The 102624-nt window shown below is 72.9% G+C and carries 88 protein-coding genes, 3 tRNA genes, 1 pseudogene and 1 CRISPR repeat array (1 of these 93 only partly in view); of the genes and pseudogenes, 58 read left to right on the top strand and 34 right to left on the bottom strand.

Annotation, left to right across the window (positions count from 1 at the left end; translation table 11 throughout):
- Window positions 1–138 precede the first annotated feature (138 nt).
- Window positions 139–1083 (top strand): potassium channel family protein, encoded by a 945-nt coding sequence (locus ACH4DX_RS02945; RefSeq protein ID WP_398153754.1) that lies wholly within the window; start codon window positions 139–141, stop codon window positions 1081–1083.
- Here the strand turns inward: ACH4DX_RS02945 and ACH4DX_RS02940 are convergent.
- Window positions 1064–1480, bottom strand: a complete 417-nt coding sequence (locus tag ACH4DX_RS02940) for a peptidase inhibitor family I36 protein (protein ID WP_398153753.1) — start codon at window positions 1478–1480, stop codon at window positions 1064–1066. The two genes, ACH4DX_RS02945 and ACH4DX_RS02940, sit on opposite strands and share 20 nt — an antisense overlap.
- Before the next feature lie 403 nt (window positions 1481–1883).
- Here ACH4DX_RS02940 and ACH4DX_RS02935 point away from each other — a divergent pair, with 403 nt between their 5' ends.
- Both ACH4DX_RS02935 and ACH4DX_RS02930 read left to right on the top strand, forming a co-directional pair.
- Window positions 1884–3095: an alpha/beta hydrolase gene (locus ACH4DX_RS02935; protein WP_398153752.1), complete on the top strand. Its 1212-nt coding sequence runs from the start codon at window positions 1884–1886 to the stop codon at window positions 3093–3095.
- A gap of 75 nt (window positions 3096–3170) precedes the next feature.
- Window positions 3171–4034 carry a DUF4429 domain-containing protein gene (locus ACH4DX_RS02930; protein ID WP_398153751.1) on the top strand — a complete coding sequence of 288 codons (864 nt, stop codon included), beginning with the start codon at window positions 3171–3173 and terminating at the stop codon, window positions 4032–4034.
- 19 nt (window positions 4035–4053) lie between these two features.
- Here the strand turns inward: ACH4DX_RS02930 and ACH4DX_RS02925 are convergent, their stop codons facing one another.
- Window positions 4054–4536, bottom strand: a complete 483-nt coding sequence (locus ACH4DX_RS02925; protein ID WP_398153750.1) for a MerR family transcriptional regulator — start codon at window positions 4534–4536, stop codon at window positions 4054–4056.
- Between the two features lie 85 nt (window positions 4537–4621).
- Here ACH4DX_RS02925 and ACH4DX_RS02920 point away from each other — a divergent pair, with 85 nt between their 5' ends.
- Both ACH4DX_RS02920 and ACH4DX_RS02915 read left to right on the top strand, forming a co-directional pair.
- Entirely contained in the window at window positions 4622–5110 is a 489-nt protein-coding gene (locus ACH4DX_RS02920) for a GNAT family N-acetyltransferase (protein ID WP_398153749.1), read from the top strand.
- A gap of 19 nt (window positions 5111–5129) precedes the next feature.
- A complete protein-coding gene (locus ACH4DX_RS02915; RefSeq protein ID WP_398153748.1) occupies window positions 5130–5945 on the top strand; it encodes a serine hydrolase domain-containing protein in 816 nt (271 codons plus the stop codon).
- Window positions 5946–5978: 33 nt separating this feature from the next.
- On the opposite strand, the gene ACH4DX_RS02910 is transcribed toward ACH4DX_RS02915, so the two are convergent.
- The gene (locus ACH4DX_RS02910; RefSeq protein ID WP_398153747.1) at window positions 5979–6635 is read right to left on the bottom strand and encodes a pirin family protein; all 657 of its coding nucleotides are present in this window, start codon (window positions 6633–6635) and stop codon (window positions 5979–5981) included.
- 89 nt (window positions 6636–6724) lie between these two features.
- On the opposite strand from ACH4DX_RS02910, the gene fasR reads away from it, so the two are divergent.
- From fasR to fabF, 5 genes are all read left to right on the top strand, one after another.
- Window positions 6725–7921 (top strand): fatty acid biosynthesis transcriptional regulator FasR, encoded by a 1197-nt coding sequence (gene fasR / locus ACH4DX_RS02905; protein ID WP_398154167.1) that lies wholly within the window; start codon window positions 6725–6727, stop codon window positions 7919–7921.
- A gap of 89 nt (window positions 7922–8010) precedes the next feature.
- Complete coding sequence (locus tag ACH4DX_RS02900) at window positions 8011–8961, top strand: ACP S-malonyltransferase (protein WP_398117217.1); 951 nt, start codon at window positions 8011–8013, stop codon at window positions 8959–8961.
- Window positions 8962–8977: 16 nt separating this feature from the next.
- A complete protein-coding gene (locus ACH4DX_RS02895) occupies window positions 8978–9985 on the top strand; it encodes a ketoacyl-ACP synthase III (RefSeq protein ID WP_398117216.1) in 1008 nt (335 codons plus the stop codon).
- 71 nt (window positions 9986–10056) lie between these two features.
- Complete coding sequence (locus tag ACH4DX_RS02890) at window positions 10057–10305, top strand: acyl carrier protein (protein ID WP_398117214.1); 249 nt, start codon at window positions 10057–10059, stop codon at window positions 10303–10305.
- A gap of 113 nt (window positions 10306–10418) precedes the next feature.
- Window positions 10419–11684: a beta-ketoacyl-ACP synthase II gene (gene fabF, locus ACH4DX_RS02885; RefSeq protein WP_398117212.1), complete on the top strand. Its 1266-nt coding sequence runs from the start codon at window positions 10419–10421 to the stop codon at window positions 11682–11684.
- A 135-nt stretch (window positions 11685–11819) separates the two neighbouring features.
- On the opposite strand, the gene ACH4DX_RS02880 is transcribed toward fabF, so the two are convergent.
- A complete protein-coding gene (locus ACH4DX_RS02880; RefSeq protein ID WP_398117210.1) occupies window positions 11820–12314 on the bottom strand; it encodes a DUF3145 domain-containing protein in 495 nt (164 codons plus the stop codon).
- 364 nt (window positions 12315–12678) lie between these two features.
- Here ACH4DX_RS02880 and ACH4DX_RS02875 point away from each other — a divergent pair, with 364 nt between their 5' ends.
- On the top strand, window positions 12679–13590 hold the full coding sequence (locus ACH4DX_RS02875) for an SGNH/GDSL hydrolase family protein (protein ID WP_398153746.1): 912 nt from the start codon (window positions 12679–12681) through the stop codon (window positions 13588–13590).
- A 108-nt stretch (window positions 13591–13698) separates the two neighbouring features.
- Here ACH4DX_RS02875 and ACH4DX_RS02870 read toward each other — a convergent pair whose 3' ends face one another.
- Window positions 13699–14574, bottom strand: a complete 876-nt coding sequence (locus tag ACH4DX_RS02870) for an NAD(P)H-binding protein (protein ID WP_398153745.1) — start codon at window positions 14572–14574, stop codon at window positions 13699–13701.
- Between the two features lie 255 nt (window positions 14575–14829).
- On the opposite strand from ACH4DX_RS02870, the gene ACH4DX_RS02865 reads away from it, so the two are divergent.
- Window positions 14830–16068, top strand: a complete 1239-nt coding sequence (locus tag ACH4DX_RS02865) for a pyroglutamyl peptidase (RefSeq protein WP_398154166.1) — start codon at window positions 14830–14832, stop codon at window positions 16066–16068.
- Here the strand turns inward: ACH4DX_RS02865 and ACH4DX_RS02860 are convergent.
- On the bottom strand, window positions 16055–16957 hold the full coding sequence (locus ACH4DX_RS02860; protein WP_398153744.1) for an EI24 domain-containing protein: 903 nt from the start codon (window positions 16955–16957) through the stop codon (window positions 16055–16057). The two genes, ACH4DX_RS02865 and ACH4DX_RS02860, sit on opposite strands and share 14 nt — an antisense overlap.
- Window positions 16958–17056: 99 nt before the next feature.
- On the opposite strand from ACH4DX_RS02860, the gene ACH4DX_RS02855 reads away from it, so the two are divergent.
- Window positions 17057–19636, top strand: a complete 2580-nt coding sequence (locus ACH4DX_RS02855) for a M14 family zinc carboxypeptidase (RefSeq protein ID WP_398153743.1) — start codon at window positions 17057–17059, stop codon at window positions 19634–19636.
- 135 nt (window positions 19637–19771) lie between these two features.
- Here ACH4DX_RS02855 and ACH4DX_RS02850 read toward each other — a convergent pair whose 3' ends face one another.
- Both ACH4DX_RS02850 and ACH4DX_RS02845 read right to left on the bottom strand, forming a co-directional pair.
- Window positions 19772–20200: an organic hydroperoxide resistance protein gene (locus ACH4DX_RS02850; protein WP_398117201.1), complete on the bottom strand. Its 429-nt coding sequence runs from the start codon at window positions 20198–20200 to the stop codon at window positions 19772–19774.
- Window positions 20201–20321: 121 nt separating this feature from the next.
- Window positions 20322–21356, bottom strand: a complete 1035-nt coding sequence (locus tag ACH4DX_RS02845; RefSeq protein WP_398117199.1) for an NADP-dependent oxidoreductase — start codon at window positions 21354–21356, stop codon at window positions 20322–20324.
- A 172-nt stretch (window positions 21357–21528) separates the two neighbouring features.
- Between ACH4DX_RS02845 and ACH4DX_RS02840 the strand changes: the two genes are divergently transcribed.
- Window positions 21529–22023, top strand: coding sequence for a MarR family winged helix-turn-helix transcriptional regulator (locus ACH4DX_RS02840; RefSeq protein ID WP_398117197.1), 495 nt, complete (start codon window positions 21529–21531; stop codon window positions 22021–22023).
- A gap of 187 nt (window positions 22024–22210) precedes the next feature.
- Here ACH4DX_RS02840 and ACH4DX_RS02835 read toward each other — a convergent pair whose 3' ends face one another.
- The 3 genes from ACH4DX_RS02835 to ACH4DX_RS02825 all read right to left on the bottom strand — a co-directional run bounded on the left by ACH4DX_RS02835 (window position 22211) and on the right by ACH4DX_RS02825 (window position 24610).
- Complete coding sequence (locus ACH4DX_RS02835; RefSeq protein ID WP_398153742.1) at window positions 22211–23005, bottom strand: hypothetical protein; 795 nt, start codon at window positions 23003–23005, stop codon at window positions 22211–22213.
- Between the two features lie 91 nt (window positions 23006–23096).
- On the bottom strand, window positions 23097–24299 hold the full coding sequence (locus ACH4DX_RS02830) for a helix-turn-helix domain-containing protein (RefSeq protein WP_398118054.1): 1203 nt from the start codon (window positions 24297–24299) through the stop codon (window positions 23097–23099).
- Window positions 24300–24481: 182 nt separating this feature from the next.
- On the bottom strand, window positions 24482–24610 hold the full coding sequence (locus ACH4DX_RS02825; RefSeq protein WP_398154194.1) for a hypothetical protein: 129 nt from the start codon (window positions 24608–24610) through the stop codon (window positions 24482–24484).
- 285 nt (window positions 24611–24895) lie between these two features.
- Here ACH4DX_RS02825 and ACH4DX_RS02820 point away from each other — a divergent pair, with 285 nt between their 5' ends.
- From ACH4DX_RS02820 to ACH4DX_RS02770, 11 genes are all read left to right on the top strand, one after another.
- Window positions 24896–25924 carry a DUF3068 domain-containing protein gene (locus ACH4DX_RS02820; protein WP_398117191.1) on the top strand — a complete coding sequence of 343 codons (1029 nt, stop codon included), beginning with the start codon at window positions 24896–24898 and terminating at the stop codon, window positions 25922–25924.
- A 255-nt stretch (window positions 25925–26179) separates the two neighbouring features.
- Window positions 26180–27370: a glycosyltransferase family 4 protein gene (locus ACH4DX_RS02815; RefSeq protein ID WP_398117189.1), complete on the top strand. Its 1191-nt coding sequence runs from the start codon at window positions 26180–26182 to the stop codon at window positions 27368–27370.
- Window positions 27367–28086, top strand: a complete 720-nt coding sequence (locus ACH4DX_RS02810) for a class I SAM-dependent methyltransferase (RefSeq protein ID WP_398117187.1) — start codon at window positions 27367–27369, stop codon at window positions 28084–28086. Before ACH4DX_RS02815 ends, ACH4DX_RS02810 begins: the two co-directional genes overlap by 4 nt.
- Window positions 28083–32573 carry an alpha-(1->3)-arabinofuranosyltransferase gene (locus ACH4DX_RS02805; RefSeq protein ID WP_398153741.1) on the top strand — a complete coding sequence of 1497 codons (4491 nt, stop codon included), beginning with the start codon at window positions 28083–28085 and terminating at the stop codon, window positions 32571–32573. Before ACH4DX_RS02810 ends, ACH4DX_RS02805 begins: the two co-directional genes overlap by 4 nt.
- On the top strand, window positions 32570–33994 hold the full coding sequence (locus ACH4DX_RS02800) for a condensation protein (RefSeq protein ID WP_398153740.1): 1425 nt from the start codon (window positions 32570–32572) through the stop codon (window positions 33992–33994). The genes ACH4DX_RS02805 and ACH4DX_RS02800 overlap by 4 nt, the downstream gene beginning before the upstream one ends.
- A 146-nt stretch (window positions 33995–34140) precedes the next feature.
- Window positions 34141–34881: a class I SAM-dependent methyltransferase gene (locus ACH4DX_RS02795; protein ID WP_398117182.1), complete on the top strand. Its 741-nt coding sequence runs from the start codon at window positions 34141–34143 to the stop codon at window positions 34879–34881.
- A gap of 14 nt (window positions 34882–34895) precedes the next feature.
- A complete protein-coding gene (locus ACH4DX_RS02790) occupies window positions 34896–35813 on the top strand; it encodes a hypothetical protein (RefSeq protein ID WP_398118052.1) in 918 nt (305 codons plus the stop codon).
- Window positions 35813–36124 (top strand): Trm112 family protein, encoded by a 312-nt coding sequence (locus ACH4DX_RS02785; protein WP_398153739.1) that lies wholly within the window; start codon window positions 35813–35815, stop codon window positions 36122–36124. Before ACH4DX_RS02790 ends, ACH4DX_RS02785 begins: the two co-directional genes overlap by 1 nt.
- A 104-nt stretch (window positions 36125–36228) precedes the next feature.
- Window positions 36229–37005 carry an FkbM family methyltransferase gene (locus ACH4DX_RS02780; RefSeq protein ID WP_398118050.1) on the top strand — a complete coding sequence of 259 codons (777 nt, stop codon included), beginning with the start codon at window positions 36229–36231 and terminating at the stop codon, window positions 37003–37005.
- Window positions 36986–37609 carry a hypothetical protein gene (locus tag ACH4DX_RS02775; RefSeq protein WP_398153738.1) on the top strand — a complete coding sequence of 208 codons (624 nt, stop codon included), beginning with the start codon at window positions 36986–36988 and terminating at the stop codon, window positions 37607–37609. The genes ACH4DX_RS02780 and ACH4DX_RS02775 overlap by 20 nt, the downstream gene beginning before the upstream one ends.
- 49 nt (window positions 37610–37658) lie before the next feature.
- On the top strand, window positions 37659–39194 hold the full coding sequence (locus ACH4DX_RS02770; RefSeq protein WP_398153737.1) for an acyl-CoA synthetase: 1536 nt from the start codon (window positions 37659–37661) through the stop codon (window positions 39192–39194).
- 34 nt (window positions 39195–39228) lie between these two features.
- Here ACH4DX_RS02770 and ACH4DX_RS02765 read toward each other — a convergent pair whose 3' ends face one another.
- Both ACH4DX_RS02765 and ACH4DX_RS02760 read right to left on the bottom strand, forming a co-directional pair.
- Complete coding sequence (locus ACH4DX_RS02765) at window positions 39229–39372, bottom strand: hypothetical protein (RefSeq protein WP_398117174.1); 144 nt, start codon at window positions 39370–39372, stop codon at window positions 39229–39231.
- Window positions 39373–39566: 194 nt separating this feature from the next.
- On the bottom strand, window positions 39567–40925 hold the full coding sequence (locus tag ACH4DX_RS02760; RefSeq protein WP_398153736.1) for an MFS transporter: 1359 nt from the start codon (window positions 40923–40925) through the stop codon (window positions 39567–39569).
- 207 nt (window positions 40926–41132) lie between these two features.
- Here ACH4DX_RS02760 and ACH4DX_RS02755 point away from each other — a divergent pair, with 207 nt between their 5' ends.
- Window positions 41133–42170: a rod shape-determining protein gene (locus ACH4DX_RS02755; RefSeq protein ID WP_398153735.1), complete on the top strand. Its 1038-nt coding sequence runs from the start codon at window positions 41133–41135 to the stop codon at window positions 42168–42170.
- 165 nt (window positions 42171–42335) lie between these two features.
- Window positions 42336–43862: pseudogene (locus tag ACH4DX_RS02750) on the top strand (GAF domain-containing protein); the annotation flags it as partial.
- Between the two features lie 594 nt (window positions 43863–44456).
- Here the strand turns inward: ACH4DX_RS02750 and ACH4DX_RS02745 are convergent.
- Window positions 44457–45251 carry a TauD/TfdA family dioxygenase gene (locus ACH4DX_RS02745; protein WP_398117168.1) on the bottom strand — a complete coding sequence of 265 codons (795 nt, stop codon included), beginning with the start codon at window positions 45249–45251 and terminating at the stop codon, window positions 44457–44459.
- The gene (locus ACH4DX_RS02740; RefSeq protein WP_398154165.1) at window positions 45244–46743 is read right to left on the bottom strand and encodes an MFS transporter; all 1500 of its coding nucleotides are present in this window, start codon (window positions 46741–46743) and stop codon (window positions 45244–45246) included. Before ACH4DX_RS02740 ends, ACH4DX_RS02745 begins: the two co-directional genes overlap by 8 nt.
- Before the next feature lie 393 nt (window positions 46744–47136).
- On the opposite strand from ACH4DX_RS02740, the gene ACH4DX_RS02735 reads away from it, so the two are divergent.
- From ACH4DX_RS02735 to ACH4DX_RS02700, 8 genes are all read left to right on the top strand, one after another.
- On the top strand, window positions 47137–48216 hold the full coding sequence (locus ACH4DX_RS02735; RefSeq protein WP_398153734.1) for an ABC transporter substrate-binding protein: 1080 nt from the start codon (window positions 47137–47139) through the stop codon (window positions 48214–48216).
- Window positions 48206–49447: a FecCD family ABC transporter permease gene (locus ACH4DX_RS02730; RefSeq protein ID WP_398153733.1), complete on the top strand. Its 1242-nt coding sequence runs from the start codon at window positions 48206–48208 to the stop codon at window positions 49445–49447. Before ACH4DX_RS02735 ends, ACH4DX_RS02730 begins: the two co-directional genes overlap by 11 nt.
- Window positions 49444–50238, top strand: coding sequence for an ABC transporter ATP-binding protein (locus ACH4DX_RS02725; RefSeq protein WP_398153732.1), 795 nt, complete (start codon window positions 49444–49446; stop codon window positions 50236–50238). The genes ACH4DX_RS02730 and ACH4DX_RS02725 overlap by 4 nt, the downstream gene beginning before the upstream one ends.
- Window positions 50239–50750: 512 nt before the next feature.
- Complete coding sequence (locus ACH4DX_RS02720; RefSeq protein ID WP_398153731.1) at window positions 50751–51572, top strand: Rossmann-like domain-containing protein; 822 nt, start codon at window positions 50751–50753, stop codon at window positions 51570–51572.
- Entirely contained in the window at window positions 51569–52687 is a 1119-nt protein-coding gene (locus tag ACH4DX_RS02715; RefSeq protein ID WP_398153730.1) for a GHMP kinase, read from the top strand. Before ACH4DX_RS02720 ends, ACH4DX_RS02715 begins: the two co-directional genes overlap by 4 nt.
- A complete protein-coding gene (locus ACH4DX_RS02710; protein ID WP_398153729.1) occupies window positions 52587–53768 on the top strand; it encodes a pyridoxal-phosphate dependent enzyme in 1182 nt (393 codons plus the stop codon). Before ACH4DX_RS02715 ends, ACH4DX_RS02710 begins: the two co-directional genes overlap by 101 nt.
- A gap of 512 nt (window positions 53769–54280) precedes the next feature.
- Window positions 54281–55123 carry a PT domain-containing protein gene (locus tag ACH4DX_RS02705; protein ID WP_398153728.1) on the top strand — a complete coding sequence of 281 codons (843 nt, stop codon included), beginning with the start codon at window positions 54281–54283 and terminating at the stop codon, window positions 55121–55123.
- 124 nt (window positions 55124–55247) lie between these two features.
- Entirely contained in the window at window positions 55248–55805 is a 558-nt protein-coding gene (locus ACH4DX_RS02700; RefSeq protein ID WP_398117153.1) for a hypothetical protein, read from the top strand.
- A 1473-nt stretch (window positions 55806–57278) separates the two neighbouring features.
- On the opposite strand, the gene ACH4DX_RS02695 is transcribed toward ACH4DX_RS02700, so the two are convergent.
- A complete protein-coding gene (locus ACH4DX_RS02695) occupies window positions 57279–58493 on the bottom strand; it encodes a cytochrome P450 (protein WP_398153727.1) in 1215 nt (404 codons plus the stop codon).
- Between the two features lie 92 nt (window positions 58494–58585).
- Window positions 58586–59446, bottom strand: a complete 861-nt coding sequence (locus tag ACH4DX_RS02690; protein ID WP_398153726.1) for a tRNA-dependent cyclodipeptide synthase — start codon at window positions 59444–59446, stop codon at window positions 58586–58588.
- Between the two features lie 575 nt (window positions 59447–60021).
- Here ACH4DX_RS02690 and ACH4DX_RS02685 point away from each other — a divergent pair.
- Together ACH4DX_RS02685 and ACH4DX_RS02680 are read left to right on the top strand one after the other, a co-directional pair.
- Window positions 60022–60639, top strand: coding sequence for a TetR/AcrR family transcriptional regulator (locus ACH4DX_RS02685; RefSeq protein WP_398153725.1), 618 nt, complete (start codon window positions 60022–60024; stop codon window positions 60637–60639).
- Window positions 60640–61489: 850 nt separating this feature from the next.
- Window positions 61490–61660 carry a hypothetical protein gene (locus ACH4DX_RS02680; protein WP_398153724.1) on the top strand — a complete coding sequence of 57 codons (171 nt, stop codon included), beginning with the start codon at window positions 61490–61492 and terminating at the stop codon, window positions 61658–61660.
- An 82-nt stretch (window positions 61661–61742) separates the two neighbouring features.
- Here the strand turns inward: ACH4DX_RS02680 and ACH4DX_RS02675 are convergent, their stop codons facing one another.
- Window positions 61743–62990, bottom strand: a complete 1248-nt coding sequence (locus ACH4DX_RS02675) for a helix-turn-helix domain-containing protein (protein WP_398154164.1) — start codon at window positions 62988–62990, stop codon at window positions 61743–61745.
- Window positions 62991–63436: 446 nt separating this feature from the next.
- On the opposite strand from ACH4DX_RS02675, the gene ACH4DX_RS02670 reads away from it, so the two are divergent.
- The 5 genes from ACH4DX_RS02670 to ACH4DX_RS02650 all read left to right on the top strand — a co-directional run bounded on the left by ACH4DX_RS02670 (window position 63437) and on the right by ACH4DX_RS02650 (window position 68227).
- Window positions 63437–63652, top strand: a complete 216-nt coding sequence (locus ACH4DX_RS02670; RefSeq protein WP_398153723.1) for a hypothetical protein — start codon at window positions 63437–63439, stop codon at window positions 63650–63652.
- A complete protein-coding gene (locus tag ACH4DX_RS02665; RefSeq protein ID WP_398153722.1) occupies window positions 63649–63852 on the top strand; it encodes a hypothetical protein in 204 nt (67 codons plus the stop codon). Before ACH4DX_RS02670 ends, ACH4DX_RS02665 begins: the two co-directional genes overlap by 4 nt.
- A gap of 595 nt (window positions 63853–64447) precedes the next feature.
- A CRISPR array of direct repeats spans window positions 64448–64781; the repeat unit is 29 nt; unit sequence GTGGTCCCCGCGCGTGCGGGGGTGGTCCC.
- Between the two features lie 205 nt (window positions 64782–64986).
- Window positions 64987–65208: a type II toxin-antitoxin system VapB family antitoxin gene (locus ACH4DX_RS02660; protein ID WP_398153721.1), complete on the top strand. Its 222-nt coding sequence runs from the start codon at window positions 64987–64989 to the stop codon at window positions 65206–65208.
- Window positions 65205–65615 (top strand): PIN domain-containing protein, encoded by a 411-nt coding sequence (locus tag ACH4DX_RS02655; RefSeq protein ID WP_398117137.1) that lies wholly within the window; start codon window positions 65205–65207, stop codon window positions 65613–65615. Before ACH4DX_RS02660 ends, ACH4DX_RS02655 begins: the two co-directional genes overlap by 4 nt.
- 1181 nt (window positions 65616–66796) lie before the next feature.
- Window positions 66797–68227, top strand: a complete 1431-nt coding sequence (locus ACH4DX_RS02650; protein WP_398153720.1) for a hypothetical protein — start codon at window positions 66797–66799, stop codon at window positions 68225–68227.
- A gap of 43 nt (window positions 68228–68270) precedes the next feature.
- On the opposite strand, the gene ACH4DX_RS02645 is transcribed toward ACH4DX_RS02650, so the two are convergent.
- The 6 genes from ACH4DX_RS02645 to ACH4DX_RS02620 all read right to left on the bottom strand — a co-directional run bounded on the left by ACH4DX_RS02645 (window position 68271) and on the right by ACH4DX_RS02620 (window position 70555).
- Window positions 68271–68732, bottom strand: a complete 462-nt coding sequence (locus ACH4DX_RS02645) for a hypothetical protein (RefSeq protein WP_398117133.1) — start codon at window positions 68730–68732, stop codon at window positions 68271–68273.
- 305 nt (window positions 68733–69037) lie between these two features.
- Window positions 69038–69445 carry a PIN domain nuclease gene (locus ACH4DX_RS02640; protein ID WP_398153719.1) on the bottom strand — a complete coding sequence of 136 codons (408 nt, stop codon included), beginning with the start codon at window positions 69443–69445 and terminating at the stop codon, window positions 69038–69040.
- A complete protein-coding gene (locus ACH4DX_RS02635) occupies window positions 69442–69675 on the bottom strand; it encodes a type II toxin-antitoxin system VapB family antitoxin (protein WP_398117130.1) in 234 nt (77 codons plus the stop codon). Before ACH4DX_RS02635 ends, ACH4DX_RS02640 begins: the two co-directional genes overlap by 4 nt.
- A gap of 405 nt (window positions 69676–70080) precedes the next feature.
- Window positions 70081–70154, bottom strand: a tRNA-Ile gene (locus ACH4DX_RS02630).
- Between the two features lie 250 nt (window positions 70155–70404).
- Window positions 70405–70477 (bottom strand) — tRNA-Asn (locus ACH4DX_RS02625).
- 5 nt (window positions 70478–70482) lie between these two features.
- A tRNA-Asn gene (locus ACH4DX_RS02620) sits at window positions 70483–70555 on the bottom strand.
- Between the two features lie 167 nt (window positions 70556–70722).
- Here ACH4DX_RS02620 and ACH4DX_RS02615 point away from each other — a divergent pair.
- The 4 genes from ACH4DX_RS02615 to ACH4DX_RS02600 all read left to right on the top strand — a co-directional run bounded on the left by ACH4DX_RS02615 (window position 70723) and on the right by ACH4DX_RS02600 (window position 76646).
- Window positions 70723–71028: a YtxH domain-containing protein gene (locus ACH4DX_RS02615; RefSeq protein WP_398117129.1), complete on the top strand. Its 306-nt coding sequence runs from the start codon at window positions 70723–70725 to the stop codon at window positions 71026–71028.
- Window positions 71029–71294: 266 nt separating this feature from the next.
- Window positions 71295–72737, top strand: coding sequence for an FGGY-family carbohydrate kinase (locus tag ACH4DX_RS02610; protein WP_398117127.1), 1443 nt, complete (start codon window positions 71295–71297; stop codon window positions 72735–72737).
- A 250-nt stretch (window positions 72738–72987) separates the two neighbouring features.
- Window positions 72988–74721, top strand: coding sequence for an ABC transporter ATP-binding protein (locus tag ACH4DX_RS02605; RefSeq protein WP_398153718.1), 1734 nt, complete (start codon window positions 72988–72990; stop codon window positions 74719–74721).
- Entirely contained in the window at window positions 74721–76646 is a 1926-nt protein-coding gene (locus ACH4DX_RS02600; protein ID WP_398153717.1) for an ABC transporter ATP-binding protein, read from the top strand. Before ACH4DX_RS02605 ends, ACH4DX_RS02600 begins: the two co-directional genes overlap by 1 nt.
- Window positions 76647–76655: 9 nt before the next feature.
- Here ACH4DX_RS02600 and ACH4DX_RS02595 read toward each other — a convergent pair whose 3' ends face one another.
- The 5 genes from ACH4DX_RS02595 to ACH4DX_RS02575 form a co-directional block, all read right to left on the bottom strand.
- The gene (locus ACH4DX_RS02595; protein ID WP_398153716.1) at window positions 76656–78014 is read right to left on the bottom strand and encodes a sigma-70 family RNA polymerase sigma factor; all 1359 of its coding nucleotides are present in this window, start codon (window positions 78012–78014) and stop codon (window positions 76656–76658) included.
- Between the two features lie 147 nt (window positions 78015–78161).
- Entirely contained in the window at window positions 78162–80063 is a 1902-nt protein-coding gene (gene dnaG, locus ACH4DX_RS02590) for a DNA primase (protein ID WP_398117121.1), read from the bottom strand.
- Between the two features lie 147 nt (window positions 80064–80210).
- A complete protein-coding gene (locus tag ACH4DX_RS02585) occupies window positions 80211–81473 on the bottom strand; it encodes an NAD(P)/FAD-dependent oxidoreductase (protein WP_398153715.1) in 1263 nt (420 codons plus the stop codon).
- A 185-nt stretch (window positions 81474–81658) separates the two neighbouring features.
- Window positions 81659–83041, bottom strand: coding sequence for a deoxyguanosinetriphosphate triphosphohydrolase family protein (locus tag ACH4DX_RS02580; RefSeq protein WP_398153714.1), 1383 nt, complete (start codon window positions 83039–83041; stop codon window positions 81659–81661).
- Between the two features lie 48 nt (window positions 83042–83089).
- The gene (locus ACH4DX_RS02575; protein ID WP_398153713.1) at window positions 83090–83998 is read right to left on the bottom strand and encodes a sirohydrochlorin chelatase; all 909 of its coding nucleotides are present in this window, start codon (window positions 83996–83998) and stop codon (window positions 83090–83092) included.
- 175 nt (window positions 83999–84173) lie between these two features.
- On the opposite strand from ACH4DX_RS02575, the gene ACH4DX_RS02570 reads away from it, so the two are divergent.
- On the top strand, window positions 84174–86312 hold the full coding sequence (locus ACH4DX_RS02570) for a molybdopterin oxidoreductase family protein (protein ID WP_398153712.1): 2139 nt from the start codon (window positions 84174–84176) through the stop codon (window positions 86310–86312).
- Window positions 86313–86336: 24 nt separating this feature from the next.
- Here the strand turns inward: ACH4DX_RS02570 and cutA are convergent, their stop codons facing one another.
- The gene (gene cutA, locus ACH4DX_RS02565; RefSeq protein ID WP_398153711.1) at window positions 86337–86672 is read right to left on the bottom strand and encodes a divalent-cation tolerance protein CutA; all 336 of its coding nucleotides are present in this window, start codon (window positions 86670–86672) and stop codon (window positions 86337–86339) included.
- Between the two features lie 229 nt (window positions 86673–86901).
- A complete protein-coding gene (locus ACH4DX_RS02560; protein ID WP_398117112.1) occupies window positions 86902–87549 on the bottom strand; it encodes an NADPH-dependent FMN reductase in 648 nt (215 codons plus the stop codon).
- 63 nt (window positions 87550–87612) lie between these two features.
- Between ACH4DX_RS02560 and soxR the strand changes: the two genes are divergently transcribed.
- The 4 genes from soxR (at window position 87613) to ACH4DX_RS02540 (ending at window position 90591) form a co-directional block, all read left to right on the top strand.
- Window positions 87613–88071, top strand: coding sequence for a redox-sensitive transcriptional activator SoxR (soxR, locus tag ACH4DX_RS02555; protein ID WP_398117110.1), 459 nt, complete (start codon window positions 87613–87615; stop codon window positions 88069–88071).
- Window positions 88072–88171: 100 nt separating this feature from the next.
- Window positions 88172–89002: an aminotransferase class IV gene (locus ACH4DX_RS02550; RefSeq protein WP_398153710.1), complete on the top strand. Its 831-nt coding sequence runs from the start codon at window positions 88172–88174 to the stop codon at window positions 89000–89002.
- Between the two features lie 245 nt (window positions 89003–89247).
- The gene (locus ACH4DX_RS02545; RefSeq protein WP_398117107.1) at window positions 89248–89817 is read left to right on the top strand and encodes a hypothetical protein; all 570 of its coding nucleotides are present in this window, start codon (window positions 89248–89250) and stop codon (window positions 89815–89817) included.
- Window positions 89818–89946: 129 nt separating this feature from the next.
- The gene (locus ACH4DX_RS02540; protein WP_398117106.1) at window positions 89947–90591 is read left to right on the top strand and encodes a class F sortase; all 645 of its coding nucleotides are present in this window, start codon (window positions 89947–89949) and stop codon (window positions 90589–90591) included.
- 36 nt (window positions 90592–90627) lie between these two features.
- Here ACH4DX_RS02540 and ACH4DX_RS02535 read toward each other — a convergent pair whose 3' ends face one another.
- Entirely contained in the window at window positions 90628–91410 is a 783-nt protein-coding gene (locus ACH4DX_RS02535; protein WP_398153709.1) for a sulfite exporter TauE/SafE family protein, read from the bottom strand.
- A gap of 182 nt (window positions 91411–91592) precedes the next feature.
- Here ACH4DX_RS02535 and ACH4DX_RS02530 point away from each other — a divergent pair, with 182 nt between their 5' ends.
- From ACH4DX_RS02530 to nirD, 3 genes are read left to right on the top strand one after another with little or no spacing between them, the layout of a single operon-like run.
- Entirely contained in the window at window positions 91593–92822 is a 1230-nt protein-coding gene (locus ACH4DX_RS02530) for an NAD(P)/FAD-dependent oxidoreductase (RefSeq protein ID WP_398153708.1), read from the top strand.
- Window positions 92823–92825: 3 nt separating this feature from the next.
- Window positions 92826–95450: a nitrite reductase large subunit NirB gene (gene nirB, locus ACH4DX_RS02525; protein ID WP_398153707.1), complete on the top strand. Its 2625-nt coding sequence runs from the start codon at window positions 92826–92828 to the stop codon at window positions 95448–95450.
- Window positions 95447–95851: a nitrite reductase small subunit NirD gene (gene nirD / locus ACH4DX_RS02520; protein WP_398153706.1), complete on the top strand. Its 405-nt coding sequence runs from the start codon at window positions 95447–95449 to the stop codon at window positions 95849–95851. Before nirB ends, nirD begins: the two co-directional genes overlap by 4 nt.
- A 38-nt stretch (window positions 95852–95889) precedes the next feature.
- Here nirD and ACH4DX_RS02515 read toward each other — a convergent pair whose 3' ends face one another.
- Window positions 95890–96450 (bottom strand): hypothetical protein, encoded by a 561-nt coding sequence (locus ACH4DX_RS02515; RefSeq protein WP_398117099.1) that lies wholly within the window; start codon window positions 96448–96450, stop codon window positions 95890–95892.
- Window positions 96451–96680: 230 nt separating this feature from the next.
- Here ACH4DX_RS02515 and ACH4DX_RS02510 point away from each other — a divergent pair, with 230 nt between their 5' ends.
- The 4 genes from ACH4DX_RS02510 (at window position 96681) to ACH4DX_RS02495 (ending at window position 101925) form a co-directional block, all read left to right on the top strand.
- Window positions 96681–98582, top strand: coding sequence for an APC family permease (locus ACH4DX_RS02510; RefSeq protein WP_398153705.1), 1902 nt, complete (start codon window positions 96681–96683; stop codon window positions 98580–98582).
- A 235-nt stretch (window positions 98583–98817) separates the two neighbouring features.
- Window positions 98818–100080, top strand: coding sequence for an ABC transporter substrate-binding protein (locus tag ACH4DX_RS02505; protein ID WP_398153704.1), 1263 nt, complete (start codon window positions 98818–98820; stop codon window positions 100078–100080).
- Between the two features lie 125 nt (window positions 100081–100205).
- A complete protein-coding gene (locus tag ACH4DX_RS02500) occupies window positions 100206–101084 on the top strand; it encodes a carbohydrate ABC transporter permease (RefSeq protein WP_398154163.1) in 879 nt (292 codons plus the stop codon).
- Between the two features lie 4 nt (window positions 101085–101088).
- Complete coding sequence (locus ACH4DX_RS02495; RefSeq protein ID WP_398153703.1) at window positions 101089–101925, top strand: carbohydrate ABC transporter permease; 837 nt, start codon at window positions 101089–101091, stop codon at window positions 101923–101925.
- Window positions 101926–102047: 122 nt separating this feature from the next.
- Here the strand turns inward: ACH4DX_RS02495 and ACH4DX_RS02490 are convergent, their stop codons facing one another.
- On the bottom strand, window positions 102048–102624 hold the end of the coding sequence (locus tag ACH4DX_RS02490; protein ID WP_398153702.1) for an alpha/beta fold hydrolase. Its footprint extends 977 nt past the window's final position; 577 of the gene's 1554 nt are visible here — the last part of the coding sequence; its start codon lies beyond the right edge, outside the window; the stop codon is at window positions 102048–102050.

The raw sequence follows: 102624 nt of genomic DNA, 5'->3' as shown, positions 1-102624 counted from the left end.
GTGGGCGGGCGGGCCCCCCCCGGGGCCCCGGGGGGGGGGGGCGGGCGGCCGCCGCCCCCCCCCCCCCCCCCGGGGGGGGGGGGGGGGGGCCCCCCCGGGGGCCCCCCCCCCCGCGACTGCTTTTCCTACGATGCGCCCATGAAGGATGAGACGGCACAGCCACCGGGATCGGCGCGGGCGCTTTGCTCGGCGCAGCCACCTGGCTCGGCGGAGCTGCCGGGAACGGGGCAGCCGGAATCGGGGCAGCCGCCGGAACCTGCGCGGGCGGCGGAAGCCGCGCGGCCGGCGCAGATCCGCTGGGAGCGCCGCACCCAGCGCCCCCTGCTCGCCCTCGCCGTGGCGTTCGCCGTCGCCTACGCCGTGCCCATCGTGCGGCCCGGGGCGAGCGGCGCCGTGACGGGCGCCTGCGCCGCCGTGGAGTGGTTCGTCTGGGGCGCCTTCGGCGTCGACTACCTGGTGCGGCTCGCGCTCGCCGGGCACCGCGGGCGGTTCGTACGCACGCACTGGCTCGATCTGTGCGCCGTGATCCTGCCGATGATCCAGCCGCTGCGGCTGCTGCGGCTCGTCTCCACGCTGCTGCTCGTGGGACGGCGGGCCCGGATGGCGTCGCAGATCAAGCTGACGACGTATGTCGTGGGCGCGGTGGTGGGCCTGCTGATGTTCGGCTCGCTCGCCGTGCTCTCGGTGGAGCGGGAGTCGCCCGACGGCAACATCAAGACGCTCGGCGACGCCGTGTGGTGGTCGTTCACGACGATGACGACCGTGGGCTACGGCGACCACGCCCCGACGACCGGTCTCGGCCGGATCCTCGCCGTCGGCCTGATGCTGTCGGGCATCGCCCTCCTCGGTGTCGTCACGGCGAACATCGCGGCGTGGTTCATCGCCCGCTTCGAGAAGGACGACGCCGAGGAGCGCCGCAGGACCGCCGCGATCGAGGCCCTCACGGCGGAGGTGACGGCCCTGCGCGCGCAGGTGGACACCCTGGCCGGCGCCCTCGTGGCCGCGCCCGCGCCCCGCCGGGCCCCCGCCGCGGACCCCGGCGGGTGCGGCGGCGAGCCTCCGCTCAGCGCTCCCAGATCTTGACCGCCCGCACCCGGTAGGGCGACTCGGGCACCCAGGTGCCGCCGCCCGGATAGGTGTGGAACTCGGCCGTCTCCTCGCACTCGGCCGACTGATACGTCGTGACGGGACGGCCGGTGCGGTTGGCGAGGGACTGCGCGCCGCTCCCCGCGGGCAGCGGGATGCAGCTCTCGATGTCCGTGCCGGCCAGTTCGTGCAGATGTCGCTTGCCCTGGAAGCCCGGCTTCTGCCAGAGGCACAGCTCGCCCGGGCCGCAGCTGCCGAGCCGTGGCGGCCCCGCGGTGCCGGGCCCCGCGGCGCCCGCGTGCGTGGGCGCCGTGAGTGCCGCGGCCAGGGCCGCCACGGTCAGGGCCAGGACGGCCGCGCCTGCGGGCCGGACGGAACGCGTGGTCGTACGCATGTGGATCAACCCCCGTGTCATCGGGCAACACCCGTGTCGTGTCGCTCACTTGACGCCACTCTCGACCGTGGGGCACGGCGGCGAGAAGGGCTTCCCGCCAGGCTCACCCTGATAGGCGAAAGCCCCCCGAGCGGACCCGGAGCGCCCTCGTCGAGAGGCCGGGGCCAGGCGTCCGGGTTCGCCCCTGGGGGTTCCGACCGCACGGGGCGCGAGGACTGGCGCAAGGGCTGGTGCGAGGGCTGGCGCAAGGCCCGAGGGGCCGGCCGCCCCGCGCACGCGCCGCCCACAGAGCGTGACGAGAGCGCGTGGGAAGTGTCCGCTTCACCACAATCACCCCCCTGGAAACGTGATCTGCCTCACCCCGTGCACGGGGAGCATCACGATTCTCCTAGGGTGTCCCGCAGTGACTTCCTTCGACTCATCCCCCCAACTCGGTGTCTGGCGCGCTCTGCTCGCGCTCACCGTGGTGTTCATCATGCTCGCGACCACCGGCTGGACGGCCGTACGCCAGCACAGAGGCGACGCGTCGCCGCTCGAAGCCACGCTCTCCGCCTGGGAGCGCGGCCGCATCGACGGGCGCGACCTGCCCGACGCCGACGCCCCGGCCGCCCGGCTCGCGCACTTCTTCGCCTCGCTCACCGCACGTCAGAGCGCCAGGCTCGCCGCCCGCTACCCCCTCGCGGTCGGCAACATGAACGGCGCTCCCGTCGAGCTGCGCTACCGCGCGAACCGCATCGCCCTGCACCAGGCGCGCAGGGTCGAGCGCGACCGCATGCGCGACAACCGCCTCTCGCCGGTGGGCAAGCAGACGGCGGAGCGCCGGATGAAGCGCTTCGGTGTGATGATGCGGCGGCACCGGCAGGTCCTCGCCTTCGATCCGATGGGGTCGGGCCGCATGGCCGAGGTGATCGGCGACCTCTCCCGGGCCCGCAGGGTCTCGGTCGTGGTGCCCGGCGTCGACACCAACGTCCTCACCTTCGAACGCACCCAGCGCAAGTACGCGGCGCCCGTCGGCATGGCGCAGGCCCTGTACGGCGCGGAGCGCGGGGCCCGCCCCGGCACCCGTACCGCCGTGATCGCCTGGGCCGACTACACGACGCCCGTCGGCCTCGGTGTGGACGCCGCCACGTCCATGCGCGCCGACGACGGGGCCGAGCGCCTCGACTCACTGGTACGCGCGCTGCCCGGCCGGACCCCGGTGGCGCTGTACTGCCACAGCTACGGCTCCGTGGTGTGCGGAGTCGCGGCCCACCGGCTGCCGCCGCGGGTCACGGACATCGCGGTCGCCGGCAGCCCCGGCATGCGCTCCGACAGCGCGTCGGGGCTCGGCAGCCGGGCACGGATCTGGGCCGCACGGGACAACGACGACTGGATCCAGGATGTGCCGCACATGGAAGTCGGGGGGCTCGGCCACGGCGCCGACCCCGTCTCCGCGGGCTTCGGCGCGCGCGTGGTGTCCGCCGACCGGGCGCGGGGGCACACCGGTTACTTCGAGCCGGGCACGGACAGCCTCAGGAACTTCGCCGAGATCGGCGTGGGCGGCTACGACGGAGTGCGGTGTGCCGGTGGAGATGCGGCCTGCCGGGAAGGTATTTCCGCTACGTCAGCGGCCTGACGCGCGTAGAAATCGATGAAACAGCGGCCCGCCGCGGGAGAGACGGAGAAGCTCGTGCCGCATACGATGAGCCGCATGGGTGATGTACTGGCCGGATTCCACGCCGCCTGGGAGTTCGACACCGACTCCGTGCTCATCCGCTTCGAACGGGGGATCCGCACGCCGAAGCTGTTCCACGCTCTCGGCGAGCGCCGCATCCCCCATGAGGCGATCGCGGAGGTGACGCTCACACCGGGCAAGCGCGGGACGGCCGTTCTGCACGCCGTGCCGAGGCAGGGCGCCGATCCGTTGATGGAGGCGGCGGCGGGACAGCTCAAGGACGGCTCCGATCCGTACCGGCTTGTGCTGCCCGCGGAGCGCGAGACGCTCGCCGAGTACTACGCGGACGAACTGCGCGCCGTGCTCCCCGCGGCCGGCGACGAGCCCGCGGAGCGCCATCTGGTGGCCGCCCCCGAAGCGCCGTTGCAGTTCAAGGCGTACGACGGCAAGGCGTCCTTCGACGGCAAGTCGGTGGCCTTCCGCTGGTTCTGGACGGGGGCCTCGTCGGCGAAGTGGAAGGCGGGCGACCAGAGTTTCCAGGTGAGTGATCTGAGCGGGGTCGAGTGGCGCTCCCCCGAGGTCTTCGAGGGCCATCTGCGGCTGCTGCCACGCGACGCGGCGAACCGGCCCGCGCAGGCCGACCAGGACCCGGCGGCCGTCGTCTTCGGCCTCGGCTACGGCCCGGTGCACGAGTCGCTGCCGTTCGCCGCGTCGGTCCTGGCGGCGGTGCGCGCCTCGGGCCCCGCCCCCGCCGTGATCCCCGCCGCCGCCCCGGCCGGGCGGCGCGACCCCGCCGACATCGCCGACCGCATCCGGCACCTCGGCGAGCTGCACGGAGCGGGCCTGCTCACCGACGACGAGTTCACGACGAAGAAGGCGGAGCTGCTCGCGGAGCTGTGAGGCTCCCGGGCTCCTACTCCTACCGCGCCCCGGTCCGTGCGGCGCCCGCCGGGTGGTCGGAGTAGATGTCGATCTTGTGGTCGAGGACGGCGAGCGTGTCCTGGAGCTCCGCGATCCGGGCCAGTACGTCGCGGCGGGTCCGCTCGAGCAGTTCACGGCGCCGCCCGAACGTCTCCTCGCCCTCGCGCACCAGCTCGGCGTAGCGCACCATGTCGGCGACGGGCATGCCGGTCAGGCGCAGCTTGCCGACGAGGTTCAGCCAGTCCAGATCGCGGTTGCGGTAGCGGCGCTGGCCCGTGTGGGAGCGGTCGACGTGCGGCATCAGGCCGATCCGCTCGTACCAGCGCAGGGTGTGCGCGGTCAGACCGGTCACCGCGACGACCTCGCTGATCGTGTAGTGGTCCCGTCCGTCCGGGCGCGGGTGGGGAGGCGGGGGTGTCGCGCAGGCGTTTGGCCCTGCCACGTCCCGGGCGGGTGCGGGGGTTGTCTCCATCACCGTCATGGCCCCACGCTAGGTCCTTGGAGTGCACTCCAAGCAAGGGAAAATCGCAGGACGGCGCGGGGAGCCACTGGCTAGCGTGCGCCCCATGAGTCTCGTACGCCGTGCCGAACCGAAGGACGCCGAGGAAGTCGTCAGGCTCCGCCAGGTGATGATCGACTCCGTGCGCACGCTCGACGGTACGCTGCCGCCGGCGTCCGTCACCGACTGGCAGGCGGCGTCCCTGCCCACCCTGCGCCGGCGCCTCGCCGAGCCCGGGGGCGACTTCGCGGTGTTCGCCGTCGACCACCCCGAGCGGCCCGGCGGCCTCGCGGCGACAGCGGTGGGCACCCTGGAGTACCGCATCGGCCGCTCCGGCAACCCGCACGGCGTCGCCGGGTACGTCTTCAGCGTCGCCACGGACCCCGGGATGCGCCGCCGCGGCTTCTCCCGCGCCTGTGTGGAGGAACTCCTCGCGTGGTTCCGCGAGCGCGGCGCGCGCCAGGTGGGCCTCACCACGTCGGCCGACGCCGAGGGCCTGTACGCCTCGCTCGGCTTCGTCCGCAAGCCCGACCCCTATATGCAGCTGAAGCTGTAGGGCGCCTAGGCTCGTGCCCATGCAGAGCCTGGCGTTGATCGAGAACTGGCCGGTACCGACCGCTGCCGCCGCCGTCGTCCGAGCGGACGGCACCGTCGCCGGGACGCGCGGCCCCACCGGGCACCGCTTCGCCCTCGCCTCGGTGACCAAGCTGCTCACCGCGTACGCCGCGCTCGTCGCGTACGAGGAGGGGGCGATCGAGCTCGACGAGCCCGCGGGGCCGCCCGGCTCGTCCGTGCGGCACCTGCTCGCGCACACCAGCGGTCTCGCCTTCGACGAGCACCGGGTGACGGCGGAGCCGGGGACGCGGCGGCTGTACTCCAACGCCGGTTTCGAGGTGCTCGGCGACCACATCGCCAAGGCGACCGACATCCCCTTCGCCGACTACCTGCGGCAGGCCGTGCTCGAACCGCTCGGGATGGCCTCGACGTTCCTCGCCGACGACGGCTCGCCCGCGAAGGACGGGGTGTCGACCGTGGACGACCTCGTGCGGTTCGCCGCGGAGGTGCAGTCGCCCCGGCTGCTCGACGTGCGGACCGTGGCGGAGGCGATGTCCGTGGTGCACCCCGGGCTCAAGGGGGTGCTTCCGGGGTACGGGCACCAGAACCCCAACGACTGGGGGCTCGGGTTCGAGATCCGGGACGGGAAGTCGCCGCACTGGACGGGGGGTTCGTCGTCCCCCCGTACCTTCGGGCACTTCGGGCAGGCCGGGACGTTCCTCTGGGTCGATCCCGACGCGGGGGTCGCGTGTGTGGCGCTCACCGACCGGGCCTTCGGGGAGTGGGCCGTCGAGGTGTGGCCGGTCCTCACGGACGCGGTGCTCGCCGAGCTCTGAGTCCGGTGCGCGGGAGGGGGCGGGTCCGGCGGGCTAGGACATCTCCCACAGGAGCAGTTCCGCCCTGTCCGCGTACGAGATGACGTCCAGGTCCGCTTCCCCGGTGACGCGGGCCGCGTCGCCGGGGGCCAGTTCCTCCTCGCCCAGGGACACCTCGCCGCGGATCACGTGGACGTACACGGCCGGGGCCGGTGGGATCGCCGTGCGTTCGCCGGGGGCCGGCCTGCGTACGTGCAGCAGGGCGCCCGCGGCCGGGACGGCGTAGGGGGTGGAGTCGGCGATGCCGCGGACGACGTCGTACACGGGATCGCCGCCGGGCCGCACGGGGGCCAGCCACATCTGGAGGAAGACCAGCGGTTCGGGGCCCGCGTTGCGTTCGACGTGCCGGACCCCGGAGCCCGCGCTGAGGTGCTGCACGTCGCCGGGGCGGACGACGGACTCATGGCCCGCGGAGTCGCGGTGGGTCAGTTCGCCCGAGACGACCCAGGTGACGATCTCGGTGTGGCTGTGCGGGTGTTCGTCGAAGCCCGCGCCCGCCGCGAGGTGCTCCTCGTTGCAGGCGAGCAGCGCGCCGAAGCGTAGGTTGTCGGGGTCGTAGTGGGGCCCGAAGGAAAAGGCGTGGAAGGAGGCGATCCCCGCCGCGGGATCGCCTCCCGGATACCGCTCACCGGAGCGCCGGACATCAATCACGCCCCCCACGGTAGACCCGGCCCCGCACGCCGCCGTCCCGATAAGGCAGTCTTGTCCCCGTGCCCGAACCCTCAGCGAACGAAGCCCACCTGGCCGCCGGTGCCGGCTCCCCGCGCGGCGGCCGCGCGCACGCGCACGCCGCCACGCTCCGACGTCTGGAGAAGTCGTCCGGCAGCCTGGCCGCGCAGGCGATCGCGCGCATGGACGAGACGCTGTCCTGGTACCGGGCCATGCCACCGGAGAACCGCTCCTGGATCGGCCTGGTCGCGCAGGCCGGCATCGCCGCGTTCACCGAGTGGTTCCGGCACCCCGACGCCCCGCAGGCGATCTCGACGGACGTCTTCGGCACGGCGCCGCGCGAACTGACCCGGGCGATCACGCTGCGGCAGACCGTGGAGATGGTGCGGACCACCATCGAGGTCATGGAGTCGGCCATCGACGAGGTGGCCGCGCCCGGCGACGAGTCGGTCCTGCGCGAGGCGCTGCTCGTCTACGCCCGCGAGATCGCCTTCGCCACCGCGCAGGTGTACGCGCAGGCCGCCGAGGCACGCGGTGCCTGGGACGCGCGCCTGGAGTCGCTCGTGGTGAACGCGGTGCTCTCCGGGGAGGCCGACGAGGGCGCCGTCTCCCGAGCCGCGGCGCTCGGCTGGAACTCGCCCGACCACGTCTGCGTGGTCCTCGGCACCGCGCCCGACGGTGACAGCGAACTCACCGTCGAGGCCATCCGCCGGGCCGCCCGGCACGCGAAGCTCCAGGTCCTCACGGGTGTGCTCGGCACCAGGCTCGTCGTCATCGCGGGCGGCGACGACAATCCGCTGGCCGTGGCGAAAGCCCTGATCGGACCGTATGCGACGGGTCCGGTGGTGGCCGGGCCCATCGTGCCCGACCTGCTGGCGGCCACCCGCTCCGCGCAGGCCGCGGCCGCGGGCCTGAAGGCGTGCGGCGCCTGGCAGGACGCACCGCGCCCGGTGCTCGCGGACGACCTCCTGCCCGAGCGCGCCATCGCGGGTGACCCGGCGGCCCGTGATCAGCTGGTGGAGGAGATCTACAGACCACTGGAGGAGGCCGGGTCCGCGCTCCTGGAGACGCTCAGCGTCTATCTCGAACAGGCGAGCAGCCTGGAGGGCGCCGCCCGGATGCTCTTTGTGCATCCCAACACCGTGCGCTACCGGCTCCGACGTGTGACTGACGTCACCGGATGGTCGCCTTCGGATGTGCGGTCCGCGTTCACGCTGCGGATCGCGCTGATCCTGGGACGTCTCGCCGACGGAGATCACCAGGCCTGACTCTTTGTCGGGGCTCTACAATTCCCTCAGCTGTTCTTCGTCCCTGTCCCCACGGGCGGTTCGTACTGTCCACAAGAGAGAGTGTGAGAGTGCTCGTACTCGTCGCTCCCGGCCAAGGCGCTCAGACGCCCGGCTTCCTGACTCCCTGGCTCGACCTCCCCGGCGCCGCCGACCGGCTCGCCGCCTGGTCGGACGCCATCGGGCTCGACCTCGCCCACTACGGCACCCGGGCCGACGCGGACGCGATCCGTGACACCGCGGTGGCGCAGCCGCTCCTGGTCGCTGCCGGACTGCTGTCCTCTGCGGCACTCGGTGACATCCGGCCGGGCGCCGTCGCAGGGCACAGCGTCGGCGAGATCACGGCGGCCGCGTACGCGGGAGTCTTCTCCGAGGACGCCGCCCTGGGCTTCGTCCGCACGCGCGGCCTGGCCATGGCGGACGCCGCGGCCGTCACCGAGACCGGCATGGCGGCGCTGCTCGGGGGCGACCCCGAGGTCACCCTCGCGCACCTGGAGAGGCTCGGCCTGACCCCGGCGAACGTGAACGGCGCGGGCCAGATCGTGGCCGCCGGCACCGCCGAGCAGCTTGCCGCGCTCGCCGACGACAAGCCCGAGGGCGTGCGCAAGGTCGTACCGCTGAAGGTCGCGGGCGCGTTCCACACGCACCACATGGCTCCCGCGGTGGCGACGCTGGAGGAGGCCGCCAAGGGCCTCGACGTCGCCGACCCGAAGCTGACGTACCTCTCCAACAGGGACGGCAAGGCCGTCACGCAGGGCTCCGACGTCGTGGCCCGCCTGGTCGGCCAGGTCGCCAACCCGGTCCGCTGGGACCTGTGCATGGACACGTTCCAGGAGCTGGGAGCGACGGCGCTCATCGAGGTGTGCCCCGGCGGCACCCTCACCGGTCTCGCCAAGCGTGCCCTGAAGGGCGTCAGGACGCTCGCGGTGAAGACGCCCGACGACCTCGACGCCGCCCGCGAGCTCATCGCCGAGACGGCCGCCGCGGACGCCGCCGGCACCGCCGACGCGGCGGATGTCTGAGAAGGAGCTGGAGAGCATGGCGAAGATCAAGCCGAGTCGGGGCGCCGCGTACGCGCGCATCATGGGCGTCGGTGGCTACCGCCCGACGCGCGTGGTGCCCAACGAGGTCATCCTGGAGAAGATCGACTCGTCCGACGAGTGGATCCGCTCCCGCTCCGGCATCGCGACCCGGCACTGGGCCTCCCCCGACGAGACCGTGGCCGCGATGTCCGTCGAGGCCGGCGGCAAGGCGATCGCCGACGCGGGCATCACGCCCGAGCAGATCGGCGCCGTGATCGTCTCCACCGTCTCGCACTTCAAGCAGACCCCGGCCGTGGCGACCGAGATCGCGGACAAGCTCGGTACGGGCAAGCCCGCCGCGTTCGACATCTCCGCGGGCTGCGCGGGCTTCGGTTACGGCCTCACGCTCGCCAAGGGCATGATCACCGATGGGTCCGCCGAGTACGCTCTGGTGATCGGCGTGGAGCGGCTCAGCGACCTGACCGACCTGGAGGACCGCGCGACGGCCTTCCTGTTCGGTGACGGCGCCGGTGCCGTCGTCGTCGGCCCCGCCAAGGAGCCGGCGATCGGCCCGACGGTCTGGGGCTCGGAGGGCGACAAGTCCGAGACCATCAAGCAGACCGAGTCCTGGGAGGCGTACCGCGAGGGCGGCGTCGCCCCGGCGAAGTTCCCCGCCATCACGCAGGAGGGCCAGGCGGTGTTCCGCTGGGCCGTGTTCGAGATGGCGAAGGTCGCCCAGCAGGCCCTCGACGCGGCCGGAATCACCGCGGCCGACCTGGACGTCTTCATCCCGCACCAGGCCAACATGCGGATCATCGACTCGATGGTGAAGACTCTGAAACTGCCGGAGCACGTCATGGTCGCCCGTGACGTGGAGACCACCGGCAACACCTCGGCCGCCTCGATCCCGCTCGCGATGGAGCGGCTTCTGGCGACCGGTGAGGCGAAGAGCGGCGACACCGCGCTCGTCATCGGCTTCGGGGCGGGTCTCGTGTACGCCGCCACGGTCGTTACCCTCCCCTAGGCACCCGTGGGGATCTTCGGATCCGCGCGGATGCCGTCACACCCTCTGGATACACACGAAGGAGCGCCAACATGGCCGCCACTCAGGAAGAGATCGTCGCCGGTCTCGCCGAGATCGTCAACGAGATCGCCGGCATCCCGGTCGAGGACGTCCAGACGGACAAGTCCTTCACCGACGACCTGGACGTCGACTCGCTGTCCATGGTCGAGGTCGTCGTCGCCGCCGAAGAGCGCTTCGACGTGAAGATCCCGGACGACGACGTCAAGAACCTCAAGACGGTCGGCGACGCGACCAAGTACATCCTGGAGCACCAGGCCTGATTCCGGCTCGAGCCCGATGACCGGGTCTCGCGCCGTCCGGGCTCATGCCGGCCGCCACCCGGCGGTGGCGCCGCCGCATCCGCATCTGAACCAACCGTGGAGAGAGAAATCCAGTGAACTCGACCAATCGCACCGTGGTCGTCACCGGTATCGGCGCAACCACACCGCTGGGTGGCGACGCGGCCTCTACCTGGGAGGGCCTGCTCGCCGGGCGCTCCGGGGTCAGTCTTCTCGAGCAGGACTGGGCCGCTGACCTGCCGGTCCGGATCGCCGGCCAGATCGCCGTCGAACCGACCGAGATCATTCCGCGTCCGCAGGCCCGCAAGCTCGACCGCTCGGCGCAGTTCGCGCTGATCGCGGCCGACGAGGCCTGGAAGGACGCGGGCTTCACCGGCAAGGCCGGCGAAGAGGGCAACACCGTCGAGCCCGACCGGCTCGGCGCGGTCATCGCCTCCGGCATCGGCGGCGTGACCACCCTCCTCGACCAGTACGACGTACTGCGGGAGAAGGGCGTGCGCCGCGTCTCGCCGCACACCGTCCCCATGCTGATGCCCAACTCGCCCGCGGCGAACGTCGGCATCACCCTCGGCGCCCGCGCCGGGGTGCACACCCCCGTCTCGGCGTGCGCGTCGGGCGCGGAGGCCATCGGCTACGCCATCGAGATGATCCGCACCGGCCGCGCCGACGTCGTGGTCGCGGGCGGCACCGAGGCGGCCGTCCACCCGCTGCCGATCGCCGCGTTCGGCAACATGATGGCGATGTCCAAGAACAACGACGACCCGCAGGGCGCCTCCCGCCCCTGGGACGTCGACCGCAACGGCTTCGTGCTCGGCGAGGGCGCGGGCGTCGTCGTCCTGGAGTCCGAGGAGCACGCCAAGGCCCGTGGCGCCCGTATCTACGCGGAGGCCGTCGGCCAGGGCATCTCGGCGGACGCCCACCACATCACGCAGCCCGAGCCGTCCGGCAACGGCATCGCGCAGGCGTTGCAGAACCTGGTCGACAACACCGGTCTGAAGCCCGCCGAGATCGCGCACATCAACGCGCACGCCACCTCGACCCCGCAGGGCGACATCGGTGAGATCAAGGCGCTGCGCCAGGCGTTCGGCGACGACGTCGACCACATGGCGATCGCCTCGACGAAGTCGATGACCGGTCACCTCCTCGGCGGCGCCGGCGGCATCGAGACCGTGGCCACGGTCCTCGCGCTGCACCACCGCATGGCTCCGCCCACCATCAACATCGAGAACCTCGACCCCGAGGTGGACGCGGACATCATCCGCAGCGAGGCGCGGGCGCTGCCCGAGGGCACGATCGCGGCCCTGAACGACTCGTTCGGCTTCGGCGGCCACAATGTGGTCCTCGCCTTCCGCACGGTGTAGTCACCGTCGGACACCCGCACCACACAGGTAGCGCAGAAAGGCCCACCCGGTCCCGCCGGGTGGGCCTTTCCCGTACCTGCATCGCGTACCTGCATACCGTGCCTGCGTCCCGTACCTGCATCCCGTACCCGGGGTTCAGACGACCTGGTGGAGCCAGCGCACCGGGGCGCCCTCGCCCGCGTACCGGAAGGGTTCGAGTTCGTCGTCCCAGGGCTTGCCGAGGAGCCCCGCGATCTCGGCCTCCAGGTCGCCCTCGCCGCGCTGGGAGCGGGCGAGGGCCGCGCGCAGCCGGTCCTCCGGGATCAGGATGTCGCCGTGGATGCCGGTGACGGCGTGGAAGATGCCGAGGCGGGGAGTGGCGCTGTAGCGCTCGCCCTCGGCGGCCGTGCTCGGTTCCGCCGTGACCTCGAAGCGCAGCAGATCCCAGCCGCGCAGCGCGGAGGCGAGCTTGGAGGCGGTGCCCGCCGAGCCCTTCCAGGAGAACTCGGATCTCCAGGTGCCGGGCGCCGCGGGCTGTCGGATCCAGTCGAGGCTGACGCGTGCGCCGAGTACGCCCGCGACGGCCCATTCGACGTGCGGGCACAGCGCGCGCGGTGCGGAGTGCACGTACAGAACTCCACGTGTCGTCACCGGGACCTCCAGTGTGGGACGAGGTGCGCCTTCCCCAGCGGCCTCGCGCCCGTGCCGAGCGATATTCCCCAAAAGCGGGGAAAGTCAAGAAAAGGGGACAGATGTGACGTGATGTAATTTAGCGGAACCGAGAAAACCGGGTGCCACTGGGTGGCGAGGCTACCGTGCGGCGAGGCAAGGAGTGTGACGTACGGTCGGTCCGCAGGCCGGGAAACTCCCAGGTTTCACTCGCTGGGAGGCCCATGAACCCCCGGTTGGGTGTCCCAGGGGCGGTTCAGGGACATAAGGGCAGGCGACGGGACGCAACCCGGAGGGCTCGGGTGACGTCACGTTGGACGACAGAGGCGACACAAAGGGGACGACGATGCGGAATTCACGGCACCGCAAACGGGCCGCCGTCGCCCTCGCGACGGCGGCCCTCACCGGCGTCGCGACGCTCACCGCGTGCGACGCGTCCGGCGACGGTTCCCCGGTACCGGGCGGACCCTCGGCGCAGGACCGTGCGGCGCCCGGGCCGACCCGGGTGTGGGACACCTCACCGCGTTCCGTCGCCGCCGTCGGCGACTCCATCACCCGCGGCTTCGACGCCTGCTCGGTGCTCTCCGACTGCCCCGAGGTGTCCTGGGCCACCGGCAGCGACGAGGGGGTGCGCAGCCTCTCGCAGCGGCTGCTCGGCAAGCAGCGGGCGGCGACCCACAGTTGGAACCACGCCAAGACCGGCGCGCGGATGGCGGACCTGCCGGACCAGATGACCCGGGCCGCGGCCCGCGACCCCGAACTCGTGACGGTGATGGTGGGCGCCAACGACGCCTGCCGTTCGTCGGCCGACGACATGACCTCCGTCGCCGACTTCCGCACCGACTTCAGGGACGCCCTGAGCACCCTGCGGCGCGCCCGGCCGAAGGCGCAGGTGTACGTCTCCAGCGTGCCCGACCTCAAGCGCCTGTGGTCCGAGGGGCGCACCAACCAGCTGGGCAAGCAGGTGTGGAAGCTCGGGATCTGCGCGTCGATGCTGGCCGACGCGGACTCCATGGACCGCGCGGCGACCCAGCGGCGGCAGTCGGTGCAGGACCGGGTCGTGGCGTACAACAAGGTGCTGAAGGACGTGTGCGCCAAGGACCTGCGCTGCCGGTACGACGGCGGGGCCGTGTTCGACTTCCGCTTCGACGGGGACCAGTTGAGCCACTGGGACTGGTTCCACCCGAGCAAGGACGGGCAGTCGCACCTCGCGGACATCGCCTACCGGGCCGTGACCGCCGCCCGGCCGCGGGATTAGCGGACGGGCGGCGGGCCCCGGGCGGCCCGTGCGCGGGCCTGCGCGAGCGGACCTGCGCAGGTGGGCCCGCTTATATGGGCCTGCGCTTGTGAGCCCGCGCGTGTGGGCCTATCGGAACGACTCGGCGTGCTCACGGGCCCAGTCGGTGTACGTGCGGGCCGGGCGCCCGGTGACGCGGGGCACCGTGTCGATGACCGTGCGGCCCTCCGGCGGAGTGTTCTTGTAGACGTCGAGCAGCCAGGCGATCGTGCTCTCGTCGTGCCCCTCGGCCCGCATCCCCGCGGCGGCCTCCTCCTCCGTGAGTTCGACGAGCGCGATGTCGCCGCCGCGCGCCTCGGCGAGCACGGCCACCTTCTCGGTGACCGTGAGCGCCTGGGGGCCCGTCAGGAGGTACTCCTGCCCCGCGTGGCCGTCCTCGGTGAGGGCGACGGCGACCACCGCCCCGATGTCGCCCTCGTGCACCAACGCGCTGACCCGGTCGACGAACGGTGCCCGCACCGTGCCTTCGGCGCGCACGGGCTCCGCCCACTCCAGGCTGTTCGCCATGAACTCGACCGGCATGACGACGGTCCAGTCGAGCTCGCCCGCCCGCACCGCGTCCTCCAGCGGCGACGGGCCGCCGCCGTTGAGGACGGTGACCCGGCGCACCCCCGCCGCGCGGGCCAGGGCGAGGATCTCCGGCCCGGTCGCGAGGGGTTCGTAGGCGCCGGAGAAGGTGATCAGGTGCAGGCCCGTCACGCCCTCCAGGGCGGCCTTGAGGCCCGCGGGCTCGCGCAGGTCGCCCTGGACCGCCTCGACGCCCTCGGGGAACGACGCCTTCGACGCGTCGCGGGTCAGCGCGCGGACCCGCTGCCCGCGCTCCAGGAGTTCGCGGACGACCTCGCGGCCGACGGTGCCGGTGGCGCCGGCGACGAGGTGGAGGTCCTGGTGGGCGTTCTGGTGGGCGTTCTCGTGGGCGTTCTGGTGCTGCGGTGTCTTCGTCATGTCCCCGAACCTAGGGAGGCTTGCGGTCAGTTTCGGTCCGCAAGTGCCGGGCGTACCTGGTGTCCTCGTGGGCCAGGTCCTGGTCGGGCGGCTCGGGGCGGTGGGTGGCCGTCGCCGCACTTTTCGGCGCCGCAAAGCATGGCGCCGAACGCTTCCGCCCCGGGATACTTCCGCCATCTCACCTGCAACGGAAGGACTCACGTGGCTTCGTCCCCCACCCCCGGGATATCAGGCCGCCGGCTCGGCGCCTGCGGCGTGTTCGGTGCCGTGCTGCTCGCCGGGGCCCTCGTCCCGCCCGCCGCGGCCGCCGACACCGCGCGGGCCGGTGCGCCCACCGTCGAGGAGCAGCGCCTGGACCGTGCCGCCCCGCAGGAGATCCTGCGGCGCAGCGGATTCGACGGCGTGGCGCCCGGCTTCGCGCGGGACCTGGAACGGGTCCGCTCCTACGCGCAGGCCCGGCACCTGGTCGGACACGAGGGGCAGTCGCTGTGGCGGCGGGCCGTGGACCGGGCGCAGGGCCGCGGCCCCGTGCGCGGCGACCTCAGCAAGGACGACGACCGGCCGCTGTACTGGGCGCGGCTCGGGATGACGCGGGCGCTGCGCGCCTGGGAGCCGCGCGGCTTCGGCCTCGACGACGCACGGCGGCAGCGGCTGCTCGCGGACCTGGAGACGACGTCCCGCGGCCAGGACACCGTCCGCTACCCGAAGGGCAAGGGCGGCAAGGGAGTCAAGCGGGTCCTCGTGACCGGCTTCGACCCGTTCACGCTCGACCGCGACACCCGCATCAGCAACCCCTCGGGCGCCACCGCGCTCGCCCTGGACGGCACCGTCGTACGGACCGCCGAGGGGCCCGTACGCATCGAGACGGCCGTGTTCCCGGTGCGCTGGACGGACTTCGAGCGGGGCACGGTGGAGCGGGTGCTCCGGCGGCAGCTGCCGCACGTCGACCTGTTCACGACCGTGAGCCAGGGCCGGGTCGGCAAGTTCGACATCGAGCGGACCAACGGGGCCTGGCGGGGCGGGTTCGGGGACAACGAGAACCTGTCACGGACGGAGACCGTCCCGGTGTCCGACCCCGCATCGCAGCCGCAGTGGACGACGACCACGCTGCCGTACAAGGACATCGTCGCGGCGGACACCGGGCGCTTCCCCGTGTACGACAACACGGCCGTGACGGAGATCCCCGCGGGCGGCACCACGCCGGTGCAGCGCCCCGACGGGCCGACGCCGGGTTCGACGGCCCGCGCGGGCGGCGGCGGCGACTACCTGTCCAACGAGATCGCGTACCGCGCCACGCTCCTGCGCGACCGCCTCGGGCTGCACGACCGGCTGCCCGGCGGTCATGTGCACACGCCGGTGCTCCAGTTCGGCGCCGGGAACACCGACCCGGCGACGGGTCGGGTCACGGACGCGGAGTTCGTGCGCAACCGCGTCGACATCATCGGGCAGGTGCGGCGGATCGTCGTGACGGCCGTGGTCGCTAGCGGCCGGTAGGGGCGCCGCCGCCCGCCGGGTGCGGGGCCCCGCCCACGGCACCCGTGACACCCGCACCGCCGCCCGCCGTACCCGCGGGGTCCGCCGGGTCCGCGGCGCCGTCGGGGTCGTCGGCGTTGTCGGGGTCGTCGGGGTCGTCGGGGTCGTCGGTGGTCTCGCCCATGAGGTCCCGCGCCATCAGCGTCGCCCCGGCGACCGCGCCCGGCATCAGGAACACGGCGACGAACGGCACCAGGAAGAAGACCGCGAGCGGGGCGCCGAAGCCCCAGGCCAGGGTCTTGCGGGCGCGGAGCAGGGCCAGGCGGTCGCGCAGCCGTACGCCACGGCGTGCGAGCGCGACCGCCGTCAGCTCCTCGACGAGGAAGAAGCCGGTGACGAAGAAGCCGACGACGGGGATCACGGTCTGGCCGACGACCGGCAGGAAGCCGAGGCCGAACAGGAGCACGCCCCACACCGCGGCCCGCACCACGATGCGCAGGCTGTCGCGTACGGAGACGAGCAACTCGCGCCAGAGCGGCAGTCCGGACTCGGGGGCGAACCCGGCGACGGAGATGTCGACCTGCTCGGACAGCGACTCGTAGAAGGGTTCGCCGATCACCAGCGTCACCGCGGTGAAGGTCACCACGGACAGGAGCAGTGCCAGGGCGAAGAGCAGCGCGGTCAGGAAGCCGCGGAACAGGCCGCTCCACGGGTCCGACCAGTCGTCGGCGAACGGCGTCGCCCAGGACACCAGGTCCGTGCCCCACAGCACGAGCGCGACGAGCGCACCCGCGTACAGGACGAGGGTGATGAGCCCCGGCAGGAGCCCCCACCCGAACTGCTTGCCGTGCTGGGCGACCCAGCGCTGTCCCTTCACCAGATAGCCGAAACCCCGGCCCAGTTCACGCATGCGGCACACACTATCCCCCTTGTTGTCAGCCGTTTCAGCCTGTAGACCTCCCGTACTGATCTCTCGGGTCGGCGCCCGACCCATGTTCCGGAGGTACGTATGGGCATATCCCGGCCGCCCAGAGCCGTGACGCTGACCGCGTCGGCCGCCGCGGGCACCTTGTTGTTCACCGTGCTCACCCCGGGCGGTGCCAGTGCCGACCCGGCGCCGCGCCCGGTGACCCGCGACCAGGCCCCGCTAGGCGACCCCGACCGGGCCGCCCGGGCGCCGGAGGGCGCCGCGGCCCGCGCGCTCGACGACGCGTCCGCGCCCGCGCCCGCCCGCGGCGGCGCCGAGCGCGGCTACCCGCGTGAGCGCCGCCTCCCCGCGGTCCCCAAGAACCCGGCCGACAGGTCCATCAAGCTGGGCCTGACCCCCTACCACGCCATCGCCCCGGAGCTGAACCGGATCCAGGGCATCGGCGACCGCGTGAGCGTGGAGATCGCTGGGCGCTCGGCCGGGGGCCACGACCTGTATCTGGTGACGGTGACCGCGCCCGAGTCGGCGCGCGAGGCGGCCCGGCAGCGGCGGATGCGCGAGCGCATCGAGAACGAGCCCGCCGCTGCCGCCGCGGACAAGGCGCTGAAGTCGGCGTACAAGGCACCGGTGTTCATCAACAACAACATCCACGGCAACGAGTGGGAGGGCACCGACGCGGCCCTGAAGCTCATCGAGAGGCTGGCGCGGGCGAAGGACGCGAAGACCCGCGACCTGCTCGCCCACCACCGTCTCTACGTCAACGTCACCATGAACCCCGACGGCCGGATCGCGGGCACCCGCGAGAACGCGGGCGGCTTCGACCTGAACCGGGACTTCGTCACCGGGAGCCAGCCCGAGACGCGCGCGGTGCGGCGGATCGCCATCGACAAGCAGCCCACGATGATGATCGACCTGCACGGGTACGTGAACGGCACGCTCATCGAGCCGACGACCCCGCCGCACGGCGAGAACTACGAGTACGACCTGTTCCTGAAGAACAGCTACGGCAACGCCCTCGGCATGGAGAAGGCCGTCAACGGCCTCGGCTACACCGAGGAGAAGGACGGCGTGCGGCCCGCCGTCATCCCCTTCCGCGACCAGGAGGAGGGCTGGGACGACTGGCCGCCCGTCTTCACCCCGCAGTACATGCCCTTCCACGGCGCGGTCGCGGCGCACACCGTCGAGTTCCCGATGCAGGTGAACAACGAGGAGTACGACGCCCTGCCGGTGCGGGAGCTGCGCCGCCGCTCGGCCGTCAACACGGACATCGCGGGCGCGGCCATGACGGCGACCCTGGACTACGCGCGCGACCACCGGCGGTCGCTGATCGCCGACCAGATCGAGGTGTTCCGGCGCGGTGCCGCGGGGGCCGCTCCGGTGGAGGTCTCCGAGGAGACGGTGCCCGGCGTGCCGGGCATCGGCCCGGAGGACGTCTACACGGCCGAGTTCCCGCGTGCGTACGTGATCCCGGCCGCGGGTCGCGGACAGCGCTCCGGTACGGCGGCCGCCCGCCTCGTGGACCATCTCCTCGCCAACGACGTCCGGGTGCGGCGCGCCACCGAGGACTTCCGGATCGGCGGCAAGCGGTACGAGAAGGGCGCGTACGTCGTCGACATGCGCCAGCCCAAGCGGGGCATCGCGAACGTGCTGCTCGCGGACGGCCGTGACATCAGCGACAAGGTGTCCGTGATGTACGACATCTCGGGCTGGAGCCTGGGCCGGCTGTGGGGCGCGACCGTGCGGTCCGTGCCGAGGGGGAACCCCGCCGCGGTGCCCTCGCGCGCGGTCCAGGCCGCGGCCGGGACCGCCCGTGTGGCGCCGCGCGGTGACCTGCGGCTGCGGCTCGACGACCCGCGTGAGGTCGCCGCGCTCAACTCCCTCGTACGGGACGGCGTCACGGTCCGGCGCCTGAAGGACGGCGGTGTCCTCGTGCCGGGCTCCGCGCGGCGGGCCGCCCGGGGCGTGGCGGAGAAGTACGGCGTGGCGTTCTCCGCGACCACCGCGCGCGGCGGCGAGAAGGTGCGGCGCACGCGCGTCGCCGCCGCGGTGACGCCCGGGGAGCTGTTCGCGCTGCGGGAGATGAACTTCGACGTGGTGCCGGTGTCCACGGCCGCCCTCAACGACGGCTTCGACTGGCGCCGGGCCGATGTGCTCTTCGTGTCCGCGGGACTCGACCGCGCGGACCTCGGGCCCGCGGCGCGCGAGCGGCTCGACGCGTTCCTCGCCGGGGGCGGCGGGCTCGTCGGGCGGGGCGCGGTGGGTGCCCGCCTGAACTCCGCCGCGAAGCTGCTCCCCGTCACAGCCGTACGGGGCAACGGGGACGCCAACGGCGTGGTGCGGGTGCGCAACGCCGGGGGTGCCGTGGCCGGTTCGGGGGCCGGGTACGGCTTCGTCTACGCGCCGATGTGGTTCACCGGGCTCGGGGCCGGGGTCCGGGTCGAGCAGGCCTACGCCGGTGGCAGGCCGCTGGTGTCGGGGCACTGGCGGGCCGACTCGTCCGGGAACGGGGGGCCCGCGGATGCCGCCGGTGAGGCTTCCGTCGTGAGCGGGGTTTCCCCGGACGGGGCCCGGGTGGTCCTCTTCGGTACGGAGCCCTTGTTCCGGGGGCACCCGAAGGGGGTGTTCGCCGAGGTGGGGCGGGCGCTGTTCGCTGTGCGCTAGGCCCTGACGGGGGGTCCCCAGCGGGGCTCCCCCCCAGACCCCGCTCCCGAACGCCGGAGGGCTGGAACCCCGCCGCGGCGGCAGGGTTCCAGCCCGTCCGGCGTTCGAGGACGAGGCGCGCAGCGCCGATGGGCGTCAGCCGACCTTCAGGTCCACCTTGATGTTGCCGCGAGTGGCGTTGGAGTAGGGGCAGACCTCGTGGGCCGCCTCCACGAGGGCCTTGGCCGTCGCGGCGTCCACGTTCGGGATGGACGCGGTGATCTCGACCTCGAGGCCGAACCCACCGGCGTCGGTGGAACCGATGCCGACCTTCGCGGTCACCGTGGACCCGGAGATGTCGGCCTTCTCCCGGCGGGCGACGACACCGAGCGCGCCCTGGAAGCAGGCGCTGTACCCGGCGGCGAAGAGCTGCTCGGGGTTGGTGCCCGCACCGCTGCCGCCCATCTCCTTCGGCGGGTTGACGACGACGTCGAGCTTGCCGTCGTCGCTGGCCACGCGGCCGTCACGGCCGTTCTCGGCGGTGGCCACGGCGGTGTACTTGACGTCGATCTTCTGGATGGTCATGACTGCCGACTCCTCCTGGGATGTGCCGCGTCGCGCGCCCGCCGACCCGGCAGAGTGGAATTACTTTATCGGATGGTGAAAGAGATCTCGGGGCCCCGGCCGACTCGGCCGACCGGGCGCCTCACGCGTCGAGGGCGACGATCATCTTTCCGGTGTTCTCGCCGCGCAGCATCCCGAGGAACGCCTCGACGCCGTTCTCGACGCCGTGCGCGACGGTCTCGTCGTACTTGAGCTCCCCGGACCGCACCCAGGCGCCTACCTCGCGCACGAACTGCGGCTGGAGGTCCTGGTGGTCCTGGACCAGCATGCCCTGGAGGCGCAGCCGCTTGCCGATGACCATGGCCATGTTGCGCGGGCCCGGGGTCGGCTCCGTGTCGTTGTAGCCCGCGATCATGCCGCAGATGGTGACGCGGCCGTGCGGGTTCAGGCGGCTGATGGCGGCCTCCAGGTGGTCACCGCCGACGTTGTCGAAGTAGACGTCGATGCCGTCGGGCGCGGCCTCCTTGAGCTGCTCGACGACCGGGCGCTCGTCGCGGTAGTTGAAGGCCGCGTCGAAGCCGTACTCCTCGGTGAGGAGCTTGACCTTCTCGTCCGAGCCTGCCGAGCCGATGACGCGCGACGCGCCCTTGAGCCGGGCGATCTGGCCGACCTCGGAGCCGACGGCGCCGGCCGCGCCGGAGACGAAGACCGCGTCGCCCTCCTTGAAGGACGCGACGTCGAGCAGGCCCGCGTACGCCGTCAGGCCCGTCATGCCGAGCACGCCGAGGTACGCCGACAGCGGGGCCGCGTCCGGGTCCACCTTCGTGGCGTGCTGCGCGGGCACCGACGCGTACTCGCGCCAGCCCGCGAAGTGCAGCACGTGGTCGCCCGCAGCGAAGCCGTCCGCGTCCGACGCCACGACGACGCCGACCGCGCCGCCCTCCATGGGCTTGTCGAGCTGGAACGGCGGGATGTACGACTTCACGTCGTTCATGCGGCCGCGCATATAGGGGTCGACCGAGAAGTACAGGTTCCGGACGAGCACGCGGCCCTCGGCCGGGGCCTCCACCGGGACCTCGCGGAGCGCGAAGTCCTCCGGGACCGGCCAGCCGTGCGGGCGGCGCACGAGGTGCCAGGCGCGACCGGTGGCCGGGAGCTGCTCGGGGGTGACGGACATGGGGGCGTCCTCCTCAGGCTTCGAGCCGTGATGCTTCTTGGGGGGCTGGACAGTTCATGCGGCTTGATGCTTCATGCGGCTTGATGCTTCATGCGGCTTGATGCTTCACGTTCTGAAATAAGCATGCGCTTTGATATTTCATGTTGTCAAGTATTTGGGTACCCTGGCGGGCATGGTCACCCAGAAGCCGGGCACTGCCGACTCCCGGACCACCGAGTCCCGGGCCGCAGCCTCCCGGACCGATCCGCTGACGCTCGAGGTCGTCGAGCTCATCGGCTCCGTCGTGGCGCGGTACTACGAGGAGTACGACATCGCCGCGGGCAAGCACGCCCTGACCGGCGCGCAGGCACGCGTGCTCGGGCTCCTTTCCCTGGAGCCGATGCCCATGCGTCGCATCGCGCAGAAGCTCAAGTGCGAGCCGTCGAACGTCACCGGCATCGTGGACCGCCTGGAGGCCCGCGGGCTCGTCGAGCGGCGGCCCGACCCGGCCGACCGGCGCGTGAAGCTGGCGGCGCCGACCGAGGAGGGGCTCGCCACCGCGCGCAGCCTGCGTGAGTCCCTCGACTTCGCCCGGGAGCCGCTGGCTGAGCTCTCCCGCGCGGAGCGCGTGTCGCTGCGCGGGCTTCTGCGGAGGATGCTCGGGGAGGACACTCCGACCGCCCCTTGAGGGGGAGCTGTGCCCCGTCAGGGGCGCGGGGAACTGCGCGCTCAGCGCGGGGAACTGCGCGCTCAGCGCGGGGAACTGCGCGCTCAGCGCGCGACAAGCCGCAGACGCGTCCGCCGAGTGACTGTGCGGACGCGTCTGCGGCTTCTTCGTGGTTGCTCGCACGGTTCCCCGCGCCCCTTGCTGGACGCTATGTGCACCACCACAGGAAGCGGTGGCACGTCTTGGTCGGGGTGGGGGCCGGGGTGGGGGTGCTCGGGGGGTTCGTGGTGGAGGGGTGCGGGTCGGGGTCCGGGTCCTGCGGGGCGGTTGTGGGGCGGCCGGACGAGGGGTCGGGCGCGGGACCGCCGGAGGTTCCGCTTCCGGCGGGGGCGGGCTCGGAGGCACCGCCCCCGGAACCGCCGTCCCCCTGCCCGCCCTCGGCGCCCTTGCCGTCCCCGCCGCGACCCTCGTCCCCGCCCTTGTCCTTCCCCGTGCTCTTCTTCCTGTCCTTGGCACCCCCGGCACCGGGGGTGCCCCCCGCGTCGGAATCCGACGGCGAAGGAGAACCCGAGGAGGACACCGGCTCCGCCGTGTCCCCGGCCCCCGCCGCACCCGGGGTGCCTCCGCGCACGTCCGGGGACGCCGCCCGGTCCGGCCCGGACGCCGTACGGGGGTCCCGCGCGGCGGACTCGGTGCCGAGTTCGGCGAGGCTCAGGCCACCCGCGGCGAGCACGACACCCGTGGCGACGAGGAGCAGTGTGCGGCGTCCGCGCCGGTGCTGGGCCGCCTTGCGCGCCCGCTCCCGGCGGCGGCCACGGCCCCCGGACCCGCCGCTCCTGCCGGGCGGCACCCGCTCGCCGTCCGCCTCGTCGACGGCGTCCGGCCGTTCCTCCCGGGCGGCGACGGCCTCCGCGTACCGGCGACAGGCTTCGGCCGGGGTGCCGCACCCCGGGCAGGCGAGGGCGCCGTTGAGGTGCCTGTGGCACGCGTGGCAGTAGTCCATGAGGCATGGAGGCTAGGCGCCACGCCGGTACGGAGGATGCGGGCGCTGTGAAGGTTGTGTGCGGAAGAGAACCTCCGGCATGCCGTGCGCGTCACGCCCTGCCGAGCTCGCCCCGCAGCCTGCGGGCCCGCAGTACCAGTTCCAGCTCGAAGCGGCGGTCCGGGTCGTCGACCTCGTCGCCCCACAGTTCCCTTATCTGCCGCAACCGGTAGCGCACCGTCTGCGGGTGCACACCGAGCCGCGTGGCCACCTCGGGGGCGCCGCCCCGCGTTTCGAGCCAGGCGAGCAGGGTCTCGGCGAGGCGGCGGCCGTGCGCGGGCCCGCAGTGGTCGAGGGGGGCGAGGCAGCGGCGCGACAGGTCCTCCATGAGCTCCTCCGGCTGGAGCAGGACGAGGGCCTCGGTGTGCTCGGTGCAGTACAGGACCTCACCGGAGGGAAGCAGTCCGCGCTCCATCAGGCCGACCGCCGCCTCGGCCCAGCGCAGCGACTTGGCGGCGTCGGCGAGCGGCACGGGCGGACCGATGGCCCCGGACCAGCCGGTCATGGCGCGGCGGAGCAGTTCGGGGCGGCCGGCGGCGTCCGGCTCCGGCACGACCATGCGGGGCTGCTCGGCCTCCATGTCGAGCAGGACGCCCTCGCCGACGGCGGGTGCGACGGCCTCGCGGGCGGGGCGCAGGAGCACGCCGACGGCGACGCGTTCGGGCAGCTGCCAGCCGACGCGGGCGGCGCGTTCGTCCAGGCCGTTCTCGGCACCGAGCGCGGAGGCCGCCGAGGTGTCGGGGCGGCGCTCGGAGAGCAGCAGCTCCATGAGTTTGCGCTGGAGTCGCAGGCGCTCACCGGCCTGCCGGGCGGCGGCTTCGGCGTAGCCGCGTACCGACTGGTCGACCAGGCCGTCGAGGTACTCGAAGCCGGACTCGGCGAGCTCGTACATGGCCGGCGGGGGGATCTCGGTCTGCTGGCCGATCTCGGCGAGGCGGCGCCAGGCGAGCCGGACGCCGAGGCGGTAGATGGCCTGGAGCGAGTCGAGGCTGCGGCCGTTGAGGCCCTCGCCGCGGCCGAACTCCTGGAAGACCTCGGGGTGGTAGCGCGGTCGGCCCTCGCGGGTCGCGAGCTGCTGGACGAAGCCCTCCAGGGCGCGGCGGATGCCGATGAGCGCCATGGGCTCGCCGGAGTCGTCGAGGACGACGGGCAGGCCGGGGTACTCCGCGCGGATCTCGCGCAGGATGTCGTCGGCGAGCGCGGGCACCTCCTCCAGGGCTAGCGCGGCGAACCTGCGCACCTGGAGCGGCGGCACGTCGCGCCAGGCCGAGCGCGCGGGAGCGGCGGCCCGGCCGGGGGCCTCGGCGGGGTCCCGGCCCGGGTCGCGAGCGGCGTCCTGCGCGGCGTCGTGAGCGGCGTCGTGAGCGGCCTCCCGGACGGAATCCGGGTCACCGGAGACGCCTGCCGGGACGCTTTCGAAGATCGCGCCCACGTCGCTCACTGCTCCTGCCGGTCCCGGCCGGGGTCCTCGTAGTGCACGAGGGGCCGGTTGGGCTGGTCGGGCGTGGCGTCGAGGAGCGCGACAACGCCGACCGCGGCGCCCACGGCGAGAGCCGCGGCGGCCACAACGGTCAGTGTGGCGGCGAAAAGACGGTGCATACGAGGGTCGGCCTCTCTGCTGGAGGTTGTCCCCACACCCTGCCCGCAGGGGCCCAGTGTCGACAACGCATTGACACTGCGTCAAGGGTCCGCCTAGCGTTCGCGACCCATACGGGTCAGTAACTCCGTGGAAACGCCGCCGCAGCCTTTCGGACATTCCGGCGGCGCCCATGCCTCACCAGACTCCAACTCCCCAGTAATTCAGCACAGTTGACTCACGTCCCCTGTTCGCCCTCATGGCAGGAGCGCCGGATGCCGCGCCGCACAGCCTCGCCCTTGTCCTTGGTCCTGCTCGGCCTGGGTGCCTTTCTGCTCGTCCTGGCCCCACTCCTCGCCTGGTACGTGGAGCCGCGCGCCAAGCGCACCCCCGTCGACACCGACCAGATCACCGTGTTCCGCGGCACGGGCAGCTACTTCGACACCGAGAAGATCAAAACCGTGCACGACCAGCGCCTGACCATCACGCGCCAGGTGCGCGGCGATGTCGGGGACAGCAACAAGAAGCGCGCGGTGTGGGACGTGTCGACGTCCGTGGACCCGGACAAATCGTTGCCTGCGGCCGATCCCCATGACTCGCTGCAATGGACGCTCGAACGCTGGGTGACCGACCGGAAGACGAACAGACCGGTGCACTGCTGCGGCGAGAAGCCGCACTTCGAGGGCGAGGCGTACCTGAAGTTCCCCTTCGACGTCGAGAAGCGCACCTACCTGTGGTGGGACAACACGCTCGGCGCCACCGTGCCGCTGACCTACCGCGGCCCGAAGAAGATCCAGGGCTACGAGGGCTACCGGTTCACCGGTTCCGTGCAGGCCACGAGGACCGGCACCCGGCAGGTGCCGGGGCGCCTCATCGGCCTGCGGCAGGGCCAGGTGCTCGCCGAGGAGTGGTACGCCAACCACGGCATCGAGCTGGTCGCCGACAAGCGCACCGGCCGGATCATCTACGCCGCGATCGGCCCCCGCAAGACGCTGCGGGCCCCTGGCGGCAAGAAGGACCGGACGGTGCTGCTCGACAGCCGGAAGGTCGCCTTCACCAAGAAGACCCAGCAGGAGCAGGTGGAACTCGCGGACGACGACAGCTCACGACTGAAACTGGTGGGCACGACGCTGCCCCTGGTGTTCGTCTTCGCCGGCGGGGCACTCGCGCTCGTGGGCGGCATTCTCGTCGCCCGGGGGCGGGAGGCAAGGGCGAACGGGTCCCGCGAGGACGGGCCGGGGCCGGATCCGGAGGGTCCGCATTCCGGTACGTCCCCATCCGCCCTGCAACACAGCACGATGTGATGAGACGTCAGGTCTAAGAAGGGCCGAAATTGTCACCCCGGTGAGTAGCCGCACCGTTCGGTGACACGAAAACTATCCACACCATCAGCGCACAGTCCCCGCACAGTCCCCGCACCACCGGGCCCCACCCCGGACCTGTCCAGGCTTCGCCGTTCACCCCCGTTCGCCCGCGTTCAGCCCTGCTCAACCCCGTTCAGCCCTGTTCATCCCTGTTCGCCCCCACGGTTCCGCACCCCGAGACGAGTTGGAGCACCGATGCCCCAGCACGTGCCGCCGCCGCTGCGCCCGGCCGCACCACGGCCCGCGCGGCCCCTTGCGGCGCTCCCCCCACAGCCGCGCCGGATCGCCTTCCTCGCCCGCCGCGACCTGGGAAACCCGGCCGCAGGCGGCTCCGAACTGCTCGTCGACCGGCTGGCCGACGGACTGACAGGACACGGCCACCAGGTCACCCTGCTCTGCGGCGGCCCCGCCGCGTACCGCGACTACCGCGTGGTGTCCGCGGGTGGCGACCTCGGTCACTACCTGCGCGCCCGCTCGGCGTTCACCCGCCAGGTCGGCGACTGCGACCTGCTGGTCGAGGTCTGCAACGGCATGCCCTACCTCGCACCGCTCTGGCACCGCGGCCCCACGCTCTGCCTGGTCAACCACGTCCACACCGAGCTGTGGTCGATGCGCTTCCAGGGCGCTCTCGCCCCGGCCGCACGCCTCGGCAGGCGCCTGGAGCACTGGGCGCTCGCCGGCGCGCAGCGCGGCAACCTGCTGGTCGCCGTGTCACCGTCGACCGCGACGGCGCTGCGGGACCTCGGCGTCGACCGCGATCGCATACGAGTGGTCCACAACGGCGTCGAGGAACCCGGGCCGCTGCACGAGCGGTCCGACGAGCCGCTGTTCCTCGCCATGGGCAGGCTCGTCGAGTACAAGCGCGTCGATCTGCTGCTGCGGCTCTGGGAGCGGGTCCGCCCGGTCACCGGCGGCCGCCTCGTCATCGTCGGCGAAGGGCCCGAGCGGGCCCGCCTGGAACGGCTCGCGGGCCCCGGTGTGCAGTTCACCGGCCATGTCTCCGAAGCCGAGAAACACCGCCTGCTGTGCCGGTCGTGGCTGCTCCTGCACCCCTCGGCCGTCGAGGGCTGGGGGCTCGTCGTCACCGAGGCCGCGGCCCGGGGGACGCCCGCGATCGGCTTCGACGTACCGGGCGTGCGCGACTCGATAGAGGACGGCGTGACCGGGCTGCTCGCGGGTGGCGAGAGCGCTTTCGCCGCCGCCTGGTGCACGCTCGCGCTCAGCGCCGAGCGGCGCCGGTCCTTCGGCAAGGCCGCGGCGGAACGTGCCGCGTCCTTCCGCTGGGCGAACACGGTGCGCCAGTTCCGCGCGGTGGCCGCGGAGGCCGTCGCCGCCCACGAGCCGTCGGTGAAGCCACCGGTGACGGCGTCGAAGGGGTCTGCGTGAAGGACCCCTCGCTGCGCCGCTCCGTGACCCTGTTCCGGGCCTTCCTGCGCGAACAGCAGGAGCCCGAGCGGTGCTACGCGCTGCTCGCCCGCGACGCCGCCGACCAGGTCGAGCGGCACCTGCCCGTCAAGGGCCGGGTGGTCGTCGACGTGGGCGGCGGCGGCGGTTACTTCACCGAGGAGTTCCGCAGGCGCGGCGCGCAGGCCCACCTCTTCGAACCGGACCCGCGGGAGCTGGGTGCCGCGCCGCCGGAGGGCGCCGTGGTCGCCGACGGCTATCTGCTGCCCCTCGCGTCCGGCGTCGCCGACGTCACGTTCTCCTCGAACGTCCTGGAGCACGTCGACGACCCCCAGACCTTCCTCAGCGAAATGGTGCGCGTCACCCGCCCAGGCGGCCTGATCTATGTGGCGTTCACCAACTGGTACTCCCCCTGGGGCGGCCACGAGTGGGCGCCCTGGCACTACTTCGGCGCCGAGCGGGCCCGCGCCCGCTACGAGCGCCGCACCGGAAGAACCGCCAAGCACACGCTCGGCGAGAACCTCTTCGTCCACCATGTCGGAGCCACGCTCAGACAGGTGCGGGCCCGCGGCGACGTCCATGTCGTCTCGGCCCGCTCCCGGTACTGGCCGTTCTGGGCCGAGACGGTGACGAAGGTGCCGGGTGTGCGCGAAGTCGCCACCTGGAACCTCCTCCTCATCCTCAGGCGGTGTCCATGACGAGCACGGTCCAGGCCCCTCCGCCGGCGGCACCAATGCCGACGGCGGTCCTTCCCGAGCCCGAGGGAGGGCCGCGCTCACGGCGCTGGCTCTTCGGGTTCTGGGCCGTGGTCCTCGTATGCTTCCTCGCTGTCAAACCGGGGCGGATGACCTTCGACACCAAGCTCGGTGTCGCCGTCGACCCCTGGCAGTTCCTCTCCGACCTCGGCCAGCTCTGGCACGACCGGGGCGGCTTCGGCGGCATCCAGGACCAGTACGTCGGCTACGCCTTCCCGATGCTTCCGTTCTACGGCCTCGCGGACGCCGTGCAACTGCCGGTGTGGCTGGCCGAGCGGCTGTGGATGTCGCTGATCGTCGCGGTCGCCTTCTGGGGTGCGCTGCGGCTCGCGGAGCGGCTGCGGATCGGCAGCCCGGGATCACGGCTCCTCGGCGCCGTGGTGTACGCGCTGTGGCCCACGTTCACCGTGGTCGTCGGCTCCACGTCCGCCGCGGCACTGCCCGGCGCGTTCCTGCCGTGGGTGCTGCTTCCGCTCACCGACGACCGCGTGACGGCGCGGATCGCGGCGTTCCGCTCGGCGCTCCTCATCCCGTTCATGGGCGGGGTGAACGCGGCGTCCACGCTGGCGTCGCTGCTTCCGGTGGCCCTGTACCTGCTGTCGCGGCCGAACGGACCGCGCAAGCGCAAGCTGATCACCTGGTGGGTGCCCGGCGTCGTCCTCGCCACCGCCTGGTGGGTGGTGCCGCTGCTCCTGCTCGGCTTCTACGGCGAGAACTTCCTGCCGTACGTGGAGAACGCGGCCACCACCACCGGCACCATGTCGGCCACCGAGACGCTGCGCGGCGCCGGCAACTGGGTGGCGTACCTGCACTTCGGCGAGGCCTGGCTGCCCGCGGGGTGGACCGTGGCGACGGCGGCGGTCACCATCGTCTGCTCGGCCCTCGCGGCGGGCCTCGGCCTCGCCGGGCTCGCCCGCCGTGACCTGCCGGAGCGGCGCTGGCTCGTGCTCACGGTGCTGTCCGTGGTCCTGCTGACCCTCGCCGGGTACGGCGGCGCGTTCGGCGGCCCGTTCCACGGCACGGTGCAGGACTGGCTGGACGGCGCACTCGTACCGTTCCGCAACATCTACAAGTTCCAGACCGGCCTCGCGCTCGCCCTCGCGCTCGGCCTCGCCCACCTGGCGGGCGTCGCGGTGCGGGCGCGCGGGGCACGGCCGGTGCGGGGGCGGCGGTACGCGCCCCTGGTCGCGGCCGTCCTGGTGCTTCCCGGGCTCGCCTGGCCGTATCTGAACGGCTCGATCCTCCAGCCCGGTTCGTTCGAGAAGCTGCCGGATCACTGGGACGCGACGGCCGACTGGCTCGACAAGTACTCCCCCGACTCGCGCGCCCTCGTGGTGCCCGCGACCGCGCACGGCATCTACACCTGGGGCTCCCCCATCGACCAGCCCCTCGACGTGCTCGCCGACTCCCGCTGGGCGCAGCGCGACTACGTGCCGTTCGGCACCAAGGGCAACCGGCGCGCCATGGACGCCGTCGAGCAGGCCCTGATGACCGGAGGACAGGTCCCGGGCCTGCGGGACTATCTGACCCGGGCGGGCCTGTACTACGTCGTCGTCCGCAACGACCTCGACCCCGACCAGGTCGGCTACGTCCCCACCGCGACCGTCAAGCGCACCCTGGAGCAGTCCGGGTTCCAGCGGGTCACCGGGTTCGGCCCCACCCAGACCGGCGGCAGGATCGCCGACGACACCCCCGTGCAGGTCGAGGGCCTCTACCCGCGCCAGCGCGCGGTGGAGATCTACGCTCCCGGCAAGGGCGCCCAGCGCCCCGGCCAGGCCGCCCTGAAGCCGGTGTCCAACACGGCCGTGGTCAGCGGCGGGCCCGAGGCACTGCTCCCGCTGTCCGCCGACCCCGAGATGCGGGACCGGCCCGCCGTGCTCACCGGCGACAACCACCCGGGGCTCGGCTCGCCGCCGGGACTCCAGGCGGTCGGTGACGGCCTGCGGCGCGCCGACACCCGCTTCGGCCTGGTCAACACCAACACCTCGTACCCGTACACCAAGGACGAGAGGAACGCGCCCGACGCGGCCCAGGACCCCGGTGCGAAGCCGCGCCAGATCCTGCCGACCGAGGGCGTCGAGCACCAGACGACGGCCGAGCTGCGCGGGGCGAGGTCGGTGACGGCGTCGAGCTACGGCAACTGGCTGTTCCACCTGCCGCAGTACGACCCGGTGAACGCCTTCGACGGCAACCCCGACACCGCCTGGGCGGAGGGCGGCACGGGCGGCACGGACGACGAGTGGATCAAGGCGGAGTTCCGCAAGAAGACCGCGGTCCCCTCGTCGTTCGAGGTGACGCCGCTGCCCCAGGGCGGGGTGCGGGCAGCGCCGACGAAGGTGCGCGTGGAGACCGAACAGGGCAGCGCCGTCTCCTATCTGCGGACCGACGGCTCCACGCAGCGCGTCAAGGCCAAGGCGGGCGGGACGGACTGGCTGAAGCTGACGATCCTGGACTCGCAGGCCGCGCAGGACGGCCTGACCGGCGCCGGGTTCGCGGAGATCAGCGTCCCCGGCGTGCAGGTCACCAAGTTGCTGCGGATGCCCGCCGACGTCGAGGGCACCGACGGCGCCGAAGCCGACGCCACGACGTACTCCATGCACCGCTCCGCCGACCAGAGCGGCCTCTCCCCGGTGACCGCGGAGGCGGGCCTGCACCGCCGCTTCAGCACGACGGCCGACGGCAGCTACAAGGTGCGGGCGAGCGCGGTCGCCGTACCCGGAGCAGCCCTGGACGAACTGCTCTACAAAGTGGCGCCCGAGCAGCGCCGGCAGATCATCGCGACCGCCGGCTCCACGTCCGACCTGGGCGGGCTCTCGGCACGCAACCTCACCGACGGCGACCTGACGACCGCGTGGATCGCCGGTGACCGGCCGGTCGTCCATCTGCGGTGGCCGGGCAAGGTGGCCGTCGGCGAGATCGTGCTGCCGCCCGCGGGCGGCCTGTCGACACGGCCCACGAAGATCGAGATCAGTTCGCCGGACGGCGCGGCGACGGCCGGGGTCGACGAGAACGGCGTCGCCCGCTTCGAGCCGATCACCACCGACCGCGTCGACGTCACCATCACCGGGACGGCGCCGCTCACCCTGCACAACCCGATCGCGGACAAGAAGCTGCAACTGCCCGTGGGCCTCACCGAGGCCTACATACCGGCGCTCGACGAGTTCCGCACCGAGCAGCCGAGGGCGAGCCGCACCTTCGCGCTCGACTGCGGCGAGGGCCCCGCGGTGTCCGTCGACGGCAAGCTGTACGCGACGAGCGCCAAGGGCACCGTGCGCGACCTGGTGCAGCGGCGGCCCGTCGACCTCACCCTGTGCGACGACAACGAGCGGCTGACGTCCCTGGACCTCAGTGCCGGGCAGCACCGCGTGGAGGCGGGTGACGGCGGCGCGCTCGCCGTCACCGACATCAGCCTGACGCACGGCACCCCGGGCGGCATCGACACCGCGGCCCGCGAGCTGAGGACCAAGGACTGGCTCGGCGACCGGCGCGAGCTGACGGTCGGGGCGGGCGCCGCCTCGTACCTGACGACGTACGAGAACGTCAATGACGGCTGGAAGGCCACCCTGGACGGCAAGGAGCTGCGCTCGGTCCGGCTCGACGGCTGGCAGCAGGGCTGGCTCGTCCCGGCGGGCGATGGCGGCACCGTCAAGCTGACCTACGAGCCGTCCACGGCGTACGAGGCCGGGCTCATCGGCGGCGGTGTGGGCGTCCTCGCCCTGGTGGGCCTGGTGTTCGTGCGCCGCCGCCACCCGAACCCGGACGGCCCCGACCCGGCGCCGCCCGCGCCGGGACTCGTGCTCGGCACGGTGGCGCTGACCCTGGTCGGCGTGGTCGTCGCGGGCTGGTTCGCGCTCCTCGTGCCCGCGCTCGCCCTCCTCGCCCGGAAGCGGCACGCGCTGCTCGTGCCGGTCGCGTTCCTCGCGATGGCCGCGGCGGGTGTCGCCGCCGCGACGGGCGCGGGTGAGGCGGCGGCCGCGGACGAGGGCGCCTTCGGGCACACGGCCCAGGTCCTCGCGTTCATCGCGCTGTTCGCGGCGCTCGTGGGTGGGCGGGAACCGGCCGCCGCGACCGCGACGGCCGGGCGCGCGGGTCCCGGCGCCCCCGGGGCGCACGGCGTCCCGCCCGTGCCGCCGCCGCACCGCGCGCACGTGGACGAGGGTGGCGGAGCGACCGTGCCGCCCGGTGCCGGTGCGCGGGAGGCGTCCCTGAACGTCCCCCCGTACACCGCGGGTCCCACCCTCTCCGCGCGCGGCCCCGACCCCCTGCGCAAGGACACGCCCGGGCAGGCCGCCGACCCGCGCCCGCACGACGGCACGGACGCGGACCGTGCCGAAGGGCCCGCATCGGACACCCCGGACGAGGGCACTCGCCGGATACGGGGCAGCCGTCCGGGTCAGGGACCCCGCCCGGGAGAGGACAGCGCGCCATGACCGCACTGGAGAACCCGGCACGGCGTGCGGACGGCCCCGGCCGCCCGCCGCGCCGGGTGCCGTTCCCCGTCGTCGACGAGGTGTCCCGGCACTGCGTACAGGAACAGGAGCCGGAGACCGTCCACATCGAGGTGCACCTGCCGGGCACCCCCGACCCCGGGCGCCTGCGGACGGCCTTCGGCGAGGCCCTGCGGCGCCATCCGCGGATCCTCGTACGGGAGGCGCGCGGCTCCTGGTACCGGCGCCGCTACGAGTGGGAGCTGACCGACGGGCCCGACGTCGAGGTGGTCGCCTTCCCCGCGCCCGAGCGGGACGCCCTGAAACGGGCCAGGGAGCGGTCCCTGCGCGACGCGCCGCCGCTCACCGCGTCGCCGCCGATCCGCATGGAGGTCGTCGCCGACCCGGAGACCGCCGGCGACTCCTGCGTGCTGTTCCTGACCATCAACCACACCGCCCTCGACGGTCCCGCCTGCCTGCGGGTCCTCGCCACCGCCGCCGAGCTGTACGGCGGCCGCGACAACGCCCCCGCGGCGCCGCCGACCCGTGCCCCCGTGCCCGCGGGCACCTCCGGCGCGCCCGAGCAGCGCGCGGCCGGGGCGGGGTCGCCGTGGGCGGCGCCCGCGCGGGTGGCCCACGGCGCTCCCGAACGGTCCACGGGCAACGGCATGCTGGTCGCCGAGCTGCCGGTGCCCCGCCGCCCCAAGGGCGCCCCGTACACCGTCAACGACCAGTTGATGGTCGCGACCGCCCTGATGATCGCGCACTGGAACCGGGAGCACGGCGCGAGGCCGAGGCCGCTGCGCATCACCATGCCCGTCGACGACCGCCCCCGGGACATGACGATGCCCATGGGGAACGGCACCCGCCTCGTCGAGGTGCCGTTCGCCGCGGCGGAGTTGCTGCCGGGCGGGGTGGGCGGCGGCCCGGGCGGGTCCGGGGGCCCGCGGAACCTCGGGCCCGAGGATCTGCGGCCCGAGGAGATCCGGGAGCTCCTGCGCCGCACCTCCGACCGCACCCGCGCCCTCAAGGCGCTCTCGCGCCCGCAGCTCGGCCACGGCGCCGCGCTGCTCACGGCGCCCGTCGTCCCGGTGGCGGTGCGGGCGGCCCTCACCCGCGGACTGCGCAGGGCCGCCGCGCCCTGGACCTCGACGACACTGCTCAGCAACATCGGCCGGGTGCCCTACGCGCTCGACTTCGGGGACGCGGGGGCCGCGACCGCGGTGTGGTTCTCCGCGCCCGCGCGCATGCCGCGCGGCCTGACCGTGACGACCGCGTCCACCGCGGGCCGTCTGCACCTGGCCCTGCGCTGGTCGCGGACGCTGCTCGGCCCCGGCGACGGCGCCCGGCTGCGGGACCTCTTCGAGCGCTATCTGCACGCCACGCAGGACCTCCGTCCGACCACGGAGGGCGGCGGCTCATGACGGCTGTCGCCGGCACGACCGGAAGCAGCGCTGGGAGCACAGGGGGCACCGGGAGCACCGGGAGCACCGGAAGCACCGGAAGCACCGGAAGCACCGGAAGCACCGGAAGCACCGGAAGCACCGGAAGCACCGGAAGCACCAATACCGTGCCCCGCGCCCAAGAGCCCGCGCGTCCGCGCCACCTGCGGGACTTCTACGAGAACCCGGACGTGCCCGTCGCGTCCGGCGACGCCCGCAGCCTGCGCCAGGCCCGGATGCTCGCCGACGCGCTCGGCCCGGCGACGCGCGGCGCCCGCGTCGTCCTCGACATCGGCTGCGGCGACGGCAGCGCGGCCCGCGTCGCCGCGCCCCTGCTCGCCGGGCACCGCGTCGTCGGCGTCGACTGGTCCCAGGACGCGCTGCGCCGCGCCGGCGGCCATCTGCCGTACGTCGTGCGCGGCGAACTCGGCGACGGCGGCCTGCCGTTCGCCGACGGGGCGGCGGACGCGGTCCTGTTCAGTGAGGTCATCGAGCACCTCGTGGACCCCGACAGCGCGCTCGACGAGCTGCGCCGGGTCCTGCGGCCCGGCGGGCATCTGATGCTGTCCACACCCAACCTCGCCGCCTGGTACAACCGGGGGCTGCTGCTCGCGGGCGTGCAGCCGGTGTTCTCCGAGGTCAGCCTGCGCGGCGTCCACGGCCGCCCCGGCCGTGAGGTCGTCGGGCACCTGCGGCTCTACACCGCCCGGGCGCTGCGGGAGTTCGTGGCCGCGTCCGGCTTCGACGTCGTCAAGCTCGCGGGCGCCCCCTTCCACGGCGTGCCACGCCCACTGCGCGCCCTGGACAGGATCGCCTGCGCCGTGCCGGGCGCCGCCTCCATCCTGCTGCTGCACGCCCGAAAGGCGTAGCCATGTGGTGGGGGGTGGCCGCGGCACTGCTCGCGAACCTGCTCTACAGCACCGGGTTCGTCCTGGAGAAGCGGGCCCTGACCGCGATGCCGTCGGTCAGCGTCCGGCAACCGGCCCGGCTGCTGCGCCAGGTGGTCTCGAGCCCGCTGTGGATCGGTGGTTCCCTGGCCCTCGCCGCGGGCTTCGGCGCGCAGCTCGTCGTCTACCGGACGCTGCCGATCGCGGCCGCCCAGGGCATCTTCGTCTCCGGTCTCGTGCTGCTCCTGCTCCTGTCGGCGGTGCTGCTCGGCGAGCGGACGTCGGGGCGTGAGCGGTACGCGGTCGGTGCGATCCTGCTCGCGCTCCTGATGGTCGTGCTCTCCCTGAAGGAGGGCACGGACACGGTCGGCGGTGACGCGCCCGCGCCCCTCGTCCTCATTGTGTGCCTGCCGTCCCTCGCGCTCGGCCTGTGGCTGTACGCGTCCGCCGAGCGCCGTACGCGCAGCAGGCACCGGCAGCCCACGACCGGCGTGGAGTACGGCGTCGCCGTGGGACTGCTCTACGGGGTCAGCTCACTGGCGATCAAGGGGGTGTCCGGCCACCTCACCTCCGACGGGATCGGCGGCGCCCTCGTCGACCTGCTGCGCTCCCCCTACCCCTACCTTCTGCTGTGCACCGGTGTGTTCGGCCTGATCATGTCGCAGGCGGCGCTCCAGCGGTGCCGCGCGTCCCTGATCGTGCCGGTGTGCACGACGGTGACGTCGCTGTTCACCGCGGTCCTCGGGACGCTCGCGTTCGGTGAGGCGCTGCCCGACGACCCGGTGCGGCTCGCGCTGCGGGTCGCGGGGACGGCGCTCGCGGTGGCGGTGCTCCTGGTGATGCCCAAGCACGATCCGCCGCCGCCCGCCCCGGACACCGAACCCGATCCCGCTCCCAAGGAGTTGCTGCCCTGATGAACCCCGACGACCCCCTTCTGAGGATCCTCGCCTGCCCGCTGGACAAGGGCCCCCTGGTCCTGCTCGAACCCGAGGAGCACGTCCTCGGCACCGTGGGCGAGGCCTCCGACGTGACCCCGGCGGCGGCCCCGGCGGCGGCCCCGGGCCCCGCTGCCGCCCCGTCCGCCGCCCCCGACCAGGCCCTCTACAACCCGCGATTGCGCCGCCGCTACCCGATCGTCGACGGCATACCGCAGCTCCTGCCCTCCTCCGGCGAGCAGGTCCCCGAGGACGAGCACGAGCGCCTCCTGAAGCGGATCTCGTCGTGACGGGCGCTGCGCGCGGAAAGGGTCCGTGCGGGAACGGTCCGCGCGGAAACGGCGAGCACGGGGACGGTCCGCGCAAGACCCTCGCCGCCCGCCTCGCGCCGCGGCTGCCCACCCGTGCCGTGGCCGCCGCGGCCAGCTTCGTCTACCCGCGCTTCGAACCCGAGCTGGCCCGCCTCGACGACCTCTGCCCGCCCGGCTGCGGCACCGCGGTGGACGTCGGCGGCTGGTACGGGCCCTGGTCGCGCCGCCTCGCCGGGCAGGCGCGCCGGGTCGTGACCGTCGAGCCCGTCCCGCACCTGGCGGACCTGCTGGCCGCGGCCACACCCGCCAACGTCCGGGTGATCCAGGCCGCGGCGGGCGACCGCGAGGGCTCGGCCCGGCTCTGGCTGCCGCACGGCGACCGGGGCGACCGGGGCGTGTCCTCGCTGGTGCGCAGGGACGACGTGCACGCGACCGCCCTCGACGTGCCGTGCCTGACCCTGGACGGGCTCGGCCTGCGCGACGTGCACTTCATCAAGATCGACGTGGACGGCAACGAGCTGCCCGTCCTGCACGGTGCCCGCACCCTCCTCGACCGGGACCGGCCCGCGCTCTTCGTCGAACTGGAGGCCCGCATCCAGCCCGTCGCGCCGGTCGTCGACCACCTCGCCGACAAGCACGGCTACCGCGGCTGGGTGCTGCCCGCGCACACCTGGGTGCCCCTGGACGCCTTCGACCTGGAGGCCCACCAGCGCGCCACCTCGTACGTGGTCACGCAGGGCCTGCTGCGCCGCGTCCTGACCCCGCGGCGGCCGCGGTACGTGAACTCCGTGCTCTTCCTGCCGGACGGGCGGCGCCCCGGGGACCGTGCGGTGCGGGACCATGGGGCGTATGCCCGCTAGCTCCGCCGCCGGTCGCGGACCAGGACCGCCCGCGCCCTTCACGCCGCTCGACTTCCAGCTGGTCCTGCTGCGCCGCATGGCCGACCACAACCCGGGCCTCGTCGAGGACGCCCGGCACGCGCTCGGGGTGTCCGTGGCGGACATGCGCGAGGCCAACCGCCGCTGGCAGGCGATGCTGCGCGCCCGCGGCGGCCGTGCCGCCGTCTCCCGCTACCGCTCCGTCCTCGGCCCGCCCGCGTCGACGGCGACCCGGCGCGTCGGCGACCTGGAGTGCGAGGCGCTCCTGTGGCCGGTGCCGCTCTGGCCCGACCTGCGCTTCGAGGTGCTCCTGGGGCCGGAGGCCGCCGTGTGGAACGAGTGGCTGATCCGCGCCCCCGGCGCCCCGGGCCCGCCCCTGCGCACCGCGGCCGACCTCACCCCCTGGTCCTGCACGGTCGACGAGGCCGCCCGCGCCTTCGCCCCCGCCCGCCCCCTGGAGGGCACGGCACCGACGCGCTGGCGCCTCGCGTTCACCGCGCCGGACGCTCGGACGGGGGCGGGGCGGCACTGCGTCGCGGAGTTCACGTGGGGGCTGTTGCAGCGGGTGTCGTGGGGGGAAGGGTGAGGGGGTGAGTCACCGTGCAGGCGCCGAGCGCATACGAGGAGTACGACACGTGGAACCCGAGCCCCTCCTTCCCGCCCTGGCGGCCCCGACGGACGCGCCCGCCCTGCGCTTCGGTGACCGGGCCCTCACGTACGCCGAACTGGCCGACGCCGCGGGCGCGCTGGCCGCCCGCCTCCGCGCGGCCGGGGCGGTGCGCGTGGCGGTCTGGGCGACGCCCACCCTCGAGACGGCGGTGGGCGTGGTGGCCGCCCTCCTCGCCGGGGTGCCCGCGGTGCCGCTCAACCCGAAGTCGGGCGAAGGGGAACTCGACCACATCGTGCGGGACTGCGAACCGTCGGCGGTGCTCGTGGCCGAGGGGGCCGTGGTGCCACGGCGCCTCGCGGAGCTGCCGCGGGTGGACGTGCGCCTGGAGGCGGACGTGCCGGGGGTGGCGGGGGTGGCCGCGCGGTCGGACGCGGAGGTGCCGGGGGTGGCCGCGTCGCCGGACGGTCGGGCGCCGCACCCGGCGTCGCCCGGGTCCGCGGGGGCGGAGGACCCCGCCCTGATCGTCTACACCTCCGGTACGACGGGCCCGCCCAAGGGCGTGGTCCTGCCGCGCCGCGCCCTCGCCACCACCCTGGACGCCCTCGCGGACGCGTGGGGGTGGACCGGTGACGACGTGCTCGTCCACGGACTGCCCCTCTTCCACGTCCACGGGCTGATCCTCGGCGTGCTCGGCCCGCTGCGCCGCGGCGGCTCGCTGCGCCACCTGGGCCGCTTCAGCACCGAGGGCGTGGCGCGTGAGCTGGGCGGCGGGGCCACGATGCTGTTCGGCGTCCCGACGATGTACCACCGCATTGCCGAAGCGCTGCCCGACGCACCGGAGTTGGCGAAGGCCCTGTCCGGTGCGCGCCTGCTTGTCTCCGGCTCGGCGGCGCTGCCCGTCCACGACCACGAGCGGATCGCGTCCGCGACGGGCCGCCGGGTCGTGGAGCGGTACGGCATGACGGAGACGCTGATGAACACCAGCGTCCGCGCGGACGGCGAGCCGCGGGCGGGCACGGTGGGAGTCCCGCTCCCCGGCGTCGAACTCCGCCTCGTCGACGAGGCGGACACCGAACTCCCCGGCGACGACCCGGAGGCGGTGGGCGAGATCCAGGTCCGCGGCCCGAACCTGTTCACCGAGTACCTCAACCGCCCCGAGGCGACCGCCGCCGCGTTCGCCCCCGGCGGCTGGTTCCGCACCGGCGACATGGCGGTACGGGACCCCGACGGGTACGTACGCATCGTGGGCCGCAGGGCGACGGACCTCATCAAGAGCGGGGGCTACAAGATCGGCGCCGGCGAGATCGAGAACGCCCTCCTCGAACTCGACGGCGTCCGCGAGGCCGCCGTCACCGGCGAACCCGACCCCGACCTGGGCGAGCGCGTCGTCGCCTGGATCGCGCCCGCCGACCCGGCGGCCCCGCCGTCGCTCGACGCCCTCGCGGCCCACGTCGCCGCGCGCCTCGCCCCGCACAAGCGCCCGCGGGTCGTCCACTACGTGGCGGCGCTGCCGCGCAACGACATGGGGAAGATCCTGAAGCGCTCGCTGAGCGCGGACTGAGCCGCGGCGGGACCGCGCCGTGGGGAAGGCCCCGTCAGCGCGTGGTGAACCACGCCGCGAGCACCGACCCGGCGCACGTTCCCACAGCCGCGAGGAACCGTAGGGGAAGGTGTTGCAGGGTCATGCGAAATCCGCCGATGCGGATGTCCAGTGCGGGGATGCTGTGGTCGACTTTCATGGCTGACCCTCTCCCTGGTACCGGCCGGACTCGATGCACGGATCAGCGCGCTGCTTGACCCCAGGGTAGAGGAGCCGCACGCGAATCCTCGGCACGGACACGGGGATTCCGCCGCATCAAACCCGAAATGACGCAGGGCTGTTGGCCGCTCCGGCCGGCTTCCCGCCGGGCGGGCGGGCCCGGGGCCGCTGCCGTCACGCATGGGGGTCGCGGGCGTCGTAGCGCAGGAACGCCCGCCACCGCGCCGCGAGGAGCCCCACCGCCACCACGCACGCGACGCCGCCCCCGACGATCGCCACCCCGGGCGACACCGCCTGGCCGACGGTCCCGGCCAGGAAGTCGCCGAGCCGGGGGCCGCCCGCGACGACCACGATGAACACGCCCTGGAGCCGGCCCCGCATCGCGTCGGGCGTGGCGGCCTGGAGCATGGTGTTGCGGAAGACCATCGAGATCATGTCGGAGCAGCCCGCGAGGGCGAGGAAGAGGACGCCGAGCCACAGGTTGCGGGTGAGGCCGAACACCGCGATCGCCGTGCCCCAGGCGGCCACCGAGAGCACGATCGCGAGCCCGTGCCGCCGGATCCTGCCCTGCCAGCCGGAGAACACCCCGCCCAGCAGCGCGCCCACGGCGGGCGCCGCCGCGAGCAGCCCCGCGGTCTTCGCGTCACCGCCGTACCAGACCACGGCGACCGCGGGGAACAGCGCACGCGGGTGCGCGAACACCATCGCGCACAGGTCGGTGAAGAAGGTCATGCGCAGATTGGGGCGGGTGGCGAGGAAGCGCAGACCGTCCATGACGGAGGCGCGCCGCCGCCTGCCGCCCGCCCCGGCCACGCCCTCCGGCTGCGCACCGGCCTCCGGCCGCATCGCGGGCAGCCGCCACATCGCGTACAGCGCCGCCGTGAACGCCACCGCGTCGACGACGTACGCCGACTGGTAGCCCCACACGCCCACGAGGACGCCGCCGAGCATCGGGCCGAGCGTGGTGCCCGTCGTCATCGTGATGGAGTTCAGGGCGTTCGCCGCGGGGAGCTGCTCGGGCGGCAGCAGCCGGGGGATCATCGAGGAGCGTGCGGGGCCGTTCAGGGCGCCGCACACCGCCTGCAACGCGACCACGCCGTACAGGAGCCACACCCGGTGGAACCCGGCGAGCGCCGCGGCGGCGAGGACGAACGACAGGGCCCACAGGCCCGCCGCCGAGTACAGGCCCACCTTGCGGCGGTCCAGGGTGTCGGCGACCGCGCCCCCGTACAGACCGAAGACGATCAGGGGTACGAGGGTGAACAGGCCCACCAGGCCGACCGCGAAGCTGGAACCGGTGATGTCGTACACCTGGAGCGACACCGCGAGTGCCGTCATGGCCTGGCCGGTCCAGGAGACGGTGTTGCCGACCCAGAGCCGCCGGTAGTCGGCCGAGGTGCGCAAGGGGGTCAGGTCGGCGAATATGCGCCGCCCGGCGGCGGGGGGCGGGGGCTTCGCGGCCGCACGCGGTTCGTCCGCTTCGCCGGGCTCGACCTGTTCGTCAGGGGTGTCTGCCGCTGATGCTCGTGTCACACCGGATGCTAACCGGCTCGCACCGGGACGCCGAGCGGCTTCCCGCCGCCCACGGTCCACCCGTACGGCGGCACCCCGCCCGGCCCACCACCGCGCGCGCCCCGCGGCCGGGGGCCGCACGATGCGAGACAGGACCGTCGGCCGACGGTCCTGTCTCGGACCACCGCCCGGCGGTCCGCACGGTCTGTGCTCTCGGGAGGATCCGCCATGACCGTCAGCCTGGAACAGCTGCGCCGCTGCCAAATCGCCGTCGACCTGGGGGCCGCGCGCACGCGGGTGTTCGTGAAGGGCGCGGGCCTCGTCGTCGACGAGCCGAGTGCCGCCGCCGTGAACACGCGGACCGGGGCGCTGATCGCGGTGGGCCAGTTCGCGGAGCAGATGACGGGGCGCACTCCCGGATACATCCGGGTGGTGCGGCCGGTGTCCGGCGGCACCGTCGTCGACATCGAGATGTGCCAGCGGATGCTGCGCCATCTCCTCGGCGAGAAGCTGCGCCGTACGCTGCGCCGCAAGCCGCGGCTGCGCGCTGCGGCCTGCACGCCGCACGACGCCGACCCGCTCGCGCGGCGCGCCGCGGTCGAGACGATGGTGGGGCTCGGCGCCCGCCGGGTCGAGCTGGTCGACACGCTGATCGCCGCGGCCGTCGGCTGCGGGCTGCCCGTGGAACGGCCCGAGGCCACCATGATCCTGGTGTGCGGGGCCGCCACCACTCAGGTCGCGGTGCTCTCGCTCGGTTCGATCGTGACGGCCGAGCGGATTCCCGTCGGGGGCGAGGCCATCGACCACGCGATCGTGCAGCACCTGCGGCACCAGCACGAGCTGATGCTCCCCTCGCAGTCGGTACGCCCCCTCCAGCTCGCCCTCAGCGGCAACGGCCTGACCCCGCAGGGCCCCGAGTCCACCGAGATCCACGGCAGGGACGTCGCCACCGGCCTCGCCCGCTCCGTGCACGTGGACACCGCCGCCGTGCGCGACGCGATCCACACGCCGCTGACCGCCGTGCTCGACGGCATCGGCAAGGTCCTGCGCGACTGCCCGCCCGACCTCGTGGCCGACCTCGCGGACCGCGGGATCATGATGGTCGGCGGCAGCGCGCTGCTGCCCGGGCTCGACCAGATGCTGGTGAACGCGACGGGCATGCCGGTGCGCATCGCGGAGCGCCCGGACGTGTGCGCCGTGCTCGGCCTCGGCGCCATGCTCGAAGGCAAGATCCAACCGCTGGGTCTCGACCCGCTGGCGGGCTGAGCGCGGGGCGGGCGGTCCGCCGTCGCGCACCGCCGCCCCCACCAGGCGGTCCCGGCGGGCGGTCCCGGCGGGCGGTTCCGGCGGGCGGTTCCGGCGGACGGTCCCGGCGGGCGGTTCCGGCGGACGGTCCCGGCGGGCAGACAGAGGGGAAGGGGCGCCGACGGCATGAGCGACGCCGACACCGACGACGGCGGCGGGTCGCCGCCGCTGCCGGTCCTCCTGGACGCGGTCCTGAGCGTCGGCACCGAACTCGAACTGGGGGCCACGCTCCAGCACATCGTGGACGGTGCCGTACGCCTCACCGGCGCCCGGTACGGCACGCTGCGGGTGGCGGGGCCCGCGGGCGGCGGGGGGCAGGACGTGTTCACGGCGGGCAGGGGCGGCGCGGGGGCCGACGGGGAGCCCGGCGGGGACGCCCCCTCCCTGAGCGTCCCCGTCCTCGTGCACGACGAGGAGTTCGGGACCCTGGACCTGCGAGCCGGGGCGGCGGCGGGAGCGGGCGGGTTCACGGAGGGCGACCGCGGTCTGCTGCGGATCCTCGCGGGGCAGGCGGGGATCGCGATCGGCAACGCCAGGCTCTACGAGACCGCCCGCCAGCGCGAACGCTGGATCGAGGGCGCGGCGGCGGTCACCACGGCCTTGCTGACCGGTGAGGCCGCGGCCGACGCGCTGATGACGGTGGCACAGCAGGCCCGGCTGCTCGCGGCGGCCGCCGCGGGTGTCGTCCTGCAACCGACGCCCGCCGGCGGCATGGCGATCGTGGCGGCGGCGACGGACGCCGCCGGCGACGCCGGGCCCGCGGGATCCCCGCCCGAGCGCCGCAGGCATCCCGCCGCGGCCGCGCAGAACGACCTCATCGGCACCACCATCGAGCCCGGCAGCGCCGTCCTCGAACAGCTCCTCGGCGGTGAGCCGGTGTTCGTCGAGGACTCCGCGACCGACCCCCGGATGACGACGCGGGTGCGGTCCCGCTTCGGGCCGAGCATGATGCTGCCGCTGCGGGCGGGCGGCCGCCTCATCGGCACCCTCGCCCTGCCGCGGCGCCGCGGCGACCCCGCGTACACCGCCGTGGAGCGGCTCCTCGCCACCCAGTTCGCCTCGCAGGCGGCACTCGCCCTCGTCCTCGCCGACGCGCAGCAGTCCCGGCAGCGCCTCGCGGTCTTCGAGGACCGCGACCGCATCGCACGTGACCTGCACGACCTCGTCGTACAGCGGCTGTTCGCGACGGGCATGATGCTGGAGTCGACGCGGCGCAGGGCCGCTTCGGCGCCGGTGCGGACGGCGCTCGACCAGGCGGTGGAGGAGCTGGAGTCCACGATCCAGGAGGTGCGCACCGCCATCTTCGCCCTCCAGCAGCCGCCCGCGGAGGCGCCGGCCGCCCTGCGCGGGAGGGTGCTCAAGGAGACGGCGGGCGCGGCGGCACTCCTCGGCGTGCAGCCGTCCGTGCGCTTCACCGGCGCCCTCGACACCCACGTCACGGAGCCCACCGCGAGCCGCCTGGTGCGGGCCCTGCGCCGCGCCCTCGCCGCGACCGCCCGCCGCCCCGGCGTCACCCGCGTCGACGTGACGATCGACGCCCGCGCCGCCCTGCCCGACGGCAGGGCGGGCGTCCGTCTGACGGTGTACGACGACGGCGACACGGGCGGCGCGAGCACGGGCACGGGCACGACGGTGACGTGGCGGGCACCGCTCGCCGGGGGTGGGGTTCCGCCGGGGGGTGAGGGTTCGGGCGGGGTTCCGCCAGGGGGTGAGGGTTCGGGCGGGGTTCCGCCGGAGGGCGAGGACCCGGCCGGGACTCCGCCGCAGGGCAAGAGCCCGGCCGGGACTCCGCCGCAGGGCAAGAGCCCGGCCGGGACTCCGCCGCAGGGCAAGAGCCCGGGCGGAACTCCGCCGCAGGGCGAGGGTCCGGCGGAGGGTGCCGGTCCCGACGGTGGCGCGCACGTCTGACGACTGGTCACGGGGGCCGGGCACCGCCGGGCGGGGGCGGCGCCGACGGCGGGCGCGCGGCCCGCGCGCTCGGGCCGCGCGGCCGCGCACTCGGGCCGGTGCCATGGACGCCGCCCTTGCCCTGAAACGGGTCCGCCCCCCGCCGCCGGAACGGCCCCCCCTGGACGGCCACCCCCGCAGGTGGCAGCAATCCGTCCCCCTGGACGGCCACCCCGCAGGCGCCGGGACCTCCGCCGTGCCGCTGCGCCCTGGCGTGGTGTCCGGAGGCCGGGACGCCCCCGCCCGGCTGCCGTGCCCGGCGCGAGTGCCGGAGCCCCGGGGTGCGGGACCCCCGCGCCCCTACCGCGCGTCGGAACTCCGCACCGTCAGGATCCGTACCGCCCGCTCCCCCGCGTGCCCGTCCCGCCCGTGCCAGCACCGGTAGTTGTCCAGTACGAGGATGTCGCCCGCGTCCAGGCGAAAGCGCGGCAGGCCTGGTTCGAGGGCGTGCACGGCCCGGGTGAACCGGGTCAGCATGGCCCTCACGTGGTCGGCGTCGCGGTCCCGGTGCAGCGGCACCGCGCCGTCCGTGCGCCGCACCACGCGGCGCCCGGTGCGCGTCCACTCCACGTGCCTGCCGACCCTCGGCGTCGCGGGCAGGCCGCGCAGGCCCGCCCACGCCCCGTACAGATCGACGTCGCAGCCCGTGAGGAAGGACCACAGCTCCGGGTCGGCCGCCGCGAGCCCGTCCACGTACCGGACCGCGTCGAGTGCGAACGAGTCCCCGCCCACCGGCGCGGGGCGCACGCACTGCACGAACACGTGGTCCTCGTCGGGGTGCCGCCGCCTGACCGGGACGCCGCCCACGTCCACGGTCACGTCGAAGCTGTCGGCGTGCAGGTGGACGGGGCCGCCGTCGCGCGAGGCGCGCAGCCGCTGCGGGAACAGCTCGCGCAGCCGCGCACCGAGCACGGTCGCGGCGGCCACGACCAGTTCGTCGGGGTCCGCGCCGTACCCGGTGAGGACGACGGCACCGTGCTCGGCCAACAGGTCGGCCGCGGCGCCAAGACGCTGCGCCCCGACGCGGGGCGGCACGATCCCGCACCCGGCTCCGGACGCGCCGTCCCGCACCGGCGTACCCGACCCGTCAGGCATGCGTCGCCTCCCCCGGGGTCGCACGTCCGGCGCGCTCCCGGGCGAACCCGCGGGCACTGGGTACGAGGGCCGCCGCCGCGGGGGCCGCGAAGCACAGCGTCGCGCACACCGCGAGGACGGGCCGGGCGCCGAAGTGTTCGATGGCGGGGGCGATCAGGGCGAGGCCCGCGGGCGCGAGCCCGTAGGAGAGCATGAAGTCGAGGGACGAGACCCGGGCCAGCTTGTCGGGGGCGACCTCGCGCTGTGTCGCCGTGAACCACGGCACGTTGAACAGTTCGATGCCGATTCCCGCCACCGCGTACGCGGCCACGACGAACGCCCAGTGCACGGGCAGCAGCAGGCTGAGCGGCGCGAAGCCGTACAGGCCGAGGCCCGCGAGGGCGGCCCAGCCCTGGGCGCGCGGCCGCCAGCGGGCGACGACGACGGCTCCGCCGAGCGCGCCGAGCGTGTACGCGGTCATGGCGGCGGCGAGCACCACCCCGGTGTCGTACTTGTCGCGGCTGACCAGCGGCAGGGCGACGCCGGTGGCCGAGTAGCCGGTGGATATGACGACGGTCAGCGCGCCGAGACCGGCGAGGAACCAGGGGTGCCTGCGCGCTTCGCGCAGGCCCTCCGCGAACTCCGCGAAGAAGGAGGGGCGGGGGCGGGGCACGGCACCTCCGACGCCGTCGGTGCCCGTGGCGTTCGCGGTGCCTGTGGCGTTCTCGGTGTTGGTGGCGTTCGCGGTGCCCGCGGCGCCCTTGGCGTTCCCGGTGTGCTTGGCGTTCCCGGTGTGCTTGGCGTTTTCAGTGCCCGCGGCGCCCCCGGTGCCCGCGGCACCCTTGGCGTTCCCGGTGCCCGCGGCATCCTTAGCGTTCACGCTGCCCGCGGCGTCCCCTGCGTGCTTGGCATTCCCAGTGCTCTCAACGCCCTTGGCGTTCACACTGCCCCCGGTGCTCGCGGCCTCCGCGGGGGCGGCCGCGGAGGCTCCCCCCGCCCCCGGCACCAGCGCCGCGACCAGCCACAGCACCCCGATCCCGAGGAGCAGCGCCCAGGTGTCGAGGACGAAGGCGAGCAGGGCGGTCAGCGAGGGCCCCGCGAGACTCGTGGCCCGTACGGACAGCGTCATCGCGGCGTTCGCGGTCTGGCGCCGGTCCTCGTCGACGACCTCGGCGGTGAGCGCCTGGAAGGCGGGACGGCAGGCGCCCTGCCCCGCCCCCGCGACCGCCGCGGCGGCCAGCATCAGCGGGAGGGAGCGGCCGAGGCCGAGCGCGAGGAGCGGGGTCGCCGCCGCGGCGGCCAGGCCCGCCCAGAGGACGACGCCACGCCGCGAGTACCGGTCGGCGAACACCCCTCCGACGGCCACGGCGACGAGGAACCCGGCGGTGCGGGCGGCGAGCAGCAGGCCGAGCGTCGCCGCGCCGATGGTCCGGTCGAGCACCGCGAGCCCGAGGACGAAGGGCAGCGCCCAGGTCGCGAGCCCGGAGGCGGTGGTCCCCGACCAGAGCCGCAGAAAGGCGACGTCCCGCAGCACACCGTGCCCGCCGTGCGCGGCGGGCGCGGCAGGCGCGGCAGGCGCGGCTTTCGCTGCCGCGCCCGCGCCCGCGTCAGTGCCCTCCCTGCCCTCCCGCTGGTTCTCGCTCTCACTCTCGGCCTGCCGTATCGGCGTGGTCGCCACGTGACGTACTCCTCTCCTGCCGTCCGCACGGACCCCCGCGGGAGTTCGCGTACGGATCTCGAAATTGTTATCCGGTCCCGGCGGGCCGCCCAACTCAACTCCGCTGCTGCGGAGTTGGCGACACCGGGCGCACAGCTGCCGCCCGCCGGAAGGCACCCCGGAAACCATTAATGAAAATGATTGCCATTACAGTACCCTTATCGCGTCCCACCCGAGACCGGAGGTCCCATGCGTCACCCAGCCCGCTTCGGCATAGCCGCCCTGACCCTCGCCCTGACGGCCGTCGGCTGTTCGTCCTCCGGCTCCGGCTCCGGCTCCGGCTCCGCGTCGGACGACAGGGCGGGCGGTGCCGGGAAGACGACCCTCACCAGCTGCGGCCGGGAGCTGAGCTTCGACGGGCCGCCCGAACGCACCGTCGCCCTCGACCAGTCCTCCACGGAGGTACTGCTCGAACTCGGCCTCGAGGACCGCATGGCCGGTACGTCCAACCTCAAGACGAAGATCGCGCCGGAGTACCGGACCGCGTACGACAAAATCGACGTGCTCAGCCCGAAGATCCTCACGGGTGAGCAACTGCGGGCCGCCACACCGGACTTCACCATCGGCGGCTTCACCGACTACTTCACCAAGGACCGCGTGGGCACCCGCGAGGAACTCGCCGACCTCGGCCTGCCGTCGTTCGTGAGCGCCGTGGACTGCCCGAAGCAGAACGCCGCGGGCAGCGGCACGAGCACCGGTACGAGCACCGGCAAGAAGGAAGGGAAGGGGGTGAAGTCCCCCTTCGAGTTGCTCTTCCAGGACTACAACGACCTCGGCAGGATCTTCGGCGTCGAGAAGCGCGCCGCGAAGCTCGTCGAGGACCAGCGCGCCACCCTCGCCACCGCGGCGAGGACCGCGGACAAGGTCAAGGACGAACCGACGGTCGTCTGGCTGTACTCCGTGTACGGCGACACCCCCTATGTGGCGGGGCGGAGCGCGATCCCCAGCGAGATGAGCCGGACCGTCGGCGCGAAGAACGCCTTCGACGACATCGACGAGGACTGGCCCACCGTCACCTGGGAGCAGATCGCCGAGCGCGACCCGGACTTCCTCGTCATCGGCGACCTGTCCGAACGCGGCAAGCCCGGTGACAGCGCCGCCGACAAGCTCGAGGCGATCCGCGCGAACCCGGTGATGTCCAAGCTGCCCGCCGTCGAGAAGAAGCGGTTCATCGAGATCCCGGGCACCGAGATGGACCCCTCGGTCCGCACGGTCGACGCGCTGCCGCGGCTCGTCACCGGGATGAAGGACCTCGGGTATGTCCGCTAGCCCGGGCACCAACCGGGCCACGCACTCCGCCAATGGGCCCGGTACCGGTACCGGTACCGGTACCGGTGCCGGTGCCGGTGCCGACACCGCTGTCGCGGACCTGCTGCATCCCTCGGCCCGGGGCGACGCCTCGGCCGCGACGACGGGGCTTAAGGTACCTGGGGTGCCCGGGGTGCCAGAGGTCCCCGGGGTGGAGGGCACGGGCGTGCCCCGCGCCTCCCGTCGGGTCTCCACCGGCGGCCTCTACCTCCTCACCGGTCTCGCCCTCCTCCTCTCCCTCGTCGCCTCCGTCCGTATCGGCACCACCGATGTGTCGTACGCGGACGTGGTGCGGACGGCCGGGTTCCATCTGGGCCTCGACGTCGAGCCGTTGCCGCGGCTCGTGGACTCGCTGATCTGGGAGCTGCGGGTGCCGCGCGTCCTGATGGCCGCCCTGGTGGGCGCCTCGCTCGCGGTGTGCGGTGCGGCGCTCCAGGCCGTCACGCGCAACGCCCTCGCCGACCCGTATCTGCTCGGCATCTCCTCGGGTGCTTCCACGGGGGCGGTCACCGTCGTCGTGCTCGGGGTCGGTTCGGCCTCGCTCGGGGTGACGGGCGGCGCGTTCGTGGGAGCGACGGTGGCGTTCGCGCTGCTGATGCTGCTGCTGCGCAGGGGCGGCCTGGACTCGGTACGGGTGGTCCTCACCGGGGTGGTGGTGTCGCAGCTGTTCACGGCGCTGACCTCGCTCGTCCTGATGGCGTCCGGGGACGCGGAGGCGATCCGGGCGATCACGCAGTGGCTGCTCGGTTCGATGGCTCCGGCGCGCTGGGACACGACGGCGGTGACGGCCGGGGTGACGGCTGTGGGCCTGCTGGTCCTCTGGCTCAACTCGGCCGCGCTCGACGGCTTCTCGTTCGGCGCGGACACGGCGTCGTCGCTCGGTGTCGACGTGCGGACGACGCGCTGGACGCTGCTCGTGGTGACGTCCCTGATGACGGCGGTGGCGGTGGCGTCCGTGGGGGCCATCGGCTTCGTCGGCCTGATCGTGCCGCACGGCGTGCGGTTCCTGGTGGGGCCGCTGCACCGGCTGCTGCTTCCGCTTTCGGCGCTGGTGGGGGCGGTGTTCCTGGTGTGGACGGACGCCCTCGCGCGGGTGGCGTTCGCACCGCAGGAGGTGCCCGTCGGGGTGTTCACGGCGCTGCTCGGCGTACCGCTGTTCCTGCTGGTGCTGCGCAGGAGGGGGGAGCTGTGAGGATCACCGCGGAGGGGCTCACCTGGTCGGTGGCGGGCCGGCGGATCGTCGCCGACGTGGGCCTCGACATCGCTCCCGGCGAGACGGTCGGCCTGATCGGCCCGAACGGCTCCGGCAAGTCGTCGCTGCTGCGGTGCCTCGCGGGGCTGCGTACGCCGACGGCGGGGTCCGTCGCGTACGACCGTGAGCCGATCCGGCGTTGGAGCAAGCGCCGGGTCGCCCGGCACGTCGCGTTCGTGGAGCAGGCCGCCGACACCGACAGCGACCTCAGGGTCGCCGACGTCGTGGGCCTCGGCCGGACGCCGTTCGGCGACCGGTGGCGCGGTCTCGACGCGCGGGACCGGGCCGTGGTCGGCGCCGCCCTCGACCGGGTCGGCCTCACCGAGCTGCGCGAGCGGCCCTGGAAGGCGCTGTCGGGCGGTGAGCGGCAGCGCGCCCACATCGCGCGGGCGCTCGCCCAGCAGCCGTACGCGATCCTGCTCGACGAGCCGACCAACCACCTCGACGTACGTCACCAGTTGGAGCTGCTCGGCCTGCTCGCCAGCCCCGACCAGACCGTCCTGATCGCCCTGCACGACCTGTCGCTCGCCGCCCGCTACTGCGATCGGCTGCTGCTGTTGCACGGTGGCAGGCTGGTCGCCTCGGGGGTGCCTCGCGACGTGCTGACGTCGCGGTTGCTCGCCGAGGTCTTCGAGGTGGACGCGGTGGCCGGGCCCGACGCGCTCGGGCACCTGGCGGTGACCTATCGCGGCGTGGCGCAGCGCGGGCGTCTGGCCCGCCGGGGGAGCTGATGGGTGGCGGAGGGTCCCCCGCCCAGGGGCGCGAGGAACTGCGCGCCCAGCACACCACAAGCCGCGGACGCGTCTGCGCGCTTGCTCGACAGACGCGACTGCGGCACGTCCCTGGCCGGTCGCGCAGTTCCCCGCGCCCCTACGGGACGCACCAACCCAACCCCGCCCAGGGGCGCGAGGAACTGCGCGCCCAGCACACCACAAACCGCAGACGCGTCTGCGCACTGACCCAGCAGACGCGACTGCGGCACTCCCCTGGCTGGCCGCGCAGTTCCCCGCGCCCCTACGGGGCACGAACCCCACCCCCCAAGGGGCGCGAGGAACTGCGCGCCCAGCGCACCACAAACCGCAGACGCGTCTGCGCACCGGCCCGGCAGACGCGTCCGCGGGACGTCCCTGGCTGGGCGCGCAGTTCCCCGCGCCCCTTCGGGGCACGAACCCACCGCCCTCAGGGGCGCGAACCCCGCACCCCCGCGGGGGCGCCATCCCCCCCCAAGTCAAGGAGATCTGACATGAAGACAGTGGACGACCTGCTCAGCGCCGTGCTCGACGGCGAACTCGGGGTCGACCCGAGGGAGTTGACGGCGACCAGCGTGTTCTGGGTGCACCACGGGACCCGCCTCGCGGGCGGCGACGTCACCTACCTCAATCAGTACGTGCTCGCACGCGTCGGCGCGTCCTTCGGTGGCTGCGCCTTCGAGGCGGGCGAGATGGACCCGGCGATATGCAAGGAGGCGTCCGGCAGCCCGCTCGCCACGCTGTTGCGGGAGGCGCCACGCCCCCTCGCCATGGCCGCGCTCGACGCCTACCTGGCGGCGACGCGCCCGCACAGGGACGCCGACGACGCCGAGACCGTGACGCTGCCCGCGGGCCCGCCCGAGGTCCGCGCGGTGGCACGGGACGCCGCCGTCGCGGGGCTCCTCGACATCCCCCGGGGCGCGAGGGTCGCGCTGATCGGTGTCGTCAACCCCCTGGTCGCGGCCATCAGGGAGCGCGGCGGCGAACCCCTGCCGTGCGACTTCAACCTGCGGACGACCCAGTGGGGCGACCCCGTCAGCCGCGACATGCACGAAGTGCTCGACGCCGCCGACGCCGTGGTCGCCACCGGCATGACCCTGAGCAACGGCACCTTCGACACGATCCTGGCCCGCTGCCGCGAGCGCGACGTACCGCTGATCGTGTACGCGCAGTCCGGCAGCGCGGTGGCACGGGCCTTCCTCGGGGCGGGAGTGACCGCGCTGTCCGCGGAACCCTTCCCGTTCTCGCAGTTCAGCGCGGAGCCGACGACCCTGTACCGGTACCGGGCGACGCCGCGCGAGAAGGGGGGATCGTGACACCCCCGCCGTCGACCGGGGCCCGCACCGGCACCGGGCGGGCCGCGTGCCACCACGGCGAGATCCTGCAAGGCGTCTTCCTCGACGAGCACGGGCGGCGCCGGGCCGGTCTCGTGACGCTGCCGATGCCGTCCCTCGGCACCCGCGCGCAGTTCGTACGCCGCCCGGGGACCGAGGACATCACGGTGGCCCCGGCCGACCGCACGAAGGCCTTGCGGGCCGCCACGTACGCCATGGCGGAATGTGCGACGCGCCGCCGGACCCCGCTGTGCGGCGGCGAGTTGCGCCTCTCGGGGAACATCCCCGTGGGGCTCGGCATGGGCTCGTCGAGCAGCGATGTGATCGCGGCGGTGCGCGCGGTCGCCGACGCGTTCGGCGTGCGCCTCCCGCCCGACACCGTCGCACGGCTCGCGGTACGCGCCGAGCGGGCGTCGGACCCCTTGATGCTGGACGGCCGCCCCTTGCTCTTCGCCCAGCGCGAGGGCCGGGTCCTGGAGGAGCTGGGGCCCGCGCTGCCGCCCGCGGTCGTGGTCGGCTGCGCGCTCGGCGGCGGCCGCCCCGTGGACACCCTCGCCCTCTCGACCCGCGCGTACGACACAGAGGACGTACGCGCCTACGAACGGCTGCGCGCCCTGCTGCGGCACGCCGTCGCCACCGCCGACCCGGCGCTGCTGGGCCGGGTCGCGACCGACAGCGCCCGCCTCGGGCAACGCGTCCTCGCCCACGAGGAGTTCGGGGAACTCATGACCGTCGCGAACCGGGTGGGCGCGGTCGGCGTGCAGGTGGCGCACAGCGGCAACGTGGCGGGGCTCCTGTTCGACCCGGCGGCACCGGACCTGCGCGGCCGCCTCGCCCGCTGCGCCCGCGCCCTGTCGGCCGCGGGCATCCCCGCCACGTACACCTTCGGCACGACGGCGGACGCCGTACCCCCCGCCCTGATCCCTCCCCCGCACCCCTTCCCAACTCCCTCCCAGAACCCCTCCCCGAACCCACCGACCAGCGAGGAGCCCCCGCATGGACACGCACATGGCGGCAGCGGACGAGCACATGGCGGAGGCGATCGGCCGCCCCGACCTGATACGTGTCGACGACCGGCTCATCTGCCTGCGCTTTGAGACCATGAAGGTGGTGTCGGCGCTCGCCGCGGTCCGGCAGTTGCTGGCATCGGGCACGGTGCGCCGCGGCGACACCCTCCTGGACAGTTCGAGCGGCATCTACGCCTACGCCCTCGCCCTCGCCTGTCACCGCTACGGAATGCGCTGCCACATCATCGGCTCGACGACCGTCGACCACACCCTGCGCACCCAACTGGCGGTACTCGGCGCCCACCTGGAGCAGATGCCGCCGAGCTGCGACCTGAAGCTGGACCAGAAGCGGCGGGTCGCCCGCGTCCGGGAGATCCTGCGGACGCACCCCGAGTACCACTGGATGCGGCAGTACCACGACGACGTCCACTACCTCGGCTACCGGGCGATCGCCGAGCGGATCCACGCGGTGGCCCCGGCGGACGGCTCACCGCTCACGCTGGTCGGCGGGGTGGGTTCGGGCGCGTCGACGGGCGCGCTCGCCCGCTATCTGCGCGAGGTGCGCGCGGCCGGGGCGGACGCGAGGGACGGCGCGGGCGGCACCGACGGCGTGGGCGGCGCGGGCGGCGCGGGCGGCACCGAAGGCGCGGGCGGCGCGGGTCCGGTGCGGCTCACGGGTGTGCAGCCGTTCGGCAGTGTCACCTTCGGCAGCGAGCACGTGGCCGACCCGGAGATCATCATCGCCGGGATCGGCAGCTCGATCCCGTTCGGCAACGTGACGCACACCGCGTACGACACCGTCCACTGGCTGTCGTTCCGCACCGCCCTGACCGGCAGCGTCGAACTGCTGCGGCGGCACGCGGTGTTCGCGGGCCTGTCCACGGGCGCGAGCTATGCCGCGGCCCGCTGGGAACACGCCAGGGAGCCGGGCGGCACCACGGTGTTCATCGCGCCCGACACCGGCCACCGCTACGTCGACACGGTCTTCGCCCGCCACCGGGAGGCCGCCGACCTCGACGACTTGGCCCCCCGCACGGTGTCGTCCCTGGACGACCTCGCGATGCCCTGGAGCCGCATGGAGTGGAACGGCGCCCCGGCCCCGGCCCAGGCCCGGGCCCGGGCGTCCGTGGGGACCGACGCGGGGGCGGGGGCTGCGAGGGAACCTGCCTAGGGCTGGCGGGACCGCTCGCAGGGCATACAAATCGGCCATTCCCGCAGACGGAGAAGGACATTCACCCTTCCGTTTCGTCATGACCACACCAGGCACACATCACACCCCACCACTCGTCGCCGAAGAAGGAACATTCCGGGCACAGGCGACTTCAGGCCAGCCACTCCGAGGGCCCTGGATTCACAGCGGCGAAAGACTGAGACTGTGATCGCAAAGTCGAGCAAACGCATGCCGCACAGCCTCGACGGCGCCTTCCCAACCCTCCGATACACCCGCCCCGTACGCCCGAACTGCACACCTAACCTGCACACCCGACTTGTACATCCGTCCAGTTGCCGTCACCGCCGCCGTCACCGGCGCGCGGACCACCGACTCGAAATTGCAAGGGTAACTCCCCTCCTCGTAGCGGGAGCGAAGCCCTTCACCCGGGTCAGGGCCAGGTGCTCGACGCGTACAGGGCGCGGTACGGAGCGGCCGCACACCCACCACACCCCCCCGGAGAGCACTCTTTGATGCGCAAACCGTTGACTTCCCTGTTCGTCGTCACCACGTCGGCCGCCGCGCTGATGCTCACCAGCGGTGCGGTGGTGCACGCGGCCGACCCGGCTCCCGAGCCGACGGCCACCTCCACGACGCCACCGGAGGAGTCGGTCGAGGACCCGACCGACGAGCCGACCGAGGATCCGACCGACGAGCCGACGGACGAGCCGACGGACGAGCCGTCCGAGGAGCCGTCCGAGGACCCGACGGACAAGCCCGACGGACCGTCGGGGAATCCGCCCATGGACGAGCCGGGCACCGAAGCGCCCGCCGGGCCGGTCATCGCCGACTACAAGGGGCGCAAGATCAACCTCGCCGAGTCCTGGGAGGGCGCCACCAGTTGCACCGAACTGCCCGGCGGCGAAGTCAACTGCTACGACACGGACGAAGAGGCACTGGCCGACCCGAAGCTGCCGGCCGCGTCCCGCGAGGCGACCCAGCGGGCCGACTCCGCACCCGGCGCGTTGCTCCGGCTGCCGAGCCGCTGCGTCGTCGACTACTGGTGCCTGTACCAGCACGCCAAGCACAAGGGCAAGATCCTCCGGTTCTCCGAGGACGGCACGAAGAAGCTCAAGAGCTACGGCATGCAGAACAAGCTGAGCTCCGTCTACTACCGCGTCATGCACTGGTCCCTCAACTACGGCGACGCGAAGATCACCGACTCGCGCACCTGGCCCACGGCGGACCGGGTCAGGGCACTGGACGCCGGAAGCACGTCGAGGGCGGGCAACTACCCCAACTTCAAGCGCCTCGGCTACCCGGGCGGCGGCAACTGGAACGACAAGGTCGACTACTTCGAGGTCCGGCGCGCCTGAGCGGCACCGACCCGGCGAGGCCACCCGCCGCCGCCGTTGCGACCTACGGCGTACGAGGCCCATGAGGTGCCTGGGACGCACACGCCACACAAGACAGACAAGCCGTACCGAAAGGCGCTCAACCATGCGTAAGAAGATTTCCGGTGCCGTGATCGCGGTCGGCGTCATGGCCGGGGGCGTCGTGCTCGCGGCACCCGCGCACGCGGCGGAGTCGTGCACCGATCCCGTCAAGAACAGCTTCAGCGTGACGACTCCGGGACCGAGGCCCGACCTGACCTTCTACGTGAAGAACTGCGCGGGCATCGACGGCAGCAAGGTCACCGGGCACAGCTTCACCTCCTGGCGCCCCGTCGACCCGCAGGGACACCTGGACGAGAAGCGGTTCACCAGCTTCGTCGTCACGACGCGGATCGAAGCGCGCCAGGCGCCCCAGCCGCCGTTCGACGAGGACAAGGTCATCACGTACCGGACCTGCGACCTGACGGACCTCGTGAACAAGCACGTCGACTACACCGGCAACGAGGACGACTACGAGAACCCGCCGAACCGGTGCGCGGCACCGGACGCCGACTACGACAAAAACCTCTGGTGGTCGGCGGACTCCAAGGTCGTCTACGACATCGCCGGTGACGGCAAGGGCGCGATAACGCAGCAGGTGAACGGCTCCGCGCTGCTGCACTGACCCCGCAGCCGCACTGACCCGCTGCCGCCCTGCCCCTCCCCCGCACGGCCCCTCCGACGGGCCCGGAAGCGCACCCACCCCGCGCTCCCGGGCCCGTTCCGCGTGCCTCGCTGTCCGCGTCCCTTGGCGTCTGCGTGCCCCGCCGACCGGCGGGTGCGGTCCGGACATCCGGCGGATACCCCGTCGCACGCCTCCGCCCGAGGATCGACGTATCGATCTCGACGAAGCAGACAGCTCGGCGAAGCAGACAGCTCGGCGAAGCGGACAGCTTGGCGAAGCGGACAAGGAGACATCGTGCGACGTAGGACGAGCGCGATCGCGGCTCTGGCTTGCACGGCCTCTCTGGTGACGGTTCCCGACGCGGCGGCGGCCCCGGCGGCCTCGGCGGCGCCCGGCGCGGCACCACGGTGCGACATCAGACCCGTACAGAAGGCGTTGAAGGCTCTGAAGGGTGCCGGTGCGTCCGGGATGAGCGTGACGGTGAGGAGTCCGCGCTGCGGGATCCTGAAGAGGGGGGTGGGTCTCGCGGCGCGGTGTAGGCGGTGCCGAGGTAGCGAAGCTTCACACCGCGCGAAGCTTCACACCGCGGCGTGCGCGACTGTAGGGGGTGGTCCCGCCCGGTGTGCGGTAGGCGCGGGCACCCCCTGGGATCTGGTGGCAGCTTCAACAGAACCTCCAGGCGTGACGAAGCCACGGCCGGAGGACGAGAGCGGAGTGGGGGAACGCACTTGTCGTGGCAGCACGCGCACACGCAACGGTGGTCGCCAGCCAGTGCGTCTGGGTGAGTAAGGCAAGACTTCCGGTCTGAGGAGGACCTCATGCGTCGCATCAGTCAGCGCGTTGCCGGAACCTGCTTGAGCGTGGTCGCGGTTCTGGCGGTGGGAGCGGGAGCGGCCGGTGCGGCACCAGCCCGCGCTCTGCCGTGGGAGGCGTCGCAGCAGCCGGGTCCTGCGTCCGGGGATCAGGATCAGCAGGGAGCGATGGGTGGGTACGGCCCCGGCGTCTGTGCGCCGCCCTTTTGCCCGTAATCAGAAGCGGCGGATCAATTGCTGAGGTACGCGAACGCCGGCCCATGGGGTCAGAAGACGGCTTCGTAGCGGTTGGAGCCGTACAGGATGTCGCCTGCCGCGTAGGTGAATGGGAGGCTGGAGTCCCGGATGCCGGAGAGGTCGGCGCGGTCGGAGACGATGGTTTGCACGACGCCGCCGGATCCGGGACCACTCCCGCAGGTGCGGGGATGGTCCCGAATGCGTCCGAGCTGGTACCGCGCGGCCTCCATCCAGCGCCACGCTGTCCGGGCCGGGCCGTCCTCGACCGCGCCGATGAAACCCGGACACGACTGCGCCGGAGTGCGCGAGGAGTGCCAGGTGCTGGCGCACTGCTCTTACGCCGGGTGCGCTCGGTACGGATCTGGCGCAGGGCACATTCGATGGTTCGACAGACACCCTTGTGCGGCGGGCCGCCGCGTCGGGGTCACCAGGAGGCTGGGATCGCCTTCGGGCGGCGGAAGAAGAGGCCCTCGTGCCAGCGGATCTCCTCGGGTTGCACAGTCAGGCGGAGTCCGGGCCTGCGGGCCACCGCACGCACCATCGCGTCGATCAGGCAGCGGGCCAGACGGTTCCCGGGGCAGAAGTTGGGGCCGTGGCCGAAGCCGAGGTGTCCCGGGCCGTGGCGTTCGGGGAGGAAGCTGTCGGGGTCGTCGAAGGCGTCCGGGTCGTGGTTGGCGGCCTCCAGCGAGACCATCGCCACCTCTCCCGCCCGGATCTGAACGCCGTCGATGTCCGCGTCCTCGGTGGCCATCCGTTTGGCAGCCCCGGTCGACAGGGGTGTGTGGCGCAGCAGTTCCTCCACGGTGTCCGGGACCAGCGCGGGATCGCGGTGCAACCGAGCGATGGTTTCCGGGTGCCGCAGCAAAGTGATCACAGCGCCGCACAGGAACCCCGAGGTCGTGGGGTATCCGGCGATCAACAGCAGCGCGGCTATCTCGGACAGCGCGGCGTCGCCGAGCGGGCCGGCCTCGGCCGGGGCTTCGGCGAGCCGCTTGAGCAGATGGTCCCCGGGCCCCTCGGCCAGCCGGCGGGCGTGGGCGGTGAAGAACCGGTGGATGTCGATGAGGCCTTCGCGCTGCTGCTCGGCGGTGGCGCCGCAGAACTGGAGGCAGCGGTCGGCGTGGTCACGAAGCAGCGCGGTCTCCTCGGTGCTGAGTTGGCCGAGCAGGACGCGGGACGTCATCGCCGCCGCCAGGGGTTGCGCGAAGTCCGCCGCGAGGTCGACGGGACCCCCGTGCTCGGCGAGGTCGCGCAGCAACGTGTCGGCCCGGTCGCGGAGCCACTTCCCCTGACGCCGGGCCGCACGCGGCCCGAGGCCTTCGATGAAGACCGAGCGCAGGCCCGCTTCGCGCAGCACCGACACTCCGTCGCCGGTGGTGCCGGGGGCGCGCAGTTCCACGGGCTCCTGGCGGGGCGCACCGGGCGCCATCGCGGCGGTCGAGCTGAATCGTGGGTCCTCCAGCAGCCGCTTGGCGGTGGCGTACCTGGTGACGAGCCACAGCCGGTCTCCGGTGTACTCGGAGACGACGGGGCAGGCCGGTGCGTCGGCTTCGCGCAGCCGTTGGTGGTGCGGGGAGAGCTCTTGACTCCAGTCGTGGAAGGGGAAGGTGAGGGGGCCTTGTTCTTGTGCGGTAGTCACGGCGGGACGCTCCTTCACATACGGGGGGGGCGGTCCGCCCCTCCTGGCCGAGTGCGGGTCCGCTGGGGCCGGTGCGGGGTGCGGCCGGACTGTCACTGCGCCGCGTGGTCCTTGAGGAGGATGAAGCCCTGGTTGGCTGCGGCGTGCAGGGGGCCGGCCCCGGTGTAGAGCAGGTCGGCGAAGCCCACCGGCGCGTGATAGCTGACCAGTGACGAGGGGACACCGAGGATGCTCGGGGTGTCCATGAAGAAGGGCAGTTCGTCGATGAGGTACTCCAGGGCCAGGGCGGCGGCGTCGCTGCCCCGGCCGCCCGGCTTCGTGCCGCCGTCCTCGCCGGAACTGGCCGCGGCGGTCCCGGGCCCGCATGCCGTCCCGGACCCGGCTGCCGCTACGGGGACGGCGCGGGCGGACACCTTCCGGCAGAGGGCGTGGGTGCGTTCGTCGGTGGTCAGCGCGTTCCGGACGCGCAGGTGCAGTCGCTGGTAGGCATCGGTCTGGGCGAGGTCGGACAGCAGGTGGGTGTGCTGGTCCTCCCCAGGGATCTCGCTGCGCTCGAAGGCGCGCCGGATGCGCCTTCGGACGCAGGACACTTCTGTCCGCGCCTTCTTGTGTGCCGCCTGGTCGGGATAGCCCCGGGCGCGGTAGTTGGACGCCAGGGAGCGGTCGGGGACGATGACGTCCACCCGCTGGAAGGTGGCATGCGCCCAGCGGAACATACGGGTCAGGGTGGGGATGCCGAAGTAACCGTTGCCTGGACTCACCCCGATCAGCAGGTGGTCGGCGTCGCGCAGGAGCCGACGGCAGTTGGGGGTGTACGGAAGCGGGGTGTGGCCGCCGGCTGCTGCGGCCCCGGGTAACGGTACGGACGCAGCCGCGGGCGTGGGCGTGAATGCTGCCGCGGGTGCGGAGGTGTGTATCGCCATGGACGTGGCCGACGTGAGGGGATGCGACACAAGGGAACCCTTCGGATGGCTGCGAATGGGGCTCTGCTCGGTGTGAAGGTCCGTGACCGGCCCCGCTCCGTCGTGGGAGGCGGCGCACAGCCGGGACGTGGAGCTGTCCTTCTTGCGCTGTTCCGGGCGCGGCAGAACCGTCCAAGCACCGGAGGATGGGGCTGGACTCGGGCTCGTCCGTGCGCCTGTCGCGCTGTTCAGCGGGGGCGGTGACCTCAGTGAGGCCCTGGTACGGCTGTGGGGAACGCACGCCCGGACGTCGGCCGGAGCCACGTACTGCGGGACGGCGGCAGGGCGGCGGGCACTCGCACCGTTCCGGAGCGGGCGAGCGAAGCCCTAGGTGGCCGAGGACGTCCCCGCTTGCTTCGGGAGGGGCGTACGGCACAGGGGGGTGGCCGGCTTCGTACATCGCGTGGTTCGCCCTGGATACGTCACCGCAGTGCCCCTTTCCGGCTCGTCGCATGGTCTGTGCGCTACCGCAGAACTCATCGTTCAAAGAAGCAATCCGCTCGCCGGAGTCTAACTCCGGTCAACACAGCCTGGCAACGGAGACCGGGATACGGCAAAGTACGGTCATGTCAACACCGCACAAGAGCCGACGGAGCGATTACGCGGAGGCCACCCGGCTGGCCATCGTCGAGTCCGCGCGGCTGCTCTTCTCGCTCAAGGGCTACTTCGCGACCACGGTCGAGGAGATCGCCGCCGAGGCCCGGGTCGCCCCGACGACCGTCTACGCCGTCGGCGGCGGCAAGCAGGGTCTGCTGCGCACCCTGGTGGACATCTGGAGCCAGGCCCCCATCGTCGCCGCGTCGATGGACGAGATGGATTCCTACACCGATCCGGACGAGCTGCTGCGCCAGCTGTCCGCCGTGACCAGGTCCATGCGGGAGAGCTTCGGTGACATCATGCGCATCCTGATCGCGACGGCGCCCCACAACGAGGGCGCGGCCGAAGGGCTGGCGATCGGGACCCGTCGCTACCGGGACGCGCTCGCCACCGTCGCCGCCCATCTGCACAAAATCAACGGCACGCACCCACATATGACGGTCGAGCAGGCGACCGGCATCCTGTGGTTCTACTTCGGATACAGCGGATACTTCACGCTGGTCGACGACAACGGATGGTCCTACGACCAGGCCGAACCCTGGCTCGCCCACCAGGCCACCATGGCCTTGCGAGCCCCCGCCCCCTGACCGGTGCCGACCGCACTCGCCGCTCGCCCTCCCCGCCCGGCCGAGTCAAGCGGAACCGCGGGCCCGCCCACCAGGCGGCGGATGGCGCCGGTACGGAGACTCGTGAGGTCCCTGGACGGTGGGAGGGCCCCCAGATGAGACAAACACAGTCACATACAGGACAAGGTCTGCTTCCTCACAGTCGCTGCTGACGATCCCCTGTCAGGGTCCAACTGCTCAGCCTGGCCATCAGGGCAGGGCTTCTTGGAGAGGGGTATGTCATGCGTGTTCGTCATGCGCTCGTCGCTGCGGGATTGGGAGCTACGCTCGCAGTCGGGGCGACAGCGACCACGGCTTCGGCTGTGACACCGGGGGAATCCTGGGCCGCAGCGGGTACGGCCCAGGAAGCGGGGAGCGGTGGGACCGCTGCCGCGTCCACGCCCGCGCCCGACTTGGGGAAGTTCATGTTCGTGGCGACGCAGAACGCAATGTCGTTGATATGACCGGTTCTTGACGGCAGCTCGAAGCCCGGGTCGCCGCAGCCCGATGCCACCCATGATCTGGAAGATGGGTGAACAGCTCTGCCCTGAACCGCGGTTCTTGGCAGAGTGGTGGCTTGCGGTAGGCGGATCGCGGAAAGCGGGCCGGCCCAAAGACGGGGTGACTACGGGACCGTGGCCCGGGTCGTCGCGCCTGACTCGATGCGCGGGCGAACCAAAAACGGTGACACCCTTCCTGCGGGAAGTGGTCCGGTCCCGATCATTCTGTAGAGCCTCGTCGTATGGCAGTAGGGACCACTGAATCATTTCCGGTGGTCCCTACTGTCCTACACCCCGCGGCATCCGGCGGCTCTGGGACAAACCCCTGCCGTGTGGAGCTCTCCGTCCGGAGCCCGCCCGGGGAGCTCATCGTCGATGCTCTGATGGACGACCTGGACGAGGAGTTGCCTCCCCTCGCCAAAGCCGGCCCCGGCCCGGGCTCCTACAGACTGCGTGTACGCGAGTGGGACATCCTCCGTCGCTCGCTCAAGTCCGACACCTGACGAAAGCGTCCCGGCTCGCGGCACAGCCGGACTCCGGCCCCGCTCTCCTTCGAGGTGCGGGGCCGCTTCGTCACGTCAGGGGTCAGGCGTGCAGCAAGTGCCTGTGCTCGGCAAGTACGCTGCGCACCTCCGGCACGGCAGCGAACGGTTGCAGTCGCTCCAGTACCACCCGTGTGCGCGTCGCTGTCCGCTCGGATGAGAGTTCCCCTGCCAGGGCGATGACCCGCTGGGCCTCGGCCGCGGCCTGCTCGGGTTCGTTCGCGTCCGCCAAGGCGACCGCCAGCCACGACCTGTAGAGCGCCAACTCGCGGGCGTGCGTTATGTCGTATCGACTCAACACGTCCGTCAGCAGCGGTACCGCGCGCAGCGGGCGGCGCAGCTCCGTAAAGACCCGCGCATCCATGATCTTCAGTTCTTCACGCGACACCCAGTACGCCCACGGCGGGGCTTGTCCGTCCGTCTCCTCGTCGAGGGCGGCGTGGGCTTCGCCGAGGGCCCGCATCGCGGCTTGTGCGCTGTCCGGTCTTCCGGCCCGGGTGTGGGCCCACGCGACCCGGTCCGAGAACAGGGCGCGGGCGACCGCCGGTGCCGCGGGCCCGGATTCCCGTAGCGCGGCTTCGGCGAGCTCGGCGCCTTCGCGCTCGCGTCCGTTGTTGGACCACTGGTAGGCGAGCGAGCCGGCGAGGTTCCCGGCCAGAGGCGCGTCGCCTGCCTGCCGTGCCGCGTCCAGGCCGAGCCGGTAGGCGTGCTCGGCGTCGGCGAGGCGTCCGGCGTCCGATGCGACCCATCCCGTGATCTGGCCCAGTTCGCCGATCTGGGCAAGGAGCTGACGCCCGGTGTCCTCCGTGAACGTCGACTCCCGGTAAAGGGCCAGTGCGGACCGCAGTTCACGGAACGTCGGGTCGATCAAGTCACCACCGGACAGGACGTCGTCGGCTAGGCGCAGGGCGTGCACCCGGTTGGCCAGGTCGAGGATCTCCGTCGCGCCGATCCGCCGCCCTACGGTGCCGGTTGCTCGCAGCGGGTCGCCCTCGGGCAGCAGCGCAGACAGTGACGCAGCCGGTCCTGGCAGCCTTGCCGACTCGTCGCCCCGGGCGTAGGCCGCAGCCTGTTCGATCTCCTGGAGAGGTACCGCGAGCAGTTGCGCCAGCCACGGCAACCACACCTCCGGGACGCGCCTACCCCGCTCCCACCGGGAGATCTCGGTGCGCGTGACGGACTGGGTGCCCGATGCGTCGCACAGCAGTGCAGCCATCTGGCGCTGAGACTTCCCTCGGGCCTGTCGCAGACCAGCCAGGTACACACCGAAGTGCTCGCGCCGCTCGCTCATATCCACTTTCGGCCCCCTCCCTGACAGTGTGGCCCCCTCCTGGCCACCCGTAGGGCTCCTTCCCACTCCTGTCACCCGCGATTGCATGGCAAGAGCAGACCCCGGCGGCCGCGCGAACGGCCCCGGGGCGTGGCCGACCACGAAGGAGTCGACATGGCCGACGCTACGGGCCGCCTACCGTCCCGGAAAGCAGCGCACGGGAGCAGGCTCTGGACCGAAGCGCCATCGCCGAATGGCTGGCACAGACCGACTCCGACCCGGGCTCGGTCTACCGCGCGTGGGCGAGGGACGGCATCGCCCTGCTCCCGCTCGGCCGGCGCTTCGACGCCGTCCGCGTCCCGTGCGAGCGCATCCACGCCGCGGTCGGCAGCGACGCCCCCCAGACAGTCGCCACCGTCCTGCACTCCTGGCTCGACGGCCCGGTCATCCGGGACCTGCGCAACAGCATGGGGCCGTACTACGTACTGATCGAACCGGACGCCATATGGGAAGGCACAGAGGAGTGCCTCCGCCTTGAGACCTATCTGTACCTCCCCCGCCCCGGTGTGCTGTCGCTGCACGCGCACTGGGTCGTGATCCCCGCTCGCCCCGGGTATCTGTGCGACCCCGAGCACCTGGCCGCGCTCCTCGCCACGGCCGATCCGCCGGCGGTGGAGTCGTGAGCGCCACGGCGGCGGAGCTCGACGCCGCGGCGACACGGGTCTACACGACGTACATGGGACACCTGCACGCCTGCCCGCCCTGTCGGCGCATGGACTACTGCCCGACCGGCACCCGCCTGCGCCGGGCGTGGAACGCCGCACGCGGCGCCGCCGTCAGGGCCCACCTGAACCGCACGGGAGGCACCCGATGCGGGACGTGAGCCAGGTGGGGCGGGTGGGACTCGAACCTAAAACGATGACCCATCACCTGCGGTTTTATCGGGGTACAGGACATGTCCACCCGATTCGACCCCACCAAGTCCCGCTCGGTCCCGCCCAATCCGGGGTGGTGAGGCAATTGCCTCACCGGCTTTACAGGGCCGGACGGGGCACGGTGAAGCGCTCGGAGCAGCGGAGGCTTCTACTGGCGCCCGCATGGTCGCATTCCAGGGAGCGACCGCAACAGCTGCTGAACTCGGCCCAGTTGCGCCTACGAAGAGTAGCCGCTCAGAAGGAACGTCGTGAGCTGCTTGACGCGGTAGCGCCAAATACGGCGGGGTGACGACAGAATCGCACCCACGGGGGACGATCTGCGACACAGGGACACATCGAGCCCTGCCGATCACGCCCAACCAAGGCTCACGCCGACGCGTCTATCCAGACGTGGCTCCAGCGCGAGTCCGCCGCCGGGATGCTGCGGCTGGGAGGAGTTTGCGGCACATGATAACGATTTGTGGCCATCAGGGTGAAATGCCGATTTCTCAAGAAGTAAGGGAAAATCCGCTATCGACTGCGTAGGGCCGCAGGTCGCGGCCTGTGGTCCCCGCGCGTGCGGGGGTGGTCCCGCCATGTCCCGCACGTCGCTGTACACGTTGGAGTGGTCCCCGCGCGTGCGGGGGTGGTCCCCTCGCCTGGTCACGTACGACACGCCGGAGGACGTGGTCCCCGCGCGTGCGGGGGTGGTCCCGCCGCGTTCCTCAGCGCCGCATCCAGCGCCGCGTGGTCCCCGCGCGTGCGGGGGTGGTCCCCTGCTCCAGCGCCTGATGAAGCAGCCCCTGCCGTGGTCCCCGCGCGTGCGGGGGTGGTCCCCCGAAGTCGTCCCCGCTCGGCGGTTCCTGGCCGTGGTCCCCGCGCGTGCGGGGGTGCTGGTCCCTCCACCACGCCGCAGTCGATGGCGCCGCAATAGCGGTCCCCTGCACATGCGGATTCCTGGCGTCACAGCCTTCCCGAGCCGGTCTAGGGCCGACTTAGCAACCGTCATGCTGCTTGCGACCGAGCTCGCACCCTCACCACTTGAATGTTGGTGCCGTATAATTCTTTGTACATCACCACCATCACACGCAGTGAGGTGCAGCATGGCAGTAACCCAGATCGACATCGACGACGACGCCCTGGAACGCGCCATGGCCCTGTCCAAGGCCAGAACCAAGAAAGAGGCCGTCAACCTGGCCCTCCAGTTCTACGCCGAACAGCAGGAGCGAGCAGCCCGCATCAGTCGCCACTTCGAGCGGGCGCGCGAGTGGGGAGCCGTTGAGGACGGTGAGCGCCGGCACCGGGCGGAGAAGGACGGCCGGTGATCTACCTGCTGAACACGTCCGGGCTGGTCCGACTGCTCTCCGACCCCAAGCTCCAGTCGGCCTGGTACGACGCGATCGACGCCGAGGCGATCGCCTCCTGCTACCCCCAGCGCGCCGAGTTCCTGTACAGCGCCCGCAACAGCCACGAGTACGAAGAAATCGCGGAAATGTTCACCGACCTCTACCCGGACGTATCAGTGCCGAAGAACGCCGCACGGTGGGTCGGCTCGATACAACATCGCATGGCCCGGGCCGGAGAACACCGCAGCGCTTCGGCCATCGACCTAATCATCGCGGCAACCGCCGCCCACCACGGCCTGACCGTCCTGCACGACGACGCCGACTACCGCACCATCACCCGCCACGCACCCGACCTCCGCGAACACAACGTTCACGACATCGGCTGACACCAGCCGCACGTCACCTGCAACTGGCACATCCAGGGCGCCACACAGAGCGCCCGGGACATCCAAGGCATACATGAGGCCGCAAAGCACGCCTCGCCTCCCTGAGAGCCAGCAACAAACCTGGCCTCGCACGCGCGAGGGCAGTCCCCGGCTCCAGGCATGCCACGTCTGATTCGCTACGTGGCCACCGCTCGCTAGTCGATCTCGTCGACCCGCCCAGGTGATCCCCGCGCGTACGGGGATGGCCTGCCCCGTCGGCGTCCAGCGCACCCTGAGCGTGCGTGCTCCCCGCGCGTGCCGGGGGGGGTCCCGACCAGTGCATCAAAGGGCAGGACGTCGCCGCGTGGTCCCCGCGCGTGCGGGGGTGGTCCCTGGCAGCCGCTCACGGTGGCGTGCCGGGTCGAGTGGTCCCGCGCATGCGGGAGTGGCCCCGTCGAACGCTAGTACCACGCCCCGCTGCGCACCACGTTCGATCTCGCCTCCGAGTACCACCTGCAAGTCCCGCTACGGTCCAGGCTTTACGGGTCCTTCGGTCAGGCATTCATGGCGCACACAAGTCCCGCCACGCTCACGCCCGCACCACTGCCTGCAACGGCCTGAGGGGACCGTGTGGCCGTGGTGCACGACCCGCGGCCACACGACAGCAGTCACGATGGGGGCCGTCAGCCAGACGAGCGAGTCGTACAAGTATGCGGGACGGCTTGGGAGCCGACCTCTACGCTGACGTGCTCGGAGATCTTCCAGGCGGCGGTGATGAGCAACAGCCTCGCGAGAGTGGAAGGCACTGCTACGACGAGCGCGAGCATCTACTGCGGGGCGTCGACCTTCCACCGCTCCCACGCCACCTTCTCCTCAGCGGATCAGCGCTCCACCGCTGCTTCACCGCTCCCGCAGCTCCACAGGGGTTCATGTGCGCCGGTTCGCATCAATCGTGACCCGCTGAAGCATCCCCCTCGCAGCGGCTGGGACGTCACAGGGCTGCACGCAGCCGGCTCCTCGGCGCTCCGCCCCACCACCACGAGTTCCTCAAGGCCCCAGGAGCGACCGGGGCGCTTCTGGCCAGCAAAGCGCGGCATCGCGCCACCTTGGGCATTCCACGCCACCCTTCGGTCACCAGTTCGGTAAATCTTGCGCCTCCGTGCCCGGACGAGCCCGGCACGAACCGAACGGGAGAACGCTCCATGACAAGACCGTGGTTGGGCATATCCTGCCGCACGGCCCTGGCCGTCGCCTTAGCCGTCACCGCCCTGCCCGCCGCCGCACCCGCGCTCGCCGACGACGGCTCGGACGCGGGTGTGCTCACCTACGCGCTGCCACCGGGCACGCCCCTTCCTTCACTCGCGCAGCTTCAAGCCGACGGCGGCCTGGAACGACTGGACGCGATGACCCGGGCCGGCCGAGCGCAGAAGCCTCTCACCGCAGCCGAGACAGTTGGCCCTGCCGCCGCCCATGGGACAGTCGCCAAGGAGTCGTCCTTCGCGCCCACGCCGCCCGCTTCACCCTCTGGGACTCGGCCCTCGGCCCTGGCCCCCGGGGACGCCATCTACCCTGAACCCTCCCGGAAGATGACCCTGGACGAATGTCGCAAGGGCCTGGGAAGCGACAAGAAGTTCTTCATCAAGTCCCGCTTCGCGGTGTGCACCGGCACGTCCTTCCTCCAGACCTGGCTGAAGAACGGACGCGTCAAGGGAAAGAGCTGGTTCAACCTGCGCGTGGTGGGCACGGTCGCCAAGAACAGCCGGAAGATCGACTACAAATTCCACTTCAGCGAGATGGGCAAGGCCGGCAGCGTCCCCGCCAACGCCCTCAAGATCTCGGTGAATGCGAAGATCACCCAAAGCTGGCCGTCCCGCGCCCGCTACACCTACGCCGGCACCATGCCCGGCACCAAGACCTTCGCAGAGGCCAAGCGGCAGAAGTCGTTCACGCACACCGTCCACGCCAAACCGGGCCAGGGCAGTGGTCGGCTCGACACGATCTTCGCGGTCTACCAGCCGACCGTCACCGTCACACCTCCCGCCCCGTGGACCGTGCAGCCCCCTTCCAGCACCAAGTTGTTCCTGCTCGCTCCCCGATGGGAAGCCGCCGGCTATCTGGCCAACTCCACCGGCAGCGGCAACCCCGCCCGGCGCGGTGCAGCCACCTTCAGCTACGCCGTCCCGCTCGTGTACAGCGCCAAGAGCGGAGCGGTGGAGCAGGAGGTCGCCAAGCACATCCGGCTGGCCTTCCTCAGCCCCGACGACACCAAGCCGTACATGTCCGCCAAGAAGGTTCCCGGACAGAATCCCAGTGCCCCCTTGCACCGGACACGGGACAGTCGGCGCAACGAGGACAACGGCAAGGCCGCCATCGCTCAGTGCAAGAGGCACTGGGGCCCGAACTACACGGAGGGCGGCAAGAAGCAGTGCGACGAGTACCCCTTCCGCTCCACACTGGAAGGAGCCGCCGAACATCAATACGACCCGCACGCACGGAAGTTCAACTTCTCGGCCAAGCCTGTTCTGGCAGAGCACAACCGCGACGCCGGGCTGCTGCTGAAAGGTTTCTACGCCAAGAACAGGATGCTCGCTGACACCGAGGACGACGCCTTCCTCGTAAGGATCACACCGTGACGAGCCGGGGACGGCCGACGCCTACTGCCCGTCCCCGTGCCAGTCAGCAGGCCGGGAAGAACTGCACCAGATAGCGCTCGACGCCCACAACGGACTCTTCCGAACCCCTCAACGCGGCCACCTCGTCGCGGCCCGCACAGTGCACCCGCACCCGCCACGAGCCCTTTCTGCCGAGCTCGATCAGCTCATCAGTGCGCCCCAAGGTCGGGGTCCACACAGCGACATCACCGCTCACCGACTCGAACCCGGCCTCGTCACTCACATCCCACACAGAGGCGTCTTCAGCAGGCGGCGCCCCGTCCCACACCTGCACCTTCACTGCGGCAGTATGAATATGACCGGCACTGGACACGTCCACCCGGCCCGGAAACGCATTCACGAACACATCGGCGTTCAAGCCGTCGGGAAACTCAACCGGCAGCTCGGCATCCCATGACTCCTGAAAAGCGAACGCGTAGTCGTCCACGAACACCTCAAGCAGCTGCTCCTGAACCAACTTGGCCACGAGACCTCTCCCTGTCCGTCAACCCCACACGACCCTCAGGATCGTATCGCCGCGCCCCGAGCTCGCCGTGCCGTCCCAGCAATCCAGGTGGTCCCCGCGCGTGCCGGGGTGGTCCCTCGGCGGTCGCCTTGGGGATGCCCGTGGACTGATGGTCCCCGCGCATACGGGGGTGGTCCCAGGGTGACCTCGGACCATGCGCCGCTTCCACACCGGCGCCTCGACCCGTCAGCTGAAAGGTGAATGCAGATGGTGGGCCGCTTTGGCTGGACGATGGAGCAGCAGGCAGGGATCCGGTTTCACACCGGTCAGGCGCGTGCGTCTCGTTGCTGGACTTCCTTGAGGACCGCCGCCACCGTGGCGAAGTCATTGTCGACGTGAAGCACGGTGTGGCCGTGATGGACGGCGGTCGCGCACACCAGGAGATCAATGGCTCCGGCGGCGCGGTGTTGCCCTCGCTGGGTGAGCTTGTATTGCGCGGTATCGACCCAGCGCCACGCGTTCTTGGGCACCGGCGAGAACTGACAGAGAGCATCCAGCTCATCGGCCAGCTCATCGCGGTGGGCTGGACTAGTCGCCGAGTAGAGGAACTCCGCCCTCGTGGGCTCACAGAGATGGAACACGCCGGCGGCGATGTGCCCTTCCCAGGGCCGCAACGCCCCCGGCGTACGGAAGAGGTGCCACAGGGCGGAAGTATCGAGAAGGTACGTGATCACTCGAAGGCTGCCCGCCGGGCGTTCTTAGCAGCGTCACGAGCAGCAGCCGCAGCCTCGAACTCGCCCCGCTCACCCCGCGCGGCCAGCTTCTCCGCGGCCTCAAGCCTCTTGATGCGCGCCACGTAGTCCCGCAGAGCCGCGTTGACCGTCTCCTTCTTCGTCGAGACACCCATCAGCCGCATCGCCTCGGCCAGCGCCTCGTCATCGAGATCGATCTGGGTAACAGACATACCGGCCACCCCTCACCGCGAGTCCATGATGTACATAACCAAGCTACATCACCAACATTCCTTGCGACAGGCCATCACGCACGAGTACAGACGCGACCCGACTGCCGAGCGAGCAGCCGCAAGCCGCGCACGCTGCACACCCCTCACGGGACGCCCACATCCCGGATGAAACGGCCATTTCGCCGGAAGAACCGGGGGCACAGATGTTCCGTGGATGAGCCGTGGGACCGCCAACCGCAGATCCCACCGAGGTGTACCCCCATAACCCCAGACTGAGGGGGACCAGAGACCCGGCTGGGCGCACAGGCGCACGATTGCCTCACCGATGTGAGGCAATCGCCTCACGCAGAACACCCGTCCAACCGCGATTCCGCAGATCAGAACGTTTCTGCGTGAGGCCTTTCGTGGGGCGGGTGGGACTCGAACCCACGGCCGACGGATTATGAGTCCGCTGCTCTAACCGGCTGAGCTACCGCCCCCAACGGCGCGTCGCGCACATTTGTGCGCGCCGTCTGCCGCAGCATAGCCGCTCATACGATCTCCTGCTCCGAGTGGTCGGCTACGCACGACCATGAGGACCCCGCTGCGGCCCGCACGGTTCCCTCGGGGGCGAAACCCGCACGTACGAGGGAGCATTGAGGGCGTCACGGGGGGCGTACTGGAGCTTCGAGCAGGGACAGAGAGGGCCCTCGGGCACCGGTGACGGTGGCCGAGGGCCCTCTCCTACAGCTCTCCCGACTGGACTCGAACCAGTAACCTGCCGGTTAACAGCCGGCTGCTCTGCCAATTGAGCTACAGGAGACCGAGCTCCCCCGACTGGACTCGAACCAGTAACCTGCCGGTTAACAGCCGGCTGCTCTGCCAATTGAGCTACAGGGGAATGACCCGTGGTGACGGAGTCACTGCAACAATGTCACCTGCCTGGGAACCCCCGGGCGGCGTGCGCTCGCTGCGACACATACATTAGCGCAAGCAGGGGGGTGCTCCGCCAATCGGTATCCCCAGGCGACCGACGTCGGCAGTCGAGGCAAGGGAAGGGTGGCCGTCATGCGCTACCGGCTCACGTTCGTGGCAGGGCTGGCTCTGGGGTACGTGCTCGGGACACGCTCCGGGCGCGAGCGCTACGAGCAGATCAAGAAGTCCGTCCGCGAGGTCTCGCAGAACCCCGCCGTGCGCAACACGGTCGAGTCCGCGACCCAGCAGGGCAAGGAAGTGGCGGGAAAGGCCCTCGACACGGTCTCCGAGCGCGTGGGTGACCGGATGCCGGACTCCGTGGCCGACCGCGTGCGGGCGCTGCGCGAGCGCGGACAGGGCGGCGACACCGCGGACGACTGGGGCACGAGCAACACCTGAGGGCACCGGCCGCCGCCCGCAGCACCGACGGCCCCCGGCTCCCGGCTCCCGGGCAGGTGACACGGGCGGCGCCCCACTCCCGGGCAGGTGACACGGGCGGCACCCGGCTCCCGGGCGAGTGACACCGGGCAGCTCCCGGCTCCCGGACAAGTGACACCGGGCAGCTTCCGGGCCCCGCCCCCACGCCCCCCCCAGCGACCTGCAACGACATGCCCCGCACGGACAACCGTGCGGGGCACCCCCCGCGGTGCGGCAGAATCCTCGCCATGGGGATAGTCGCGGGGTTGGACAGCTCGCCCGATTTCACACGCATCGTGGTCTGCGACGCGGACACGGGCGCCGTACTCAGGCAGGGCTATGCCCCGCACCCGCTGGAGACGCCGGAGGGCGGCGGGCGGGCGGCGGACGTCGATCCGCAGGCCTGGCTGCTCTCGCTCGGCGAGGCCGCGGGCGGCGGGCTGCTCGAAGGCGTACAGGCCATCGGGGTGTGCGCACAGCAGCACGCCCTCGTCCCCCTCGACGCCCAGGGCAACACCGTCCGGCCCGCCCTCGTCGGCAACCACCCGCGCGGCCAGGTCGCCGCCGCCGACCTCGTCGACGGGTTCGGCGGCCGGCAGGCGTGGGCGCAGGCCGTCGGCTGCGTACCGCAGGCCCCGATGCCCGTGGCGAAGCTGCGCTGGCTGGCCAAGCACGAGCCGGAGGCAGCCCTGCGCACCCGGCTCCTCGTACAGGCCCACGACTGGCTCGTGTGGCAGCTGCTCGGGCGCCCCGCCCGGCGCACCACCGACCGGGGCGGCGCCTCGGGCACCGGCTACTGGTCGGCCGCCACCGGCTCCTACCGTCCCGACCTGGTGGAGCTCGCCCTCGGCCACCAGGCGATGCTGCCGGAGGTCATCGGGCCCGCCGACGCCGCGGGGACGACGCCCGAGGGGCTGCTGATCTCCGCGGGCACCGGCGAGACCATGGCCGCCGCCTTCGGGCTCGGGGTGCGGCAGGGCGACGCCGTCGTCTCCCTCGGCGCCTCGGGTTCGGTCATGGCCGTCCACCACGAGGCCCTCGTCGACCCGAGCGGCACCATCACCTCGCTCGCCGACGCCACCGGCATGCACCTGCCCGTCGTCCACACCCTCAACGCGGTACGGGCGCTGCGCGGCACCGCCGAGATGCTCGGCCTGCCCGACCTCGAAGCGCTCTCCGACCTGGCCCTGAAGTCCACGCCCGGCGCCCACGGCCTCGTCCTCCTGCCCTATCTGGAGGGCGAGAGGACGCCGAGCCTGCCGCACGCCGCGGGCACCCTCACCGGCCTTCGCCGCGAGTCCATGAAGCCCGAGCACCTGGCGCGGGCGGCGTTCGAGGGCATGCTGTGCGGGCTCGGCGACGCCCTGGACGTGCTGCGCGGGCGGGGTGTCGACGTGCGCCGCGTCTTCCTACTCGGGGCCGCCGCCGAGCTGCCCGCGGTGCGGGCGGTCGCGCCGATGCTGTTCGGTACGCAGGTCGTGGTCGTGCAGCCCGCCGACTACGCCGCGATCGGCGCCGCCCGGCAGGCCGCCTGGGCGCTCACCGGGCAGCTGCCGCAGTGGCAGGGCGCGGTCTCGCAGGTCTTCGAGCCGGGCGAGGAGCTGGCCGTGGGCCAGGCGGTGCGGCAGCAGTACATGACGGTGCGGGAGCAGTCCCACCCCGGGGCCTTCTCCGGGACCCCCTTCGCCTAGGGACGGCTGGGGGACGCTCGATGAGCGCCGGAGGAGCGCCTGAGGGACGCCTGAGGGACGCCTGGCGGAACTAAGCGTTCCGCAGCGCTGCGTGAGCGCGTCGAAGCGTTCAGTGGGCCCAGTTCTTGACCAGGGCTGATTTTTGACCGGGTCATGGGTTAATCGGTTGCACGCGTACGGGGGCGGTGGCGCAGGATGGTGGGCGGCCCCGCCCGCCACCTTCTGTCCGCGACCCAGCCGAGAGACGAGCGTGCTCATACGACTTCTGCGGACCCATCTGGATCCGTACAAAAAGCCCATCGCCCTGCTGGTCCTGTTGCAGTTCCTACAGACCTGCGCCTCGCTCTACCTCCCCACCCTGAACGCCGACATCATCGACAACGGCGTCGTGAAGGGCGACACGGGCTACATCCTGTCGTTCGGCGCCCTGATGCTGGCCGTCACCGTCGGCCAGATGGTCTGCAACATCGGTGCCGTCCTGTACGGCGCCCGCACCGCCGCCGCGCTCGGCCGCGACGTGCGGGCCGCCGTCTTCGACCGGGTGCAGTCCTTCTCCGCCCGGGAGCTCGGCCGCTTCGGCGCCCCCACCCTGATCACCCGCACCACCAATGACGTCCAGCAGGTCCAGACGCTGGTCCTGATGGCGTTCACGCTGATGGTGTCGGCACCGATCATGTGCGTCGGCGGCATCGTGATGGCGCTCGGCCAGGACGTCCCGCTGTCCGGGGTGCTGCTCGCCGTCGTCCCCGTGCTCGGGATCAGCGTCAGCATGATCGTGCGCAGGCTGCGGCCGCTGTTCCGCACCATGCAGGAGCGCCTGGACACGGTGAACCGGGTGCTGCGCGAGCAGATCACCGGCAACCGCGTCATCCGCGCCTTCGTGCGCGACGCGTACGAGAAGGAGCGCTTCCGCGAGGCCAACGCCGACCTGACCGAGGTGTCGGTCGGCACCGGCAGGCTGCTCGCGCTGATGTTCCCGATCGTCATGACGGTGGTGAACCTGTCGTCGATCGCCGTGGTCTGGTTCGGCGCGCACCGCATCGACGGCGGCCATATGCAGATCGGCGCGCTCACCGCGTTCCTCGCCTACCTCATGCAGATCGTCATGTCCGTGATGATGGCCACCTTCATGTTCATGATGATCCCGCGGGCCGAGGTGTGCGCCGAGCGGATCCAGGAGGTCCTGGACACCGACACCAGCGTGGTGCCGCCCGCCGAGCCCGTGCGGGAGCTGCGCGGCCACGGCCACCTGGAGCTGCGCGCCGCCGGTTTCCGCTACCCGGGCGCCGAGGAGCCCGTCCTCACGAACATCGACCTGGTCGCGCGCCCCGGCGAGACGACCGCCGTGATCGGGTCGACGGGCAGCGGCAAGACGACGCTCCTGAACCTCGTACCGCGACTGATGGACGCCACCGACGGCGCGGTCCTCGTCGGCGGCGTCGATGTGCGCACCCTCGATCCCGCGCTGCTCGCCCGCACCGTCTCGCTCGTACCGCAGAAGCCTTATCTGTTCGCCGGGACCGTGGCGAGCAATCTGCGCTACGGCAATCCGGACGCGACGGACGCGGAGCTGTGGCACGCCCTGGAGGTGGCGCAGGCCAAGGAGTTCGTGGAGGGGCTGCCCGAAGGGCTGGACGCGCCCGTCGCGCAGGGCGGCTCGAACGTGTCGGGCGGGCAGCGTCAGCGTCTCTCCATCGCGCGGACGCTGGTGCAGCGGCCGGAGATCTATCTGTTCGACGACTCCTTCTCCGCGCTCGACTACGCCACCGACGCCGCGCTGCGGGCCGCGCTGGCGTACGAGACCAGGGAGGCGACCGTCGTGATCGTCGCCCAGCGCGTGTCGACCATCCGTGACGCCGACCGCATCGTCGTCCTCGACGAGGGCCGGGTCGTGGGCAGCGGCAGCCACCGCGAGCTCATGGCCGTCAACGGGACGTACCGGGAGATCGTGCTCTCCCAGCTGACGGAAGCGGAGGCCGCGTAATGCCCCCTGGTGGCATGGGTGGACCGATGATGGGTCCTGACTCGAGGTCCATGGACTTCAAGAACTCCGGCAGGCGGCTGCTCGGGCAGTTCCGGCCCGAGCGGGCCACGATGTACGCGATGCTCGCGACCGTCGTGGTCAGCGTCGCCCTCTCCGTGCTCGGGCCGAAGATCCTCGGCCGGGCGACGGACCTCGTCTTCGCGGGCATCGTCGGGCGGACCATGCCCGAGGGCCAGTCCAAGGGCGAGGCCCTCGACCGGCTGCGCGCGAGCGGCGAGGGCGGCACGGCCGACATGCTCTCCGGGCTCGACTTCACCCCGGGCGAGGGCATCGACTTCGGGGCGGTCGGCTCCGTGCTGCTCCTCGCGACCGCCGCGTTCCTGGTGGCGGGCCTGATGATGGCGGTGGCGACGCGGCTCTCCAACCGGGCCATCAACCGCACCGTGTTCCGGTTGCGCGGCGACGTGCAGGCGAAGCTGTCCCGGCTGCCCCTGTCGTACTTCGACAAGCGGCAGCGCGGCGAGGTGCTCAGCCGGGCCACCAACGACCTCGACAACATCAACCAGACGCTCCAGCAGACGATGGGCCAGCTCATCAACTCCCTGCTGACCATCGTCGGCGTGCTCGCGATGATGTTCTGGATCTCACCGCTGCTCGCCCTGGTGGCCCTGGTCACGGTGCCGCTGTCGTTCGTGGTGGCGACGCGGGTCGGCAAGCGTTCGCAGCCGCAGTTCGTGCAGCAGTGGAAGTCGACGGGCTCCCTGAACGCACACGTGGAGGAGATGTACACCGGGCACACCCTGGTGAAGGTGTTCGGCCGCCAGGAGGAGTCCGCGAAGGCCTTCGCGGAGCACAACGACGCGCTGTACGAGGCGTCGTTCAAGGCCCAGTTCAACAGCGGGCTCTTGCAGCCGCTGATGTTCTTCATGTCGAACCTCAACTATGTGCTCGTGGCCGTGGTGGGCGGCCTGCGCGTCGCGTCCGGCGCCCTGTCCATCGGTGACGTGCAGGCCTTCATCCAGTACTCGCGCCAGTTCTCGATGCCGCTGACGCAGGTCGCCTCGATGGCGAACCTCGTGCAGTCCGGGGTCGCGTCGGCCGAGCGGGTCTTCGAGCTGCTCGACGCCGAGGAGCAGGAGGCCGACCCGGTGCCGGGCGAGCGGCCCGCGGAGCGGCGCGGGCAGGTCGGCATGGAGCACGTGTCCTTCCGGTACGAGAAGGACAAGCCGCTGATCGAGGACCTGTCCCTGGTGGTGGAGCCCGGGCACACGGTCGCCATCGTCGGGCCGACGGGCGCGGGCAAGACCACGCTGGTGAACCTGCTGATGCGCTTCTACGAGGTCACCGGCGGACGCATCACGCTCGACGGCGTGGACGTGGGCCGGATGACGCGGGACGAACTGCGCGGCGGCATCGGCATGGTGCTCCAGGACACCTGGCTGTTCGGCGGCACCATCGCGGAGAACATCGCGTACGGGGCCGCGAAGGGCGTCACCCGTGCGCAGGTCGAGGAGGCCGCTCGGGCGGCGCACGCCGACCGGTTCATCCGTACCCTCCCCGACGGGTACGACACCGTCATCGACGACGAGGGCACCGGCGTCAGCGCGGGCGAGAAGCAGTTGATCACCATCGCGCGGGCGTTCCTCTCCGACCCGGTGATCCTCGTTCTCGACGAGGCGACCAGTTCGGTGGACACGCGGACCGAGGTGCTCATCCAGAAGGCGATGGCGCGGCTCGCGCACGGGCGTACGTCGTTCGTCATCGCGCACCGGCTCTCCACGATCCGGGACGCGGACACGATCCTGGTGATGGAGGACGGGGCGATCGTGGAGCAGGGCACGCACGACGCGCTGCTGGCTGCGGGCGGGGCCTATGCCCGGCTGTACGCCGCCCAGTTCGCGCAGGCCGTGGCGGAGGTGGACTAGCCCCGCCCGCTAGTCCAGGTAGCCCCGCAGCTGGTCCGCGAACGCGTGGTCCCTGAGCTTGTTGAGGGTCTTGGACTCGATCTGGCGGATGCGTTCCCGGGTCACGCCGAAGATGCGGCCGATCTCCTCCAGGGTGCGGGCGCGGCCGTCGGCGAGGCCGTAGCGGAGCTGGACGACCTTGCGCTCGCGCTCGCCGAGGGTGGAGAGCACCGCTTCCAGGTGCTCGCGCAGGAGCAGGAACGCCGCCGACTCCACGGGGCTCGCGGCGTCGCCGTCCTCGATGAGGTCGCCGAGCGCGACGTCGTCCTCCTCGCCCACGGGCGCGTGCAGCGACACGGGCTCCTGGGCGAGGCGCAGGACCTCGCTGACGCGCTCGGGCGGCAGGTCCAGGTGGGCGGCGACCTCTTCGGGCGTCGGTTCGTAGCCGCGCTCCTGGAGCATGCGGCGCTGCACGCGTACGACGCGGTTGATGAGTTCGACGACGTGCACGGGCACCCGGATGGTGCGGGCCTGGTCGGCGAGGGCCCGGGACATGGCCTGGCGGATCCACCAGGTCGCGTACGTCGAGAACTTGTAGCCGCGGGCGTAGTCGAACTTCTCGACGGCCCTGATCAGGCCGAGGTTCCCCTCCTGGACGAGGTCGAGCATGGTCAGGCCGCGGCCCACGTAGCGCTTGGCGACGGACACGACCAGGCGCAGGTTGGCCTCGATGAGGCGGCGCTTGGCCATCCGGCCGCGGACGACGAGCTTGTCGAGGTCGAGGGCGAGCTGGGAGTCCAGGTCGGGGGTGCCCGACAGCTTCTCCTCGGCGAACAGGCCGGCCTCGACGCCGCGGGCGAGCTCCACCTCCTCGGCGGCGGTGAGCAGGGGTATGCGGCCGATCTCGCGCAGGTACTGGCGGAAGAGGTCGGACGAGGGGCCGCCGGTGTCGGCGCGGCCGCGCGGGGCCGGCAGCTCCACCACGTCGGCGACGGCGCCGGACGCCCCGGGCGCCCCGGGCTCGTCGGGCTCGTCGGGTTCGTCGCTCTCGCCTGCGGCTTCGGCGGGCCCCGCGGGCTCGGTGCCCTCCTGTCCCGCGTGGTCGGGCGGCGGCTCCGGGTGGAGCGCGGCGCGGCCCTGCTGCGGTACGGCCGCGACGGCGTCGGCGTCCGCTTCGTCCGCCGGCGCCGCGGTGGCCTTCTGGGTGAGGGTCTGGGTCTGCACGGGGGCGACCTCCAGGGTGATCGCTGCTGCGGGGGACGGCAGCGGTACAGCGGGACCGGGGTCGGCGGCCTTGCCGCTCTCCGTCCCTGACACGATGTGTGGAACCGCGGGAATGTCGGACCCGTCGGCTTTCGCGGGCCGGCCGCGCTCCGAGGACTCAGGCACCGCAACCCAGTGTGGAGTACGACACACGGCCGCCACGAGGGGCGTGCGATGACTTTCTGAGTCCGTTCCGTGACCGGGTGGTTACTCGACGGGTATCCGCTGCGGGCGGGGCCACGCCCGGCAGGAGGGTACGGATCGGGACATGGCCTAAAGGGCCGCGGCGCCCCGCTCGCGCAGCGCCCTGCCGTACTGCTGGAGCACCCACAACTCGTTCTGCACGGCGGCGAGTTCCTTGGGGTCCCCGTGGCTGCCCGCGAGCCGCGTGAAGGTGCCCTGCACGTCCCGCACCCGGCGGTCCACGGCACGCAGCCGCACGGTGACCAGTTGCTCGGCCGCGTACGCCTCGTCGACCGTGCGGCGCAGGACGGCCTCCACGGCGAGCTCGGTGACCATGGCGCGCACCACGTCGTCCGGGGCGGCCTCGCGGACCCGGACGAGGTACTCCTGCGGGTCCTTCAGGCCCTCGTCGGCGCCGCCCGCGTCGAGGATCGCCTGCCGCACCGCGGCGTAGGGCGCGGCGGTGAACTCGTCCACGCCGTACGCGTCGAAGGCCGGGGAGACCAGGTGGGGGTACTGGAGCGCGAGCTTCAGGAGTTCGCGCTCGGTGGCGTACACGGGGTTGCGCAGGTTCAGGGCGGGGCCGCCGTGGGCCGGGCGGGCGGCGGGGGCGGGTGCCCGGGGGCCGCGCCGGTCGGAGGGGGCGGGGGCGCCGCCGCGCTCGCGCGCCCAGCGGGCGAGCTGCCAGACCCGCTTCACGACGAACTGGGTGTCGAGGATGCCGAGCATCCCGGCGAGCTGCACGGCGACCTCGTGCTGGGCGCCGGAGTTCTTGATGCGGGCCACCACGGGCGCGGCCTCGTCGAGGGCGGCGGCGCGGCCCCCGGGGGTCTCCAGGTCGTAGCGGGCGACGATCTGGCGCAGCGCGAACTCGAACAGCGGGGTGCGCGGCTCGACCAGGTCGGCGACCGCCTCGTCGCCCTTGGCCAGGCGCAGGTCGCAGGGGTCCATGTTGTCGGGGGCGATGGCGATGTAGGTCTCGGCGGCGAACTTCTGGTCGTCCTCGAAGGCGCGCAGGGCCGCTTTCTGGCCGGCCGCGTCACCGTCGAAGGTGAAGATCACCCGGGCCGAGCCGTTGTCCATGAGCAGCCGCCGCAGGATCTTGATGTGCTCGGTGCCGAAGGCGGTGCCGCAGGTCGCGATGGCCGTCGTGATGCCCGCGAGGTGGCAGGCCATCACGTCGGTGTAACCCTCGACGACGACGGCCCTGCTGGACTTGGCGATGTCCTTCTTGGCGAGGTCGATGCCGTACAGGACCTGGGACTTCTTGTAGACCGGGGTCTCGGGGGTGTTCAGGTACTTCGGGCCGTTGTCGTCGTCGCGCAGCTTGCGCGCGCCGAAGCCGACGACCTCGCCGCCGATGTCGCGGATCGGCCACATCAGCCGGCCGCGGAAGCGGTCGATGGGGCCGCGGCGGCCGTCCTGGGAGAGCCCGGAGAGGATCAGCTCCTTGTCCGTGAAGCCCTTGCCGCGCAGGAAGCGCGTGAGGTGGTCCCAGCCCGCGGGGCTGTAGCCCACGCCGAAGTGCGCGGCGGCGGCCTGGTCGAAGCCGCGCTCGGCGAGGAACTTGCGGCCGATCTCGGCCTCGGCGCTCTCCAGCTGGGCGGTGTAGAAGTCGGCGGCCGCCTTGTGGGCCTCGATCAGGCGGATGCGTTCGCCGCGCTGGTGGGAGGGGTTGTACCCGCCCTCCTCGTAGCGCAGCGTGATGCCCGCCTTGGCGGCGAGGCGCTCCACCGCTTCGGAGAAGGTCAGGTGGTCGACCTTCATCACGAAGGTGAGGGTGTCGCCGCCCTCCTGGCAGCCGAAGCAGTGGAACAGGCCCTTGCTGGGGCTGACCTGGAACGACGGCGACTTCTCGTCGTGGAAGGGGCACAGGCCCTTGAGGTTCCCGCCGCCCGCGTTGCGCAGCTGGAGGTACTCGGAGACGACGGCGTCGATCGGGACCGCGTCCCGAACCGCCTTCACGTCCTCGTCATTGATCCGTCCAGCCACGCATGGATTCTACGGCTCTCTCCGGCGGGGTCGCCCTGTGCCGGTGGGATCGCGCTGACGCGCTCGTCCTCAAGCGCCGGACGGGCTGGAGATCCAGCCCCTCCGGCGCTTGCGGAGCAGCCTTCGCGGGGCGCCCCGCGAGGGACGTCAGCCGAGCAAGGTCGTCAAGGGGCGGGACGGGTCGGACAGGGCGTCCGGGTCGGGGCGGGCGCCGGTGCGGATCAGTTGCTGGATCGTCTCCGTGACATCCCACACATTCACGTTCATCCCGGCGACGACCTGCCCCTCGCGCAGCCAGAACGCGATGAACTCGCGCTTGCCCGCGTCACCGCGGATCACCACCTGGTCGTACGTGCCGGGGGGCGCCCAGCCCGAGTACTCCATGCCGAGGTCGTACTGGTCGGAGAAGAAGTACGGCACACGGTCATACGTCACGTCCTTGCCGAGCATGGCGCGGGCCGCGGCGGGGCCGCCGTTGAGGGCGTTGGCCCAGTGCTCCACGCGCAGCCGGGTCGCGTAGAGCCCGTGGTCGACGGCGGCCACGTCGCCGGCGGCGTAGATGTCCGGGTCGGAGGTGCGCAGGGACGCGTCCACGGCGACGCCGCCGCCGTCCGCGCGGTCCGCGAGGGCGAGGCCCGCGGACTCGGCGAGCGCGGTGCGCGGGGCGGCGCCGATCGCGGCGAGCACGTCGTGCGCCGGGTGCTCCTCGCCGTCGTCGGTGCGGGCGGCGAGGACCATGCCGTCCTGTCCGGTGATCTCCGCGAGTCTCGCGCCGAAGTGGAAGCGCACGCCGTGCTCGGCGTGCAGGTCGGTGAACATCTGGCCGATCTCGGGGCCGAGCACGGAGTGCAGCGGGGTGGGCTCCGGCTCGACGACCGTGACCTCGGCGCCGTACTCGCGGGCGGCGGCGGCGACCTCCAGGCCGATCCAGCCCGCGCCCGCGATCACCAGGTGGCCGTTGTCGCGGCCGAGCGCGGCGAGGACGTGCCGCAGCCGGTCGGCGTGCGCGAGGCGGCGCAGGTGGTGCACGCCCGCGAGGTCGGTGCCGGGCACGTCCAGGCGGCGCGGTTCGGCGCCGGTGGCCAGGAGCAGCTTGTCGTAGCGGATGACCGTGCCGTCGCCTAGTCTGACGGTGTGCGCGGCACGGTCTATGGCGACGACCGTCTGCCCCAGGTGCAGCTCGACGTCCGCCTGCGCGTACCAGCCGGGTTCGTGCACGAAGACGCTGTCGCGCTCCTCCTTGCCGAGGAGATAGCCCTTGGACAGGGGCGGGCGTTCGTACGGGTGGTCGCGCTCGTCGCCGATGAGGATCACCCGGCCGGTGAAGCCCTCGCTGCGCAGCGTCTCGGCCGCTTTCGCACCCGCGAGGCCCCCTCCGACGATGACGAACGTCTGATCCGCGTCGACCACTTGATTCCTCCTCGAAACCGTCAGCTCACTGGAGCGTCCCGCACGGAGCGTGGGGGCGGAAGGGGGTGTGGTCCCCTTTGCGCCCGGACCGGCGGCGCTCCCGCGGAGGTGGTTACCCGCCGTTCGGGTTCCTCCCTCCAGGGGTTGCCCGATCGCTGGATTGCTCAATTTATGGGTTGTGCCGGTCATTTCCCAGGACGCCCGCCCGTGAGCCGGTGGTGCAGGGACCTTGCCGCGGCGTCCGTGAGGGACGCGATCTGGTCGATGACGACGCGCTGGGCGGTCCTGTCGTCGGGCGCCTCGTCGTACAGCGCCCGGAACTGCGGGTCGAGCCCTTCGGGGGCGCGGGCGGTGAGGGCGGCGGCGAGTTCGGCGACGACGACGCGCTGGTCGGCGCGGAGCCGCTCCTGGGCGGGGCGCTGCATCACGTAGCGGTCGGCGACGGCCTTGAGGACGGCGCACTCCAGGCGGGCCGCGCGCGGTACGACGAGTTCGGCGGCGTACCGGGTGAGGGGGCCGGTACCGTAGCGCTCCCGGGTCGCGGACTCGGCGGCGAGGCAGAAGCGGCCGATGAGCTGGCTGGTGGCGTCCTTCAGGCGGGCCTGGGCGACGGCGGAGCCGTCGTAGCCGTGCGGCCACCACTGCTGCTCCTGGAGCCGGTCGAGGGCGGCGGCGAGTTCCTCGGGGTCGGTGTCCGCGGGGACGTAGCGGCCGACGGCGACGGCGAAGACGTCCTGGCGTTCGGGTTCGGCGTGCAGCAGGTTCGGGTCGATGTGGCCCGCGTGCAGGCCGTCCTCGATGTCGTGCACCGAGTAGGCGACGTCGTCCGACCAGTCCATGACCTGCGCCTCGAAGCAGACGCGCGGGCCTCGGCCCTCGGCGTACCCGGGGCCTTCGGGGTGGCCCGGGCCCTCGGGGTGGCCCGGCGCTTCGGGGTGGTCCGGTGCCTCCTTGCGGATCCAGTCGAAGACCGGCCGGTCGTCCTCGTACACGCCGAACTTGACCGAAGCCGGGTCGGTGGGGTGGGCGCCGCGCGGCCAGGGGTACTTGGTGGCGGCGTCCAGGGCCGCGCGGGTGAGGTTGAGGCCGACGCTGACGAGTTCGCCGCCGGCCCCGCCGCGCACGAACCGCTTGGGTTCGATGCGGGTGAGCAGGCGCAGGGACTGCGCGTTGCCCTCGAACCCTCCGCAGCCCCGCGCCACTTCGTTGAGCGCCTGCTCGCCGTTGTGCCCGAACGGCGGGTGGCCGAGGTCGTGGGAGAGGCAGGCGGTCTCCACCAGGTCGGGGTCGCAGCCGAGGGCCGCGCCGAGCTCCCGGCCGACCTGGGCGCACTCCAGGGAGTGGGTGAGCCGGGTACGGGCGCTGGCGTCCCACGCCATGCTCTTCGCGCCGGGCGTGACGACCTGGGTCTTGCCCGCGAGGCGGCGCAGCGCTGCGGAGTGCAGGACGCGGGCCCGGTCCCGTTGGAAGGCGGTGCGTCCCGGCCGCTTGTCGGGCTCGGCCGCGAAGCGTTCGGTGGCCGCCTCGTCGTAGGGCGCGGTGGGGGCGTTCGGTGCGGTGCCTGCCATGCCCCGACAGTAGACGGCGGCCGTGGGCCGCATCGCCCCGGACCCCCGTCAGACGGACAGCGCCCTGCCGCGCGCCGCGGTGGCGCGGGCCTGGTCGTAGCGGTGCAGGAGCAGGGCGGCGACGGCCGGGTGCGCGCCGAGCGGGGCGGCGGCGCGGCCGGGCGCGGCGTCGGCGGCCTGCGTGGCGAAGCGTCCCGGGGCGGTGAAGTAGGCGGCGACGGCGGTGTGCCGCACCCCCCGCGCGGCGAGGGCGCGCAGGGCGGCGGGCACCGTCGTCGGGGTGTGCTCGGTGGGCGCGGCGTAGGCGGGGACGACGGGGACGCCCAGGCGGCGGGCGAGGAGGGCGGCGGCGCGGCGGGTGTCGACGGCGGCGGCGGGGTCGCGGGAGCCCGCGGCGGCGAGGACCACTCCGTGCCCCGCGCCCGCGCCCACCGGCCACCCGGCCTCGGTGAGGCGGGCGCACAGGGCCTCGGTGAGCAGGGGGTGCGGGCCGAGCGGGGCGGCGACGCGCAGCGGGCACCCCGGGCGGGCGGCCGCGGCCGCCGCGGCCGGGATGTCGTGCCGGACGTGGTGACCACGGCTGAGCAGCAGCGGCACGAGAACACCACCGGCGCCCGACCCATCGGCGCCCGGTACGTCGCCACCCGGTACGTCGCCACCTGCGCCTGCGGCGCCCGGCCAGGCGGCGTCCCACCCAACGGCGCCCCGCCCGACGCCACCCAGCCCGACGCCACCCCGCCCAGCGATGGGCAGCGCGCGCAGCGTCTCGTCGAGGCGTGGCTCGTTCAGGTCCATGTGCCCGAGCCGCACGTCGAGGCCCGGTCGCAGTGCCCGTATCTCGTCGAGCAGCGCCGTCACGGTGGCGAGGGCGCGGGGGTCGCGGCTGCCGTGCGCGACGACCACCAGGGCGGGGTTCCGGTACGGGTACGGGTACGGGTACGGGTTCGTGGTGGTCATGGGACGAGGGTGGTGGCGGCGGATTTCGTTCCCGTTGCGCCGCCGTGACGGATCTTTACGGAGGGTTCACGGGCGGGGCGGCCTCACAGGGGGGCCGGGCGTCGCGGAGATCGGCGTACCGCCGGTGTAACCCGGCGGGTCCGGGGGCGAAACACGGCCGCCGGACGCTGCGGGCATGCACACCTCGCCCGCACCGGAACGGACGCCCCCGCGGAACGACGCCGCACCGGGACCCGTCACGCCCACCCACTGCCCCTACTGCGCGCTCCAGTGCGGCATGGGGCTGACGCGCGGCCCCGCGGGAGTCGAGGTCGTGGAGCGGCCCGCGTTCCCCGTCAACGGGGGCGCGCTGTGCGGCAAGGGGCGTACGGCGACCGCCGTCCTCTCCGCACGGGTGCGCCTGACCGGGCCGCTGGTGCGCTCCCCCGGCACGGGCGAGCTGGAGCCCGCGGGCTGGGAGGAGGCCCTGGACCGGGTCGCGGACGGGCTCGCGCGGACCCGGGCCGCGTACGGGGCGGACGCGTGCGGGGTGTTCGGCGGGGGCGGGCTCACCAACGAGAAGGCATACGCGCTCGGGAAGTTCGCGCGGGTCGTGCTCGGGACCTCGCAGATCGACTACAACGGCCGGTTCTGCATGTCCTCCGCGGCGGCGGCGGGAGCACGGGCCTTCGGCCTCGACCGGGGGCTGCCGTTCCCGCTCGCGGACGTCGCCCGCACGGACTGCGTGATCCTCGTCGGCTCCAACCTCGCGGAGACGATGCCGCCCGCCCTGCGCCACCTCACCCGGCTCAAGGACAACGGCGGCACGCTGATCATGGTCGACCCGCGCCGCACCCGTACCGCCGAACAGGCCGACCTGCACCTCGCCCCGCGCCCCGGCACCGACCTCGCCCTCGCCCTCGGCCTGCTGCACCTCGTGGTCGCCGAGGGGCACACGGACGAGGCGTACGTCCGGGAGCGCACCACCGGCTGGGAGGAGGCGCGGGCCGCCGCCATGGCGCACTGGCCCGAGTACGTGGAGCGGATCACCGGGGTGCCGGTGCCGCGGCTGCGGGAGGCCGCACGGCGGTTCGGCGCCGCGGAACACGCCATGGTGCTCACCGCGCGCGGCCCCGAGCAGCAGGCCAAGGGCACCGACACCGTCGCCGCGTGGATCAACCTGTGCCTGGCCACGGGGCGCCCTGGCCGACCGCTTTCCGGGTACGGCTGCCTCACCGGGCAGGGCAACGGCCAGGGCGGCCGCGAACACGGCCAGAAGGCCGACCAGTTGCCCGGCTACCGCAAGCTCACCGACCCCGCGGCCCGCGCGCACGTGGCGGGGGTGTGGGGCGTGGACCCCGAGGCGCTGCCCGGTCCCGGGCGGTCCGCGTACGAGCTGCTCGACGCGCTCGGCGGCGAGGTGAGGTCGCTGCTCCTGATGGGCTCCAACCCGGTGGTGTCGGCGCCGCACGCCACGCACGTGGAGGAGCGGATCAGGTCCCTCGACTTCCTCGCCGTCGCCGACGTGGTGCTCTCCGAGACGGCGCTGCTCGCCGATGTCGTGCTGCCCGTGACGCAGTGGGCCGAGGAGACGGGCACCGTCACCAACCTGGAGGGGCGGGTGCTGCTGCGGCGGCGTGCCGTGGACCCTCCGCAGGGCGTCCGCAGCGACCTCCAGGTCCTGCACGGCCTGGCCGCGCGGCTCGGGCACGGGAAGGGCTTCCCCGCCGAGCCCGAGGAGGTGTTCGAGGAGTTGCGGCGGGCCAGCTCGGGCGGGCTCGCGGACTACGCGGGGATCTCGTACGAACGGCTCGCGGAAGGGGACGGCGAGGGCCTCTTCTGGCCGTGCCCCGCCGTTGCCGAGGGCGCGCCGGCGCACCCGGGGACGGAGCGGCTGTTCCTCGACCGGTTCGCCACCGACGACGGGCGGGCGCGGTTCGTGCCCGTGACGCACCGGGCCGCCGCGGAGGAGACCGACGCCGGGTACCCGGTGGTGCTGACCACCGGGCGGGTGCTCGCGCAGTACCAGTCGGGCGCGCAGACCCGGCGCGTGGACGAGCTGAACGCCGCCGCGCCGGGCCCTTTCGTGGAGCTGCATCCACGGCTCGCCGCCCGGCTGCGGGTCGCCGACGGCGATGCGGTGGCCGTGGTGTCGCGGCGCGGGCGCGTCGTGGTGCCCGCGCGGGTGACGCCCGCCATCCGCCCCGACACCGTCTTCATGCCGTTCCACTGGCCGGGCGCGGGCCGGGCCAACACCCTCACGCACCCCGCCCTCGACCCCGTGTCGCGGATGCCGGAGTTCAAGGTGTGCGCGGTGCGGGTGGAGCGCGCCTGAGCGGGCCGGGGTGCGGTCCTCCTGTCAGGGCGCGGTCTCCTCGGCCACCCAGGACAGATAGGCCGCGCTCCCCCGGACCACGGGAGTGGCGATGATCTCCGGGGTGTCGTAGGGGTGGGCCTCGGTCAGCCAGGACTCCAGGTCGGCGTAGCGGCGGTCGGTGGTCTTCAGGAGCACCTGCCACTCGCGGGCCGTCTCCACGGCGCCCTCCCAGCGGTACACCGAGGTCACGGGGCCGTTGATCTGCGCACAGGCCGCGACCCGCGCCTCGACCGCGCCGCGCGCGAGGGCGTCGGCCAGGTCCGGGGTGTCGGCCGTGGTCAGGACCGTGAGGACGGTGGTCGGCGTCGGCTCGGTCACGGTTCGGCTTCCTCTCGTGGAACTCTTCGGGGTCTGCCCGGGGGTCCGCTCGGGGTGCGCCCGGCGCCTTCCCGGGGTCTGCCCGGGGTGCACCCGGGCCCGCCCGGGGTCTGCCCGCCCCGGCAGACGGGAGGCTACCTGCCCCGCCGAAGGCGCCGCAGGCGTGCGAGGGACCCCCGTACCCCCGCACGCCCCGGCGGCGCCCCCGCGCCGCGCCGCCCGCCGGGCGTCAACTCCCGTACGCCCGCACCCCCTTGGCGGCCCGCAGCGCCCACGCCCACCAGTGCAGCTGGTCCAGCATGCCCCGCGCCGCGGTGTCGGCGAGGGCGGGGTCCTTGTGGTTGCCGTCGTCGTCGAAGAGGCCGCCCGCGTTGTGGAAGGAGACGGTGTCGCGGACGGTCACCATGTGCAGCTCCGCGAAGACCTGCCGCAGGTGCTCGACCGCGCGCAGGCCGCCGGAGATGCCGCCGTAGGAGACGAGGCCGACGGGCTTGGCCTCCCACTCGGCGCGGTGCCAGTCGATGACGTTCTTCAGGGACGCGGGGAAGGAGTGGTTGTACTCGGGCGTCAGGACGATGAAGGCGTCGGCCTCGGCCAGCTTCGGGGTGACCTTGGCGAGTTCGGTGACGACGTCGGCGGACGGGCGGAAGGACAGGGAGGTGGGCAGGTCCACCTCCGCCAGATCGACGACGTCCGCCTCGAACCCCTCGTGGCCGCGCACCCTGCGCAGCAGCCACTCGGCGACGACCGGGCCGAAGCGGCCCTCGCGGTTGCTGCCGACGATCACGGCGACCTTCACCGGAGTCGCGGTCGCGGCCGGGTCCTCGAACGCGGCGGCGGTGGACGGGGAGACGGTCTGGGCTGTGGTGGTGTTCATACAGAGAGCTTCTTAGTTAAACCTTGGTTCAGGTCAAGCCGTGCCCATGGCTAATCTGGCGGCATGACGACGCATCTCTCCCCGGGCGCCAGGGAAGCCACCGTCGGCGAGCTGGCCGAGCGCAGCGGCGTGGCTCCCTCCGCCCTGCGGTTCTACGAGCGCGAGGGGCTCATCAGCAGCCGCCGCACCAGCGGCAACCAACGCCGCTACAGCCGTGACACGCTGCGCCGCGTCGCCTTCATCCGCACCTCGCAGCGGCTCGGCATACCGCTGGCCACGATCCGTGACGTGCTGCGGCTGCTGCCCGAGGACCGCACGCCGACGCGCGAGGACTGGGCCCGCATCTCGGAGTGCTGGCGCGCGGACCTGGACCAGCGCATCCGCACCCTGGAGCGGCTGCGCGACAACCTCACGGACTGCATCGGCTGCGGCTGCCTCTCGCTCGACCGGTGCGCCCTGTCGAACCCGTGGGACGAGCTGGCCGCGCACGGGCCGGGCCCGCGGCGCCTCCTGGAGGACTGAGCGGCGCCTCCTCCGCACGGCGGGCCGAGCGGCGCCTCCGCCCAGGAAGCGGGCGCCGTCTCCCCGACGACCGCGGCGGTCAGGATCGTACGGTGGGGCCATGAGCACACCACCAACCCCCACCGATGTCCTGCGACTTGAGGTCGACGGCAGGCCCGGCACCGTCGAGTCCCTGCGGACGCGCGCTCTCGACAGCTTCGGGCACTTCACCGCGATGCAGGTCAGAGGGGGCGGGGTGCGCGGCCTCGACCTGCATCTGCGCCGCCTGGACGCCGCGACGCGCGAACTCTTCGACCAGGGGCTCGACGGCGGCCGGGTCCGTGACCTGGTCCGGCACGCCCTCACCGGCGACGGTGGCGCGGGCGCCACCGGGGTGATCGCCGACGCCTCGGTGCGCGTGTACGTGCACGCCCCCGAAGGCGCCCCGTCCCTGATGGTCACCGTGCGGCCGCCCACCGAGCTGCCCGCCACGACGGCCGCGCGGGCACGGTCCCTGATGTCCGTGCCGTACGTCCGGCCGGTCGCCCACGTCAAGCGCCTCGGCGGCTTCGCGCAGGCCTACCACGGGCGGGCGGCGCGCCGCGCGGGCTTCGACGAGGCGCTGCTCACCGGCCCGGACGGCGCGATCAGCGAGGGCGCGATCACGAACGTGGCCTTCTGGGACGGGCACGAGGTGGTGTGGCCCGACGGACCGCACCTGGCCGGCATCACCATGCAGCTCCTGCGGGCCCGCCTGGACGACGCGGGCCTGCCCACGCGCCTCGGCCCGGTACGGCTGCGGGACCTGCCCGCGTACCGGGCCGCCCTCGTCATGAACTCGTGGGGCGTCAGTCCGGTGCGGCGCGTCGACGACCTGGACCTCCCCGTCGACGAGTGGCTGATGACGACCGTGTCCGAGGTGTACGAGGCCGTCCCGTGGGACGCCCTGTGAACCGAGCGCGGCCCCGTCCTGCCACGGGCGTGGCGGCGGGTCGGGTCACCCATTCACAGCCGCCGCCCCGCGGCTTCGGTACTCGCTGCCCGACACACGGGGTGACCTGCTGGAACGTCGTCGTCGACGCGTCCGGACGCGTGGCCTCGCAGGGGTTCTGAGGGTTTTCCGGCAGGCGTGCGGCGCCGAGTGCCCTTTACCTCGGAGATGCGTCCCGCACGAAGGCATCGACAGGAGCCCGCCCCATGCGCACAGCCCGCCAGCTGACGACCTCCGCCGCGCTCGCCGTCGCCTCGGCCGGTGTCCTGACGACCGGGGTCTTCATGGCTCCCGCGGCCGCGGCGCCCGCCGACGGCCTGGAGGTGTCACCGGCCACCGTCACGCCCGGCACCAGCGTCACGGTGCACACCGCCGCGTGCGGCGGGAGCGGCGGCGGTGCCACGGGGGACGCGAGCGCGGTCGGCGCGGGCACGTTCGCGCTGGCCCCGGGGAAGGCGGCCCGGGCGCTGTCCGGGCGGTTCGACGTGCCCCCTTCGGCGCAGCCGGGCACCTACGAGATCGTCGCCAGGTGCGCGGGCTCGGGCGGCCGTCAGGTGGCCGGTGACCTGTCGGTGACGCTGACGTCCACGGCGCCCGCCCGCGGGGAGCAGCCCGTACCCGTACCGGTGCACCCGAAGGGGCATGTGAAGACGGGGGTCGGCGGTGCCCTCGGGCCCGATCCCGTGAAGACCGCGGCCGGCGTGGGCGTCCTCGCCGTCGCCGCCGCGGGCGGTACCTGGCTCCTGCATCGCCGGGCGAGAGGCGACAGGATCTGACGGGCCCCCTCCGCGGTCCGCGGGTATCCGCTCCCCTCCCTCTCCCGGCCGCCCGTCCCTCGCGGCCCCGGGAGGGGGAGGCAGGACACCCCCTCCCCCTCCCCCAGTGACGACCTCAGGCGGTGAGCCATGCGCCGGACAGAGCGGCCAGGCAGGTTCGGCAACACCCTCATAGCGGCGGCCACCGTGCTCGCCATCGGCAGTGGTGGGTGGCTGGTGTACGAGGGCACGGCGTCCCACGCGCCGCCGCAGCCGTCCGCCGCGCAGGCCGCCGTGGCGGGCACCGGCCCGGTGGGGCCCGGGCTCTCGGCGCCGCTCCCGCCGTCGCCGCCCGACCGGATCCGCATCCCGGCGATCGACGTGGACGCCCCGCTGATGGGCCTCGGCCTGACCCGCCAGGGCAGCCTCGACGTGCCGCCGCCGCGGCACAAGAACCTCGCCGGGTGGTACGAGGCGGGCACCATGCCGGGCGAGCGCGGCACGGCGATCCTGGCGGGGCACGTCGACAACGCGGAGGGCCCGGCCGTCTTCTACCGGCTCGGGGCGCTCACCAGGGGCCGCGTCATCGAGGTCGAGCGGCGCGACGGCGACGTGGCGCTCTTCACGGTCGACGCCGTCGAGGTGTACGACGCGAAGGACTTCCCCGACGAGAAGGTGTACGGCGCCGCGTCCCGCCCCGAGCTGCGGGTCATCACCTGCGGCGGCGCGTACTCCGAACAGACCGGCTACCAGGGCAACGTGGTGGTCTTCGCGCACCTCACGGGCACCCGGTAGCGGCTCTCCCGCCGGCGCCCGTCGCGCGCCGCCCCGCTACGCCACCCACTGCTCGTAGGCCATCTTCGCCACCAGCCCCACCACCGTGGTCAGGAGCACGATCCGCACGAAGCCGCTGCCCTTCTTCAGGGCGGTGCGGGCGCCGAGGGTGCCGCCCACGAGGTTGAAGAGGGCGAGGACGAGCGCGAGCCGCCAGAGCACGGCGCCCTGCCAGGCGAACATCGTCAGGGCCCCCGCGTTGGTGCAACAGTTGACGATCTTCGCGTTGGCGGAGGCACGGACCAGGTCGAGCCGGAGGACGGCGGTCAGCGCGAGCACCAGGAAGGTACCGGTGCCGGGGCCGACGAGGCCGTCGTAGAAGCCGATGCCCACGCCCGCGACGCCGATCGCGGCGAGCACGCGGCGGGGCGGCACGGGGCCCGCGGCGGGGGCCGTGCCGAAGTCGGGCCGGAAGATCACGAAGGCGCCCACGCCGACCAGGACGGCCATGATGACGGGCTTGAGCACCTCGGTGCTCATCCCGGCGGCGAAGAACGCCCCGCCCATCGACCCGGCCAGTGCCGCGAGGCCGATCCGCACGGCCGTGGCCACGTCGACGGGGGCCCTGCGCACGTACGTCACGGCTGCGCCGGTCGTGCCGACGATCGCCACCGCCTTGTTGGTGCCGAGTGCGGTCGCCGCCGGGGTCGTCCCCGGCAGGCCGAGCAGCAGTGCGGGCAGCAGCAGGAGTCCGCCGCCGCCCACCACGGCGTCGATCCACCCCGCCGCGAGCGCGGCCAGGCACAGGACGACCACCGTGGTCATGGATATGTCAGGCATGATCGCGACCCTATGGACGCGCCACGCGCGCGGTCCAGGAAACGGGGAGACTTGAGCGACTTCTGAGCCTGCCGTGCCGCGGGTGACCTCACACTCCCGCCCCCCGCCCGCTGAGCCCACCGTTCCGCGGGGGAAACAGCCCGGTACCCGCGGGGAAATCCGCGCCCCGCACGCTGCGGGGCATGACCAGGAGGAGTCCGCACCGCCGCGTCGTGGTGCTCGGCGCCGGCCTCGCGGGAGCCCGCCTCGCCGCCCGGCTCGGCCCCGACGCGCTGCTGATCGGCGAGGAGCCGCACGCCCCGTACAACAGGGTCCTGCTCACCGACGTGCTCGCCGGCCGGTACGGGCCGGAGGTGATCGCCCTGCCGCGGCCCCCGCGCGGCGGCTACCTGCGTACCCGCGCCGTACGCCTCGACCTCGCCGACCGCGTGGTGCTGTGCGAGGACGGCTCCCGCGTCCCGTACGGCACGCTCGTCCTCGCCACCGGCGCCAATCCGGTGCTGCCGCCCCTGCGCGGCCTGTTCGCGCCGGGCGCCCCGGACCTTCCGGACGGGGTGCACCCGTTCCGGACGATGGCGGACTGCCTGGCCCTGTCGGCGGCCGCCGGGCCAGGCGCCCGCGCGGTCGTGGTCGGCGGCGGGCTGCTCGGCGTGTGCGCGGCCCGGGCACTCGCCGACCGGGGCGCCCAGGTGGTCCTGGCCCAGCAGGGCGACCGGCTCATGGAGCGCCAGCTCGACCCGGACGCCTCGGAGCTCGTGCGCGCGCACCTGACCGCGCTCGGGGTGGAGGTGCACACCGAGTGCCGGGTGCGCGGAGTGCGGCAGCACGACGGCGCGGTGCGGGCGGTGGAGCTCGCGGACGGCTGTCTGCTCGACACCGACCTGACGGTCCTCGCGTGCGGGGTCCGGCCGCGGACCGGGCTCGCGCGCGCCGCGGGCCTGGAGGTCCGGCGCGGCGTCGTCGTCGACGACCGGCTGCGCACCAGCGACCCGCACGTGTACGCCGTCGGGGACTGCGCCGAGCACGCGGGCCTGACCCGCTGCCTCGCCGCGCCCGCCCTCGACCAGGCCGACGCCCTCGCCGCCGCGCTGACCTCGCCCGAGACGGCCCGCCCCTACTCCGGCACCCGCTCCCTGACCCGCCTCACGCTGCCGCACGGCGAACACCCGCTGGACCTCGCGGCGTTCGGCGACCCCGAGACCCGGCCCGACGACGACGTCGTGCGCCTCACCGACGCGACCCGCGGCACGTACCGCAAGGTCGTGGTCCGCGACGACCGCCTCGTCGGCGGGGTGCTCCTCGGCGAACTCGCGTCCGTGGGCGCCCTCGCCCGCGCCTGGGAGTCCGACGAGCCCCTGCCCGACGACGGCAGCCCGCTGCTGCACCTGCTCACTCACGACGGAGGCCTCTGACCCATGGACCCGACGCGCCCGAGCTCAACTCCCCCGTCACCGGCCGGAACGCTCGTCCTGGTCGGGCACGGCATGGTCGGCCAGCGCTTTCTGGAGGCCCTGGCCGAGCGCGGCCTGACCGCGACGCACCGCGTGGTCGTGTTCGCCGAGGAACCACGCCCGGCCTACGACCGCGTGCAGCTCACCTCGTACTTCAGCGGCCGCACCCCGGACGACCTGTCCGTCACGGACGCGGGGTTCATGGCGGGACACGGCATCGAGCTGCGTCTGGGCGACCCCGTCGAGCGCGTCGACCGGGGCGCGCGCACCGTCACCTCGCGCGCCGGGCACACCGTCGCGTACGACGTCCTCGTGCTCGCCACGGGATCGGCGCCGTTCGTGCCGCCGGTGCCGGGCAGGGACGCGGCCGGGTGCTTCGTGTACCGCACCATCAAGGACGTCCTCGCCATCGAGGCGTACGCCAAGGCCCACGCCGCCACGGGCGCGGTGGTCGGCGGCGGGCTGCTCGGCCTGGAGGCCGCGGGCGCGCTGCAAGGACTCGGGCTCGGTACGCACGTGGTGGAGTTCGCGCCGCGCCTGATGCCCGCGCAGGTCGACGAGGGCGGCGGCGCCGCGCTGCTGCGCACGCTGACCGGGCGGGGGCTCGTGGTGCACACGGGCACCGGCACGCAGCAGATCCGCACCGACGACGCGGGCGCGGTGCGCGGGATGCGGCTCTCGGACGGCACGGAACTCGACGTTGACCTGGTCGTGTTCTCGGCGGGCGTGCGCGCCCGCGACCGGCTGGCCAGGGACTGCGGTCTGGCGGTGGGCGAGCGCGGCGGCGTCGTCGTCGACGAGCGGTGCCGCACCGGCGACCCCGCGGTGTACGCGATCGGCGAGTGCGCGCAGGCCGCCGACGGCCGTGTGTACGGCCTGGTCGCGCCGGGCTACGAGATGGCGCAGACCGCGGCCGCCGCCATCGCCGCCGGCGTTGCGGCGGACACCTGCGACACGGTCTTCACGGGCGCCGACATGTCCACCAAGCTGAAGCTGCTCGGCGTCGGCGTCGCGTCGTTCGGCGACGCGCACGGCGCGACCGGCGGGAGCCTGGACGTCGCCTACGCCGACTCGCGCTCGGGCACGTACAAGAAGCTGGTGGTCAGCGCCGACGGCACGCTGCTCGGCGGGGTGCTCGTGGGCGACACGGAGTCCTACGGGACGCTGCGCGCGCTGACCGGCTCCGTGCCGCCGGTGCCCGCCGAGCAGCTGGTGCTGCCCGCGGGCGCGGGGGCCGCCCCGGCGCTGGGGCCCGAGGCGCTGCCGGGCGACGCGGTGGTGTGCAACTGCCACAACGTCACCAAGGACGCGGTGCGGGCCTGCGCGACGCTGCCGGAGGTCAGGAAGCGCACGAAGGCCGGTACCGGCTGCGGGAGCTGCGTCAAGCTCATCGGGCAGCTCCTCCCGCGGTCCGGTGACACGGGCCTGTGCGGCTGCTTCGCGCAGACCCGCCAGGAGCTGTACGAGATCGTGCGCACCCTGCGTGTCGCCTCCTTCCAGGAGCTCCTGGACCGGCACGGCCGCGAAGGGGCGCGCGGCGGCGAGGGCTGCGAGACCTGCAAGCCCGCCGTGGCCTCGGTCATCGCCTCCCTCGCCCCCGCCATCGGTGCCGACGGCTACGTGCTCGATGGCGAGCAGGCGGCCCTCCAGGACACCAACGACCACTTCCTCGCCAACCTCCAGAGGAACGGCTCGTACTCGGTCGTCCCGCGCGTCCCCGGCGGTGAGATCACCCCGGACAAGCTCATCGTGATCGGCGAGGTGGCCCGCGAGTTCGGGCTCTACACGAAGATCACCGGCGGCCAGCGCATCGACCTCTTCGGCGCCCGCGTCGAGCAGCTCCCCCGGATCTGGGCCCGCCTGGTGGACGCGGGCTTCGAGTCCGGGCACGCGTACGGCAAGGCGCTGCGCACGGTGAAGTCGTGCGTGGGGCGGACCTGGTGCAGGTACGGGGTGCAGGACTCGGTGCGCATGGCCATCGACCTGGAGCTGCGCTACCGGGGCCTGCGCGCCCCGCACAAGCTGAAGTCGGCGGTGTCGGGCTGTGCCCGCGAGTGCGCGGAGGCCCGGTCCAAGGACTTCGGCGTGATCGCGACGGCGAGCGGCTGGAACCTGTACGTGGGCGGCAACGGCGGCGCGACCCCGCGCCACGCGGACCTGCTCGCCCAGGACCTGGACGACGCCGGTCTCGTACGGCTCATCGACAGGTTCCTGATGTTCTACATCCGCACCGCGGACCGCCTTGAGCGCACCTCGGCCTGGCTGGAGCGGATCGACGGCGGCCTCGATCACGTACGGGACGTGGTGGTGGACGACTCGCTGGGTCTCTGCGCCGAGCTGGAGGCCCTGATGGCGGACCACGTCACGCACTACCGCGACGAGTGGGCCGAGACCCTCGCCGACCCCGGACGCCTCGCGCGGTTCGTCTCGTTCGTGAACGCCCCCGAGGCCCCGGACCCGCTGGTGGCGTTCGTCCCCGAGCGCGACCAGATCAAGCCCGACCTGCCCCTGCTGACCCTGCGGCCGCCCGGGACCTCCCCCCGCGCCTTGGATCACGACCTCGACCTGGAAGGTGCCGCGTCCCGATGACGACAGCCACAGCGACGACGACCGCGACTGCGACGGCACCCGCCACGCCCGCCACGGACGCACCGGTGGCCGCCGGTGTGCAACTGCGCCTGGACGGGGCCTGGCTGACGGTGTGCGCCGCCGAGCGGCTCACCCCCGGCCGGGGCGTGGCCGTGCTGCTCCCCGACGGGCGGCGCCAGGCCGCCCTGTTCCTGGACCGGGGGCGGCGCCTCTATGCCATCGACAACCGCGACCCCTTCTCCGGTGCCGCCGTGCTCGCACGCGGCCTCGTCGGCTCGGCGGACGGCCGCCCCTTCGTCGCCTCGCCCCTGCTGAAGCAGCGCTTCGACCTGGCGTCGGGGCGGTGCCTGGACGACGACGAGGCGGGCGTGGCGGTGTACGAGGTGCGGGTCCGCCCCTGACAGGACCGGGCGGGGACCGCGGCACGGCGGGTCCCGGGCTACCGCAGGCCCGACGCCTCGAACACCGCTCTGGCCTGCCCGCGTTCCAGGCGCGCGAGCAACCGCCCCAGTTCCACCGATCCCGACCGCAGCAGGCCCGCGGCCAGGGAGCGGCGGGCGCCCAGGTCCAGGCGGTGCAGCAGGAGGGGGTTCGCGGCGAGGACCTTCGGGTCGAACTCCACGCGGTTGCCGAGCGAGTCGCACAGCACGATCCGGACGCCGACGGTCTCGCTGACCCGTACCGCGGTGAGCAGGCCGGTGCACACGTGGCGGCGGCGCAGCGGACCGCGCACGGCCAGCCAGCCGGGGCCCGCCGTCACCCGCACCGGGTGCAGGACCACGTGGAGCAGTCCGGCGAGGCCCGCCCACAGTCCGGTGCGCAGGGCGCTCAGGGTGCCCGCGCCGAAGTCGACGAGCACGATCAGGGCGAACAGCGCGCACGAACAGAAGGCCGCCGCGCGCAGGTCGGCCGCCCAGCTCCGGTCGGTCAGCACGGCGTCCGCGTCCGGCACCGCCCGCGCGGCGGGGCTCGCGCCCCGAGTCGTCCAGTCATGTCCCATGTGCGGCACCGTAGGCCGGGGCGCGCCCGCCGTCTGCGGCGTTGACAAGCTGCATACAGACCCATGCCACACCTTTACGCGCAGTTGACGTTCCCCCTCAACAAGGCGTCAAGAGGTGCCGAGGACCCGTCAAGGAGTCGCCAAGGGGTGCCGCCGCCCCGCCCGCGGGCGTCGACGCTGGACCGGCCCGGGGCACGACCGCGCCGGCCGACCAGGAGGAGAGGACCGGCATGACGACCGTTTCCCGGCGCGGCGACGCCCCGGCGCCCGCGGTACCGCCCGGCACCGGCGCCCCGGCACCCGCGGAGGCTCCCGGTACCGGCGCCCCGACACTCGCGGAAACCGACCCCGGTGAGCGGCACCGTCTCACCGCCGTGCAGGGTCTGGCCGCCCTGTCCCTGGACGCCATGGCGTCCGTCGCGTACGGCCCCGAGGCCATCGTGCTCGTCCTGGCCGCGGCCGGCGGGCACGGCCTCGGTTTCACGCTGCCGGTGACCCTCGCGATCGCCGCCCTGCTCGCCGTGCTCGTCGCCTCCTACCGCCAGGTCGTCGCGGCCTTCCCGGACGGCGGCGGCAGCTACGCGGCGGCGAAGACCCACCTGGGCCGCCGGGCGGGACTGGTCGCCGCCGCGTCCCTCGTCCTGGACTACGTCCTGAACGTCGCCGTCGCCGTGACCGCCGGGGTCGCCGCCCTCACCTCCGCCTTCCCCGAGTTGTACGGGGACCGGCTGTGGCTGTGCCTGGGCGTCCTCCTCGTCGTCACGGGCGTCAACCTGCGCGGCATCGTCGACTCGGCGCGGGTGTTCATCGCCCCGACCGCGGTGTTCGTCGGCGCGATCCTCACCCTGGTCGCCGTCGGACTCCTCCGTGCGGCGCCCGTCTCCACCGAGGCGTCCGCGGGCCATGCCTCCGTGCTCGCCGACAACGCCACCACGGTCGGGGCGCTCCTGCTGCTCAAGGCCTTCGCGTCCGGCTGCTCCGCGCTCACCGGCGTGGAGGCGATCGCCAACGCCGTGCCGTCCTTCAGGGCCCCCCGCGTCAAGCGCGCCCAGCACGCGGAGGTCGCGCTCGGCGCCCTGCTCGGCGTGATGCTGATCGGCCTGTCCGTCCTCATCTCCCGCTTCGGCCTGCGACCGGTCGAGGGCGTCACCGTGCTCGCCCAGCTCACGGACGCCTCCCTCGGCCACAACTGGGCTTTCTACGTCGTGCAGTTCGCGACGATGATCCTGCTCGCGCTGTCCGCCAACACCTCCTTCGGCGGCCTTCCGGTCCTGATGGGCCTGCTCGCCAGGGACAACTACCTGCCGCACGTGTTCGCCCTGAAGGCCGACCGGCAGGTGCACCGGCACGGCGTGCTCGCCCTCGCCGTCGCGGGCGCGGCCCTGCTGCTCTTCTCCGGCGGTGACACCAACACCCTCGTGCCGCTGTTCGCGATCGGCGTCTTCGTCGGCTTCACGCTCTGCCAGACCGGCATGGTCGTCCACTGGCGCGCGGCGGGCCGCCCCGCGAAGGCGCTCCTGAACGGCTTCGGCGCGGCCCTCACCGGCGTCGCGGCCCTCGTCGTCACCGCCACGAAGTTCACCGAGGGCGCCTGGCTGATCGTCCTCGCGCTGCCCGCGATCGTCCTCGTCTTCGAGGTGGTGCACCGCGCCTACCGGCGCATCGGCAAGGACCTCGGCCTCGGCCGCGTACCCGGGCCGCCGCGCCGCGACCACTCCCTCGTGATCGTGCCCGTCTCCGGTCTGTCCCGGCTGACCTGCGAGGCCCTCAACGCGGCGGTGTCGCTCGGCGACGAGGTGCGGGCCGTGACGGTCTCCCACGACGACCCCGACGACCGGCGTGCCGCCGAGGACCTGCGCCGCGACTGGGAGCTGTGGAACCCCGGCGTGGACCTGGTGGAGCTGATGTCCCCCACCCGTACGGTGGGCCGTCCCGTCGCCGCGTACGTGCAGCGGGTGTACCGGTACCACCCGGGCACCCGGGTCACCGTGCTCATTCCCGAGGTGGAGCCCGCGCACGTGTGGGAGCGGCTGTTGCAGAACCAGCGGGGGGTGGTGCTTGCGCACGCGGTGCGGCGGGAGACGGATGCGGTCATCTGTCGTCTGCGGTTCCGGGTTGCCGCCCGGCGTTGACGGTTGCCCGGCGCGGCCGCCGGTCCGCGTCGGCGGCTGCCCGCCGTGGGGCTTGCTGTCCTCCTCGCCGTCCGCGGGATCGCGGGGGCTGGTCGCGCGGTTCCCCGCGCCCCTTCGGGGCGCCGCACCTCGGGGGGCCGACACGCGGCCGCAATCCGTCTGTCGTAATCCTCGCCCATGGTTGATCGTTGGGCCCGGCACGTACCCGACGATCCAGCGCACAGGGGGAAACGGCATGAACGTCAGCCGCAGGACACTGCTCGCATCCGGGGCCGCGCTCGGCCTGCTCACGGCGTGCGGGTCCAACACGGGACGGGACGGCGGCGATTCGGGCGGCAGCGGCCCGAAGCTGTCCCAGTGGTACCACCAGTACGGCGAGGCAGGCACCGAACAGGCGGTGAAGCGGTACGCCGCCGCGTACGACGAGGCGGACGTGTCCGTGCAGTGGCGCCCCGGCAACTACGACGAGCAGACCGCCGCCGCGCTCCTCACCGCCTCGGGGCCCGACGTCTTCGAGGTCAACGGTCCGACCCTGGACCAGATCCGGGGCGGCCAGGTCGTCGACCTCACCGATCTGTTCGACGGCGGTGTGCGGGACGACTTCGACCCCGTCGTGCTCGCCCCGAAGACCCACGACGGCCGGATCTGGTCGATCCCGCAGGTGGTCGACACGCAGGTCCTGTACTACCGCAAGAGCCTCCTGTCCGACGCGGGCCGCACACCACCGCGCACGCTCGACGAACTGGTCGACACCGCGCGCGAGTTGACGACCGACAGGACCAAGGGCCTGTTCCTCGGCAACGACGGCGGCGCGGGCGCCCTCGGCGGCACGCCCCTGTACGCGGCGGGCCTCCGGCTGGTGACCGACGACGGCAGGGTGGGTTTCGACGACCCGGCCGCCGCCCGTGCCCTTGCCGCGCTGCGCACGCTGTACAAGGACAAGTCGCTGCTGCTCGGCGCGCCGTCCGACTGGTCGGACCCGTCGGCGTTCGTGCAGGAGCTGACCGCGATGCAGTGGTCGGGTCTCTGGGCGCTGCCCGCCGTCCAGAAGGCGTTCGGCGACGACTTCGGGGTGCTGCCCTTCCCCGCGGCCGGGCCTGCCGGGAAGCCCGCGGTGCCGGTGGGCGCGTACGGCGCCGCCGTCAGCGCCCGCAGCGCGCACAAGGAGGAGGCCAAGGACTTCGTGAAGTGGCTGTGGATCGACAGGACGGAGTACCAGCGGGACTTCGCGCTCTCGTACGGGTTCCACATCCCCGCGCGCCTCTCCCTCGCGAAGAAGGCCGACGCGCTCACCGAGGGCGCGGCGGCGGACGCGGTGCGCCACACCACCCGGCACGGGTACGCCGAGCCCCTGCTCTGGACCCCGGCGAGCCGGGTCGCCTATCAGGACGCCCTCAGCCGGATCATCAAGTCCGGCGCGAACCCGGAGAGCGAGCTGAGGTCGGTCGTGCGCAAGGTGTCGGCGGAGCTGGACCGCGTACAGAAGAAGTCCTCGTGACCGCGTCCGGCACGCGTGGCACGCCCAGCACTCCCGGCCCGCCCGGCACCTCCGGCGCCCACGGCACCTTCGGCGCCCCCGGCCCGCGGTGGTGGCGCCGCCTCGCCGGGCCGCAGAACCGCACCCTGTGGTTCTGGGCCTTCGTCGGCCCGTTCGCGCTCGGCCTGATCGTCTTCACGTACGTGCCCCTGGGCTGGAGCGTCTACCTCAGCTTCTTCGACGCCCACAACACCGTCTCGCCCACGGACTTCGTGGGCTTCGACAACTACACGTCGATGCTGCGGAACGACGCGTTCACGGACAGCCTGTGGACCTTCGTGGTCTTCACGGCCTTCATCGTGCCGACGACGTTCGTCCTCTCGCTCTCCCTGGCGCTGATGGTCAACCGCATGCGCCGGGCCCAGGCCTTCCTCCGCTCGGTCTTCTTCCTGCCCGCCGCGTGCAGCTATGTCGTGGCGGCCCTGATCTGGAAGATGTCGCTCTTCAGCGGGGTGCGGTTCGGCCTGGCCAACACCGTGCTCGGCTGGTTCGGCGCCGAGCAGACGGCCTGGCTCTCGACGACGGACCCGCCCTGGTACTGGCTGGTGATCGTCACCGTCCGCCTCTGGCTCCAGGCGGGGTTCTACATGATCCTGTTCCTGGTGGGCCTGCAACGCATCCCGCCCACCCTCTACGAGGCGGCGGCCGTCGACGGCGCCCGCCCGGGCTGGCAGGTCCTGCGCCACATCACGCTCCCCCAGCTGCGCGCCACCTCCGTCGCGGTGGCCCTGCTCCTCGTCATCAACGCCTTCCAGGCCTTCGACGAGTTCTACAACCTGCTCTCGGACTCCCGCGGCTACCCGCCGTACGCCCGCCCACCCCTGGTCTACCTCTACTACACGGCGCTCGGCCAGGGCCAGAACCTCGGCCTCGGCAGCGCGGGCGCGGTGCTCCTCGCCCTCGTCATCGCCGTGGTGACCATCGGCCAGGCCCGCTGGTTCGGGCTCGGCAGGAAGGAGGACTGACGCCGTGCACGACGCCTGGGTCAAGGCGGGCCGCGCCCTGCGGGTCGCTCTCCTCATCGCCCTCGCCCTGCTCTTCCTGATCCCCTTCTACCTCCTGCTGCGCAACGGCCTCGCCGCCGAACAGGACATCACCGCGCCCGACTGGACGTTCTTCCCCTCGACCCTGCGCTGGTCGAACGTCACGGAACTCTTCGAGGACTCGACGGTCCCGATGGCCCGCGCGCTGTACAACTCCGCGGTGATCGCGGTCCTCACCACCCTCGGCACCCTCCTCCTCGCCTCCCTCGCGGGCTACGGCCTCGCCCGCATCCCCTACCGCCACGCCGACCGCGTCTTCTACGCCATCCTCGCCACGATGACGGTCCCGGCCGCCGTCACCTTCGTCCCCAGCTTCGTCCTCGTGTCGTCCCTCGGCTGGGTGTCCACGCTCCGGGGCCTGATCGTCCCGACCCTCTTCTCGGCCTTCGCCTGCTTCGTCTTCCGCCAGTACTTCCTCGGCTTCCCCCGCGAACTGGAGGACGCCGCCCGCGTCGACGGCCTCGGCCACTGGCGTACGTACTGGCTGGTCGTCGTCCCCAACTCGCGACCCGTCTTCGCCGCCGTCGGCACCATCGTCTTCATCGGTGCCTGGAACTCCTTCCTGTGGCCCCTGGTCATCGGCCAGGACCGCGACGCCTGGACCGTCCAGGTCGCCCTCTCCTCCTTCTCCACCTCCCAGGTCGTCCGCCTCCACGAACTCTTCGTCGCCGCCGCCGTCTCGATCGTGCCGCTGCTCGTGGTGTTCCTGTTCTTCCAGCGGTGGATCGTGGCGGGGGTGGAGCGGTCGGGGATCGACGAATAGCACTGGCCGGGGGGCCTGCACGGCCCACCGGCGCTCCGCGCCTCGTCCTCCTCCCCGACCGCCCGCCCCTCCCTCGCGCCGGCGCGCTCGTCCTCCTGTCGCCGGGCCCCGCGAGGTACCGCCTACCGCCCCGCGAAGGCCCGCGGAGCCGCCTCCGCCCGACCCTGCCCGGGCGCCGCACGGCAGGTGACGTCCCGGGCCGGGAGTACACCGGTGCTCAGGTACCCCATCGCGACGTTCTCCGCGCAGGAGTTGCGGACCTCACCGAAGACCACCCCGTGCCCCTCCCCCTCGTCGACGGTGACCATCCGCGACCCGGCGAGGGCGCGATGCATGCCCCGCGCGGCAACGAGCGGAGTCTGCGAGTCCCACTCGTTCTGCACGATCAACGCCTTGACGTGGTTGTCCACCACGGTGGCGGGCTCGGCCCCCCGCGGCAGAAAGGCGCACGGGGTGATGCTGGACGCGAAGTCCCCGTACAGCGGGAAGCGGGCGCCGTCACGGAAGGCGTCACGCCGGTAGGTGCCGGGGTCGCGGGGCCAGGGCGCGTCGGCGCACACGACGGCCAGTTGGCTGGCGACCTCGTTGTCGCCGGGCTGCTCGGTGCGGGGCAGCTCCCGCACGGCCCGCCCCTCGGCGGCGTTCTTGAGCTGCACCACGGCCTCGGCGCCCATGCGCACGGTGAAGAACGCGGGCCGC

The organism is Streptomyces sp. NPDC017940 (assembly GCF_044328435.1).
GTDB lineage: Bacteria > Actinomycetota > Actinomycetes > Streptomycetales > Streptomycetaceae > Streptomyces.
This window is presented reverse-complemented; position numbering and strand designations above follow the sequence as displayed.

Bases quoted from the DNA above. Each gene is read 5' to 3' on its own strand.
- ACH4DX_RS02875 (WP_398153746.1), top strand. From the start codon at position 12,679: ATGCGGAATTCACGGCACCGCAAACGGGCCGCCGTCGCCCTCGCGACG.
- ACH4DX_RS02920 (WP_398153749.1), top strand. From the start codon at position 4,622: ATGAGTCTCGTACGCCGTGCCGAACCGAAGGACGCCGAGGAAGTCGTC.
- ACH4DX_RS02820 (WP_398117191.1), top strand. From the start codon at position 24,896: ATGCCGCGCCGCACAGCCTCGCCCTTGTCCTTGGTCCTGCTCGGCCTG.
- ACH4DX_RS02925 (WP_398153750.1), bottom strand. From the start codon at position 4,536: ATGACGGTGATGGAGACAACCCCCGCACCCGCCCGGGACGTGGCAGGG.
- ACH4DX_RS02815 (WP_398117189.1), top strand. From the start codon at position 26,180: ATGCCCCAGCACGTGCCGCCGCCGCTGCGCCCGGCCGCACCACGGCCC.
- ACH4DX_RS02675 (WP_398154164.1), bottom strand. From the start codon at position 62,990: ATGAGCGAGCGGCGCGAGCACTTCGGTGTGTACCTGGCTGGTCTGCGA.
- ACH4DX_RS02685 (WP_398153725.1), top strand. From the start codon at position 60,022: ATGTCAACACCGCACAAGAGCCGACGGAGCGATTACGCGGAGGCCACC.
- ACH4DX_RS02600 (WP_398153717.1), top strand. From the start codon at position 74,721: ATGCCCCCTGGTGGCATGGGTGGACCGATGATGGGTCCTGACTCGAGG.
- ACH4DX_RS02615 (WP_398117129.1), top strand. From the start codon at position 70,723: ATGCGCTACCGGCTCACGTTCGTGGCAGGGCTGGCTCTGGGGTACGTG.
- ACH4DX_RS02915 (WP_398153748.1), top strand. From the start codon at position 5,130: ATGCAGAGCCTGGCGTTGATCGAGAACTGGCCGGTACCGACCGCTGCC.
- ACH4DX_RS02550 (WP_398153710.1), top strand. From the start codon at position 88,172: ATGAGCACACCACCAACCCCCACCGATGTCCTGCGACTTGAGGTCGAC.
- ACH4DX_RS02720 (WP_398153731.1), top strand. From the start codon at position 50,751: ATGAAGACAGTGGACGACCTGCTCAGCGCCGTGCTCGACGGCGAACTC.
- ACH4DX_RS02610 (WP_398117127.1), top strand. From the start codon at position 71,295: ATGGGGATAGTCGCGGGGTTGGACAGCTCGCCCGATTTCACACGCATC.
- ACH4DX_RS02705 (WP_398153728.1), top strand. From the start codon at position 54,281: ATGCGCAAACCGTTGACTTCCCTGTTCGTCGTCACCACGTCGGCCGCC.
- ACH4DX_RS02860 (WP_398153744.1), bottom strand. From the start codon at position 16,957: ATGCGTGAACTGGGCCGGGGTTTCGGCTATCTGGTGAAGGGACAGCGC.
- ACH4DX_RS02570 (WP_398153712.1), top strand. From the start codon at position 84,174: ATGCACACCTCGCCCGCACCGGAACGGACGCCCCCGCGGAACGACGCC.
- ACH4DX_RS02800 (WP_398153740.1), top strand. From the start codon at position 32,570: ATGACCGCACTGGAGAACCCGGCACGGCGTGCGGACGGCCCCGGCCGC.
- ACH4DX_RS02560 (WP_398117112.1), bottom strand. From the start codon at position 87,549: ATGAACACCACCACAGCCCAGACCGTCTCCCCGTCCACCGCCGCCGCG.
- ACH4DX_RS02670 (WP_398153723.1), top strand. From the start codon at position 63,437: ATGGGGCCGTACTACGTACTGATCGAACCGGACGCCATATGGGAAGGC.
- ACH4DX_RS02765 (WP_398117174.1), bottom strand. From the start codon at position 39,372: ATGAAAGTCGACCACAGCATCCCCGCACTGGACATCCGCATCGGCGGA.
- ACH4DX_RS02650 (WP_398153720.1), top strand. From the start codon at position 66,797: ATGACAAGACCGTGGTTGGGCATATCCTGCCGCACGGCCCTGGCCGTC.
- nirD (WP_398153706.1), top strand. From the start codon at position 95,447: ATGACGACAGCCACAGCGACGACGACCGCGACTGCGACGGCACCCGCC.
- ACH4DX_RS02930 (WP_398153751.1), top strand. From the start codon at position 3,171: ATGGGTGATGTACTGGCCGGATTCCACGCCGCCTGGGAGTTCGACACC.
- ACH4DX_RS02635 (WP_398117130.1), bottom strand. From the start codon at position 69,675: ATGTCTGTTACCCAGATCGATCTCGATGACGAGGCGCTGGCCGAGGCG.
- ACH4DX_RS02775 (WP_398153738.1), top strand. From the start codon at position 36,986: ATGGGGCGTATGCCCGCTAGCTCCGCCGCCGGTCGCGGACCAGGACCG.
- ACH4DX_RS02505 (WP_398153704.1), top strand. From the start codon at position 98,818: ATGAACGTCAGCCGCAGGACACTGCTCGCATCCGGGGCCGCGCTCGGC.
- ACH4DX_RS02545 (WP_398117107.1), top strand. From the start codon at position 89,248: ATGCGCACAGCCCGCCAGCTGACGACCTCCGCCGCGCTCGCCGTCGCC.
- ACH4DX_RS02745 (WP_398117168.1), bottom strand. From the start codon at position 45,251: ATGCCTGACGGGTCGGGTACGCCGGTGCGGGACGGCGCGTCCGGAGCC.
- ACH4DX_RS02730 (WP_398153733.1), top strand. From the start codon at position 48,206: ATGTCCGCTAGCCCGGGCACCAACCGGGCCACGCACTCCGCCAATGGG.
- ACH4DX_RS02840 (WP_398117197.1), top strand. From the start codon at position 21,529: ATGGTCACCCAGAAGCCGGGCACTGCCGACTCCCGGACCACCGAGTCC.
- ACH4DX_RS02895 (WP_398117216.1), top strand. From the start codon at position 8,978: ATGGCGAAGATCAAGCCGAGTCGGGGCGCCGCGTACGCGCGCATCATG.
- soxR (WP_398117110.1), top strand. From the start codon at position 87,613: ATGACGACGCATCTCTCCCCGGGCGCCAGGGAAGCCACCGTCGGCGAG.
- ACH4DX_RS02530 (WP_398153708.1), top strand. From the start codon at position 91,593: ATGACCAGGAGGAGTCCGCACCGCCGCGTCGTGGTGCTCGGCGCCGGC.
- ACH4DX_RS02755 (WP_398153735.1), top strand. From the start codon at position 41,133: ATGACCGTCAGCCTGGAACAGCTGCGCCGCTGCCAAATCGCCGTCGAC.
- ACH4DX_RS02660 (WP_398153721.1), top strand. From the start codon at position 64,987: ATGGCAGTAACCCAGATCGACATCGACGACGACGCCCTGGAACGCGCC.
- ACH4DX_RS02850 (WP_398117201.1), bottom strand. From the start codon at position 20,200: ATGACCATCCAGAAGATCGACGTCAAGTACACCGCCGTGGCCACCGCC.
- ACH4DX_RS02945 (WP_398153754.1), top strand. From the start codon at position 139: ATGAAGGATGAGACGGCACAGCCACCGGGATCGGCGCGGGCGCTTTGC.
- ACH4DX_RS02700 (WP_398117153.1), top strand. From the start codon at position 55,248: ATGCGTAAGAAGATTTCCGGTGCCGTGATCGCGGTCGGCGTCATGGCC.
- ACH4DX_RS02805 (WP_398153741.1), top strand. From the start codon at position 28,083: ATGACGAGCACGGTCCAGGCCCCTCCGCCGGCGGCACCAATGCCGACG.
- ACH4DX_RS02575 (WP_398153713.1), bottom strand. From the start codon at position 83,998: ATGACCACCACGAACCCGTACCCGTACCCGTACCCGTACCGGAACCCC.
- ACH4DX_RS02870 (WP_398153745.1), bottom strand. From the start codon at position 14,574: ATGACGAAGACACCGCAGCACCAGAACGCCCACGAGAACGCCCACCAG.
- ACH4DX_RS02845 (WP_398117199.1), bottom strand. From the start codon at position 21,356: ATGTCCGTCACCCCCGAGCAGCTCCCGGCCACCGGTCGCGCCTGGCAC.
- ACH4DX_RS02535 (WP_398153709.1), bottom strand. From the start codon at position 91,410: ATGCCTGACATATCCATGACCACGGTGGTCGTCCTGTGCCTGGCCGCG.
- ACH4DX_RS02540 (WP_398117106.1), top strand. From the start codon at position 89,947: ATGCGCCGGACAGAGCGGCCAGGCAGGTTCGGCAACACCCTCATAGCG.
- ACH4DX_RS02890 (WP_398117214.1), top strand. From the start codon at position 10,057: ATGGCCGCCACTCAGGAAGAGATCGTCGCCGGTCTCGCCGAGATCGTC.
- ACH4DX_RS02855 (WP_398153743.1), top strand. From the start codon at position 17,057: ATGGGCATATCCCGGCCGCCCAGAGCCGTGACGCTGACCGCGTCGGCC.
- ACH4DX_RS02515 (WP_398117099.1), bottom strand. From the start codon at position 96,450: ATGGGACATGACTGGACGACTCGGGGCGCGAGCCCCGCCGCGCGGGCG.
- ACH4DX_RS02580 (WP_398153714.1), bottom strand. From the start codon at position 83,041: ATGGCAGGCACCGCACCGAACGCCCCCACCGCGCCCTACGACGAGGCG.
- ACH4DX_RS02710 (WP_398153729.1), top strand. From the start codon at position 52,587: ATGGACACGCACATGGCGGCAGCGGACGAGCACATGGCGGAGGCGATC.
- nirB (WP_398153707.1), top strand. From the start codon at position 92,826: ATGGACCCGACGCGCCCGAGCTCAACTCCCCCGTCACCGGCCGGAACG.
- ACH4DX_RS02785 (WP_398153739.1), top strand. From the start codon at position 35,813: ATGAACCCCGACGACCCCCTTCTGAGGATCCTCGCCTGCCCGCTGGAC.
- ACH4DX_RS02735 (WP_398153734.1), top strand. From the start codon at position 47,137: ATGCGTCACCCAGCCCGCTTCGGCATAGCCGCCCTGACCCTCGCCCTG.
- ACH4DX_RS02835 (WP_398153742.1), bottom strand. From the start codon at position 23,005: ATGGACTACTGCCACGCGTGCCACAGGCACCTCAACGGCGCCCTCGCC.
- ACH4DX_RS02510 (WP_398153705.1), top strand. From the start codon at position 96,681: ATGACGACCGTTTCCCGGCGCGGCGACGCCCCGGCGCCCGCGGTACCG.
- ACH4DX_RS02940 (WP_398153753.1), bottom strand. From the start codon at position 1,480: ATGCGTACGACCACGCGTTCCGTCCGGCCCGCAGGCGCGGCCGTCCTG.